This is a genomic window from Brucella anthropi, from assembly GCF_046630315.1.
GTDB classification, from domain to species: domain Bacteria; phylum Pseudomonadota; class Alphaproteobacteria; order Rhizobiales; family Rhizobiaceae; genus Brucella; species Brucella anthropi_A.
On the sequence record NZ_LQBD01000008.1, the window covers coordinates 1 to 113,081 of the forward strand.

Consider the following 113,081-nt stretch of genomic DNA (forward strand, 5'->3'; position numbering starts at 1 on the left):
TAGCCGCGCTCGGTAATCTGCGCGACAGCATCGCGCTTGAACTCGTCACTGAAATTGCCAGACCCCATCATGGCCTCCTTGCCTCAAAAATAGGGAAGAAAGCGTCCACAAATCTAGGGGCTATTCAAAGTGCCAAGCCGTCTCAACTTGTATAACTACCTCTTATCGCGACCTACAACGAGCTTGTTAACGGAATGTGGGGTCATATCCTAAAAAGTGCGGTGTGGGGGAATTTTCTACACTGGTTGGCCCGATAACTGTGAATGTGCAGGTTGACATACAAAATTATAAGAATTGATCTGAACTTGCACTGTAATAGGCAGAACAGGACTTTCGAACTAGCAGTTCTTCATCATTGGGCTTCGAGACAGCACCGCTATCCTATGGTGTATGAGCCAGCAGGGGGCAGAAGAACTGTCACGCCGGGCGGAAGCGTAACTGAAATTGATGGCCCGCACTTTAACTCGATGTAAACCCATAAGGTTCTAGTTTTGTTGTTGAATGTGGCTACTGCTAAAGCGGGCAGCAGCCCTTCCTAATGATAAGACCTCAAAGAGATGCCTGATGCCTTCTTGCGCCCAATCGTCCTGGACAATAGGTAATCATTTTGCTATGTCGTTCACATGATGCCGACATGTATTGATCTTTTCGCAGGCTGTGGCGGACTTTCACTTGGACTGGGCGCGTCCGGTTTTAAGACCTTGATCGGTGTTGAAGCGCATTCTGATGCATTCGCAACTTATCAGCATAACCTTCTTGAAAAGCATTCAGATAGGCATACTTGGCCTACATGGCTCGAAAAAAGGGCGTGGTATGCGCAAGACCTTCTTGCGCAACATAGTGAAAACCTTTTGGCTTTGCGCGGCAAGGTGGATTTGGTTGCTGGCGGACCACCATGCCAAGGGTTCAGCATGAACGGATTGCGTCGCCCTGACGACCCTAGAAGTCGTATGGTAGATGTCTATCTTCAGTATGTTGAAACGTTGCGTCCACGTTTGGTCTTGCTAGAAAATGTAGTCGGTTTTCAATCGATGAAGCATAAGACCGGAGGAACGTATAGCGATTATGTCGCCAGAGAATTCCAGAGGCTTGGCTATGATATCTGGTCTGATGTTTTAAAGGCCGCTGACTGGGGGGTCCCCCAACGCAGGCCGAGATTTGTTCTGGTTGCGGCTCTGAAGGGCACATTAAGTGGAATTGATCCAATCCAAAGGATGCGCGTGGGGAGAAAGACTTTTCTCGAGGCGCGTGGACTAAGTCTCAAGGGGACAAGTGCGAAGGCGGCAATTGAGGATTTGGAGGAAACGCAGGAACCTGACTTTGATGAGGAGTGGGGTCACCTCGGCTTTCGGGCCTTGAGGCGTGCGGATAATACGTCCAGTGCCTATCAGGAGCTAATGAGGGCGGGGAGTTCGGGCCAACCTAGCGATCTCCGGTTGCCTCGACATACCCCTACGTCGATTGCACGAATGCAAGACATTCTAAAGAACTGTGATCGCGGCGTGGGATTGCGACCAGATGATCGGCAGCGTCTGGGTATTAAAAAACGCTCGACAACTCCACTTTCACCAACCGCTCCTTCGCCGACCATAGGCACGTTGCCGGACGATTTCATTCACTACTCCAAGCCGAGAGTTATGACTGTCCGTGAACATGCACGTCTGCAGTCGTTTCCCGACTGGTTCTCATTTCGAGGGCCATATACAACGGGTGGTCATAGACGAAAAGACGCGTGCCCCCGGTATACCCAAGTGGGGAATGCTGTACCGCCACTCTTGGCAGAGGCACTTGGTGAAATGCTCGCCGGATTACTTATCGTCCAGAAGAAATACGAGAGCGCTCATTTCTCGGAAGGCATCGATGTGCCTGGCAAACACGCGCCGGATTTCGGGAAAGTCGCTAATACTGATCTCGTCGCTTCCTTGTAGAACCCATCCGGCTGCTCCTTCCACTTCGATGACATGGCCAAGAATGTTTCGTTTACTAAGAACGTTCTGATCATATTGAGCAGTCAACTTCCTCAATTCTCGTAGGCGCTCAACTTGCTCCTCATCGAGCCCAAAAGTTTCCGGGGAAGCCGATACGACTTGGGTAAGGCGTCGAAAATGCTTGAACATCTTCGCGCTGTCTACGGCACGGGTACCTAAGCGGTCATTCAGGTCGCCGGCTATGGCTGCTTCGTATTTCTCCTTCATCGAAGTTAGAAAGCCGAGGACGTCCGCGTCGAGTTCAGACATTTTCTCCACGCATTCAGGGTCACGCCGGCACATTGATAACATGGCCTTTTTCATGACATCATCGCATTCAGCTACGACCCTCATCGCCAGTCCACGCATTCCAGAGAGCCTGTCCAGTGCACGCGCCGTCTGGTCTATAAGTGCTCCGGTGCGCTCGATGAAGCGGTCTCGAGCGCTGCAATAGACACCTTCAACCTCCCTTTCCGCGATCATCCGGCGAAGCTCGTCTTCCGACACACTACCCGAGTAAAACAAGATCGTGGTCGATGGGAATAGTTTTCGGACTGTCGGAGCAAGCTCGTTTCCGTTTTCGTCCTTCAAGCGATAATCAAGCAGAATGATATCGAAACGATGATAAAGCGCGTGTAATCTCGCGTGTTCTTGAACCCCCTCGCTATTGGGGATCACGTCTATGCGAGCTAAGAAACCCGCATCGCGGACACGTCGTCGGAGGCTTTCTTCTTCTTGGGAGCTGAACGAATCTTCGATCCAAAGAATGCCGAAGTCGAGGTTCATACTCTCTCCCCTGGAATGATAATCTCAAATTCCGCGCGACTACCGTCACCGACGAGTTCGATAGAACCGCCCATTTCGTGAATGAGTTGCCGGACGCTGTATAAACCGAGGCCGGTTCCGTTGGATGATCCGGTGTAGCCGCGCTCGAATATTTTCGCAGGATCAACTCTTCTTTGGTCGATACCCATCCCATCATCCACCACCTTTATGGAAATGGAATCCTGCCCCTTTTGAATCGCGGTAAACTCAATCTTCTGAGCTTTTGCCTTCCGCGCGTTGTCCAAAAGATTGTCAATAATGACGGCGATATCCACCGGTGAAAATTCTCGTTGAAGCGACAGTCCCGGTGCCTCGAAAGTAGCATCCGGTATATCGGGTACGCCTACCAGACGGACCTCAAAGTATTCTTTGAGAAATTTCAGTAGGTCGCCGCGAACTTTGTCCGTCTGCAAATCTACCCGGATGTTTGGCGCAAAGGATAGGACGGTGCGTAATCTGTCGCCAGAAAGGCTTGCCCCAGCAATGGATCCTGACACACGTCTGGCCGACTGTCTAATGGATGCGAGAACATCCTCCACATCCTCCAGTTCAAGGCCTGCTGGCATAGTGGCGTTTGACAGAACTTCTCGAATTTCGTGCGCCGCATTTGCTATCGCGGAGCGAATATGGCCGACATGTATGATGGCTTGATGCATGAGAAGTTGGATGCGCTCCACATCAACGTCTTGGCTTCGCCCGAGAAAGGCAGCTTGCTGTTCCAATCTGGCGATTATTTCATCAGCTCGCTGTCGTTCCTCGATGGCGCGACGGGCAACCTTCTGTGCTTCTTCCCGTGAGCTTTTCAGCTCTTCGATTCTGCGTCGAGCTTCCTCAACTTGGTGAAGAAGTGAGGTATCACCTCTACTTTCCGCAACTTCCGACATGGCCCTAAGGGCTGTGTCGGTAATGTGATCGGGGTCTTCGGAAACTCTGGCTAGCTCCTCATCGTAGTATAAAATCTCTACGTCTTTGGAACGCGCAAGTGCGCCTATGATTGTCAAGATGCGTTCTCGCGCCCTGTCTGTCTCCAGACCCTCCGACGTATCACGATCTTGATCGCGTTTGTCTGCCCAGTTGACGCCGACGACATATCTTTCCAGTCGAAAGATCATGTGCTTTCGAATGGCTTCAAACAATGCACGACTGCGGGCGTCTTCAACCAACCCGGCGTCTCTACTCGATACCTCGCGAAACATCTTGGGAGGCGCAGTGACATCTACACGGCCAATAATGTCTCGCGTGCCAAAGTAACGGGATTGTCCCTGCTGCTTCCTGCGGTTTAGTCCGAAGGTGTCGTCGAATTCCTCGCCTATGGGGAATATTCGGAAACGATTGAGAAAGAGAAATACACTTCCGAATTCGACTGGGCGCACTCCCATACGTGTAGTAAAAGTGTGCTTGGCAGATCTGTTGAGGAAGTAAATATGCCCCTCAATGTGGCTTTCTTGTAGCTCCTCGTATGGAGACGGCTCGCGTATTGCATAAATCTTCCTGCCTCTATCGAAGAGAGTGCTTTCGATAAAGCTGCCGTCGAATAATACCTGAATCCGGCTCGTCTTTTCTTGCAGGAGGTCAGCGATATTGTTGCCAACTGGTCCGTCCACCCCTTCGATCACGTCGTCGGAACCGTCAAGCAGCCAAGTACGAACCGCTACTTGTTTGGTTGTTCCGAACGGATCGATTAGCTTGGCGAGGTCCTGCCGCAGTCGCCTTATGTGATCTGCATTCCAAGCCTGCCGGGTATTCTGTATCACCAAAACCGTTCCGTGGTCGGTCGGCGGCTCGGCGTTGCGTATGGCTGGAAATGATTGTGCGGTACTCAGTGTAACCTGAATATGTTGAAATTCTTCAGTGCTGTTTTGTTCGAACTTTGTCCAATCAATATCCAGCTTCGAGATCGATTTTCCGCCTTCTGCCCGACTGTAGAGTTCTAACTGCCGACCCAACGTGTCGCAGGCAAATCGCCCTATGCCCTTGCTTCCGGCGAACTGTCCAGCAGGCTTTATCTTGTCGCGATAGGTGTCTGGCTCGGCAAGGGCTTTGTCAGAATAAGCGACGAACAGCCATTTATCTCGAATATCGGTCGCGGACATCCCGAGGCCGTCATCAACAATAGTGATCGTTCCATTGTCCGGGTCAAATTCGATGTCGACCCTAGTCGCCTGCGCATCAAAGGAGTTCTTGACCAACTCGAATATCGCGACGAACTCGTTGGTGACGAGGTCGCGGCCGATAATATCCTTCAAGTAAGAACTGATTCGAAAGGTCTCTTCTTTGCTCATAGTTCTTTTTACTCCAAGCGAGCAATTTCTGAAGGGGGGCATTGCTTCATACACGGATAAATTGACGATTGGAGCGGGATATAGCCTTAGCTAGCGGGCCTCCATCTCTACGAAGCAGATGGTGAAAACGGCGCGCGGATTACCTATCTAAGGAAAAGTATACAGGTTTGTTGAGGGATGCACATTGGTCGATTTTTTGACTCCAATCGAGCGCTCGAAGCGGATGTCGGCTATCCGCTCGAAAAATACCAAACCTGAGGTCACCCTGCGAAAAGCACTCCATAAACTCGGTTTTCGTTACAGGTTGGGAGGCGCAGGACTCCCCGGAAGGCCCGACCTTGTGTTGCCCAAGTATAAGGTTGCGGTGTTTGTTCATGGGTGTTTCTGGCATCGTCATGCCGGATGTAAAGTGGCGTCAACTCCGAAATCCAATTCCGAGTTCTGGAGTGCAAAGTTTCAAAGGAACGTTGCGCGCGACGCGAAGGTTTCTTCAGAACTGAAAGCGCTAGGTTGGAATGTTTTCGTTATTTGGGAATGCGAGTTGTCCGCGAAGTCGCGTCTGGCGGGGACAGCCAAACGATTAGCTGCGAAAATTTCTGAGCTGGCATAGATCGAACCACATTCCACCGCATTTTCATGGGGTATCTCAACGGACATCGACCCTGTATCAGGCCGTACGCGGTGGATCTACGTTATCGAAAGTTCGCGAAGGGCATGCTACGCGGCTCTTTCAAGTCAGATTTTCGGAAACGTTTCCAATTGACCTGTAAATTCAAAGCAGTAGAGAGGAGGAAGAGTTTCCACTTTCTATTGCTATATAAGTTTCAATAGTTTGCGAACATGTTTGCCGTTGGTGTGTAGACTACCCATCAGGCTTTATCTTCTCTCGCTGCGGTACAAACGGTAAAAACCCTGGGTGGGATTGCTGGCGGGCGACAGATTAGTCATAAGATAGTTTGCTTTTCATTTTTTTCAGAAGCTTTAACGACGCTGAACTTTGGTCTGCATTCGCATTTGATGATAGAATTTCCATAATCTGGTCAATTCTGCTCTCCAGTTTATCCAGGCGCTTCTCCAATGTATCGTGTCGCGGGCCCCGCCGAACGGAGGCGGCATCCGGAATGTAATCCGGGAACGAGGCTTCTAGCCGGGACACGATTTCCCCATTTAGCGAGCGATTACTTTCAAGAGCCGCTGCTTCGATCTGTCGTTTAAGAGCTGCGGGGAGGCGCAGCTTCATTTGAGCATCTTCCATCATGAACCATTTATGCCCCGCAATGGTCTTGACTGCAAGATGAACCATTATTAACCTGTAATGGTTCATAATAGGAGTTAGGGTAATGACGGAAACCATAACGATCAGTGTGCGCTTACCGCCAGCCGAAGGTGCTTGGCTTGCTCTTCGTAAGAAGGAGAACCGTAGCAGCGTAAATGTCGAGATTGTGAACGCGATCCGTAGAGCTATGGCCGCAGATCCGCTTACGATAGCCATCCACGAATGCACTGTTCCTGGCGATCTGTTCTATACAGTGTCGCTTGGCAGACACGGGGACGATTTTCATGAAGGTCATGACCGTGCTGGTGCATTCGCTGTAGCCTGTGCAAAAGCCAAAGAACTTGGTTTGCCTCGCGCTGCCATACGCTTCTTCGTGGAGGATTTTACGATGGGAGCGCGCAATGTCTAACCGTGCAGCTGTATACGCCCGCTTCTCGACCGATCTCCAGAGCGAACGATCCACAGACGACCAGATTACCCTTTGCCGCACCTACGCAGATCGCGAAGGCTATCAGGTGGTCGCCGCATACGAGGACAAGGCCAAGTCAGGTGCCTCGATCTTCGGTCGTGACGGTCTGCAGCAACTTCTTGCCGACGCGGCCAATCAGAAGTTCGACGTCATTATCGTCGAAGCCATCGACCGTCTGGCCCGCGATATGGAAGATCTTGCCGGCATGCACAAGCGCATGTCGTTTCTCGGTATCAAGATCCTCGCTGTACACGAAGGTGAGGCGAACACCGTCCTCGTCGGTCTTCGCGGTCTTGTCAGCCAGCTGTTCCGTGAAGACAACGCTCACAAAGTGCGTCGTGGACTATCCGGTCGCGTCAAGCAGGGCCTGTCAGCAGGCGGCAAGGCATACGGCTACCGCCCCGACCCGCTCAAAAAGGGCGAACTGGTCATTGACCATGATGAAGCGGCGATCGTGCAGCGCATCTTCCGCGAATATGCCAGCGGCAAGTCGCCTCGTGCTATCGCGAGGGACCTGAACCGAGATAAGATCGCTCCCCCACGCGGGAGGACCTGGTCAGCCTCGACACTGAATGGCAGCGCCAGCCGACACAACGGGCTCCTTCGCAATCCTATCTACGGGGGAACGCTGATCTGGAACCGCGTGCGCATGGTCAAGGACCCGAACACCGGCAAGCGTGTTTCAAGGATCAACCCGAAGGATCAGTGGGAGATTGTGCAGAAGCCTGAGTTGCGCATCGTTGATGAGATGCTGTTCGCCAAGGTGCAGGCGAGAAAAGAGGAAACGGCACACGAGCCGCACTTCTACAAGCAGCGCCGGCCAAAGCATCTGTTTTCGGGTCTGCTCAAGTGCGGCTGCTGTGGGTCTGGAATGGTGACCACCGGAACCGACAAGAGCGGACGCAAGCGCATTCGGTGTAGCGGGTTCTCTCAGAGAGGTATCTGCGACAAGCCCAGGACCTATTATCTGAACGTAGTGGAGGATTTGATCCTCGACGCGCTGCGCAATGAGCTTCAGCACCCGGAGGTCATTTCTGCTTATGTGCAGGAGTATCATGCCGAACGGAAGAGACTTGAACTGCAGCGTACGAAATCAAGAGCCCAGCTGGAACAGCGGCTCACAGCCGTAGAAGCGGAAGCGAAGCGTATCCTTGACATAGTGGTTAAGACGGACACGCCACCAGATTTCGCTCTAAGCCGCCTGCAGGAACTTTCGGCAGAGAAGAAACAGATCAACGCGGACATAGCGGAAACGCCAGAAGCCGAAAAAGTCGTGTCGCTGCATCCGACTGCTCTCGCCTTCTACGAGAAGCAGCTCCAGCGCTTGGGGCGTTATATCGGGGACACGATTGCCGAAGGTGATCTGGAGGCCGCTCAGGCTATACGAGATATTGTCTCGAAGATCGTGATCATCCACGACGATAGCGAGCAGAAGGGCCGGTTCGAGAAGTCAGCCTTTACCGTAGAAATCCATGGAGACCTGACGAGGCTGCTTGGGCCAGAGACTGAGGAAGTCGTCGTCATTGGTATAAGTGGTAGCGGAGGAGGGATTCGAACCCCCGACACAAGGATTATGATTCCTCTGCTCTAACCTACTGAGCTACTCCGCCACGCGTCGCTTTACAGAGACAACATCATGATCGCCGTTTCCGGTGGGACAAATCGTTGTTCCTGCAAGGAATGGCGGCGGTATATGTGCGGAATGAAATGCTGTCAAGCACTCTTCGCATAGCTTTCGTCTTGTTTTCTATCATTTGCACCGATAAGGAACTGGGCATCAGCAAAGGCATGGTTTTATGGCACCTCGTATTGCGGTTTTGGGTTGCGGCTATTGGGGCGGCAATCACATTCGTACCTTGAAGAGCCTCGGTGCCCTTCAGGCAGTTTCGGACTCAAGGGCAGAACAGGCGGAGCGCTTCGCGGCCGAGTTCAATGTCCCCAGCGTTCCCGTCGATGAATTGTTCACGCGTCCGGACATCGATGGCATCGTGATGGCGCTGCCGGCGCAGTTTCATTCCCAATATGCCATTCAGGCGGTGAAGAACGGCAAGGACGTTCTGGTCGAAAAGCCGATTGCGCTCGATATCCCAGCCGCCGAAGCCGAAGTGGAAGCCGCCCGCGAAAATGGCCGCGTGTTCATGGTCGGCCATGTGCTGCGTTTCCACCCGGCCTTCGAAAAGCTTCTCGACATGGTGAAAAGCGGCGAGCTCGGCGACATTCGCTATGTGCATTCGCACCGCGTCGGCTTCGGCAAGTTCCACAACACGTTCGATGCCCTGTGGGATCTTGCACCGCATGATCTCTCCATGATCCTGGCGATCACCGGTGAAGAGCCCAATGCGGTGCGCGGAGAAGGCGTTGCGACGCTCGATCATCTGACCGACATTGCCCATCTTCATCTCGAATTTCCCAATGGGATTCGCGGCCATCTGTTTGCGTCGCGGTTGAATGCCTATCGCGAGCGCCGCCTGACCGTCACCGGCACAAAGGGCATGGCCGTATTCGACGACGGTGAACCTTGGGACCGCAAGCTTGCACTTTACGGGCACGAAGTCTGGCGTGAAAATGATCAGTGGTCCTTCAAATCCGTCGAGCCGGTCTATATCCCGGTCGAGGAAGGCATGCCGCTGACGCGCGAATTGCAGCATTTCATGCATTGCATCGAGACACGCGAAAAGCCGCGCACCGATGGCCGGGAAGCAATCAGCGTGCTGCGCATCCTGACCGAAGGCACTGTCCGGCACCCGCGTTAAAAGGGAGCCGCGGGCTCCGTTTGAACTGCGTCAAGCGGTGTTACAGAAATCGCAAAACTTTGAACGCTCCGGCCATAGCGGGGCAGGGCGCAAGCGAATAAATAAAGGCCGAGGATTCGCATATCGATTTGTGCGGGCCAGATATATTGGAGCCAACATGCAGTTTATTGATCTTGGAGCGCAGCGCGCGCGTATCGAAGACCGTCTCAATGCCGCCATTTCCAAGGTTGTTGCGGAAGGCCGTTATATTCTTGGACCGGAAGTGGCCGAATTCGAAAAGAAGCTCGGCGAATATCTGGGTGTGGAACATGTCATCGCCTGCGCCAACGGCACCGATGCCCTGCAAATGCCCCTGATGGCGCGCGGCATCGGCCCCGGCGATGCCGTCTTCGTTCCGTCCTTCACCTTCGCCGCCACGGCGGAAGTTGTTGCGCTGGTCGGCGCGGAGCCGGTGTTCATCGATGTCGATCCCAACAGCTACAATCTGAATGTCGAACAGCTGGAAGCCGCCATCGCCGCTATCCGCAAGGAAGGCCGTCTGCAGCCGAAGGCAATCATTCCGGTCGATCTGTTCGGTCTGGCTGCCGACTATAACCGCATCAGCGCCATTGCCGACCGCGAGGGGCTGTTCATCATCGAGGATGCTGCGCAATCCATCGGCGGCAAGCGCGACAATGTCATGTGCGGCGCTTTCGGTCATGTCGGCGCGACGAGCTTCTATCCGGCCAAGCCGCTCGGCTGCTATGGCGACGGTGGCGCGATGTTCACCAACGATGCCGAACTGGCCGATACGCTGCGTTCGGTCCTGTTCCACGGCAAGGGCGAAACCCAGTACGACAATGTCCGTATCGGCATCAATTCGCGTCTCGATACGATCCAGGCGGCGGTTCTTCTGGAAAAGCTTGCGATCCTCGAAGATGAAATGGAAGCCCGCGACCGCATCGCCAAGCGCTATAATGAAGCGCTGAAGGATGTCGTCAAGGTTCCCGCACTTCCCGCCGGCAATCGTTCGGCCTGGGCCCAGTATTCCATCGAGAGCGAAAACCGTGACGGCCTGAAGGCGCATCTTCAGGCGGAGGGCATCCCTTCGGTCATCTATTATGTGAAGCCGCTGCACCTGCAGACCGCATATAAGCAGTATCCGGTTGCGCCGGGTGGTCTTCCGGTTTCGGAAAGCCTGCCGAACCGCATTCTGAGCCTGCCGATGCACCCCTATCTGTCGGAAGCCGATCAGGACAAGATCATCGGCGCCATTCGTGGTTTCCACGGCAAGAAGGCCTGACGGATTTCCCATCCGGCTGACGGAAAACCCGGCGAAAGCCGGGTTTTTTACTTGTCAGGCCTGCAGGTTCAACTGCCAGGAAACGCCGTATTTGTCCTTGATCCAGGCGAAAAGCTTGCTGAAACCGTAATTGTCGAGCGGCATCAGCGTCTCGCCGCCTTCCGAAAGCTTTTCAAAAACGCCGGTCAGGCTTTCTTCATCGTGAAAATCGACAAACAGCGATACGGATGGATTGAAGTCGAACTGATGCGGAATCGGGCTGTCGATCACAATCAGCCGGTGTTCGGCAAAGGTGACGCGCGCAATCTGCACCTTGCCGGGACTGCCGCTCGCTTCGTCATAGGTCTTGATCGACTCGATCAGGAAGTCGGGAAAGATCGACCGATAGGTTTCCAGAGCCGCGCCTGCACTGCCCTGAAACATGAGATGGGTGCAAACCTGTGTCATGGCGAAAGCCTAACATGGTCCTGTTGGTTCCCGCAATCAGGCTCTTACGGCTTCTTGCGCCGGTCGATGCGCGCGGCGACAAAGCGGGCGATGGCAGGGCCTGCCAGAAGCACGATGAAGAAACGGCTCGTCTGCATTGCGATGATGAAGGGCAGGTCGACATTGCTCGATGCCGCGATGATTGCAACCGTGTCGGCCCCGCCGGGGCTGGTGGCGAGATAGGCGGTCAACGGGTCGAGACCCAGCAGATGGCCGAGCGCCATGCCGAACAGGCCGCAGACGGCAATCAGGATCAGCGTGGATGTGAGGACGGCTGGAAAAGCGCGCGCCGCATGGGCGATGATGGCCCGTGAGAAGCCAAGGCCGATCCGCCAGCCGATGAGGGCATAACTGATCGCGAGCAGCCATGGCGGCAGGTCTATGGCGATGAGGCCGGTGTCCTGAAGCAATGCCCCCACTATCAGCGGCACCAGCATGGCGCCGGTCGGGATGCGGAGGATTTCGCCAAGCAGCGAGCCGCCGGCAATCAGAAGCAATGTCGGGGCGAGGGTGGACCAGTCGATGGACGGAAACCAGACGATTGCCACCGGCGCAACGGTTTCCACGCCTGCGGAAAGGCGCAGGACCAGCGAGGCGGCGGTGGCGACCAGCACCACGCGCAGATATTGCATGAAGGCGACAAGGCGGGCATCCGCGCCATATGATTCAGCCATCAGCGTCATGGCGGTGGCCGCACCCGGAGAAGAGCCCCACACGGCGGTCGTGCCCGGCAGGATGCGAAACCGCGCGAGCAGATAGCCGATCAGCGTGCTGGTGAAAAGCACATAGCCGATGGATAGCAGGATCACGGGCAGGTGCTGCCCCATGCTGGTGAAAAACTCCGCCGTGATCGAGCGGGCGATAAGGCAGCCGACAACGCCTTGCGCTCCCAGCGACAGGAAGCGGTGAACCCGCAGCGTGCTTTCGCCGGCGGCCATCAATATTGCGCCGAGCATGGCGCCGAGAAGCAGGGCGGCAGGCAGTTGCAGCTTCTCGCCTGCAAAAATCAATATAGCGGAGAAGATGACCAGCAGAGCCCACTGGACCGGCCTGGATCTCTTCTTGAAGCTGAACTTGTTTCGAGTCGGTTGCGGCCCGGAAGGGGAGGTGTTCTGCATTGCCCTTTTTCACTACATCCGGCGAAGAGGCGATGCAAATCCGATCTTATTCCGGAAGCGTTGATTTCCAAATATCAGTATAATGAGGAAATTGAGGGGCTTGCAGCAAACCGCAAGACGCCGCTCTTTGACAGAGGCGGCGTCTTGAATTCCGTGTGAAATGCGTCGATCAGCCGATCATGGCGCGGCGCTGGTTGACGGGCCGTTCGATGACTTCCCGCGGAGCCTTGCCGCTATCGCGTTCTTCGAGCGCTTCGGCTTTCGACAGTTCGGTTTCCGCCGCCGAGAGTTCTGCCTCGGCTGCTTCCTTTTGCGACATCAGATCGCGAATCGACACGAAAAGATTGTCGCGTCGCTGGCGCGCCGCCTTGGCGAAGGTCGGATAAGCGAAATGATTGATGTCAGTGATGCCAGCTTTTTTCTCTTCCGATAGAATCTGGGCGTCGAGTTCTCCGGCCATCCGTTCGAACTCGCCGATCATCAGGTCGAGCTGGCCCAGTTGACGGCGTTTTTCCTTCACCTGGAACAGTTTCAGCCTGACGAGGCTTTCACGTGGCTTCATACGCAATACTCCTTGAACACCAACCAGCTTTCATGTGTTGGGGCGTCCCCCCGACTTTATTAACAGATGTGAACGGGCAAAACGCACCCGGCCCACACCCGAATCTTCTTGCGAATTCAGGCCCCTGAAGGGGAAACCATCGCAGCCGTTCTTCCGATTTGGCTCAACAAGCGAAACAAAAAGTTAAGAATTCGCTCGTTTGGTAACCATTCCTTTACCGGCGAAGTTAATCATACGCGTTAGGACTTAAGGCTCGGTAAACCTCGTGTGGTTTTTCGGCAACAGGTGGAAGCTGGAGTCAAATGAATCGCTTAGAGAAGATTCTTAATGCGATGCTTTAGAGTCGTGAGAAAGTGAATGTCTTTATGATTCAGGCGCGTAAGAGAATTTTCTAAACAGGGCAGAAATATGCTTGCCAAGCAGAATCATATTTTGTTAACCATTTGCTGGCACCTTCATGCAAAGGCAACGACAGTTCCGTGTGCCGCCGTGAGGGACATCTGGTCGGCTGCGGAAAGGGGATAAGAGATGCGCGTCCTTTTGATTGAAGACGACAGTGCTATCGCACAGAGCATCGAGCTGATGCTCAAGTCCGAGAGTTTCAATGTCTATACGACCGATCTGGGCGAAGAAGGCATCGATCTCGGCAAGCTATATGATTACGACATCATCCTGCTGGACTTGAACCTGCCGGATATGTCCGGTTATGAAGTTCTTCGCACGTTGCGCCTGTCCAAGGTGAAGACGCCGATCCTCATCCTTTCCGGCATGGCCGGCATTGAGGACAAGGTTCGCGGCCTGGGCTTCGGCGCCGATGACTACATGACCAAGCCGTTCCACAAGGACGAGCTGATCGCACGTATCCATGCGATCGTGCGCCGTTCGAAGGGACATGCGCAGTCGGTCATCACGACGGGCGACCTGGTGGTCAATCTGGATGCGAAGACGGTCGAGGTTTCCGGCCAGCGCGTTCACCTGACCGGCAAGGAATACCAGATGCTGGAGCTTCTTTCGCTCCGCAAGGGGACGACGCTCACCAAGGAAATGTTCCTCAACCACCTTTATGGCGGCATGGACGAGCCTGAACTGAAGATCATCGACGTCTTCATCTGCAAGCTGCGCAAGAAGCTTGACGCTGTTTCCGGCAGCCAGAGCTATATCGAGACGGTCTGGGGCCGCGGCTATGTGCTGCGCGAGCCCGATGCGGAAATGCGCGAAAGCGCCTGATCTGCAACACGGTCCGAAATGTAAAAAGCTCCGCTTCGGTGGAGCTTTTGCTTTTTGGAGATTGCTGCCGATTTCAGGCGGACAGGAAACCCGCAAACTGTTCGGTGAGATAGGCGCGGTCAAAGGGCTTGAGAATATAGCCGTTGGCGCCCGCACGCTTCGCCCGCATGATGCGGGTGACATCGAGTTCATAAAGACACAGGATAATGCGGGGGCGGTCGCCGCCCGGCATGGCGCGAAGCGCGCTCACGACCTCCAGCGCCGTCATGTCCGGCAGGTCGCAGTCGAGCAGAATGATGTCCGGCATGCGCGCAAAACAGGCTTCAAGCGCTTCCCGGCCGGTGGAGGCTTCTGCAAATTCCGCAATGGTTTCGGAGAGGATGCGGCGTGCGACCTTGCGAATGACGGAGGAGTCGTCCACCAGCAGGCAATATCCTGTCATCGATCCATTCGCCATTCAGTCCCCCACATGCGCAGTTCTTGACTGATAGAGGGTTTTCTGGCGGTTTGCCAGTGTGAGCGCGGGCTGGCCCCGCGCTCAGGCGCGCTTATTCAGCAGAAAATACGATGTCTTCCGCCGTCGCGTGGATGGAAATCGTCATGCCGGCCTCTTCGGCCAAAAGCAGCGTATAGTAGGGCTGGACGGAATGGGCATCGATCGGCTCTTCGGGGGCCGCGCCCGAATGAAGCTCCAGGAATTTTGGCGGAACGCGCAGCATGCGGCCCTTCACGGTGATGACGAAGCGCGGCTCGGTATCGCCGCCTTCAAGGCGCACGGCCAGCGAGCCGCCGCGCGGGATGGCCGCATTGCCGATCAGAAGCATGTTCAAAAGCAGCTTGACCTTGTTCTTCGGCAGCAGGACGCGCGTGCCTTCCCAGGTGAATTCCGGCTTTTCATTCTTGAAATATTCGGTAGCGACGTTCTGCGCGTCGCCGGTGTCGATCTGCACGCCTGCCGAGCCTGCGGCGCCGAAAGCGATGCGGGCGAACTGAAGACGCGCGGAGGCGTTGCGGGCGCTCGACTTGATGAGCGCCATTGCGTCTTCGTCGGCTCCACCTTCTTCCAGCAGTTCCAGGCCGTTATTGATCGCGCCGACCGGCGAAATGATGTCATGACAGATCCTGCTGCACAGAAGCGCACCGAGGTCGAGCGCGGAAAGGGTAACGGGCATTGGCATGGCGTTTTCTCCGGAACGCGGATTGATCCCGATCTCCGAGCGGGTCGGATAACAGGATCGTTATCGGTTAACGAGACAGCCCGCAAAGCCAGAGTTTGCACGCTGCATGAAGATGGGCGAATCACCCGGAATATCGATTTAGAGCACATCCCGAAAAGTGTGAAACGGTTTTCGGATAAGATGTGCGCGAAAAACAAACAGTTAGAGCGCCGATCCGGTTCATTCGGATCGAAACGCGCTCTAACTGGATACACGCGCCATCGGAACGCCGCAACAAAGCTCTCTTTTTGATCCCCCAGCCGGTATTCTCTCGGGAGGAAAGCTGGAAATCCCATGCCTTTGTAAAGCCAATTTCGGCGCTTAAAGGTTTGGACAATAAATTCGGGTCTAAAATAGACGCGATTCGACCAAAATGTCCGCAAGAGACGTGGTCAGGCTTTCAACAGGGCCGTCAGACAGAGGAGCGGAGAGCCAAAAGGAATTTTACATGGCCATACAATCCCTGTCGCAAATCAGGTTCCGCAATGCGGCGTGCTTCGTTGCGTTTTTTGCGGCGCTGTTTGTTTCTTTCATCGCTCTGCCCCATCAGGCAAGAGCCCAGAACACATACACTGCCGAGGAAATCGTCGAATCCGGTCACAGGTTCTTCGGATCGACTTCGGGCGGTATTGCAAGCGCTGTCGAAAAGGCGTTCCAGAGTTTCGGTCTGCCCAACGGCTATATTCTGGGTGAAGAAGGCTCCGGCGCCTTCATCGGCGGCCTGACCTATGGCGAGGGCACGCTCTATACCAAGAATGCGGGCGATCACAAGACGTTCTGGCAGGGCCCTTCGCTTGGCTGGGATTTCGGCGGGCAGGGGTCCCGCGTGATGATGCTCGTCTACAATCTGGATGACATCCAGAACCTGTACGGCCGCTATGCCGGTGTTGCGGGTTCCGCCTATGTGATTGCCGGCGTCGGCTTCAACGTCCTCAAACGCGAGAACATCATGCTGGTGCCGATCCGCACCGGCGTGGGCGCGCGGCTCGGCATAAATATCGGCTATCTGAAGCTTTCCGCCGCGCCGACGTGGAATCCCTTCTAGTGGTCTGATTCCAACATTTGCATCCCTCGGTTCAAGCGCTGAGCAAATGTTGGAATCAAAAAGACCACTAGCAAACATATGTATCTAGTGGTTTTTTCGAATTTGACGTTTGAAACAGCATATGTGTCAGCCGGCTGGAAAGACGGTCGATTGCGCATTATGAATAGTCAATGCTTGTCTGAAACCGCCCGGGCCCGTTTGAAACCGTGATCCAGTCCGCTCTCTTTTTCATCCTTGGCGTTCTTGTGACGGTTTTCGTCGTGGTTCTGCTTGGCCCTTCCGTCTGGCGACGCGCTTTCTTTCTGGCGCGTCGGCAGGTGCAGGCCGAACTGCCGATTACGCTGGCCGAGATAAGGGCCGACCGTGACGGGCTGCGGGCCGAACATGCGGTGGAGGCCAGCCGGCTGGAACAGCTGCTGAAGCTGGAACGCCGGAAAACAGCGGAGCAGAAAGTTGCGCTGGCCCGGCAATATGAAGAGCTGAAGCGCATTCCGCGCCTTGAAGAAAGCCAGGCCGATATCGAAAAGCAACTGTCAGAACATGAGCGGGCGACGGAGGAAGCCGAAACAGCCCGCGATACCGCGCTGGAAAAGGCGGAAATCCTCCAGGCGGAACTGGAGCGGATGCAAAGCCACTACAGCGCGCTTGAGGGACTGGCGGATACGTTGCGTATCGAGATAAGTGCAAGCGAGACGGAACATAGCCGTCTGACAAACGAGATGAGCGAAATGCGCCGAGATCGCAAGGAAGCCGCAGCGCGCCACAACGAAGTGTCGACCCAGTTGACCGCGGCGCAGACGGAATTGAAAAGCGAAAAACGCCGCAATGGCGAATTGCAGCAGAAGCTTGAGAAGCTGATATCGGAACTTTCCGACGCGCAGGAAAAAATCGAGCGTTACAGCCGCAAGAATCCCGGCGCGAATGAAAGCGCGGAACGGGTCGAAATCGAGCGTGAAAACGCGGTGCTGCGTGAGGAAATGGCGGCGCTTGCCGCCCGCATGGTGGCGGCAACCGCTGAAAAGGAAGGACCGGATTCGCCGATCCATTCCATTCTCAAGACGGCAGAGAAGCCAAAGGCAGGCAAGGGAAAGTCTGCCCGCTCGAAAAGCCTGGCGCGCCGCATTCGCGACCTGCAATAATTCTTCCGCCGGGCGGCTATTGCTGGCTGAAAACATCCGACCAGTCGGGGTGGCGCATGGCCTGCGCGTGCATGAAGCTGCAACGCGGGATGATCTTCCATCCGTTTCGGCGTGCATCCAGAACGGCATTCTTGGCCAGCGCCTGCGCAACGCCCTTGCCGCGCATCGTATCCGGCACGAATGTATGGTCGATGGAGATCAGGGAAGGGCCGAGTTTCGTATAGGTCATTTCGGCTTCGCTGCCGTCGAGAACAGCCGCGTAACGGCCGCCGTCGGAACTGTCTTCCTTGCGAATCTCGATAGTCCCGTTCATGCCATCCTCCTGAACATCGGGTGCTTGGAAACAAGCCATGTTCACAACATAAGAATGGAATGTGCAAATAAAAACCGGCCACGTGGGCCGGTTTTCGATTTGTCGATCAATGTCCCTTTCACGGAAGACTTGTTCCGCCGGAGGCCCGATCCTCGCCCTTCCAAAACCGGTCCCGGTTTCGAGGGGTCGGTTTTAGTGACGATACTGTTGAATTCTGGTGGTCCTGAGGCCGGCGAGACCATGCTCATCGATTGAGGATTGCCAGGAAAGGAATTCCTCCACCGTCAATGTATAACGCTGGCATGCCTCCTCAAGGCTCAGAAGCCCGCCACGCACTGCGGCGACGACTTCAGCCTTGCGGCGAATGACCCAGCGCCTTGTATTGGCGGGGGGGAGGTCCGCGATGGTCAGCGGGCTGCCATCAGGACCAATAACATATTTTATACGCGGTCTTACCAGATCGGTCATTGTACTCTCTACACAACACTCAAGGACCTAATCGAGTGTGAGACTAGCGCGACAGCTTTAAAAATTACCTAAACAGCTGGTAACGCTCTGGTAAGACTTGAAAAAATATTCGCCTGCGCCCGATTGCGGGCAATTTTGCGGCAGGGGGCCGGAAAACTTCACGGGGAAGTGTGTGCCGCCTGTCGCAATCTGGACATTGATTGCTCCCGGACCCTTGGCAAATTGCCGCAGTTTAGCCTATATAGGGCGCAGAAACCTAAATTTTGAGAAGCAGGGCAATTGCCCGGAAGCTGGAATCAATCATGAGCCTGAACAGCCTCGATCTGCCGGGAAAGCCGGAAGACACGCGCGTTGTCGTCGCCATGTCGGGCGGCGTCGATTCTTCTGTTGTGGCGGGGATTCTCAAACGTGAAGGTTACGATGTCGTCGGCGTGACGCTGCAGCTTTACGATCATGGTGCAGCCGTCCATCGCGCCGGTTCCTGCTGCGCGGGACAGGATATCGAAGATGCCCGCCGCGTTTCCGAAAGTCTCGGTATCCCGCATTATGTGCTCGATTACGAAGCGCGCTTCCGCGAAGCCGTGATCGATCCTTTTGCGAATTCCTATGTCAGCGGCGAAACGCCGATTCCGTGCGTTTCGTGCAATCAGACGGTGAAGTTCGCCGATCTTCTGCAAACCGCGCGCGATCTTGGCGCCGATGCGCTGGCGACGGGTCATTATATCCGCAGCCGCGCCAATGGTGCGCATCGCGCGCTTTATCGTCCGGTGGATACGGATCGCGACCAGAGCTATTTCCTGTTCGCAACCACGCAGGCACAGATCGATTATCTGCGTTTCCCGCTGGGCCATCTGCCGAAGGCCCAGGTGCGTGAAATCGCCGAGGAAATGGGCCTGACCGTCGCCAAGAAGCAGGACAGCCAGGATATCTGCTTCGTGCCGCAGGGCAAATATTCCGACATTATCTCCAGGCTGAAGCCTGAAGCGGCCAATCCCGGCGATATTGTCCATATCGATGGCCGCACGCTCGGTCGCCACGACGGCATCGTGCATTATACGGTCGGCCAGCGCCGGGGCATCGGTGTGGCCACGGGCGAGCCGCTCTATGTCGTTCATCTGGATGCCGCCAATGCGCGCGTCATCGTCGGCCCGCGCGAAGCCCTGGAAACACACAAGGTCTACCTGCGCGACATCAACTGGCTGGGCGATGCGCCGATCGGCGATCTGCCGGAAAGCGGAATGGAAGTGTTTGCCAAGGTCCGCTCGACCCGGCCGCCGCGTCCTGCCGTGCTGCGCCATGCCGATGGCCAGACCTGGGTTGAACTGGTCGACGGCGAAAGCGGCATCGCGCCGGGACAGGCCTGCGTGCTTTATTCCGATGAAAGCAATACTGCCCGCGTCTTTGGCGGCGGCTTCATCGGCCGTTCGGAGCGTGAGCCGCAGGCCGAAGAAATGCTGCGCCGTCTGGTCGCCAATACAGCCAATGTCTCTGCGGCCTGATAGATCAGTCTTTCGTGTCGCAAAAACCTCCGGCTTCAAACCGGAGGTTTTTGTTTTGGCGCGATTGCGGCGAATCCGAAATGCGCCTCACTCTGGGGCGAGGTTGCGTACCAATTTCGGATTCAAGGCCACCACACTTGGCTTGTCGTGTTCTTACGAAAATTTGCTGAAGCGCGACAGGGCGATGCCCGAGGCCGTGGCGACATTCAGGCTGTCGAACGCACCGGACATGGGAATTCGCGCTGCCTGAAGTTTCTGGAGCAGCCGGGGCGGCAATCCGTCGCCTTCGGTGCCGAGCAGGAGCGCCTGTCGGTCGAACTTGGCCGCATCATAAATGCTGAGCGAAGAGGAGGGGCTGAGCGCCAGCAGATTGAAATTGGCATCGCCCAGCGCGGCAATGATTTCATCGATGCTGCCACCGTGAAAATAGGGAACCTTCAGCGTGGCGCCGACCGACACGCGAATGGCCTTGCGGTAAAGCGGATCGCAACAGGTTTCGTCCATCAGCACGCAATCGGCTTCGAAGGCGGCGGCGTTGCGAAAAATCGAACCGACATTGTCATGATTGGAAATGCCGCACAAAACGACGACGAGCGATTTGGCAGGCAGCGTGTCCAGCATTGCCTGCAGGCCGGGTTGCGGCTTGCGGCGACCAACCGCAAGAATGCCGCGATGGACGTGAAATCCCGCGACTGCATCCATGACAGACTGTGGAACAGAATAGACCGGCACATCAGGCGGCAATTGGCTGAGTTGCTCGCCGAGGCCATCAAGCCGATTTTCCAGAACAAGCAAAGATTCCGTCTCGAATCGCGCCGCAGCCGAAAACAGGACGTTCAAAACCACCTTGCCTTCAGCGATGAACCGCTGCTGGCGACCGACGAGATCCTTTTCGCGAATGTCGCGATAGGGCGAAAGGCGAATATCGTCCGGATCGTCGATCTTCAAGACGCAGCCGTGCGAATGAGTGTTTTCGTTCATCGCACGGCTGTGACCTCATTGTGTTATGCGTGAGCGACTGCCGCCATACTATGTCTGCGCGGCGTTGGACTCATATAGAGACTCGAAAGTGTCGACAACATCAACTCGATATGCGGCGAGGAGACCATGTAATAGATGGTCTGCGCGTCGCGCCGGGTTGAAACGAGGTCGAGAGCCCGTAATTTTGCCAGGTGCTGAGACAAGGCGGATTGGCTAAGGTCAATTGCCTTGGCAAGCGCACCTACCGACATTTCATTGTGAAGCAACTTACATAAAATTAGTAACCGCTTATTGTTAGCAAGTGCCGATAGAAAATCAGCAGCCTGATCTACGTTTTCAATCAAATCAAAGAAAGTATCTTCGTTGCTCATTTGCCGTCATACCCCCGTAAGACTGGACAAAGTTGAAATATACATGCGAATTTTCATAAGCATGCATATTGAAAATACTACTATAAACCGGATTTGAAAAGCCCTTGCTTATATTCCTTCCAATATAAAGACGTGGAATTTCGTCCCAAAAAAAATGGGTTTTTGTTTCAGGGGCTTTATTTTACCGTTTGGTCAGTGCTGTAACAGCTTCCCCCACAGAATCGGAGCGTGAGGGAAACATATAGCGCAGCACGATGTGGCCATAGGCGATGTCGGCACCGTCCGGGTCTAATCCTATCACTTTCTGTTGATCTTTAATAGCACCTGCTTTCAAAAGCTGTTGCGCAAGCTGGGCGATTGCAAAAGCGTGGCGTTCGTTCAGCGTATCGAGCGCGTCTTGTTCGCCGGCGGCGAAGGCATCGCTGGTGATGGCGGCGCAAAGCAGATCGCCAGGCGTCAGGTTGAAGGCCTTGCCGAAACCGCCGTTCAGGCTGGCGCTTTCCAGTTCGAGCCGGAAGAAGGCAAAATCCCCCAGGTCCACATAGAGCGACCCTTTCGGGTTGTGGTTGAGATAGCGCCGACGCATATGCGCATAGTTCGGGGCCGTCCTTTCGACTTTCTGCGCCCTGCAATGCAGCGTGATGCGCGGATGGGCGAGGGGGTCGCCCTTGCCGACCTCGCCCAGCAGAAGCGAGCAGGCGGGATTGGCCAGCAGGCCCGGCGTGTGCGCCGCCAATCCGGAAACGAGGATGACGGGCGTGCCGTCCGTATCCGTCGCAACGGCGACACGGCTTGCCAGCGGGCGCCCCGTGGCGGCATCGAAAACCGCAATTGCGCCGTAGCGTGATGTTCTCAGCAGAGTCTTGGCCAGTTGAATGGCTTCCGGCGTGGTGGGGCGAACCGGGTTGATTTCGGGCATGGCGGTCGGACCTGACTATGGCTGTTCCATCCGCTTAAAGCATATTGCCCCAAAGTGTGAAGTGCCTGTGCAGGAAAATCGGTTCACCGGGCCGATTTCTGATCCTGCTTCCATTGTGCGGGATGCGCGGGCATGCGAACAATCGGGGATTGAGGGGATGCGTGTCGGCGGTGCGTGTGAGTCGGTAATGCAAAAAGCGCATCGTCCCATGCAAATTTCGCGCGAATAATATTATAAATCGGAGAGCTTTAGCGCAATTTTCCGAAATCAGCTTTGTTTATAGAATAAAAATCTAACCAATATGGCCATATTCGGTTGAGATTATGAACTGGTTCTAAAAATTGCGCTTGCAAAGTGACGGCCCACACGTTTCGATAAGCGCAAGCTGCGGGCAATGGGGTGCGCGCGGCATGCTTTTCCGTGGAGGCGGACAATAATGAAATTCTACCAAAAACTCCTGGCGGCAACCGCGCTGGTTGCTCTGATGAGCGGTGCTGCATCGGCAAAAACCTTTGTTTATTGCTCGCCGGCATCGCCTGAAGGCTTCGATCCGGCCGCCTATACGGGCGGCGATACGTTCGATGCGTCGGCCCATCCGGTTTATAACCGTCTTGCCGAATTTGAAAACGGAACGACGAAAGTTGTGCCCGGTCTGGCAGAAAGCTGGGATGTCAGCGACGATGGCCTGGAATATACCTTCCATCTGCGCAAGGGCGTCAAGTTCCATTCGAGCGATCATTTCACGCCGACCCGCGATTTCAACGCGGATGACGTGATCTTCTCCTTCGATCGCATGCGTAACAAGGACAATCCCTGGCACCAGTACACCGCCGGCATCACCTATGAATATTTCGACAGCATGGAAATGGGTGCGCTGATCAAGGATATCGTCAAGGTTGACGATTATACCGTCAAGTTTGTGCTGAACCGTCCGGAAGCGCCGTTCCTCGCCAATATCTCGATGCCTTTCGCTTCGATCATTTCGAAGGAATATACCGACAAGCTCGCCGCCGACGGCAAGAAGGACGATCTCAACCAGTTCCCGGTCGGCACCGGCCCGTTCCAGTTCATCGCCTATCAGAAGGACGCCGTCGTCCGCTTCAAGGCAAATGACAACTATTGGGGCGGACGCCCGAAGATCGACGATCTGGTCTTCGCGATCACGACCGATCCTGCGGTTCGCGCACAGAAGCTCAAGGCCGGCGAATGTCAGCTGATGTCCTATCCGGCTCCGGCGGATATCAAGGGTCTCCAGGCCGATTCCAACCTCAAGGTTGACGAGCAGGCTGGCCTGAACGTGGCATATCTTGCCTATAATACGCTGAAGGCGCCGTTCGATAAGCCGGAAGTGCGCAAGGCGCTCAACCAGGCCATCAACAAGCAGGCCATCATCGATGCCGTGTTCCAGGGCCAGGGCCAGGTTGCCAAGAACCCGATCCCGCCGACGATGTGGAGCTATAACGAGACGGTCGTTGACGACAAGTACGATCCTGAAGCGGCCAAGAAGGCGCTTGAGGCTGCCGGCGTGAAAGACCTTTCGATGAAGATCTGGGCCATGCCGGTCAGCCGCCCCTATATGCCGAATGCACGCCGCACGGCCGAACTCATGCAGGCCGATCTGGCGAAGATCGGCGTCAAGGCCGATATCGTGTCGATGGAATGGGGTGAATACCTCAAGAAGTCGTCCGAAAAGGACCGTGACGGCGCGGCCATCATGGGCTGGACCGGCGACAATGGCGATCCGGACAACTTCCTGGGCACGCTTCTCGGCTGTGCAGGCGTTGGCAACAACAACCGCGCCCAGTGGTGCTACAAGCCGTTCGAAGATCTGATCCAGAAGGCCAAGGTTTCAACCAGCCAGGAAGAGCGTACCAAGCTTTATGAAGAAGCGCAGACGGTCTTCAAGGAACAGGCCCCCTGGGATACGATCGCCCATTCGACGGTTTTCGTGCCGATGTCGGCCAAGGTCACGGGCTTCAAGCAGAGCCCGCTCGGCGATTATCGCTTCGAGGAAGTCGATATTTCCGAATAAGATCTGACAACACGAGTGTGATGGATTTTGAGGTTCCTGTTCCTTGCATGGCAAGGCGTCCGGGAACCTCGAAATTTCGAACCGCACTCGATTCAACTGGTTGCTGATTGGCTTTGAAACCGGAATTCGCTATGACCTCGTTTCACGGGGCTTACGAATTCCGGTTTCACCAAATCGGTGATCGGGTGTAGGCGACGCCCTCCACCCGGTCGGAGTTTTTGTATGTTTCGCTTCATATTGAATAAACTCGTCTATCTGGTTCCGACCTTCATAGGCATTACAATCGTGGCTTTTGCCTTCGTGCGGGTTCTGCCCGGCGATCCCGTGCTGTTGATGGCCGGAGAACGCGGCGTGAGCCCCGAGCGCCATGCCGAACTGATGGCGCAACTGGGCTTCGACCGCCCGGTCTGGCAGCAATATATCGACTATGTCTGGAACCTGCTGCACGGCGATTTCGGCCAGTCGCTGGTGACGAAGAAGCCTGTTCTCGTCGAATTTTTCGCGCTGTTTCCCGCAACCGTGGAACTGTCCATCTGCGCGATCATCGTGGCTATCCTGTTGGGCATTCCCGCCGGCGTCATCGCTGCTGTCAAGCGCGGTTCGTGGTTCGATCAGGGCCTGATGGGCATTTCGCTGGTCGGCTATTCAATGCCGATTTTCTGGTGGGCGCTGCTGCTCATCATCTTCTTCTCGGGCGTTTTGCAGTGGACACCGGTTTCGGGCCGCATCTCGCTGCTTTATTATTTCCCGTCCGTGACCGGCTTCATGCTGATCGACAGCCTGTTGTCGGATCAGAAGGGCGCGTTCCTGTCCGCCGTTTCGCATCTCATCCTGCCGACCATCGTGCTTGCGACGATCCCGCTCGCCGTTATCGCGCGCCAGACCCGTTCGGCGATGCTGGAGGTGCTGGGCGAGGATTATGTGCGCACCGCCCGCGCCAAGGGCCTGCCGGTGCGCCGCGTTGTCGGCCTGCATGCGCTGCGCAATGCGATGATACCCGTCATCACCACCATCGGCCTGCAAGTTGGCGTTCTGATGGCTGGCGCAATCCTCACCGAGACGATCTTCTCATGGCCCGGTATCGGCAAATGGATGCTCGATTCCATTTTCCGTCGCGACTATCCGGTCGTGCAAAGCGGACTCCTGCTGATCGCATTCATCATCATGCTGGTGAATCTGGTCGTGGACCTGCTGTACGGCCTCATCAATCCGCGCATCCGGCACAAGTGAGGGTATCATGACACACTCAGCCATTCAGCCGGAAGCAGCACACGACATTGGCAAGATGCGTGCGCTGAAGGACTTCTGGTTTTATTTCAGCGTCAATCGCGGCGCGGTTATCGGTCTTGTCGTCTTTGTCGCAATCATTCTGGTGGCAATCTTCGCGCCGTTTATCGCGCCGCACAGCCCCACGGAGCAGTTCCGCGAATTCGTCAAGGTTCCGCCCTTCTGGGAAGAAGGCGGCTCAACCCAGTTCCTGCTTGGAACGGACGCTGTCGGACGTGACATCCTGTCCCGCCTGATCTACGGCGCGCAATATTCGCTGCTGGTCGGTTTCGTCATCGTCATCATTTCGATGTGTCTCGGCATCACCGTCGGCCTCATCACCGGCTATTTCGGCGGCGGTGTCGATACGGTGTTCATGCGCATCATGGATGTCATCCTGGCATTCCCGTCGCTCCTGCTGGCGCTGGTACTGGTGGCGATCCTCGGACCGGGCCTGATCAATGCGGTTCTGGCGATCACGCTCGTTCTGCTGCCGCACTTCTCGCGCCTTACGCGTGCGGCCGTGATGGCGGAAAAGGAACGCGAATATGTGACGGCGGCCAAGCTTGCCGGTGCAGGCAAGCTGCGCCTGATGTTCAAGACCATTCTGCCGAACTGTCTGGCCCCGCTGGTGGTGCAGGCAACGATGTCGTTCTCCAACGCCATCCTCGACGTTGCGGCTCTGGGCTTCCTTGGCATGGGCGCGCAGCCGCCGACGCCGGAATGGGGCACGATGCTTGCCGAAGCGCGGGAATTCATCCTGAGCGCCTGGTGGATCGTTACCTTCCCCGGTCTTGCAATTCTCATCACTGTTCTCGCCATCAACCTGATCGGCGACGGTCTGCGCGATGCGCTTGACCCGAAACTGAAGAGGAGCTGATCAATGGCTCTGCTTGAAATCAGGAACCTTTCGGTTTCCTTCGACACCTCGACCGGCCCGTTCAAGGCGGTCGACGGCATCGACATCACCGTCGACAAGGGCGAAGTGCTGGCAATCGTCGGCGAGTCCGGTTCGGGCAAGTCGGTCGGCATGCTTGCCGTCATGGGCCTTCTGCCCAAGACGGCAACGGTTACCGCGGATGCCATGACCTTCGACGGCAAGGACCTGCGGGCGATGTCCGACAAGGAGCGCCGCAAGATCATCGGACGGGATATTTCGATGATCTTCCAGGAGCCGGTCGCGAGCCTCAATCCCTGCTTCACGGTCGGCTATCAGCTGGAGGAAGTGCTGAAGCAGCACATGGGCATGAACGGCTCGGCCAGCCGTGCCCGTGCCATCGAGCTTCTGGAACTCGTCGGTATTCGCGATGCGGCGGAGCGCCTGAAAAGCTTCCCGCATCAGATGTCGGGCGGCCAGTGCCAGCGCGTCATGATCGCGATCGCGATTGCCTGCAACCCCAAGCTCCTCATTGCCGACGAGCCGACGACAGCGCTCGACGTGACGATCCAGAAGCAGATTCTCGATCTTCTGATGCGGCTTCAGGTCGAGCACGGCATGGGCCTCATCATGATTACCCATGATATGGGCGTGGTGGCCGAAACGGCGGACCGGGTGATCGTGCAGTATAAGGGCCACAAGATGGAGGATGCCGACGTGCTGTCGCTTTTCTCCGCGCCCAAGCACCCATACACCCGCGCGCTGCTGTCGGCCCTGCCGGAAAATGCAACGGGCGACCGTCTTCCGACGGTTTCCGATTTCGTCTTTGAAAATACTGGTGCGGGAGAAGCGCGATGAGCGAGATCGTTCTCGAGGCGCGTGACATCAAGCGCGATTATCATGTCGGCGGCGGGCTGTTCGGCAAGCCGAAAGTGGTGCACGCCGTCAAGGGCGTGAGCTTCAAGGTGGAAAAAGGCAAGACGCTGGCGATTGTCGGTGAATCGGGCTGCGGCAAGTCCACGCTGGCGCGTATTCTGACCATGATCGATCCGCAGACATCGGGCGAGCTGAAGATCGGCGGCAAGGATGTGGATATTCTGCGCGACGGCCTGACGCCGGAAATGCGCCAGAAGGTGCAGATCGTGTTCCAGAACCCCTATGGCTCGCTCAATCCGCGCCAGAAGATCGGGGACGTGCTGGCCGAGCCTCTGCTGCTCAACGCCAACATGTCGGCGGAAGAGCGGCGCGCCAAGGCGATGCAGATGCTGTTGAAGGTCGGCCTTGGCCGCGAACACTTCAACCGCTATCCGCATATGTTCTCCGGCGGCCAGCGCCAGCGCATCGCCATTGCGCGCGCGCTGATGCTGAACCCGAAGCTGCTCATCCTGGATGAGCCGGTTTCCGCGCTCGATCTATCGGTACAGGCGCAGGTGCTCAACCTTCTGTCTGACTTGCAGGAAGAGTTCGGCCTCACCTATGTCTTCATCAGCCATGACCTTTCGGTCGTGCGCTACATCGCCGATGAGGTGATGGTGATGTATTTCGGCGAGGTGGTTGAATATGGTTCGCGGGACGACGTGTTCAACAATCCGCAGCATGACTATACGAAGAAGCTCTTTGCCGCGACGCCGCGGGCGGATGTGGATGCTATTCGCACGCGTGTGGAAACGCGCGCCGCCGCAAGACAAGCCGCGCATAGCTGATCCTGTCTGTACGTTGCCTGAAAACAGAAAAACCGCACATGAAAATGTGCGGTTTTTCTGTATCGGAATTGTTGTATTTTGCAGAAGAATGAAGTATAGAACCGATATTTTAGTATTTAAATTATCGGTATTGGCATGAATTTTTATTTAATTGTTTCTGTTGTTAGTGTCATGTTGTCGGCTATTTTTTGGGTGGCAAACACTGCTTGCGGTATTCTTGTTTAGACTTGCGTCCCCCGTTGCTGGTGCCAGGCCAGCGCGCGCACGATATCATCCGCCGCGACCTTGCCGATGATGGCGCCGTTCTCGATGATGCCGACATCGCCGCTGCTGTCCGCCACGGCATTCATCAGCTCGCGCACCAGCGTTTCGCGCCGGGCGGTCGCGGCAAAGGGACGGGGCGCTGCATTGCGATCGAAGGGCACCATGATGTCGCCGGCGCGAAGCACGCCGAGCGGGTTCATGTGGGCGACGAAGTCGGCGACATATTCGTCGGCGGGATGCAGGAGAATTTCCTGCGGCGTGCCGCATTGAACGATGCGCCCGCCCTCCATGATGGCGATGCGGTTGCCGATCTTCATGGCTTCATCGAGATCATGGCTGACGAAGACGATGGTTTTCTTCAGGCGTGACTGGAAGGCCAGCAATTCATCCTGCAAGCGCGTGCGGATCAGCGGATCAAGCGCGGAGAACGGTTCGTCCATCAGCAGGATCGGCGCGCCGGTTGCAAAGGCGCGGGCCAGGCCGACGCGCTGCTGCATGCCGCCGGAAAGCTCTCCCACCTTGCGTCCGGCCCAGTCCTGCAAGCCCACAAGTTCAAGCTGTTCGCGGGCCTGGGCAAGGCGCTCTTCCTTGCCCATGCCGGAAATTTCCAGCCCGAAGGCGACATTTTCCTCGACCGTGCGCCATGGCAAAAGGCCGAATTGCTGGAACACCATGGAAACAAGTTCGGTGCGCAGATGGCGAAGGGTTCCGCGGTCGGCCGTGCCGACATCGATGGCGCGCTCGCCGTCGCGCACGAGAACACGCCCGCGCGAGATCGGATTGAGCCGGTTGATGGCGCGAAGAAGGGTCGATTTGCCCGAGCCTGACAAGCCCATCAGAACGAGGATTTCGCCTTCCTCGATGTTGAGCGTGCAGTTGTGGACGCCCAGAACGAGATCGGTTTCAGCCTGGATTTGCGAGCGTGTGGCACCGCGATCCGCCAGAGCAAGCGCGTCCCCGACATTGTTGCCGAAAATGATGCAAACGTCTTCGAGTGCGATGATCGTCATCCATTTGCTCCTGGTCTCTGTTTGAGCATGATCTTATCCGAAAACCGGTTTCCACTTTTCGGGATCATGCTATTTTTCTCTGCCGGCGCGGAAGATACGGTCGAGTATGATGGCGACCACGACGATGATGAAACCGGCCTCGAAACCGAGCGAGATGTTGACCGAGTTCAGGCCGCGCACCACGGGCACGCCAAGGCCGTCGGCACCGACGAGAGCGGCGATGACCACCATTGAAAGCGACAGCATGATCGTCTGGGTCAGGCCGGCGAGGATTTGCGGCATCGCATAGGGCAGCTCGACCTTCCAGAGAAGCTGCGAGCGTGATGCGCCGAAGGCCTCGCCCGCCTCGATCAGCGAGGATGGTGTCGAGGAAATGCCGAGCTGGGTCAGGCGGATGGGAGCGGGTATCACGAAGATGACCGTGGCGAGCAGGCCGGGCACCATGCCGATGCCGAAGAAGACGATGGCCGGGATCAGATACACGAATGTCGGCAGGGTCTGCATCAGGTCGAGCACAGGGCGCATTGCGGCGTAAAGTGCGGGACGATGGGCAGCGGCAATGCCGAGCGGCACGCCGACCGCCATGCAGACGAAACATGAGGACAGAACAAGCGTCAGTGTTTTGAGCGTCGGTTCCCAGTAGCCCTGATTGATGATGAAGAGGAAGCCCACGACAGTAAGCAGGACGACCGAGATGCGACGCTGGATCAGCCATGCAATGACGGCGAAGATGGCGATCAGGAGGAGAGGATGCGGCAGTTGCAACAGGTACAGCAAGCCATCGATCAGGCCCTGCATGATTGCCGCCAAAGTGTCGAAGAAAAGTCCCAGATGGGTTGTCAGCCAGTCCACCACGGATTTGGCGGTCGGTCCGACAGGAATCTTGTAATCCGTCAGCCAGTTCAACGATCAAGTCTCCTGCTGCGTGCTTGTGATGAAGGTCCGGGAATGTGCCGGGCCGCCTGTGTCGCAGCCCGGCAGCATGCCGGGGTCAAAGGCCGAGCGCTGCCTTGACGGCGGGCAGGCCTTCCTTGCCGTCAACGGTCGTCACACCGGCGAGCCACTGGTCGAGCACGCCCGGATTGGCTTTCAGCCAGTCGGTTGCAGCCTTTGCGGGTTCTTCGCCATCATCGAGAATCTTGCCCATGATCTCGTTTTCGATGTCGAGCTTGAATTCCAGATTGGTGAGGAACTTGCCGACATTGGGGCATTCCTGCGTGTAGCCGGTGCGGACATTGGTTTCGACCTTGGCGCCGCCGAGATTGGGGCCGAAGAAATCGTCGCCGCCGGTGAGATAGGCGATCTCGAAACGCTTGTTCATGGGGTGCGGCTCCCATGCGAGGAACACCACCGGCTCCTTGCTCTTGATGCTGCGCGCGACCTGCGCCAGCATGCCCTGTTCGGAGGATTCCGCCAGTTCGAACGATTTGAGGCCGAAGGCATCCTTGTTGATCATGTCGAGGATCAGGCGGTTGCCGTCATTGCCGGGCTCGATGCCGTAGATCTTGCCGTCGAGCTTGTCCTTGAATCTCGCAATATCCTTGAAATCCTTGAGGCCTTCGTCATAGGCATATTTCGGTACGGCGAGCGTGTATTTCGCGCCGGTCAGGTTGGTGCGCAGCGTCTCCACCGTCTTGTTATCGAGATAGGGCTGGAGGTCGGCGGACATGGACGGGTTCCAGTAGCCGAGGAAGACGTCGATATCCTTCTTGCCCAGCGACGCATAGGTCACCGGCACGGAGAGAACCTTGATGTCGGTCTTGTAGCCGAGGCCTTTGAGGATTTCGGTCGCCACGGCTGTCGTCGAGGTGATGTCGGTCCAGCCGACATCCGAAAAGCGGACGGTGGAGCAGCTTTCAGGCTCGGCGGCGAAACCGGTTGCAGGCGCGCCCAGCATTGCCGTTCCCGTGGCAAGCCCACCCAGGGCAAGCGTAAGCATATAGGTCGATACGGACTTCATTGTTCTCTCCATTCACCGGGCCGTTTTGACGGATTGATTGTTTTTCCGGTTCCGGCTTTAGCAAACACCAAAGATTTCGCCATTCAAGTACCATAGCGGCGAAAATGTTCTTGATTGCGACGTTGGCTGCAGTTTCCGGCGGAAAACCGTTTCGCACCTGACTTGAAACTGCCTGTCACTCATCATTTTCCGGAACCGTCAGCCGAGGGGAAACGGGCAGGATTGCCACGCATTTGGCCGAAGCGGGTTGGCGCCATGTTACGGATCGATACCGGGGATTCAACCCTGTCAGCCGAAAATGACGGATAAAATCAGTCGGATGACCGTAAAATTCGAAGAATCCGCTCCGTTCATGGAGTTGCCGCCGGTCTGATTCCGACATTTGCTCAATGCCGATATCCGGGGCCGATATCCGGGGCCGATATCTGGGGGATGCAGATGTCGGAATCAGACCGCCGGGTTGTCGAAAAGATGAGCACACTCTATTTGAGGATTGGACAGTTTTTCAGGCCTGGCTGCTTGCGAATGGGGCTTGCGATGCATAGGTCTGTAGGGCGGCGCAGAAGCGGTGCAAAACCCGGATTTTCGGGTAAAAGGAAGGATTTCTATAGTGTGGGATGCAGTAAAGGGCGTTTTTTCCTTCCTGGGCCGATTCATCGCGGCGCTTGCCCGTCTGATTGCCGTTCCCCTGGGCGCATTATGGCGGCTTTTCCTGCGGCTTGGAATTTTGTGGAAAGTCGCCGTTGCGGTCGTCGTGATCGGCCTGGGCAGCCTTTACGTCTATTTCATCTGGCAGACTCAAGTGTGGACGAATTTCGATCCGGATTATCCGGCGAAATACAGCTATCAGAACGCGACTACGCCCGGTGAAGAGGTAAAGAGTGAAGTGGTAAAGAGCGAAGAGGTGAAGGTCGGGGCCGAACAGCCCGCCGCCACGCCTGAAACCAGCCAGACTGGCGAGGCCGCACCGGCGAATCAGCCGGTTCAGGCAGCGCAGGCGCCATCCTCCGCGCGCAAATGTTCCCGCTCGGCCATAGCCGAAGTTGCCGCCGATCTCACCGACTTCAATGTCAACCAGAATGCATGGATTTCCTCCATGCTGCTCTACAAGCTCGGTCTTTTCGGCCTGGACTGGGATCGCACGCCCTTCCTCGACAACAAGGCTTCGTTCCAGCGCGGCATCAATGCGGCGGTGCGCCGTACCGCGATTGAACTCGTCGACAATATCGGTCGTCTGCGCGGCACATCGCAGATCGATGGCGACCTGCAAAAGGCGCGCGGCAATCTGCAATTTGCCGAGGATTCCTGGTATTTCGGCCTGAGCCCCTTCGGCCCGAAGACGCCGACGCCCAGCTATTATCGTTCGGCGATCAAGGATCTGCGCGCCTTCAACGGGCGGCTTGAAAACTGCCAGGCGACGTTTGATGCCCGCGCGGACAATCTGATCCAGTTTGTCGACCGTATCGCGAGCGATCTCGGTTCCACCTCGGCCATCCTCAAGGACCGGGCGGAGAATTATCACGCGGGCTGGTTTGACACCCGCGCGGACGACCGCTTCTGGTTCGCCTATGGCCAGCTTTATGCCTATTACGGCCTGCTGCGCGCCGCGCATTCGGATTTCCGCGGGGTTCTGGCCGAAAAGCACCTCGACGGCGTGTGGGATGAAATGGAAAAGCAGCTTCGGGCGGCGCTCGACATGCAGCCCTTCATCGTTTCCAATGGCGACCCGGATGCGTGGATCACGCCGTCGCATCTGACCACGATGGGCTTCTACATTCTGCGTGTCCGTTCCAATCTGGTCGATGTGAAACAGGTTCTGGAGCGCTGACCGGCCATGGAACTGCCAGCTTCCTTGCGGCAGGCGGTGGATGCCGCGCTTGAGGGCGTGGCCCTGGCCGATCTGAAGCGCGCATCCGAAATGCTTTCACGCCGTTACCGCGCCGAGACGCGGGACGGGCGGATGCATATTTCCGACGATCTTGCGGCCAAGGCCTATCTGGCGGCGCGCCTGCCTGCGACCTATGCGGCGGTTCGCGCCAGTCTGGACAGCGCCGCCGAGGTCTGTCCCGATTTCGCGCCGCGCTCCATGCTCGATGTGGGGGCAGGGCCGGGGACGGCTCTGTGGGCGGCCCGGCAATGCTGGCCGACGCTTCAATCGGCGACGATGATCGAGGCAAGCCCCGCGATCCGCGCGGTGGGGAGCGCTCTTTCGCAAAGCATCGGGCTGGCCGATCTCGACTGGCGCGCAGGGGATGCAGTTCGGGAAAAACTCGATTTTCCGCAGGCCGATCTGGTGACGATTGCCTATGTGCTGGACGAGCTTGCGCCTGAGAAGCGGCAGGCGCTGATTGAGTGCCTGTGGGCATCGGCAAGGCAGATGCTGGTGATCGTGGAGCCCGGCACACCGGCGGGCTGGCAGCGTATTCTTGATGCGCGCCGGGCGCTCGCCGCCGCAGGCGCAACCATCGCAGCGCCCTGTCCGCACCAGTTCGACTGTCCGCTGGTGGCACCCGACTGGTGCCATTTTTCACGCCGCGTCGCGCGCTCGCGCATTCATCGCCTGACCAAGGAGGCGGAAGTGCCATGGGAAGACGAGAAATTCATCTATCTGGCCGCCGTGCGTGAAAAGCCTGCCGAAGCGGCGGCCCGCGTCATCGCGCCGACGCGGGTTGGCGGCGGCAAGGTTTCCATCAAGCTTTGCACGCAGGATGGGCAGGCGGAAGAACGCCTGACCACGAAGCGGGATGGAGAATTTTTCCGCTGGGCGCGCCGCGCCGATTGGGGCGATGCTTTCCTATGATGCCTGCAGGACCGGCCTTGCGGCAGGGCGGTTGATGATGAACACCATGGCCGCGGCGGCAAAGCACATGGCGCCGGCGAGGATCAGGGCCGGGGTATAGCTGTCATAATCCGTGCGCACGAGCCCGGCAAAGGCTGCGGCGGCTGCGGCCCCGATCTGATGGCCGGTGAAGACCCAGCCGAAGACCAGACCGGCCTTTTCCGGGCCGAAACGCTCAGCGGCAAGCTTCACGGTCGGCGGCACCGTCGCCACCCAGTCCAGCCCGTAGAAGACGGCGAACAAGGCCAGTTCATAAACGGTGAAATCGGTAAACGTCAGATAGATCAGCGACAGGCCGCGCAGCGCATAGAACCAGAACAGGAGCCAGCGATTGTCGAACCGGTCGGACAGCCAGCCGGACATGATCGTGCCGATGAGGTCGAATGCGCCGATCACGGCAAGGATGCCCGCCGCCCCCACCGGCGCGATGCCGAAATCGCCGCAAAGCGTGATCCAGTGCGTCTGGATCAGGCCATTGGTGGAAAAGCCGCAGACGAAGAAGGTCAGGAACAGGACCCAGAAGGTTGCGGTGGACGACACGTCGCGCAAGGTGACGAGCGGCGAGGCCAGCATGGCGCCGAAGCTCTTGCGGGGTTCGGGGGCCGGAAGCGGCGCTGTGCGGCCGAAAGGCTTGAGACCGATATCCGCCGGATGATCGCGCATCAAGGCGAGAACCAGCACCAGCGCGGCAACAAGGAAGCAGATGACGATGGTGAGCGATGTGCGCCAGCCGATCGTCTGGCTGACGCTGGCGAGGATGGGCATGAAGACCAGCTGGCCGGTGGCGTTGCTGGCGGTCATGAGGCCGACGACGAGGCCGCGCCGCTTCTCAAACCAGCGCGCCGCAACGGTTGCGCCGAGCACAAGCGCGGTCATGCCGGTGCCGAGGCCGATCACGATCCCCCAGAGCGCAACCATCTGCCACTCCTCGGTCATGAAGATGGAACCGATAAGGCCGGCCGAAATCATGATGAGGGCGGTTGCAACGACACGCCGCAGGCCGAACTGGTTCATGAAGGCAGCCGCGAACGGCCCCATGAGGCCGAAAAGCACGAGGCGAAGCGCCATTGCGAAGGAGATATTCGCATTCGTCCAGCCGAATTCCCGCTGGAGCGGATCGATCAGGATGCCCGCCGATCCCATCGCGGCAGCGGTCGCCAGCATGGTCAGGAAGGTGATGGCGGCGACGATCCATCCGTAATGGATGTTTCTCCGGGCGAGAAAGCTTGCAAGGCGGACAGAAATCATCTTTGGCGCTTTCGGGTTCATGTCGGCTTTGGGCCAGCCGTTCGCTCCATAGCAGGCGTGCGGCCTCAAGTCATTGTTTTCAGTCAAAAGTCGTCGGTTCGATCAAGGCTGCGCAGCAGGCTTTGCAGCTGCTCCACGCCATCCTCTCCCAGCCGGGCTTCGATTGTCTCCTGCGCACGGTCCCAGAGCGGGCCGCCGCGCTCCACCAGATCGCGGCCCTCGGCGGTCAGCGCAACATTGGTCTCGCGATGGTCTTCGCCGGGTGCGGGTTCGATCAGGCCCATGCGCTGCAAAACCTTCACATTGCGGCCCATGGTCGATCGGTCCAGCTCGGACAGATGTGCGAGTTCCGTCAGCGAAATGGAGCCTGCGCGGCGAATTTTGCGCAGTGTGCTGAACTGCGCCACATTGATGCCGAGCGGCGCCAGCACATTGTCATAGACGCTCGATGTCTTGCGGGCTGCCTGACGCAGAAGAATACAGAAACACGGATGGGACATATTGCGGGTATATACCCGTAAATAACCGATGGCAATATGGAACTGAAAGATCGCGCGTTCACTGCTGCCAGCCTGCTGACAGCAACGATGCCCGTTCAGACGGCGATATAGGCGGTTTCCTTCACTTCCTCCATCACGGCGTAGGTGTGCGATTCCCGCACACCGGGCAGGGAAAGCAGGGCTTCCGACAGGAAGCGGCGATAGTGATCCATGTCGGATACACGCGCCTTGACGAGATAATCGAAGCCGCCGGCCACCATGTGGCATTCCAGAATGTCGGGATTGCTGCGGGTGAAGGTCGAGAAGGTTTCGAAGACTTCCGGCGTGGTGCGGTCGAGCTTGATCTCGATGAAGACCAGCATGGCCCGGTCGAGCATCTTGGGCGAAAGCCGCGCCGAATAACCGAGAATATATCCTTCCCGCGTCAGTCGCTTCACGCGCTCGGCGGTTGCCGTCTGCGAGAGATTTATGCGATCGGCCAGTTCCGTATTGGTCAGGCGCCCGTTCTCCTGAAGGGCGCGCAAAATACTCCTGTCCATCGCATCGAGATTTTTCATCCGTTGTCCCCAATGGCCGTTTATGGTGACGGCTCTGTTCTTGATTTTTGGATATGTGTTTGAGTGGCCACGGAAATGAATCCGAAATCGGCCTCCGACGCAAGATGAAACTTGTTGGATGGTCCTACAAATTTTTGAACCATTCGAATGAATGCTGTTCAAACATCAGCATAAGTGCAAATAACAATCATAAGTTGCAGTTCACTGCAACCTGTGATATCTGTATGGTGCATATTGAAAGTCATATTGCACTTATAAATTTGGCATGGGGTAAAAGGGGGGCAAAACTGACGGAATCGTCGCGGTCCGTACGTTTTATCCATCCTGGTTCTGAGGAAATCCGGACAGCCGCAGACTGTCCGGATTTTCTTTTGCAAAACCCTTGGAACGCGGTTCCGATGGCGGTCTGGACGGCACATTTCGGCGGTTGAATTTTTCCGGTTGCAAGGAAACACGTTGAAGGCTAACAGTACGTCCATGAACATTTCGCGCAATATCGTCATCAACGGTTGGTGGTGGGCCCGCTAAAAGCGGCCACGCAGGCGTTTGTGCATTTGCGTTTGGGAAACAGGCCGCTGGGATTATCCGGGCGGCCTTTTTGTTTGGCTGTTTGAATAAGACCGGCGGGGAAACCGGGTTCTGGAAATATTCGGAAACAGTCGAGATTTGGGATAGCCGATCATGAATGCGAAGATTGCGGATAGCGAGATATTCCGGCACGAAACGGCAGGCGGCATCGTCGTCGAGCGCGTGCGCCACCTCACCGCCTATAAGGGCGCGATCGAGAGCTATATCGATGCGCTGAACGAACGGCGCGGCGCGGTGTTTTCGTCAAACTATGAATATCCGGGCCGCTATACGCGATGGGACACGGCTATCGTCGATCCGCCGGTGGCCATCACGTCACGCGCCCGCACCATGCGCATCGAGGCGCTGAATGCGCGCGGCGTCATTCTTCTGCGGCCCATTCTGGATACGGTCAAGGCGCTTGCCGAGGTGACGGTCGACAAGGCCGGTGAAAACCGCATCGAGCTTACCATTGCCGAACCAAGCGGAACCTTCACCGAGGAAGAGCGCTCGCGCATGCCTTCGGTCTTCACGGTTCTGCGCGCCATTGTCGGCCTGTTCTTCTCGGAGGAAGACGCCAATCTCGGCCTTTACGGCGCTTTCGGCTATGATCTGGCGTTCCAGTTCGACCCCATCCAGTACAAGCTGAAGCGCCCCGACGACCAGCGCGACCTGGTGCTGTTCATTCCCGACGAAATCTTCGTGGCTGACCACTATGCGGCACGGGCCTGGGTGGACCGTTATGAATTTGCCTGCGGCGGTTCTTCCACGCATGGCCTGGACCGGGCGACGCCAGCCCAGGCCTTCAAGCCGTCGGAGCGTGAGCTTGCGCGCGGCGATCACAATCCCGGCGAATATGCCAGGCTGGTCGAGCGCGCCAAGGAAAGCTTCAAGCGCGGCGATCTGTTCGAGGTGGTTCCGGGCCAGACCTTCTATGAGCGCTGCCACACCGCGCCGTCGGAAATCTTCCGCCGGTTGAAGGCGATCAATCCGTCGCCCTATTCGTTCTTCATCAATCTGGGTGAAAATGAATATCTGGTCGGCGCATCGCCGGAAATGTTCGTGCGGGTCAATGGTCGGCGCATCGAGACCTGCCCGATTTCCGGCACGATCAAGCGCGGCGAGGATGCGATTTCGGATTCGGAACAGATATTGAAACTGCTCAATTCCAAGAAGGACGAATCCGAGCTGACCATGTGTTCGGATGTGGACCGCAACGACAAGAGCCGCGTCTGCGAACCGGGTTCGGTGCGCGTCATCGGCCGTCGCCAGATCGAGATGTATTCGCGCCTGATCCATACGGTCGATCATATCGAGGGGCGTCTGCGCGACGGCATGGATGCCTTTGACGGCTTCCTCAGCCATGCATGGGCTGTGACGGTGACGGGCGCGCCGAAATTGTGGGCGATGCGCTTTCTGGAAGAAAACGAACGCAGCCCGCGCGCATGGTATGGCGGCGCCATCGGCATGATGCATTTCAATGGCGACATGAATACCGGCCTGACGCTGCGCACGATCCGCATAAAGGACGGTGTGGCGGAAATCCGCGCCGGGGCAACGCTTTTGTTCGATTCCAATCCGGAAGAAGAAGAGGCGGAGACCGAATTGAAGGCATCGGCCATGATTGCCGCCGTGCGTGAAGCGCAGAAAAGCAACACGATAGCCGAGGAGCGCGTTGCGGCAAGGGTGGGCGAGGGGATATCGATCCTGCTGGTCGATCACGAGGATTCCTTCGTGCATACGCTCGCCAATTATTTCCGCCAGACCGGCGCCACGGTCTCGACCGTGCGTTCGCCGGTCGCCGAAGACGTGTTCGAGCGGGTCAAGCCCGACCTCGTTGTCCTGTCGCCCGGACCGGGCACACCGCAGGATTTCGACTGCAAGGCGACCATCGACAAGGCCCGCAAGCGCCAGCTTCCGATTTTTGGCGTCTGCCTTGGATTGCAGGCGCTGGCGGAGGCCTATGGCGGCACGCTGCGCCAATTGCGCATTCCGATGCATGGCAAGCCGTCGCGCATCCGCGTGTCGAAGCCGGAGCGCATTTTCTCCGGCCTGCCGAAGGAGGTGACGGTCGGGCGTTATCATTCGATCTTCGCCGATCCGGAACGCCTGCCGGATGATTTCCTGGTGACGGCGGAAACGGAAGATGGGGTCATCATGGCTTTCGAGCACAAGCATGAGCCGGTCGCCGCCGTTCAGTTCCACCCGGAATCCATCATGACGCTCGGTCACAATGCCGGAATGCGCATGATCGAGAATGTGGTGACGCATCTGGCCGGAAAGCACAAGGCGCGCCGCACCAACGCCTGACCGACCCCGTCGCGGGATGATTTCAAGCCAGCCGCAGCCCATGCCGCGGCTGGCTTTTATGTCTTTGCGACACGTGCTCCCTGCTTGCCCATTGCTTGCTTCGGCAACTCATTTGCAATTGTAATGCCTTGCATTTGCAGCAGAAAATTAAATGCGGGATTGGAAAAAACAGGGTACGAATTTTCGTTCTTCTGGGGTATAGAACGGCGGTGAATTGCTGCTGTACCAGAGCGGTTCCGGTTGAAACGGAAACGCTGGAAATGCTCTAGCCAGATGCGTTGTGGATGTGTCCCGCGCGCCAGCGACTGAATAAAGGGCCGTGCGTAGGCCCGTCCCGGTTTCGGGACAAGATCAAGATAATCAAAGGTTCTTCATGGACGCGAGTGCAAAGGTTCGGCGGCTTGCCGCTTGGTCTATTCCGATTGCTTTCGGTGTGATGGGCCTGAAATATCTGGCCTATGCGCTGACCGGCTCCGTTGCCCTTTATTCGGACGCGCTGGAATCCATCGTCAATGTGATTGCGGCGATCGGCGCGTGGTGGGCCATTCGGGTGAGCTATCTGCCTGCCGACAACAATCACCCGTTCGGGCACCACAAGGCGGAATATATTTCAGCCGTTGTCGAAGGCGTTCTGATTACGGTCGCGGCACTTCTGATTTTCCGCGAGGCCTGGTTTGCGCTGCTGACCCCGCGCACGCTGGACGAACCCTGGCTTGGCCTTGGCATCAACACGGCGGCCGCCCTCATAAACGGCCTGTGGGCGACATTGTTGATACGCACCGGCCGCAAATCGCGCTCGCCCGCGCTGGAAGCCGACGGCAAGCACATCATGACGGATGTGTTCACCTCCGCGGGAGTGCTGGTCGGTCTTGTCGGTGTGGTTGTGACGGGCTGGGCCATACTCGATCCGCTGCTTGCCATTCTGGTGGCCATCAACATTCTGTGGCAGGGCTGGCATGTCATCAATGCCTCGGTGCAGGGGCTGATGGATATTGCCGTCGAGCCTGCCGAGGAAATGCGCATTCGCGATGTCATTTCGGCCAATGCGGGCGGGGCCATCGAGGTCCATGACCTCAAGACCCGCATTGCGGGCCGTGTGACCTTCATCGAGTTTCATCTGGTCGTGGCCGCGGATATGAGCGTCGGCGACGCGCATGTGATCTGCGACCGTATCGAAGAGGCTGTGAAGAAGCAGATCGATAGCGCGCGCGTGGTGATCCATGTCGAACCGGAGGACGAGGCAAAGCTGCCGCCGGGAACAAGTGCTGTGCCATTCGCCTGAGAGCCTGTTCCAAAAGTCGCCCTGTGTGGCTGCAAATGGCAATTTTCTCCATTCCGGTGCTCACGTAGCTTTATGTACGCTCCGCTCCGGTACTCGAAAATAACCATTTTCACACACACATGTCGCTTTTTGAGTCAGGCTCTGAGTGAAATACCGTCTTGCGTCGGCCAAATCGCGCGTGTAAAAGCGTTTCCCATGACGACGAAAAACGCAACATCCTTGGAACATTCCGCAGCCGCCTCCGGCGCGCGCGTTGATGTCTGCGTTCTAAACTCGCTTCTTACCCTCGGCCTTAGCGGCGATCGCCGGGCTCGTTGAAAGGAGCGTCCGGCGGTCGAAAACGGTCCCGCTGGCCTGTGCTCCTTTTCAGAAAACCCTTATATTCGATCAGTATTTGTCCGCGCTTGACGGCTTCAATCCGTCGAAAGCCGGGAGGAAACGAAAATGAATCAGTCCGTCGCCACGCCGCAATCGAAATCCGTCGCCACGCGCAAGGGCATGCCCATTGCAGGCAGCAAATATGCGCCTTTCCCGGTTCCGCAGCTCGATGACCGCACCTGGCCGTCCAAGCGCATCGAAAAGGCACCGATCTGGTGTTCGGTCGATCTGCGCGACGGCAACCAGGCGCTGATCGATCCCATGGGGCATGACCGCAAGGAGCGCATGTTCCGCCTGCTGGTCGATATGGGTTTTCCGGAAATCGAAATCGGTTTTCCCTCCGCTTCGCAGACGGATTTCGACTTTTGCCGCTGGGCCATCGAGCATGGCAATGTGCCTGACGACGTGGATTTGCAGGTTCTGGTCCAGTGCCGTCCCGAACTGATCACGCGGACCTTCGAGGCGCTGGAAGGCGCGAAGACGCCGATCATCCATTTCTACAATTCCACCAGTGAGTTGCAGCGCCGCGTGGTCTTCGCCAAGGATGTCGGCGGCATCAAGCAGATCGCAACCGACGCTGCCAAGATGATCATGGACATGGCCGCGAAGGCGGCCAATTCTACAGGGGGCGGCTATCGCTTCCAGTATTCGCCGGAAAGCTTCACCGGCACCGAACTGGATGTGGCGCTGGAAATCTGCAATGCGGTGATCGAGATCGTGAAGCCGACGGCAGACAACAAGCTGATCGTCAACCTGCCCTCGACGGTCGAGATGAACACGCCGAACATCTATGCCGACCAGATCGAATGGATGTGCCGCAATCTGGACAATCGCGAGAACCTGATTGTCTCGCTGCATCCGCACAATGACCGCGGCACGGGCATCGCTGCCACGGAACTGGGCCTGATGGCCGGTGCCGACCGCGTGGAAGGCACGCTGTTCGGCAATGGCGAGCGCACCGGCAATGTGGATGTGGTGACGCTGGCGCTCAACATGTACACGCAGGGCGTGGACCCCGAACTGGACTGCACCGACATCAACCGGATGAAGGAAGTCTATGAATATTCCAACCAGTTGAAGATTGCCGAACGCCACCCTTATGTCGGCGAACTGGTCTATACGGCTTTCTCCGGCTCGCATCAGGATGCGATCAACAAGGGCATGAAGGCGCGCCGTTCGGCCAATTCGCCGATCTGGGAAGTGCCCTATCTGCCGATCGACCCGCAGGATGTGGGCCGCTCCTATGAAGCGATCATCCGCATCAATTCGCAGTCGGGCAAGGGCGGCATTGCTTACATTCTTCAGGCGGATTATGGCTTGAACCTGCCGCGCAACCTGCAGGTGGAGTTCCGCGAGATCATCCAGAACATCACCGATGAGGAAGGCAAGGAACTGCCGTCGAAGCGCATTCACGACGAGTTCCAGCAGCTTTATGTGACGCAGCCCGATGCCCGCATCAAGTTCGTGGATCACCACACCATGCCCGATCCCGAGCAGAAGGGACGCCGCATCCTGACCGCCGAAATCACCGATAATGGCGTGACCAGAAATATCGAGGGCAAGGGCACAGGCCCGATCGACGGTTTTGTCGATGCGCTGTCGAAATATCTCGGCGTGAAAATGTCGGTTGTCGACTATTCCGAACATTCGCTGCAGCAGGGTTCGGACGCTTCGGCCATTTCCTATGTCGAGATGGCTTATCCGGGCGGCAAGCTGTTCGGCGTCGGCATCAACGACAATATCGTCAGCGCCTCGCTGGAGGCGGTCGTCTCGGCCGCCAATCGGGTGATTGGTAAGTGAGCGAAGTAAATAGATGAACTGAAAACGGCGCTTCGGCGCCGTTTTTTATGAGATTAGTAGAGAACGCGCTCGTTGAGCTTTGTTATGGCCTCGCTGGCATCGGAAACGCCGTGCTCTTCCATCAGGCAGGACCAGCCGCCATCAGACCGTTTATCGATGCTGAAAATGTTATAGCGAGCAGCGGGTTTATGACCGCCAAAATTCTGGCTCGCCGACGGGACGCTGATGACGGGAACCTTGCCGTGCGGGCCGTCGATCTCGTAATGGGTGATAAGATGCGTATGGCCGTGGAGAACCAGCTCCGCACCGTGCTTGCGGATGATCTTCTGGAACCGGCGAATGCCATAAAGACGCTTATGGGCGGGCGTTGCGCCATGGATCGGCGGGTGATGGATCATTACGATGCGGAAAAGCCCGCGTGCTCCCGCTTCATCCAGCATCGCCGCCAGACGTTTTCCCTGGGCCGACCGGAAGTCGCCGCTCGCCATGAAAGGCGCTGTCGCCCGCGCCGAAGAAACACCGATCAGCGCAACGGGGCCGCGCACGCGCATATAGGGGAATTGCGGGCGGCTGCCGTGATTGTCGATGCCGTCGCCGCGCATCCACGGTTCCCATTTCCGGCACGACTTGTCGAGCGCGCCCGGAACATAGGCGTCATGGTTGCCGGGAACGACCGAGACGTCGTCCGGATTGCCCAGCCTGGACAGCCAGTCATGGGCAATATCGATTTCGAGGTTGAGCGCCAGATTGACGAGATCGCCCGTCACCGCGACATGATCGGGCCTCTGCGCCTGCATGTCGGCGATGAGGCTGTCCAGCACGGTTCCGTGCATGGCATTCTTGCGATTGCGCAGCCAGTTGATGTAGCCCGTGATGCGTTTCGATGCCAGTTCGCGATATCGCACGCGCGGCAGAGGCGAAAGATGTATATCGGAGATATGGGCGAGACGGAACATAAAGCTCATTTACTGGATAATGTTTAAAATCAAAACCTGCCTGGCGACTTTTTGTTGATGATATTCATGCATTCATGCGAAGTGGATTGCTCCGCGGAGAGACGGTATGCGCTTTCGTCATTTCATATTTCATACTTATTTTCTGATGCGACGCCCCATGACATTGGGGGTGCGGGCAATTGTCTTTGATGAAAAGAAGAATTCGGTCTTTCTTGTAAAGCATACCTATGTGCCCGGATGGCAATTGCCGGGCGGCGGCGTCGAGCGCGGCGAGACGTTCGGGCAGGCGCTGGAAAAGGAGCTGCGCGAGGAGGCCAATATCGTTCTGAAAGGCCCGCCGCAGCTTTTTGCGCTCTACAAGAATGCGCATGCATCACCGCGCGATCATGTGGCGCTTTATATTTGTAGGAAATTCGAACAGACGGAACCGCGTCTGCCGGACCGGGAAATTGCCGAATGCGGTTTCTTTCCGCTGGACGATCTGCCGGAGGGGACGACACCATCCACCAAGCGGCGTTTGCAGGAAGCGCTTCACGATCTGGAGCCGCTTGCGCTGTGGTGAAGGCACGCTGCCGCGCCTTCACCAGTCATGAGCCTTGTCAGAAGCGGTAGGTGACGCCGGTGCCGATCAGCCATGGATTGAGCTTGGCCTTGCCGCTGACATCCGTGCCGCCGATCAGGGTGGCATCGAATTTCGGCTCCAGGAACAGCTTCTTGACGTCGAAGTTCACGCCCCAATGCTCGTTGAGCATGTAGTCGAAACCGATTTGCAGCGCGCCGCCGAATGCGTTCTTGACCTTGAGATATTCAACGCCGGTCGCATCCTGATTGTAGAACATGGTGTAGTTCACGCCCGCGCCGACATAGGGCTTGAAGGCGCCGAAATTGGTGAAATGATATTGCAGGGTCAGCGTCGGAGGCAGAATCCAAGCCTTGCCGATCTTGCCCAGCCCGTCGATTGAGCCTGCGCCGTTGATATTGGCATAGGTCGTGCCGAGAATGAGTTCGGCGGCAAGATTGTCCGTGAAATAATAGGTAATGTCGAGTTCAGGCGTGATCGACTTGGAATAGTCGAGATCGGATCCCGAAACACCGTTCACATAGCCGGAATTCTGGGGAATGACGCCGAGCGCGCGCACGCGGATCTGCCATGGCGACAGGGCTTCCGGCACGGCCTGAATTTCCGATGCGGGCTGGGTGACGACGGCATCCGCGGCATAGGCGGCCGGTGCGGCAAAGGTCAGCGCGGTGGCGGCCAGCAATCCTCTTGTGAAGCGGTTCATTCTCTCTCTCTTCAAGTCGTGGTCAGTCTTGGGATCGTAGTGATGCGCGCAATCTGAACCGCGCAAGGAAACGCCCCATTGATCGAAATCAAAGAGGCGCAAGAGAGTTGAGAGGATGCTGATGTTCCAGCAACACTGTTGCAGGAAGAGCGCAGTTGGCCGATCAGGTTTTCGGGAATCAGCCCCGATCATGGGGTGCGGAAAAGTCGATCTTCGGCCCGAGCGGCACGATGCTCGTCGGGTTGATCGTCTTGTGGCTGCGATAATAATGGCCCTTGATATGCTCCATGTTCACGGTCGCGGCCACGCCGGGCACCTGATAGAGCTCGCGCGTGTAGTTCCACAGGTTCGGGTAATCGGCAAGACGGCGCAGATTGCACTTGAAATGACCGACATAGACCGGGTCGAAGCGCAGAAGCGTCGTGAACAGCCGCCAGTCGGCTTCGGTCAGGCGGTCGCCGGTCAGATAGCGCTGGCGGGACAGGCGGTCTTCGAGCGAATCAAGGGCCGTGAACACTTGCCCGAACGCTTCCTCATAGGCCTCCTGCGTGGTGGCAAAACCGGCGCGATAAACCCCATTGTTGATATTGGGATAGATGAAATCATTGAGCGCATCGATCTCGGCCTGCAGTGCTTGGGGATAGAAATCGAGCGAGGCGTCGCCGAATGCGTTGAAGGCGCAATTCAGCATGCGGATGATTTCGGCGGATTCGTTGGAGACGATGGTTTCGCGTTCCTTGTCCCACAGCACCGGCACGGTGACGCGGCCGGAATAGTTCGGATCGGCGCGGGTATAGATTTCATACAGCCGCTTCGAACTGTAGAGCGCGTCGCCGGTGCTGCCGGTCGTGCCGGTGAAGGTCCAGCCTTCTTCCGCCATCAGATAGTCCACCACCGATACTGAAATGACGTCTTCCAGCCCCTTCAGCGCGCGAAAGATCAATGTGCGATGCGCCCAGGGACAGGCGTAGGAAACATAGAGGTGATAACGCCCCGGCTCGGCCTTGAAGCCGCCTTCGCCAGTCGGACCGGCGCTGCCGTCTGCGGTCACCCAGTTGCGGAATTGTGATTTTGAACGTTCAAAGCGGCCTTTCGTACTTTCGGTGTCGTACCAGACATCATGCCACTTGCCATCGACCAGAAGTCCCATGCGATTGCTCCTTTTGGAAAGAGAATAAGGCTGGAACCGCCATTTTGCAGCATCGCAAGCCGTGAACAGTGCGTAAACGTGCCAAAAAGCGCAATTTGCTCCGCCATTTTGAAAAAACCTGTTTGATCTCTGCCCATTTTGGTGTAATGCACCTTCCAGATTGCGGTCGCCATGCCGCCTGGGAGAACGATGCCATGGAAATGCTTTTCATCCGACGATGAAACTTGGACCGTGCTTGAGCGCGTTTCGAACTGATTGAATCAGATCGGCGCTCAAGCTGTTTGTTTCCAAGCGCATCTGGCCCGAAAACCGTTTCACACTTTTCGGGATGCGCTTGAGCGCACGGAACGCATTCCATTGACCTGATGGTCCCCGACTTCTCCCATTGCGATCTTAAGCCCATGCAGCAGCTTGAACTGACCTACGCGCAGGAATGCCCGGCGCACGACATTGAAATCGAAGCCATCAATGCGGAAGCCTTCGGACCGGGGCGCTTTACCCGCGCCGCGCATTTCATCCGCGAAGGCGGGCCGCATGATCCGGCCCTTTCCTTCGTGGCGCTGATGGGCGGCATTGTCGTCGGTTCGGTGCGGCAGACGCCGGTTGTCATCGGCAAGACGCCGGCACTCCTGCTCGGGCCGCTTGCGGTCCGGCCCGAATGGAAAAAGCGCGGCATTGGCGGCAGGCTGATGCGCATGTCGCTGGAAGCGGCGGCGAAAGCCGGTCACGGGCTGGTCATTCTCGTCGGCGACGAACCTTACTACGGTCCGTTCGGCTTCAAGATGGTGGCGCCCGGTTCGATGGTCATGCCGGCACCGGTCGATCCCCGCCGGATGCTCGCCTGCGAACTCGCGCCCGGCGCGCTGGATGGCGTCGGGGGCATTGTGCGCCACGCCAACCGGGCAAAATAGTTAAAAAGAGGGGAAAGCGAGGGGCGCTTTACCGCCCTTCGCGATACCACATGCCGCCGAAGACGAAGAGCAGCAGGCCAAGCGCCAGAAAGCCGGAGAACAGCGGCAGGCGGTTGACGCTTTTCAATTGCGTATCCGCAGTCTCGCTGAGGCCGATCCAGTCATTGCCGCTTGCCGCGCGGTTGCCGCTGACGGCGGTGATGGCGGGCACATGCACGCTGCTCTGCGCGCTTGCATGGACGCGATGGACCGAACCGCCGGTCGCCTCGGCAAGCGGCTTGAGGCGATCCACCGTCGAGATGCTGTCGGAAAATTCCGGCGCATCGACCGGCCCCACATGGGCCAGCGCTTCCAGATTGCCATTCTTCACCCGGAAAATGCCGATCTCGTCGGTCTGCAACGCGCCTTCGAACAGGCCGGGCTTGTTCTGCGCCAGATCGACCTGCAATTCCTTGCCGGAAGGCGTCGTGACGGTTGCGACACCCGGATTGTCGCCCATGGTCTGGCGGCGGATGGAAAGCGTGCGGCCATTGCCGGAGGCGGTCAGCGCCTCTTCCTCCAGTTCCGGTTCCTGCATCAGCCAGTGGGCGATGCGGCGATAGAGCGAGGCATAGGGGCCGCCGCCCTCGAAACCGCGCGCCCACAGCCAGCCCTGATCGGAGAGGAACATGCCGACGCGGCCTTTTCCGACGCGGTTGAGAACCAATAGCGGCTTGTTGTCCGCGCCGCTCATCACCGTTTCGCCTTGCGGCGCGGTGATGTCGATGGTGCGGAACCAGCGGCTCCAGCGCGGCGGCTCCTGATCGCTGCCGTCAAGCCCGCGCGTGACCGGATGGCGTTTGCCGACGGTCGTGAGGCGTGGATAGAATGCCTTTTCCGTCACCGCGCCGGTCGGCATGGCGGGCAGGGCGCTATAAAGCGGCGTGCGGGCAATCGACATGTCGCCCGCATATTCCGGCCCGGCCGCGACCAGAAGCGCGCCGCCATTCTCCACATATTGGGCGATATAATCGTAATAGAGGAGCGGCAGCACATCGCGGTGCTGGTAGCGGTCGAGAATGATGAGGTCGAACTCGTTGACCTTGTCGACAAAGAGTTCACGCGTCGGGAAGGCGATCAGCGACAATTCGTTGATCGGCGTGCCGTCCTGCTTTTCCGGCGGGCGCAGAATGGTGAAGTGGACGAGATCGACGGCGGCATCGGATTTCAGCAGGTTGCGCCAGGTGCGCTCGCCATTGTGCGGCTCGCCGGAAACGAGCAGCACGCGCAGGTTCTCGCGAACGCCATCCACGGTCGCGACAGCGCGATTGTTGGTGTCGGTCACTTCGCCGGGAAGTGCTGGCGTGGCGATTTCAACAATGTTCACGCCCGCGCGCGGCAGGGTGATAGTGACGGGCGTTTCCTGCCCGACCTGCGCTTCCTCCTCGCTGACGACCTCGCCATTGACGCGGATTTGAACCGGCGCGGGGCTGCCGAGGTTCTTGCCTTCATCGATCACCGTGAACGACATTTCGAGCGGCTTGCCGCTGATGCCATAGCGCGGGGCCTTGTTGAAGCGGATGCGGCGGTCGAATTCGTCCGGCTTGCCGGTCACAAGCGCATGCAGCGGCGCGTTGAAACCGAGCGCATTCCTGTTGGCGGGGATATCGTGCACCTGGCCGTCGGTAATCAGGATCGCGCCCGCAACGCGCGAGGGCGGCACATCGAGAAGCAAACGCGCCAGCGGCCCGAAAAGCCGGGTGGCGTAGCCGTCCTCGTTTTCGCCGGGTTGGCCTGCTTCCACCACGCGGGTTTCAAACTGGGGCATGGCGGCAAGCTGGTCCTGCACCGCCTTCAGGGCGGCATCGGTGTCGGCGCTGCGGCTCCCCAGTTCCTGGCTCTGGCTGCGATCCACCACTATCGCGACCACGCTTTTCAGCGGTTCGCGCTCTTCATTGACGATGACCGGATTGAACAGCGCCAGTGCAAGTGCCGCCGCCGCCAGCAGGCGGATCAGCCCGCCGCGCATCCGCAGGAAAATGGTGGCGAGCACCAGCACCGCCAGCGGCACCAGAATGGCAATCAGCCATGGCGTGGAGAGGAACGGTTCGAATTCGATATTCATTCTCACCGCCTTCTCTTCCGTTTGAGCATGTTTTTACCGGAAAACCGGTTCCCACTTTTCCGAAACATGCCCTAATTCCCCAGCCGTTCGAGCAGGGCCGGAACATGCACCTGATCGGACTTGTAGTTGCCGGTCAGCATGTACATGACGATGTTCACGCCGCCGCGAATGGCATAGATGCGCTGCATCGGGTCGTTCGGCACGGTCGGAAGCAGCGGGTTGCCCTGCTCGTCGACAGCCCATGCGCCCGCAAAATCATTGGCCGTGATCATGATCGGCGTCACGCCGTCGCCGGTGCGCACGGGCCGGTCGCGCGGCGCTGCATTGGGCGTCGTGGCCTCGACCCAGAGCGGGCTTCCTTCATAGCGGCCGGGAAAATCGGGCATGATGAAGAAGGATTTGGTCAGCACATGATCGTCCGGCACCGGTTCCAGCGGCGGAACGTTCATGCCGTCCAGAATGGCGCGCAGGCGCTGGTTGGCAGGCGAGGCGGACGGGTCGAGGCTGGCGCCCGCCTGCAACTGGTCGCGCGTGTCGAAAAGCACCGTGCCGCCCTGCTGCATATAGGCATCGACCCTGGCAATCGCTTCCGGGCTTGGCATCGGCGCGTCCGGATCGATCGGCCAGTAGATCAGCGGATAAAAGGCCAGTTCGTCCCTGGCGGGATCGACGCCGACCGGGTCGCCCGGTTCAAGCGCGGTCTTGTCCGTCAGCGCGAAGCTCAGGCCCCGCAGCCCCGCCTTGCTGATATCGTCGGTTTTTGCGCTGCCGGTGATGACATAGGCAAGATGCGTCTGCGAGACGGAATTGATGATCGCCGCGTCTCCCGGCTTGCTGTCGTCATGCACCTGCTCCTGCGCCCGGCTTGCGCTTACACCAGAGGGAAGAAGGTTGAAGGCAAGCGAACCTGCAAGCAGCACAGCTATCCCCGCCGCCCTGGACCGCACTTTCATGCGGCGGCGGAAGGCGCCGCGCAGCCACAGCATCAAAAGCGTATCGAGCGCGAGCAGCATGGCGGCGGCGGCAAAAAACGGCCCGGCAAGCGAAACCGACTGGTCGGACGTGTAGGAGGCAGGCGTGACGCCGACCGAGAGGGCAGGCTGGGCAATCGGCTGCAATTTGACATGGCCGCCCTCGAAAATATTGAGCGCTTTCAAGCCATCCTCATTGCCATAGAAACCGGGCGGCGTGTTGATGCCGACGCTGGCCTGCCTGTTCTTTTCCACGATCAGCGGCTTTGCTTCCGATGTCGGCGGGGTCAGCGCGCCGGACGCCGAAAGCAGCTGGTAGGGCGGCAGCGAGACCGAGGCCTGATTGTCCTGCGCGCCGGTTCTCTGCGACAGCGACACGATGCGGCGCAGCATGTCCACGAAGGAACCCGAAATCGGCAGGCTCGACCAGCTTGCATCCGGCGAAATGTGGAACAAGACGATATTGCCGCGCCCGCGCTGTTCGCCCGTTACCAGCGGTGTTCCGTCCTGGAGAATGGCATAGGCCTTGTCGTTGAGATCGAAGGACGGCTCGGCGAGAACCTGCCTTGTGACGGTCACGTCATCGGGGACGGGCAGGCCCGCAAAGGGGCCCTTGTCCGCGAAAGAGCGCAATTTCTGCGGTTCGGACCAGGACAGCGTGCCGCCGAGCGCACGTTCGCCCTTGCGCAGTTTCACCGGCAGAAGCGGATCGTTGTCGCTGGCGCCCGCAAGGCGCGGTCCTGCGAAACGGACCAGCGTGCCGCCAGCCTCGATCCATCTGGAAAGCTGTTCGATGACCGGCTGCGGCAGCGTGCCGATATCGGCCATGATGAGGATCGACGGCTTTGCATCCAGCACTTCCGGCACGGATTGCAGGAGATCGGCGGAGCGCGGTTCGATCAGGTTGACATAGGGCGACAGCGCTCGGGAAATATAATGCAGCGGCGAGAGCAGCGGCTGCGCCAGATCGTTGTCGCCGCTGGCGATGAGGCCGACGGTGCGCCGCTCCGATCCGGCATCGATGAGCCGGGTTGCACCTGCCTGCTCCACGCCATCGATGCGGATTGCGCGGAAATCATTGCGCAGCTCCACCGGCAGGTTGAACCGTGCCGTGCCTTCCGCGCTTCCAGGCGCGAAGGAAAGCGGCGTTTCGGCGATGCGGCGTCCCTTGTCGTCATAGGCGGCAGCGGTCAGCGTGCGCGGCGCCGACACGCCTTCAGGGCGGATGGCGACGGCTTCCAGACTGTCGGCCTTGTTGTCGATGCCGGTCAGCGCGAAAATGCGGCTGAGACCCGCGCCATACCAGAGAACGGAGGCGAGATGGCCCGATTTGTCCAGTTCCGCGAAGGTCTGCGCATCGTTTATCGCGGCCAGCCCGTCGCTCATGAAGGCAAGGCGAAGCTTTGTGCCGGCGGGCAGGGCGGATGAGAGCCGCTCCATCGCCGCCTTGCGGTCGACCGGGATCGGGCGCGGCTCCAGCGCTTGCAGGCGCTCAGTGGCGCGCTTGCCGTCATAGGGGCCGATTTCGGCATTGGCCGGTTCCGCCGAACCGACGATATAGATCGGCGCGTCGGTGCCTTGCGCATCGGAGACGAGTTTTTCGGCGGCATTGACCCGCTGTTGCCAATTCTCGGCGGAAGCCCAGCCATTATCGATGACGATGGCGAGCGGCCCGTCGCCGGTCAGGGCGACCGGGCGCGGATTCCAGACCGGCGAGGCAAGCGCCAGAATGACGAGCGCGGCAATGAGAAGCCGCAGCAAGGTCATCCACCATGGGCTCTTCGACGGGACTTCCTCGCGCTTGAAGACCTGCGCCAGAATGCTGAGCGGCGGAAAGATTTCCTCCTGCGGGCGCGGCGGCGTCATGCGCAAAAGCCACCAGATGACCGGCAGGGCGATCAATCCTGCAAGGATCAGCGGCGAACCGAAGGCGAGCGGCAGAAAATTCATGCGCTGCCCCCTGTTGCACTCAGCGCATCGTGAAGGCGCGCCAGCGCTTCCGCCGTCGGCCTGTCGGTCCGGTGGACCGTGTAGCTCCAGCCAAGCCGCTTGCAGAAATCGACGAGGCTTTCACGGCGCGCGGTGTAGAGGCGGCGATAGTCGTCCGCATAGGTTTCGGCGCGGCCGGCGACCAGCGTGGCCCCGGTTTCCGGATCGCGAAACTCGGTGCGGCCCGAATAGGGGAATGTTTCTTCCGCCGGATCGGCCACTTCCACCAGATGCGCGCGGACACCGCGTTTGGCAAGGCGGTCGAGAAGATCGGTCAGTTCATCGAACGGATGCAGGAAGTCGGAGACAAGGACAACTTCCGAAAAGCGGCGGATCTGCCCGATATCCGGCAATGCCGCGGCAGGCGTCTCATGCATCAATGCGCCTGCCAGACGTTCCGCCCCGTTGCGCGCCGAAAAAGGCTGCATCAATGCGGGAAAGGCGATGCGTTCGCCCGAACGCGAGAGAAGTTCGGCAAGAGCCAGCGTCAGCGCCAGCGAACGCGCTTCCTTGGAAACGGGCGCGAGCTTTGAGCGATAGAGCATGGAGGACGAGAAATCGCACCAGAGCCAGACGGTGTGGGCGGATTCCCATTCGCGATCGCGGACATAGGTATGGTCGTCGCGGGCAGAACGCCGCCAGTCGATGCGGGCAAGGGATTCGCCGTCCACATAGGGGCGGAACTGCCAGAAGTTTTCGCCGGGGCCGCGTTTGCGCCGTCCGTGCCAGCCATTCATGATTGCGTTGACCACGCGCTGCGCTTCAACCAGCAGATCGGGGATGGCGGCTGCCCGCGCGCGGGCGCGGGCAAGTGTCTCCTTGCGATCTGCGGTGGAAACTTCTGCGCCGATGACCATCAGACAGCAGCCTTGACCAGATTGGCGATGACGTCGCGAATATGCATGCCATCGGCGCGCGCGGCGAAGTTGAGCGCCATGCGGTGTTGCAGGACGGGCTCGGCCAGCGCCTTCACGTCATCCACCGAAGGCGCAAGACGGCCTTCATAGAGCGCGCGGGCGCGAGCACACAGCATCAGCGCCTGGCTGGCGCGCGGGCCGGGACCCCAGGCGATGTGCTTCTTCGCGTGCTCATTATCCGCATCCGGTCTGGCGGAGCGCACCAGCTTGAGGATGGCTTCCACGACGCTTTCCGGCACCGGCATCCGGCGCACCAGGGTCTGCATTTCGATCAGCCGTTCGGCATTGATGATCTCATAGGCCCTTGCTTCGGAAACGCCGGTTGTCTCCAGAAGAATGCGGCGCTCGGCATCGAGTTCGGGATAGAGAATGTCGATCTGCATCAGGAAGCGGTCGAGCTGGGCTTCCGGCAGCGGATAGGTGCCTTCCTGCTCCAGCGGGTTCTGCGTCGCCAGCACATGAAACGGTGCCGGGAGATCGTAGCGCTGGCCGGCGACGGTGACATGATATTCCTGCATGGCCTGCAAAAGAGCCGACTGGGTGCGGGGGCTGGCGCGGTTGATCTCGTCGGCCATCAGGAGCTGCGCGAAGATCGGTCCTTTCAGATAACGGAACGAGCGGCGTCCATCGGCATCCTGCTCCATGACTTCCGAGCCGATGATGTCGGAGGGCATCAGGTCGGGCGTGAACTGGATGCGCTGGCCGGAAAGGCCAAGCACGGTGCCAAGCGTTTCGACCAGCTTGGTCTTGGCAAGGCCCGGCACGCCGACCAGAAGCGCGTGGCCACCGGCAAGCACGGCGACGAGCGCGCGCTCGATCACGTTTTCCTGACCGAAGATGACAGTTCCGACACTTGCCTTGATGCGGGCAATGTCCGCGAGCGCCCGTTCGGCCTCCGCGATTATCTGTTCGGGATTGGCGGTTTCAGGCGTGACGGCAACGCTCATATGGACCTCGCAATATGTGACCGCTCTGGCGGAAGCGCCCTATAATTCGCATATAGTACTGACAAGCCGCGAAAGGGTGACTATTTCATGGCTTTGGGCAAGGAATAACCGAGTCGGATGAGAAAAAGCACCCCTGAAGGCAAAGACGCGCCGCACAATTCCATGCGGAACGCCGGGACGACCGGCGGGCTGGAAGCCCTGATTGCGCGCGCCCATGCCGATGCGCAAAGCGGACCGGCGACGAAAGAGCGTGGAATCCCGCCCGTGGAACGCTGGAACCCGGATTTTTGCGGCGATCTCGACATGGAAATCAAGGCGGACGGCACATGGTTCTACATGGGCACGCCCATTGGCCGCAAACAGCTTGTGCGGCTGTTTTCCACCGTGCTGCGCAAGGATGAGGACGGAAAAACCTATCTCGTCACGCCGGTGGAAAAGGTCGGCATCCGTGTGGAGGACGCCCCTTTCATCGCGGTGGAAATGGACGTTTCCGGCGACGGCGAAAGCCAGTCACTCACCTTTCGCACCAATGTCGGCGATGTGGTGGAGGCTGGCGCGGACCATCCCTTGCGTTTTGCGGTGGAGCCCGCAAGCGGCGGGCTGAAACCCTATATTCTCGTGCGCGGGCGGCTTGAGGCCCTGATTGCCCGTTCGGTCATGTATGATCTGGTGGCGCTCTGCGAGGACATCGAAATCGACGGCGTGCCGACATTTGCGGTCCGCTCCGGCGGCATGGTGTTCCCGATCATGGCGTCCGATGCGCTGGAGGCTGCCCTGCAATGAATGCATTCCCTGCCTTTTCAGCCGGTGATTTTGCCGAGCGGGTGCGGCAATGGCGCCCCGACCATGACGCGGTAACGGGCGATCATTCGCTCAATCCGGATTTCACCCAGGCCATGGTGACAGCCCGGATGCGTGATGCCGCCGTGCTGGTGCCGGTGGTGGATCGCGGACCCGAAGCCACGCTTCTTCTGACGCAGCGCACCGATACATTGCGCAAGCATTCCGGCCAGATCGCCTTTCCCGGCGGCGCAATCGACCCGGAAGACGGCACGGCGGAGCGGGCAGCGCTTCGCGAGGCCAATGAGGAAATCGGGCTTGCGGCGGATCGCGCGGAGATCATCGGCAATCTGCCGCGCTATCTCACCGGCAGCGGTTTTTCGATCACGCCCATTCTGGCGGTAGTGAAAACGCCGTTCGACGTGCATCCCAACCCGGACGAGGTGGCCGATATTTTCGAGGTGCCGCTTTCCTTCCTGATGAATCCGGCCAATCATCGGCGTGAAAGCCGGTTGTTCAACGGCAAGGAACGCTTTTATTACGCCATGCCCTATCACGAGCGATTCATCTGGGGGGCAACCGCCGGCATCATTCGCGGACTTTATGAAAGGCTCTACGTTTGAGCGAGACCAAGCATATTTCCGGCAAGGCGGACTGGCTGAAGGCAAAGCCGCTACAGGCCCTGTTCAAGGCCTTGAACCGCGATGGCGGGGAGGCGCGTGTCGTGGGCGGGGCGGTGCGCAACACATTGCTCGGCAGCAAGGTGAGCGATGTCGATCTGGCGACGACGCATCTGCCGGACGAAACCGTGCGGCTTTCGCGCGAAGCCGGTTTCAAGCCGGTGCCGACCGGCATCGAGCATGGCACGGTCACGGTCGTGGTGCAGGGGCATCCGTTCGAGGTGACGACGCTGCGGCAGGATATTGAAACCGACGGCCGCCATGCCAAGGTTGCCTTTGGAACCGACTGGAAAGCCGATGCCGAACGGCGCGACTTCACCATCAATGCGCTTTATGTGACGGCCGATGGCCGCATTATCGATGATGTCGGCGGGCTTGCCGATATTGAAAGCAGAACATTGCGCTTCATCGGCGATGCGGAACAGCGCATTCGCGAGGATTATCTGCGCATCTTGCGCTTTTTCCGCTTCTTTGCCTGGTACGGGTCGGGACGGCCCGAGGCTGAAGGCTTGCGGGCCAGCGCGCGGTTGAAAGACGGCCTTGCCCAGCTTTCCGCCGAACGGGTCTGGTCGGAACTGAAGAAACTCCTGTCCGCTCCCGATCCCTCGCGCGCGCTGTTGTGGATGCGGCAGGCCGGTGTCCTGAACCTCATCCTGCCTGAAAGCGAAAAATGGGGCATCGATGCCATTCACGGGCTGGTGCGGACCGAGGCCGATCTCGGCTGGCAGACCGATCCGCTGCTCAGGCTTGAGAGCATCGTCCCGCCCGACAGCGTCCGGATGGAGGAAATGGGCAAGCGGCTCAAAATGTCGAATGCCGAAAGGGCGCGTCTGGAAGCTTGGGCGCGGGTCGATGCGGTCAAGCCGGCGCTTTCAGAACAGGGATTGAAGAAGACGATCTATCGCGGCAGCAAGCAGGCGGTGCTGGATCGTATCCGGCTCGCCTATGCCGCGGCGCGGGCCGATGCGGTGGGCAGCGACGATGCCATGATCCGCGCCGGCGGCTTCGCGCGGCTTCTGGAAGCCGCCGAACATTATGATGCGCCTGTTTTTCCCGTTACGGGCGGCGATCTCCTGGCCCTCGGTTTTGAAAAGGGGCCGGTGCTTGGAGAAGCATTGCGGTCGCTTGAAACTTTCTGGATAGAGTCAGGTTTTAGCCTTGACCGGGAGGCGCTTCTGCGCAAGCTTGGTCGTGACAAATTGAACGACTGACGGCTTGCCAGCAAATTCCAGCCGTAGTTTCATTGCTTTATAGCTGGAGCATGTTTCCCGAAAGCGGGAACCGGTTTGGGCCCGAAACGAACAATGAGAAGTTTTTGAGTGCGCATTTTGAAAGAGCATGAGATGTCCAATCCCGATACTTCGATACAAGACAAGGCAGCGACCGATCCGAAACAGAAGTTCGGCACCGAAGGCATCGCCGCGATGGACCGGCCGAGCCGGATCACCCGCTTTTTCATGGGGATCGTATCCTGGGCCGAAGGTCTCAACCTGAAATATGCCAAGCTCGGCAATCCGCCTGTCTATGACAATGCGACCTTCCCGTGGTCTGCCGAGATCGAGAAGGAATGGCCCGCCATCCGCAAGGAACTGGAAAAGGTTCTTCTGCGCCAGAGCGAATTGCCGTCCTTTCAGGATATTTCGACCGATGTGAAGACCATCTCGACCGACAATCGCTGGAAGACGTTCTTCCTGCTCGGTTTCGGCGTGAAGTCGGAGCAGAACATCAAGGCCTGCCCGGAAACCTGGCGCATCGTCAACAAGATCCCCGGCCTGACCACGGCGATGTTCTCCATCTTCGAGCCGGGCAAGCACCTACCGCCGCATCGCGGGCCTTATAATGGCGTGCTGCGCCTGCATCTTGGCCTCATCGTGCCGGAGCCCAACGACCAGCTTGCCATCCGCGTGGACAAGCAGGTCTGTCACTGGCACGAGGGCAAGGTGCTGATCTTCGACGATGCCTATGAGCATGAGGCGTGGAACCACACCGACAAGACGCGCGTGGTCCTTTTCGTGGATTTCGTGAAGCCGCTGAAGTTCCCGGCCCGGCTGGTCAACTGGTGCCTGATGAACCTCGCCATCTTCACGCCCTTCATCAAGGAAGGGCTGGACAACCACAATGAGTGGGAAAAGAAGTTCTATGCGGAAGCGGAAAAGCTGCGCAACCAGCCGAAATCCTGAACGGTTTGACACCGGGATTGCGTGCTTTTAAATTGAGCAGGAGGGGGATCGCCCTCCTGTTTTGACCTCTGGAAGAGGAATTGTTGATGCTGGAGATTGCAGGAAGCCTTTGAGCGTTCCGGACGAAACTGCGAATGACAGGTGCTGAAAGCGCCTGACAGGCAGGTCCAGGAGCGGAAACGGCATTGGCCGTGGATGGTTCACCATCCGCGAAGGTCGGTGCTTGTCATGGTTTCCATCCAGGCATGAACAGTAATGAATATCTCACGCATGGAACAGCGCGTCCTGCACGTGCTGGCGCAGGGCGGTTATATCCGGCATCTGCGCGAAGACGGGCGTATCTGCGACATCGAATGCTATACCCGTGAAGGCTATCTGCTTTCCGATTGCACGATGGCGGTTTTCCAGCAATTGCGCCGCAAGCGGCTGATCGAATCGCGCATGGGCAGTCCCTATCGCATTTCGTTGAAGGGACGTGAAAATGTCCGCGCCCAGGCAAACAACCGGTGAAGGAGTGCATCATGCATATTCGCAACGAAAGACCGCAAGATGCCGCCGAAATCCGTCGGGTGACGGATGAGGCATTCCGCACCGTGGCTTATAGCAACCGGAAGGAAGGCGAAATCGTCGATGCGCTTCGCGCCGCACAGGCGCTCACCCTGTCGCTGGTGGCCGAGGAAGACGGGCGGATTCTGGGCCATGTCGCTTTCTCGCCCGTCCTGATCGGCGGCGAGGATAAGGGCTGGTACGGGCTTGGGCCCGTCTCGGTGCTGCCCGACCGGCAAGGCGAGGGGATCGGCGGCAGGCTGATCGGCGAGGGGCTTGCCATTCTGCGGCAGCAAGACGCCAAAGGCTGCGTCCTTCTCGGCGATCCCGGCTATTACGGGCGTTTCGGTTTCAAGGCCGATCAGCGGCTGAAACTGCCGGGCGTGCCGCCGCAATATTTCCAGTGTCTGGCCTTCGGGCCGGACATGCCGGAAGGCGACGTCGCCTATCATTCCGCATTCGCCATATGATTGAAGGGCCGGGAAACCGGCCCTTTTTCAATGTCTTACGGCCACTTCACCACGGGCGGCATGGAAGACAGGATGGAATTGACATTGCCGCCGGTCTTGAGGCCGAAGATCGTGCCGCGATCATAAAGCAGGTTGAACTCGACATAACGGCCACGGCGGATCAGCTGTTCGGTGCGGTCCGCGTCGGTCCAGTCCTTGTTGAAGTTCTGGCGCACCAGATGCGGATAGACGACGGAGAAGCCGCGTCCCACATCGCGCGTATAGGCAAAATCCGCGTCCCAGCCGCCTTTTTCGTCCGGCGAATGCAGCCAGTCATAGAAGATGCCGCCGGTGCCGCGCGGTTCATCGCGGTGCGGCAGGAAGAAATATTCGTCGCACCAGTCCTTCACGCGCTGGTAGTCGACGATATCCTTGTGCTTCTCGCAGATGAAGCGGAAAGCCTTGTGGAAGGCAAGCGTGTCCGGGTCGTCCTGCGTGCGGCGGCGGTCGAGCACCGGCGTCAGGTCTGCGCCGCCGCCGAACCACTGGCGCGTGGTCACGACCATGCGCGTGTTCATGTGGACGGCAGGCACATTCGGGTTCTGCGGATGGGCAATCAGCGAAATGCCGCTCGCCCAATAGCGCGGGTCTTCCTCGGCGCCCGGTATCTGCTTGCGGAATTCCGGCGAAAACTCGCCATGGACCGTCGAGACATGCACGCCGACCTTTTCGAACACGCGGCCATGCATGATCGACATGACGCCGCCACCGCCGCGCCCTTCATCCTTCTGCCAGGGCGTGCGGACGAAGCGGCCGGGTTCGCGATCCGAAAGCGGCCCCTGCAATTCATCTTCCAGCTGTTCGAAACTTGCGCAGATGCGGTCGCGCAGTTCCTCGAACCAGCGCTGCGCCGTCTGCTTTTTCTCTTCAATGTCCGCAGGAATGATCGCTGGAATTTCGTCGCGTTGCATTGTCTGGTTCCTTCCGCCGCATCGCCCGGCAATATCGCGCAGCCAAGGTTAAATGGATGAACTATTATTGCCTGACTTATCAAAGTCCGCGACCCGCGCAAAGCGCCAAGCGCGTGATCGCAAGCCTGTTATAGACCCTCTCCCCAGGAAAAAGACTCGTCTTTGTCACCGTGTTCCCCTATCTTTATCTACTCAGGGTCAGCACTACAGTTGCATTCTTCGTGATGCCGGGCTGCAAAGAGCAATTTGTCTGCGTTCCGGTGCTCACGTACTTTTCTCAGACGCATAGTCTTATCCGAAAAGTCTGCAACTTTTCGGGACCATGCTTGGAAGTACGCTTCGCTCCGGTACTCGCAAATCACTCTTTTCGCCACGGCCTGACGAATTTGCAACTGTAGTGTTAGGAGGCAAACGCATGGCAGCAGCACCGCCCCGTCCACCGCTTGAAGGCTTGCGCAGGCAGCTTGAGAAAAGCCGCGCCCAGAAAAGCACCCGGCAGAACATGAAGCAAAGCCGTATGCCGCGCGACGGCTTCGTGCGCGAGACATTCACCCTGCCGCGGCTGGCGGCGCGCGAAAAGGCGCGCGAATGGTTCGAGACATTCCCGAAAGCCGCCTACTGGACCGAGATCGAAAGCTGGTGCGAGCGCCCCGATGACGTGATCGAATTCACCATGCGGCGGCTGGCGACCGCGGATTGAGCAGTGCTTTAATCGCGATGGCCAAGGCTTTGAAACGCGATTCACATTAGCAGGCAGAAAAGGCACCCCGCGGGGTGCCTTCGCTTTTTGAATCGTTATTCCATTACAGGCTTACCGCGCCGCCGTCTGCGGGGCCTTTTCCCACGCTTTCCAGTTCTGGATGATGCTGTCGGCATAGGCCTTGCCGACGCGATAGGCGTTGGTCGTCGCAAGCGGGAAACCGCCGGAATTCGCAGCAAGCGATTGCGCCGCCGTCTGGTCCTTGCCCTGGCGGTCGAAGTTCGACGCGGTGCGCAGAACCGCGATGCGGTCGAAGTCGAGCTTGCCGGCCTCGGCCGCGCGCTTGAGCGCGGTCAGCGTGGCATTGTCCTCCATCTGCGAGGTGCAATAGTCGGCCTTGCCGTCGGTCAGAAGCTTCACCCATTCGGTCATGGCCGCGCCGATTTTTGCGCCATGCCAATAGGTATCGCCCGAAGCAGTGTCGCAGATCGTGACCTTGGGCGCGCCGGTTGCGGCGTCTTCGGTATAGTGCTTGCGATAGTCCTTCGCTGCATCGCTATCCAGAAGCGCGACGCCTCTGGTTGTCGCCAGCGCATAATCGGCAAGCTTGCCGTTCAGCGCGAAGACTTCCGTGCCCGCGGCCCATTTCGGCTTTTCGCCGGGCTTTGCCGCGCCAAGGCCTAAAAAGTCTGCGGGCCAGCCTTCCGGCGCCTCGCGACTGTCGATGCGATGGTTCAGATTGGCATCGACGGCATATTTCGCCCAATGCGCCGAGCCGAGCGTGCCATGCTTGGGATCGACACCGGCAATGCCCGCGATCAGGAAATAGGTGTGGCGGAGGTCGAGCTTGTCGCTCAAGGCCATCGCGGAAACCGAGCTTGCGGCATTGGCGAAGCCCATGGCGGTCGTCATGTGGCAAAGGCCTTCGGCGGTGCAGTCGATCTGCGGATATTGCGGATTGAGGCCCGGCAGCTTGATCTTCTGCGTGAATTTTTCCCCTTCCAGCCATGGCTTGGCCTCCTCGCCGAACATGGTGATGACCATCACCTTGGGCGCGATGGGGGAGGCCTCTCTGGCAAGGGCCGGGGCATTTGCCAGCAGACAGGCGGCAGAGGCGGCGAGAGCGAGTGTGCGGACAGACAGGTTCATGGATGAAGCGAGCCTTTCAGACCGGGCGGGGGACAAGGCGCTTCGCGAATCCGGTCACTTCGCGAGGCTTTTCCTTTGGCGCAGAGCTTCGCCCGCCGTCATCGCAACCGAAACCGCAAGATTGAGCGATCTGGCGCCGGGCACCATCGGGATCAGAAGCCGTGCATCGGCGCCGTCATGAATATGGTCCGGCACGCCTGCCGACTCGCGCCCGAAGAGCAGAATGTCATTGTCCTGAAACCGGTAATCCGTATAGGGGATCGCCGCCTTGGTGGACGCCAGCACGATACGCCGCCCGGCTTGCAGGCGCCAGTCCTCGAAGCGGCGCCAGTCCGCATGGCGGGTGAGTGCCGCCTGCTCCAGATAATCCATCCCGGCGCGCTTCAGGGCGCGGTCGGACACATCGAATCCGGCGGGCTCGATCAGGTCGACCGCGAAGCCGAGGCAGGCGGCCATGCGCAGGATCGTTCCGGTATTGCCGGGAATGTCGGGCTGGTAAAGGGCGATGCGCAGTTCCATATGATGCGGGTAACGCGAAATCGCGATTGCCGCAAGCCCGCAAAGGCCGCAGCAGCCGGACCATCAACAGCTCCGGCAGTGTGATTTCCATGGAACATATCCATGGAAATATTCCCGTTTTGTTCTTCTTCCGTCTTGGCAATTCCCGCGGGAGCACCTAAAAGAAACGCCATGTTCAGATGGTTTGAAAAACGACTCGACGCCTATCCGGAAGAACCCCCGCGCGAACCGCCGCGCGGGCTGGTCGCCTTTTGCCTTTATTATACCCGCGGCGCCTGGCCGTGGATCATCGGCATGGCGATCTTCACCACGCTCATCGCCGTGATCGAAGTGTCGCTTTTTGCCTTCATGGGCAATATTGTCGACTGGCTGTCGCATCAGTCGCGCGAGACGTTCCTCAGCAATGAAGGCTGGCGGCTGGCGCTGATCGCGGGCGTGGTTCTGGTCGGCCTGCCGGGGGTAGTGCTGATCCATTCGCTGCTCATCCACCAGACATTGCTCGGCAATTATCCGATGCGCGTGCGCTGGCTGATGCATCGTTATCTGATCCGCCAGTCGATGGCCTTTTTCCAGGACGAGTTTGCCGGGCGCATCTCGACCAAGCTGATGCAGACCGCCCTTGCCGTTCGTGAAACGGTGATGAAGCTTCTGGACGTGCTCAACTATGTCATCGTCTATTTCGCGGGCACGCTGTTCATCGCGGCATCGGCGGATCTGGTGCTGATGATCCCGTTCGCCGTCTGGCTTGTCGTCTACATCCTGCTGCTGCGGTTCTTCATTCCGCGTCTGCGCGTGATTTCGGAAAAGCAGGCCGATGCGCGCTCCCTGATGACGGGGCGCATCGTCGACAGCTACACCAACATCGCGACGGTGAAGCTCTTCTCGCATTCCAGCCGCGAGGAATCCTATGTTCGCGAGAGCCTCGACGGCTTTCTCGGCACCGTGTACGGGCAGATGCGCCTGGTGACGCTGTTCCATTTCACCCTCTATCTGGCGAACTGCGTCCTGCTGTTTGCGGTGGGCGCAATCGGCATCCAGCTCTGGATGAACGAGGCGATTTCGGTCGGCGCCGTTGCCGTCGGCATCGGCCTCGTGCTGCGCCTCAACGGCATGTCGCAATGGATCATGTGGGAAATGTCGGCCCTGTTTGAGAATATCGGCACGGTGGAAGACGGAATCACCACGATTGCGCGTTCGCATGCGGTCGTGGACGTGCCCGCCGCGCCCGCCTTGGCTGTGACGAGGGGCAAGCTTGATTTCGACAGGGTCGGCTTCCATTACGGCAGGGGCAAGGGGGTTATCGAAAACCTCACGCTCACCATAAAGCCGGGCCAGAAAGTGGGCCTGGTCGGACGATCTGGCGCGGGCAAGTCCACGCTGGTCAATCTTTTGCTGCGCTTCTACGATCTGGAGAAGGGCCACATCCTGATCGACGGGCAGGATATTTCCAGGGTCACGCAGGATTCGCTGCGCGCCAATATCGGCATGGTGACGCAGGACACCTCGCTCCTGCATCGCTCGGTGCGTGAAAACATCATGTATGGACGCCCGGACGCGACGGAAGAGATGCTCCAGCAGGCGATCCGCCTGGCGCAGGCCGACCAGTTCATTCCGCAGCTGACGGACCCGAAGGGACGGCAGGGGCTGGATGCCCATGTCGGCGAGCGCGGCGTCAAGCTTTCCGGCGGGCAGCGCCAGCGCATCGCCATTGCGCGCGTGATGCTGAAGGATGCGCCGATCCTCATTCTGGACGAGGCCACATCGGCGCTCGATTCGGAGGTGGAGGCGGCCATTCAGGATAGTCTCAACACGCTGATGGAAGGCAAGACCGTGATCGCCATCGCGCACCGCCTTTCCACCATCGCGGCGCTCGATCGGCTGGTGGTTATGGACAAGGGACGCATCGTGGAAGACGGCACGCATGAGGAACTTGTGGCGCTCGGCGGCATTTATGCAAGTCTATGGGCCCGCCAGTCCGGCGGCTTCCTCGGTTTCGATGACAGTTCCGAGGATGCACTCGTCAATTAAGGACCAAAGCCATTGATGAAAGCGGTGTACAGCCTGTTCGAACGTTGGGTCGATCCCTTTCGTGAACCGGACAGGCTGAGGCCGCCTTCAACGACGCTGGGCTTCCTGTGGCATTATGCGCGGCAGGCCAAATGGCCGCTTGCCGCTTCGCTCGCCGTCGGCGGATTGCTGCCGCTGGTCGAGGCGGGCTTGTTCTATTTTACCGGCAGGCTGGTCGATATTCTGGATCAGGCGGGCAAGGGCGGCGTCGAGCGCAGCTGGTCGGCACTTTTGCAGACGGCGGGGCCCGAACTACTGTTCATGGGCATAACCGTGCTCGTGATCCGCCTCGTCGTGACGGCGATCAACACGCTGCTGGAAGACCAGACCCTGTCGCCGGGCTTCTACAACATGATCCGCTGGCAGGCAAATTCCTATGTGCTGCGCCAGTCCTATGCCTTCTTCCAGAATGATTTTGCCGGGCGGATCGCCACCAAGGTCTGGCAGGCGGGACAGGCGGCGGGCGATCTGATCGAGAGTCTCATCCAGGTCGTCTGGTTCATGGCGATCTACAGCATCACCACGCTGTTTCTGGTCGGGCGGCTCGACTGGCGGCTGGCGGCGGCTGTGGTCCTGTGGATCATCGCCTTCGGCTTCATCGCCCGGCGTTACCTGCCGCGCATCCGCAAGAATGCCGAGGCTTCCGCCGAGGCGGGGTCGATGATCAACGGGCGTATCGTCGACAGCTATTCCAATATCCAGACGATCAAGCTCAACACCGCCGATGATGACGAGCGCTATCTGCGCGACGGTTTCGAGCGTTATCTTGCCGCGATTTTTCCGTTCATGCGCTCGCTCACCGGGGTCCGTATTTCGCTCACGGCGCTCTCCGGCCTGATGATCGTGACGGTCGCCGCGATTGCCATAGACCTTTGGACGCGCGATGCCATCACGGTCGGGCAGGTGTCGTTCACGCTCGGGCTTGTGCTGCGCCTCAACATGCTGCTTGGCCGCCTGATGATGCAGCTGAACGGCATGCTGCGCCAGCTCGGGCTGATCGAAAATTCCATGCGGCTGGTTTCCGCGCCGCTCGGCCTGGAGGACCGGCCCGGTGCAAAAACCCTCAAGGTGACGCAGGCGCGTATCGAAGTCCGCAATGTCACCTTTCACTACGGCAAGGCCGCGGGCGTTCTGGACACTATCAACCTCACCGTGCGCGGCGGCGAGCGGATCGGTCTTGTCGGTCATTCCGGCGCGGGCAAGTCCACCCTCGTCAACCTCATATTGCGCCTCTACGATGTCGAGAAAGGCGCGATCCTCATCGACGGACAGGATATACGCGATGTCACCCAGACATCGCTGCGCCGGGCCGTTGCGGTCGTCAGCCAGGAGACGGCCTTGCTGCACAGGTCGCTGCGCGACAACATCATGCTGGCGCGCGACGATGCCAGCGATGCGGAACTGTTGCAGGCGGCGCAACAGGCGGAAGCCGACGGGTTTATCGCCAGTCTGGAGGACTTTCAGGGGCGGCGCTCCTTCGATGCCTTTGTGGGCGAGCGCGGCGTCAAGCTTTCCGGCGGGCAGCGCCAGCGCATCGCCATTGCGCGCGCCATTTTGAAGGATGCACCGATCCTCATTCTGGACGAGGCGACATCGGCACTCGATTCGCAGGTGGAGGCCTCCATCCAGGAGAATCTGAAACGCCTCATGGACGGAAAGACCGTGATCGCGATCGCGCATCGCCTTTCCACCATTGCCGCGCTCGATCGGTTGGTGGTGATGGATCAGGGGCGCATCGTGGAGGAAGGCACGCATGAGGCGCTGATCGCCCGCGGCGGCATCTATGCGGGACTTTGGGCCCGGCAGTCGGGCGGTTTCCTGGGGCGGAACGGCGAAAGTTGAAAGCTTTCGGCTGTCGGCGGTGCTTTATCGCTTTGCTGAGCATTGGCTGAATTGTGCAGGCAAACCAGCCTGCGACATCGTGCCGTCATAAGGGCTTGGTGTCTGGACAAGCGTTTTTTACACGCCTAAACCGGAAACTGAAATGGAGGGAGTTTCGTCCTGTGAGCACTTGCGGGACTACTTTTGCGCAGGTGCAAAAGAGGATGAGGGGAGAGTTCAATTGAACATGCAGGTTGAAAAGGAATTGGCACGTGAGCGCACACGACACGGCTGAGCCGACACGGCGTGATTTTCTGTATATTGCGACGGGAATGGCCGGTGTCGTCGGAGTTGGCGGACTGGCCTGGCCGTTTATCGACCAGATGCGTCCGGACGCTTCGACACTCGCGGCTGCGTCCATCGAAGTTGATGTTTCCTCCCTCGCGGAAGGTGCATCATTGACTGTTAAATGGCGTGGCAAGCCGGTTTTCATTCGTAACCGCACGCCCAAGGAAGTCGAGGAAGCCAAGACAACCGCTCTTGGCGATCTCAAGGACCCGAATGCGCGCAATGCCAACCTTCCATCGGATGCGGAAGCAACCGACGTCGCCCGCTCGGCAGGCGAGGGCAAGGAAAACTGGCTGGTGATGATCGGCGTCTGCACCCATCTGGGTTGCGTGCCGCTCGGTGAATCCGGTTCTTTCGGTGGCTGGTTCTGCCCATGCCATGGCTCGACCTATGACACGGCCGGTCGTATCCGCAGCGGTCCGGCGCCGGAAAACATGCACATTCCGCAATATGCGTTCACTTCCGATACGGTCATCAGGATCGGCTAACAGGTCTTGGGGAGAGATGAAATGAGTGGTGGACACTCCACATACACGCCGAAGACCGGCATCGAAAAATGGGTGGACGAACGGCTTCCCTTGCCGCGTCTGGTCTATGATTCCTTCGTGGCCTATCCGACGCCGCGTAACCTGAACTACATGTATACTTTCGGCGGCATTTTGAGCTTCATGCTCATTGCGCAGATCCTGACCGGCATCGTGCTGGCCATGCATTACGCCGCCGATACGGGGCTTGCGTTCAATTCCGTCGAAAAAATCATGCGCGACGTCAATTCCGGCTGGCTCCTGCGCTACATGCACGCCAATGGCGCATCCTTCTTCTTCATCGCCGTCTATCTCCATATTGCCCGCGGTCTTTATTACGGTTCCTACAAGGCGCCGCGCGAGCTTTTGTGGATATTGGGCGTGGTGATCTTCCTTCTCATGATGGCGACCGCCTTCATGGGCTACGTGCTGCCATGGGGCCAGATGTCCTTCTGGGGCGCGACGGTCATCACCGGCTTCTTCACGGCCTTCCCGATCATCGGCGAGCCGATCCAGCAGCTTCTGCTCGGCGGCTTTGCGGTCGACAATCCAACGCTCAACCGCTTCTTCTCGCTGCATTACCTGCTGCCGTTCATGATCGCGGGCGTCGTCATCCTGCACGTCTGGGCGCTGCATGTGACGGGCCAGACCAACCCGACCGGCATTGAAGTCAAATCCAAGACCGATACGCTGCCGTTCACGCCCTATGCGACCATCAAGGACGCTTTCGGCGCGCTCGTCTTCTTCGTGTTCTTTGCCTATTTCATCTTCTACATGCCGAACTTCCTCGGCCATCCGGACAACTATATCCCGGCCGATTCGCTCAAGACGCCCGCTCACATCGTGCCCGAATGGTACTTCCTGCCGTTCTACGCGATGCTGCGCGCCATCACCTTCAACATCGGCCCGATCGATTCGAAGCTCGGCGGCGTTCTGACCATGTTCGGTTCGATCGCGATCCTGTTCTTCGTGCCGTGGCTCGACACGTCGAAGGTGCGTTCGGCCGTCTATCGTCCGTGGTTCAAGCTGTTCTTCTGGCTGTTCGTCATCAACGCCATCTTCCTCGGCTGGCTGGGCTCGCGCCCGGCGGAAGGCTCCTATGTCTTCATGGCGCAGATGGGCACGCTCTACTACTTTGCCTTCTTCCTCGTCATCATGCCGGTCATCGGCCTGATCGAAACGCCGAAGCGTTTGCCGAACTCGATCACCGAGGCGGTTCTGGAGAAGAACGGCAAGGCCGAGATCGCCCCCGTGGAAATTTCCCCGGAAACCAGGGGCTGATGCAGCGAGAGATATGAAGGACGTAACAATGAAAAGCATCCTCAAGAACTTCGCTGCCTTCGGTATCGCTCCGCTGGTCGCGCTTGGGCTGTCGATGGGCGGTGCCTTTGCGGCGGAGGGCGGCAATCCCGCCGAGCCGGAGCATTTCCCGATCCATCATCCCAAGCAGGAAAAGTGGAGCTTCGCCGGTCCGTTCGGAACCTATGACAAGGGCCAGCTCCAGCGTGGCCTGAAGGTCTACAAGGAAGTCTGCTCGGCCTGCCATTCGATGAACCTGGTGGCCTTCCGCACGCTGGAAGACCTCGGCTACTCGCCGGAACAGGTCAAGGCGTTTGCGGCCGAATACGAGGTCGAGGACGGCCCGAATGCGGATGGCGAAATGTTCACCCGCAAGGCGCTTCCCACGGACCACTTCCCGGCGCCTTATCCGAACGCCAATGCAGCTGCCGCCGCCAATAATGGCGCGGCTCCGCCGGACCTTTCCCTGATCGCCAAGGCGCGTGCGGTGGAGCGTGGGTTTCCGCAGTTCATCTTCGACATATTCACGCAATATGCCGAAGGCGGACCGGACTATATCCACTCCCTGCTGACCGGCTTCGACGAGCAGCCGCCGGCAGGCATGCAGATTGCCGAAGGGACGCATTACAACCCGTATTTCATTTCGGCAAAGGCGCTCGCCATGGCGAAGCCGCTCAGCGACGAGCAGGTCACCTATGACGACGGCTCGCCGGAAACGGTTGACCAGTATGCGCGCGACGTTTCGGCTTTCCTGATGTGGACCGCCGAGCCGCATCTGGAAGACCGCAAGCGGACCGGGTTCCGGGTCATCATTTTCCTGGTCCTCTTCGCGGGGCTGGTTTATATCGCCAAGCGTTCGATCTGGTCGGATGTGAAGCACTGACGGTCAATCAACCGGAATTGAAGAATGGGCGCCGCGGGCGCCCTTTTTTTGTGCTATGACTGAAAAGGGCAAAGCTTCGTTGTCGCCATAATTTTGCCATGAAAAGAACGGTGCGTCGCCACAATGTTTGTGGCACAAACGGGCGGTTTTCTTTGCAATATGCACATTTGAAGGTGTAAAGGGGCTTTGCCCCGACTTTGCCTTGATGAGTTTGACCGGCCCGCAGGCCGCCTGAAAGGATGGAAAATGGAATCCGGATTTAAAGCCAGTTTGAAGGATGCGATCCGCACCATTCCGGACTATCCGAAGCCGGGCGTCCAGTTCCGGGATGTGACGACGCTGATGGGCGATGCACAGGCCTTTCGCCGCTCGGTCGATGAACTGGTCTATCCCTATGCGGGCAACAAGGTCGACAAGGTGGCCGGCATCGAGGCGCGCGGCTTCATTCTCGGCGGCGCCATCGCGCACCAGCTATCGGCAGGTTTCGTGCCGATCCGCAAGAAGGGCAAGCTGCCGCGCGATACGGTGCGCATCGCCTACAGCCTGGAATACGGCATCGATGAAATGGAAATGCACCGCGACGCGATTGAAAAGGGCGAGCGGATCATTCTGGTGGACGACCTGATCGCGACCGGCGGAACGGCGGAAGCGGCGGCGAAGCTTCTGCTCCAGATGGGCGCGGATATTGTCGCGGCCTGCTTCATCATCGATCTGCCGGACCTTGGCGGGCGCAAGAAGCTCGAAGCGCTTGGCGTGCCGGTTCGCACGCTTGTCGCTTTTGAAGGCGACTGAGAATACGAAAAAGCCCGGATCGCTCCGAGCTTTGTTGTTTCAGGCATCGGCCTTTGGCGGCAGCTTCACCATCGCCGCATTGTCGAAGGACAGCACCTCTTCGCCATTCTGGTTGTGGGCGCTTGTCGTCATGGTCAGCATCGACCAGCCGGGGCGCGAAGCGAGCGGACGAATGGCATGGACCACGCGCCTGTAGGTGATCGTATCCCCGGCATAGACGGGTTTTGGCCATTTGAGGTTCTCGAAACCGGGCGAGGGGCCGAATGTCGGCGGCGTCTCACCGCGTTTCAGCGCGTCCTTGGTCGCCTGGACGATGGAGGCGACATTGAGCTTCATGAACACCGCCGTCGTATGCCAGCCGGACGCGCACAGGCCGCCAAAGACGCTTTCCTTTGCCGCTTCGGCATCCAGATGGAACGGCTGCGGATCATATTTCCGGGCGAAATCGATGATCTCCTCGGCGGTGAACCTATAGCTGCCGATGATGAGATTTTTCCCGAGATTTTCTTCCAGATAACTCATGCGGCATCTCCCGCCGTTGCATCATGGTCGCGGCGCAGCATCATGCACGGATGCTGCATTTCGCAGACGCTTTCGCCGCGCTGATTGAACAGCTCGTGATGAAAGGTGACTAAGCCTATGGAGGGGCGCGATCTGGAAATGCGCTTGTCCTTGATGGTGGTCACGCCGTTCAGCGTATCGCCCGCCAGAACGGGGCGCTTCCAGCGTGTGAATTCGACGCCGGGGCCGCCCTGCGAGGTGGAGTTGGTCAGATAGGCGTCGCAGACCATGCGCATGATGAGCGAGGCTGTCTGCCAGCCCGAGGCGGCAAGCCCGCCCAGCACGCTCGCCTTGCCCGCTTCCTCATCGAGATGGAATGGCTGCGGATCGAATTGGCTCGCAAATTCGATGATTTGTTCCTTGCTGATCGTATGAGGACCGAAGGGAAGGGTCATTCCCGGCTCCATATCCTCATAGGCATATTTCGGCAGAGGCTTGCTCACCCTGGGTCTCCTCCCTGTCCACTACGATAGCCCCTCATCCTGAGGAGGTTCCCGAGCTTGCGAGGGAGCCGTCTCGAAGGGCGAGGGCAGGCACTGTGCGTTTTCCCCGACCCTTCGAGACGCCGTTTTCAACGGCTCCTCAGGGTGAGGGAAAAGAAAGCGTCGAGAGCATAGGTGACTCCTCCCGGAATCAAAACTCTCCAGAGCAATTCCGGTTAACAGGGAATCGCAGAACTATTTTATCTGTTTGCTTATACGCTTTATCCAGGCGCGAAATCAGTTCACAATGTTGGAATATCTGCTTCAGGTATTGAAGCGGAACAGCATCACATCGCCGTCATGGACGATGTATTCCTTGCCTTCGTCGCGTGCCTTGCCGGCTTCCTTCGCTCCGACTTCGCCATTGTATTTGACATAGTCTTCATAGGCGATGGTCTGGGCGCGGATGAAGCCGCGCTCGAAATCGGTGTGGATGACACCGGCGGCAGCCGGGGCCTTGGTGCCGCGCTTGATGGTCCAGGCGCGGGTTTCCTTCGGGCCTGCCGTGAAATAGGTGATGAGGTCGAGAAGCTTGTAACCGGCGCGGATCAGGCGGTCGAGGCCGGGCTCCTCAAGGTCCATGCTTTCCAGATATTCCTTCGCTTCCTCATCGGGAAGCTGCGCGACTTCCGCCTCGATGGCAGCCGAAATGATGACCGTCTGCGCGCCCTGTTCCTCGGCCATCGTATCGACGGCGGCGCTGTATGCATTGCCCTTGGCGGCATCGCTTTCGGCGACGTTGCAGACATAAAGAACCGGCTTGGAGGTCAGGAGGTTCAGGCCCTTCAGCGTCAGCAGGTCTTCCGGCGAAATGTCCTTCAGCATCAGGCGGACCGGCTGGCCGTTCTGGAGAAGCTCAAGGGCTGCTTCCATCACCGGCAGGATGGTGAGGGCTTCCTTGTCCTTGCCTGTCGCGCGCTTGCGGATCTGCACGATGCGGCGCTCGATGCTTTCGAGGTCCGACAGCATCAGCTCCGTTTCAACCGTCTGGGCGTCCGATACTGGATCGATGCGGCCCTCGACATGGGTGATGTCGTCATCCTCGAAGCAGCGCAGCACATGCACGATGGCATCGACTTCGCGGATATTGGCGAGGAACTGGTTGCCAAGACCTTCACCCTTTGAAGCGCCGCGCACGAGGCCGGCAATGTCCACGAAATTGATGCGGGTCGGTATGATTTCCTTCGAACCGGCAATCTTTGCAATCTCGCTCTGGCGCGGATCGGGAACCGCCACTTCGCCGGTGTTCGGCTCGATGGTGCAGAAAGGATAGTTTGCGGCCTGTGCGGCGGCCGTCTTGGTCAGCGCGTTGAAAAGCGTCGACTTGCCAACATTCGGCAGACCGACAATGCCGCATTTGAAACCCATGATCGTACCTATCAGACTAGAATTTTCTTGGTGTGGCTATGCGTCATAGGACGGCACAGCGTCAATCCTTTTTCCCGAAAAGCCGCTTGAGCATATCGGCCATCGGACCGCTTTCGGGAATATTCGGCTTTTTCTGGTTTGGCCGTGCCTGGCGAATATGGCTCTGTGCCTTTGGCGGGGCCTTCTCCGGTTGCGCGGGATCGGCCTTGAACCCGCTTGGCCGCTGATTGCCGTCGCCCATGGCGAGCGCAATCCGGTTCATGAAACTGTTGTCCTCGCCCTTGGCGAGCATGGCGACATTGTCGGCGACAGCGCCCAGAAGCGTGTCCAGCCATTCATTGTCGGCCTTGGCGAAATCGCCGAGGACATAATTGTGCACGAGTTCCTTCGCGCCCGGATGGCCGATGCCAAGCCGCATGCGGCGATAGTTCTGCCCGCCGGGGAAGGACTGCACATGCGCGTCGATGGATTTGATGCCGTTATGGCCGCCGGAGCCGCCGCCGGTCTTGATGCGCAGCTTGCCCGGAACGAGGTCGAGTTCGTCATAGATCACGACGAGATCGGTCGGCGTCAGCTTGTAGAAGCGCATGGCCTCGCCGATGGACTGGCCGGAAAGGTTCATGAAGGTCTGCGGCTTGACCAGCAGCACCTTTTCGCCGTCGATCACGCCATCGGCGATCTCGGCCTGAAATTTCTTCTGCCAGTTGGAAAAGCGATGGCGGCGGAATATTTCATCCGCCGCCATGAAACCGATATTGTGTCGGTTATGCGCATATTTGGGGCCCGGATTGCCAAGACCTGCGATGAGCAGCATGGTTTGAGCCCCTAAATAATTACTCGGCGTCCTTGGCTTCTTCCGCAGCGCCTTCAGCAGCTTCTTCCGACTTCAGGCCGGCAGGCGCAGCAATGGTGGCGATGGTGAAGTCGCGATCCTGGATGGCAGGCGTCACGCCCTTCGGCAGCTTGATTGCCGAAATGTGGACGGAGTCGCCGATTTCGAGGCCGGTCAGGTCGACTTCGAGTGCTTCCGGAATTGCATTGGCCGGAACGATCAGTTCAACGTCGTGACGAACGATGTTGAGAACGCCGCCGCGCTTGATGCCGGGAGCTGCTTCTTCGTTCTTGAAGTGAACCGGAACATTCACGTGGACGACCGACTTCGCGGAAACACGCAGGAAGTCGACATGCTGCGGGAAGTCACGGACCGGATCCAGCTGGTAGTCCTTCGGGAGGACCTGAATCTTCTTGCCGTCCACTTCGATCGTGGCAACCGTGGTCTTGAAGCCACCGCCATGGATCTTGTAGAAAATCTCCTTGTAGGAGACGGCGATTGCGAGGGGCTCCTGCTTGTCGCCATAGATGACTGCAGGAATCTGGCCGTTGCGACGCAGTTCGCGGGAGGACCCCTTACCAACCCGGGTACGCAGATCGGCCTTGAGCACGTAAGTCTCGCTCATGGCATTTCCTTTCAATGTTACTGGAGTGTCGCCTGCTTTCCGCGCATGATCTTGTCCGAAAACCGGTTAGGGATCATGCTTCAACAAACGACATGAAACAGCCCGTATCGTCTGTCACAGGGTGAAAGACCGGACCGCTCCATTCCGCGTTGCCTCCAAGGGTGTCTACGCGGATGGCGGTGCTATAGAGCATAGCGTGCGGCGGCGCAAGTTTTTTGGGTTTGGCCGTTCAGAGGGCAGGCCACAGTTGAAAAAATGATCCCGATGGCCTATATTCGGATCGGTAGCTGAAGCGCGAACTCCAGCTACCGTATTCTTAGATAAAGATCTGTACCCGCACTGTAGCTCGCCAGCTGGTGCGGGTTTTCTTTATTCTAAGTGTGAATCTAATGGGTATTAACCACATAGAGTTCACCTCCGAATAGAGAGCAAAGCCTTTGCCACGGTCGAGGTGGCTCATCCTCCCCGACGCGCCCGCTGGCTGGACGCTTGCTGCTTTTGCCCCCTGATCCAATTGCTATCAAAACTTTTGGTTGAAATCTACTGCCCGGCATCTGTGGGCATTTGTCTTAACGGGTGGCATTGAGCGCATCAAAGATGTTAAGCGAATGCCTGATCGACTGGCGGCTTGACCGTACGAGTCGTCTGTTCCTGCAATGTTGAAACAAGGAGGCGAGATGCAGGTCGGTATCGACATGGGTATCGCTGCTGGGGGTTCTGTCACTGGTAGCGGTTCTGCCTCGGCAGCGGCGCTTGGCGGTGGCAAGCAGGCCATGCTTGATCTTGAAGAGCTTCTCGCCACGCGCCTGCTCGTGCAGGGCAATTCCGGTTCCGGCAAGTCGCATCTCCTGCGCCGCCTGCTGGAACAGAGTGCGCAATGGGTGCAGCAGTGCATCGTCGATCCCGAAGGCGATTTCGTCACGCTGGCCGATCTTTACGGCCATGTCGTTGTCGATGCCGCCCGCACGGAAGCCGAACTGACCCGCATTGCCGGACGCATCCGCCAGCATCGCGTTTCTGTCGTGCTCAATCTGGAAGGGCTGGACGTCGAGCAGCAGATGCGCTCGGCCGCGGCTTTTCTTGGCGGTCTTTTCGATGCGGAGCGCGATTATTGGTATCCGATGCTGGTGGTTGTGGACGAGGCGCAGCTTTTTGCGCCCGCTGCCGCAGGTGAAGTGTCGGACGAAGCGCGCAAGCTTTCGCTGGGCGCCATGACCAATCTCATGTGCCGCGGCCGCAAGCGCGGGCTGGCTGGTGTCATCGCCACGCAGCGACTGGCGAAGCTTGCCAAGAATGTCGCTGCCGAAGCCTCCAATTTCCTGATGGGGCGCACCTTCCTCGATATCGACATGGCGCGCGCCGCCGATCTTCTCGGCATGGAGCGCCGCCAGGCTGAAATGTTCCGCGATTTGCAGCGCGGCCATTTCGTGGCGCTGGGGCCTGCTTTGTCCCGCCGTCCTCTGCCGATCAAGATCGGCAAGGTGGAAACATCGGCGCGGTCCTCTTCGCCGAAACTGATGCCGCTTCCCGATGCGCCGGAAGATGCGCGCGATCTGATCTTCACGCCCGCGCCGGAAGAGATTCGCACCGTGGCGCGCCGCGCCCCGCCGCCACCGCCGCCGCCTTCGACGGCGGAAATCCTGGCGCAGGTGGCAAAGCCGAAGCCGGAGGCGGAACCGGTCGAAGCGCCGCTTTTCCCCGGCATCGTGGAAGCCGAACGCGAGGAGCTTCTGGAAAAGGTGATGCGCGAGATCGTGGATGATCCCGAAGCCTCGTTCCGCTCGGTTGCCGTTCTCTATCAGGATTTTCTGGTGCGCTGCCGCATTCATCGTGTTCCCGGCGAGCCGCTGGCCTTGCCCGCCTTTCGGCGTCGGCTGGCCGTGGCGCAGGCCAGTATCGAAAGCGATGTCGCTAATGGCGAGACATGGCAGCAGGCGCTGTCACTTTCGGAAAGCCTGACCGACGATGTGCAGGGCGTGTTCCTGATCGTGGCGCAGGCAGCCGTCACCGGCGCGCCTTGCCCCTCCGACGCGGCTTTGGCGCGCGCCTATGGCACGCATTCGTTCAGCCGGGCCCGGCGTCTCCTGACCTATTTCGAAGAGCGCGGGCTTCTGGTCGTGCGCAACGATTTCAAGGGGCTGCGCATCGTCAACTTTCCCGATCTCGGCTGCGAGACCGCGCCGGGCGACCCGAATGCGCCGGACGATTTTGCCGAAGAAGGTGCGGCGGCTGAGTAAACCTGTGAAAACCGTCATGAACCTGTAATGATTGTCAGCAAGAGCTTGGTCGGATCATTCAGGATGACAGCGTGACACAGCCGGATTTCAAAGAACTTTTCACGACCTTCGGCAAGATCGGCCTTCTGTCCTTCGGCGGTCCGGCGGCGCAGATCGCCATGCTGCAACGTGTCCTCGTGGATGAAAAGAAATGGATGGATCAGGAGCGGCTGATCCATGCGCTCAATTTCTGCATGTTGCTGCCGGGGCCGGAAGCCATGCAGCTTGCCACCTATTCCGGCTGGGCGGTGAAAGGCTGGCGCGGCGGGTTGCTGGCGGGGCTGCTGTTTGTTCTGCCCGGTGCGGCGGTGATGCTCGCGCTCTCCGCGCTTTATATCGCGCTTGGCCATGTGGAGATCGTCGCCGGGCTGCTGTTCGGCCTGAAAGCTGCGGTTCTGGCCGTGGTTTTCGAGGCGCTGTACCGGATGGGAAAGCGCACACTCGCTTCCGGCTTTTCCTATTGCGTAGCCGTTGCGGCATTCATTGCGATAGCGCTTTTGAAACTGCCATTTCCGCTCGTCATTCTGCTCGCGGCTCTTGTGGGCGGGTTACGGCACGTCGTTCAGGGGAATGGCACCGCCACAGTTCTGGGCGAGGCGGCACCCGGTGCCTTGCGGGAATTTGTGCGGCAGGCGCTGATCTGGGCTGGGCTGTGGCTCGCGCCGCTCCTCGCGCTTTACCTCATTTTCGGCGGCAGCCATGTCTTCGTGCAGGAAGCGGCTTTCTTCTCAAAGCTGGCGGCGGTGACATTTGGTGGGGCCTATGCCGCGCTTTCCTATACAGCGCAGCAGGCGGTCGAGCATTTCGGCTGGATGAAGCCGGGCGAGATGCTGACCGGGCTTGGGCTGGCCGAAACCACGCCGGGGCCGCTGATCCTCGTGCTGGTCTTTGTGGGCTTTGTGGGGGCTGCGAACCTGTCGGGCCTGCCGCCGCTTGTCGGCGGATTTTTCGGCGGGTTGATCGCGCTGTGGTTTACCTTCGTGCCGTGTTTTCTCTGGATATTGGCGGGCGCGCCTTTCGTGGAGCGACTGCGTCAGCTGCGCTGGCTGTCGGCCATGATGGGCGGGATCACGGCTGCGGTCGTCGGCGTGATTGCCAATCTGGCGCTGTGGTTCTCGCTGCATGTCCTGTTTGCGCAGGTGGTGGAGAAGGCTGTCGGCCCGTTTTCGCTGCCGCTGCCGGTCTGGAGCACAATAGACAATGCCGCCGTCCTGATCGCAGGCGCGGCGGCATTGCTGCTTGTGGTCTTCAGGATGAACATGCCGCTCGTGCTGTTGCTGGCGGCATGTTTCGGAATTGTGATCCGACTGGTGTTCTAGTCGAACAGGCTCGAAACGGACTCTTCCGCTGCCGTGCGCGCAATGGCTTCGCCGATCAGGTCCGAGATCGACAGCACGCGGATATTCGGCGCATCGTTGATGGCGGTGGTCGGCTGGATGGAATCGGTGATGACCAGTTCCTTCAGCTTCGATGAGGCGATACGGGCAACCGCGCCGCCGGACAGAACGCCATGCGTGATATAGGCGGTGACGCTGTTCGCGCCCTTGGCCAGCAGGGCCTCGGCTGCATTGCAGAGCGTGCCGCCGGAATCGACGATATCGTCGAACAGCAGGCAGTCCTTGCCGGAAACATCGCCGATGACGTTCATCACTTCCGATTCACCTGGACGTTCGCGGCGCTTGTCGACGATGGCAAGCTGCGCATCGATGCGCTTGGCGAGCGAACGGGCGCGCACCACGCCGCCGACGTCCGGCGAGACGACCATGCAATTGCCGGTGGCGTAATTGGCCTTCACATCGCGGGCGATGACCGGAACGGCATAGAGATTGTCGGTCGGGATATCGAAGAAGCCCTGGATCTGACCGGCGTGAAGGTCAAGCGTCAGAACGCGGTTGGCGCCGGCTTCGGTGATGAGGTTGGCGACGAGCTTGGCCGAGATCGGCGTGCGCGGGCCGGGCTTGCGGTCCTGACGGGCATAGCCGAAATAGGGCAGGACGGCGGTGATGCGACGGGCCGAGGAGCGGCGGAAGGCATCGATCATGATGAGCAGTTCCATCAGGTGATCGTTTGCCGGATAGGAGGTCGATTGCAGAACGAATACGTCTTCGCCGCGCACGTTTTCCTGAATCTCCACGAAGATTTCCTGATCGGCGAAGCGGCGCACGCTGGCCTTGCCGAGTGGAATGTTGAGATATTGAGCAACGGATTCGGCAAGAACCCGGTTGGAGTTGCCTGCGAAAAGTTTCATTCTTTTGCCTCTGACGCCGATGCGGTCGCGGTTTGCAGTCTGGTTGTCGCAAAAGTCCGCCGGAGCGGACAATCTCGAAAATTTTAAAGCTGCGTACTTGTCTGACGGGATCAAGTACAGCAGCTTGCAAGGTTCTTTCGGATGCCGGGGCTATTGCAAAGAGTCACAGTTATTGCAAGGCCCGACGGAACACAATTGCTGTAAAAAGCCCGGTTTTGCGCCTTTCCCACAATAGGCGGAACAGATTCAGCAAAAGATTTCAGTCTTTTGCTGACAAAGCAAGTTTCTATGCGCGATTTGCCGCAAGCCAGGTGGAATATTCCTGCATGGTCCGGTCGGCGATTGCCTGCATGGCGGAAGCCGGGACGACGCTCCATGAGTCTGCGGCGGCACCTTGAACCTTTTCCTGTCCCTGTATGCGATGGAGACGGTTGCCGGAGGCATCCAGCACGTCCCAGACATAGAGAACAGTCGTCTGGTTGTCTTCCGAAAGAACCGAGAAATACCCCTTCATGATATAGGTGGCGCTTGGGTCATTATTGCCTGCAAGCTCGACGCCTTTCGCCCTGGCGTCATCATTCATGCGATGGGTGAGCGGCGTCACCACATTGACCGGCGCGCCGACGATGGGCGCGATATGCAGCTTGCCGGGCTTCAGCGCCGCGCTGCGCTGCGGTGCCGCTGCCGCGGTGGCTGGCGTGGTGGTGGCAGCCGGAGCGGCGGGGGCTGTGGCGGCCGCTTGACTGGCTGCCTGCTGGCTGCCTTGTACGTTCAGAGCGGATTCCGTGCTGTTGCAGGCGGCGAGCAGGCTGGTCAGCGCTCCGGCAAGCAACAGCGTCATTGAAAGACGTGCCTTGTTCATGTTCGGCTTCATGCTCCTGAAGGCGCAGGTTTTCTGCGGTCGGGCATTTTCAGTTCGAAATGTCTATCGATCTTTCCCAATCTGCGCTTTATCGCTGATTGCGCCTCATTTGACAATCATATCAAGAGAATGGCGGGATAATGGCTCCGCCGCGCCATTTGTCGTGAGATATGTCCGGCCAAGCGTCATTGCGGTCTGCGTGTCGGAATCGGTGATGATCATATGCGCGAAAAGCGTCATGTCCGGCTGGATGGTTTCCGGGTTGCCGGCATAGAACATCTGCGGGTCCATCCATGATGGCGTGAAGCGCGCGCCGACCGAATAGCCGCAGGCATTGAGCCGGTGGCGGGTGAGGCCGTGGGCTTCCATGGTCCGCGCATGGGCGTCGAACACGTCGCCGAATGTCGAGGCGGGCGTCATCGCCGCTTCGACTGCTTCCAGCGCCTCGCGCGCGGCGGCATAAAGCTCCAGATGATGCGGGGTCGGCTTGCCCACGATCAGCGTGCGCATCATCGGCGCATGGTAATGGCGGAAAACGCCGGACCATTCGAGCGTGAGCTGGTCGTTCCCGTCGAGCTTGCGCCTGCCGGACTTGTAGCGGCAGAGCAGGGCGTCGTCGCCCGAGCCGATGATATATTCGTTCGCCGGATAATCGCCGTCGCCGGCAAAATTGGCGCTCATCATCGCGGCCAGAATATCGGCTTCGCTGGCCCCGCCTTTGGTCAGCTTGATCGCCGCATCGAGCGCGTCGTCGCTCAGTTGCGCGGCGCGCCTGGCATAGGCGATTTCGGCAGGGCTTTTGAGAAGGCGCAGCCGGTCCACCATGCCGGACGCATCGTAAAGCTTGGCAAAGCTCTGCAACTGTTCATCGAGCTTGCGGGCGTTCGCGCCCGTCAGGCCATGGGTCTGGTATTCGATCCCGATCCTGCTGCCGAGCAGGTCAAGCTCCGTCAGGATGTTGCGCAGGTCGGCGGCCGGATTGGCATTGTCGCGGTCGGTCCACACGACGATGTTCTCGATGTTCGAGGTGTGGCGCGCCTGCCGTAGATCGGCGGAGCGCGTCATCAGCACCATCGACCCGTCGGCCTTCACCACAAGGCACTGGAAGAAGCAGAAGCCGAACGTGTCATAGCCGGTCAGCCAATACATGCTCTCCTGTGCGAACAGCAGCAGCGCATCCAGCTTCTCCTCCTCCATCTTCAAGATCAGACGGTCGCGACGGGCGGCGAATTCTTCCGGCTCGAAGTGAAGGGCCATGCGGTTCTCCTAGTCTTCTTTGACAGCGATGTCTTTTTTGATGGCGATCGCCGCAATCTGACGCCCGTAATCGGGCTCGTTGCGATGGGTGGCGCGCCGGTAGGAATAAAACTGTTCCTCATCGGCATAGGTGCATTGGCGTAAGGATCCGGCCTGTACGCCAGCCTTCGTCAGACGGTCGGTGATGAACGTCCACAGATCGAACAGATGATGTTCCGGCTTTTTTGAAGGCCGGAAATAGGCCGTGTACTTCGGGTCCCTGCCGATAAATTCGGCATGGAATTCCGGTCCGACTTCATAATTTTCCGGCCCGATGGTGGGGCCCAGAACAGCGACGATATTCTCGCGCCTTGCGCCGAGCCCGATCATGGCTTCGATGGTGTTTTCCAGCACGCCGCCAAAAGCGCCCCGCCATCCGGCATGGGCAGAGCCGATGACGCCCGCCTGATGATCGGCAAAAAGCACCGGGCCGCAATCGGCGGAAAGCGCGCCAAGCGCGATGCCGGGAACATTGGTCACCATGGCATCGGCCTTGGGGCGCGGCATGCCGAGCGGTTCGGTAACGTGGACGACATCGGGCGAGTGGACCTGATGCACGGTCATGAGATGACCGGGCGCAACGCCAAGGCTTTCCGCCACGCGGCGGCGATTCTCGGCCACCTTTTCCGGTGCGTCGTTCGATCCGATGCCGACATTCAGGCCCCTGTAGATGCCATCGGAAACGCCGCCCTTGCGCGTGAAAAAGCCATGCGCAATCCGCTTCCCGTTCTGTCCCACGGGTTTTTCAAGGAGAGGCGAGCGGAGCGGTTGCGGGGTGTCGGTCATGGCAATCTCATTGTAAATGACGGGATGGTGGGGGAGCTCGGACGGCTTGTCAAAAGCTTTTTCATTCAGGCTTCAGACTGGCTCGAAAGGATAAAGACGTGTCTGCCGGTCACTCAATGCGAGAACCTTGAACAAGGTTCCCATCTGATCGGGTGCGGCCAGTCTTTCGACATCCTGCCGGATTTTTTCCTGAAATGCCGCATCCTTGCCCGCGCCGAGCCGCCCGGCGCGATCAATCAGGCCCATTGCGAGCAGAAACTCGCCCTGCGTCATGGTTCCGGTCTTGCAGCCGCAGGCTGTTGCGGCCTGTTTCAGAATATCGAAATCGACATGGCTGGTGAGATCGGCCTTGCCCGGATTGGCGAATACATCATCGTAGGCGTGTTTCAGCATGGCTTGCAGCGTGTCGCCGAAACCGGATTCCAGGTGGCCGTAATCGATGTTGAGCGCGGCTCCCCGCGCCGCCGCGATGCGGCTGGCGATCTCCTGCATCAAGGCCGTGCGCGCCGGGGCGGCTTCAAAGATCGCGCCTTCCGGGGCCTGCGCATGGTCATCGGGCAAAAGCGCCGGATCGATGCCGCCCGCGCCGCTGACGAACTGGAACGCGCCCTGTTCGTCAAGCGCGATCATCCGTTCGACAAAGCGGCCACCCACCTTGACGAATTGCCGGAACGGGATCGCGTCGAACAGTTCATTGGTCACAAGGATCAGCGGTCCATCGGCGGGAATGTCGGCAAAGCGTTCAAACCAGTCGATCTTCGCGCCCGCATCGGAGAGTTTTTCCTTCTGCCTTTCAACAAGGCGCGGGCTGGTTTCCACCATGGCAATCCGCGTATGGCCCAGCATTTGCGGGGCAAGCCTGCCGACGGTGCGCAGCATGTCGCTCATCAGCGTGCCGCGACCGGGGCCGATTTCGCACAGTGTGACCGTGTCCGGGCGTCCAAGCGCATCCCATGCGCCGACGCACCAGATGCCGATCAGTTCGCCGAACATCTGGCTCACTTCCGGCGCGGTGATGAAATCGCCCGCGCGCCCGAAAGGCTCGCGCGTCGTATAATAGCCCGCCTCGCGGTCGCCGAGGCAGGCTGCCATGTAATCGGCCACGCTGATCGGCCCGGTGGCGGCGATCAGGCGTTTCAGCCGGTCTTTCAGCGGGAGGTCAGGCATCCCTGGCGGCTGCCCGGTTTGCCCGCCACATGGCCCACAGGCCGAGCAGCACCATCGGCACGGAAAGCACCATGCCCATGGTGAGCCATCCGCCGAAGAGATAGCCCAACTGGGCATCCGGCTCGCGGAAGAATTCCACCGCGATGCGGCTCAATCCGTAACCGGCGATGAAGGCGCCTCCCACAAAGCCCGGCTGCTTGAGCTTGCGTCCGACCCAGACCAGCAGGAACAGCACGAAGAAAAGCACAAACCCTTCAAGAAAGGCTTCATAAAGCTGGCTCGGATGGCGCGGCAGCGGGCCGCCATTGGGGAAATAGACCGCCCATGGCACGTCGCTGACCCGGCCCCAGAGTTCCGAATTGATGAAATTGGCAACACGCACCACGCCAAGCCCGACGGGCACGCCGGCGGCAACCGTGTCGAACATGCTCCAGATACTGATCCCGCGCGAGCGGGCAAACAGGATCATGGCGAGCGTGGTGCCCAAAATGCCGCCGTGAAACGACATGCCGCCATCCCACACCGCCGGAATGGCCATCGGGTTCGCGATATAATAGGAAAGATTATAGAAGAGCACATAGCCGATGCGCCCGCCGAGCACGACGCCGAGCGCCGCCCAGATCACGAAATCGTCAAGCGCTTCCGGCGCCATCGGCGGCTGGTTGTGGGCCCAAAGGCGGTGGCTGCGCAAAAGCTTCTTGCCGTACCACCAGGCAAACATGATGCCGACGACATAGCCAAGGCCGTACCAGTGCACCGCCAGCGGCCCGACCCGGAAGATCACCGGGTCGATATTGGGAAAGGCGAGCGCCGATGCGGGCAGCAACGTCTCAATCATGAAATCACTCCGTTTTGTGACGGAACATGCTGGACGAAGCTTTTGCGGTCAAGCCGGGTCGGGATTAATCACGATTACAGGCTCGCGCTTGCATCGTGATCGCGGCAGGCTTATTTCAAATACAGCTTTTTCAACAGCTTCATGCGGAAACAGGGAAGACAGCCATGACCAGCGGACAGAACCGGGTTCTCGATGAACTCGCCAAGCTTGTGACGGATGCGGCGGGCGCCGCGCAGGGCGTGCGCCGCGAAGTGGAAACGGCATTGCGTTCGCAAGGGGAGCGCGTGCTGAACACGCTCGACGTGGTGCAGCGCGAAGACTTCGAAGCCGTTCGCGAAATGGCGATCAAGGCGCGGGCCGAAAACAGCGCCTTGCTGGCAAGAATCGAAGCTCTCGAAGCGCGTCTTGCCAAATTCGACGTTGATTCCAGCGCCAAAACGGCGAAATCCACTTCCGGTTCGGCAAAATCCAAAGATAATTCCTGATTATTTATTAACAGGCCGCAAGTGGCAAAAACCCTTGTCTTAGAGTCGCTTAAGGCAAGGGTCGCGGCCAGCCCCCCTTATATTTCCACATGCTTTCATGCCTCTTTTTGGAAAAGGGGCTGGCGTTCAGATTCAGCATCAATAGACTGAAAACACTACATGATTCGTAACGCGGTCATGTAGGCGGCGGCGAGGGGCTGTGTGTCAGGTTTCGCGTCTTTCAGGCTGCTTTCCAGTATCAGTTGCGTATGTGCGTGTGCCATTGGGGCGCTTGCATGCCGTTGGGCGTGCCGGTTCCTCGACCGATCAATTCGTGCCTGTTTTCCTGCGCTTGTTCTTGCGCGGTGACGGCACGGGCGAGCAATGACTTGCGCGCCGGGAATTTGGAAGCATCTGGGGGCAGATGTTTCGCAGAACAGGAAACGGACATGAGCCTTCTTGAGCTTGAATTCGCACGTGAGGCGCATCCGGTGGATGTGATCGAACAGGTCGCGCATTCAAACGACTGGACGTTCGAGCGGACTGGCGACGACGAAATCGCAATCTCGGTTGCGGGCAACTGGACTGACTATCACGTCTCGTTTTCCTGGATGGAGGATTTCGAGGCACTGCATCTGGCCTGCGCATTCGACATCAAGGTGGCCGAGCCGCGTGTGAACGAAGTGATGCGCCTGCTGTCGCTCATCAATGAAAAGCTTTTGATGGGCCATTTCGACCTCTGGCAGCAGGAAGGCGCGATCATGTATCGCCAGTCGCTGCTGCTGGCAGGCGGGGCGGAACCGACGAGCCGACAGGTGGAAGTGCTGCTGTCGGCGGCGCTGGAAGCCTGCGAAGCCTATTTCCAGGCCTTCCAGTTTGTGGTCTGGTCGGGCGTTTCGGCGCGCGAGGCGCTGGAGAGTGTGGTGTTCGAGACTGTCGGTCGAGCCTGAGCGTCTATATCAGCTGAATTTGGCCCGGCGCCCGCGCCGGGTTTTCTGCGAGGCGGGGGAGTAAAACAATGAGCGAAGCAACCACCATCACCTGGGCGGATTTCGAAAAGGTCGATATCCGCAGCGGAACCATCGTGGAAGCCGTGCCATTTCCCGAAGCGCGCAAGCCCGCCTTCAAGCTCAAGATCGATTTCGGCGAAAAGATCGGCATCAAGAAGTCGTCGGCCCAGATCACCAGACACTACACGCCGGAGCAGCTCATCGGCAAACAGGTCATGGCCGTGGTGAATTTTCCGCCGCGCCAGATCGGCCCCTTCATGTCGGAAGTGCTGACGCTCGGCATGCCGGACGAAAACGGCGAAGTGGTTCTCGCGGCAATCGATAAGCCGGTGCCGAACGGCGGCAAGCTTTACTGAGCGTGTGAAATTTCAAACAAAGCCATTACTTTCCCCTCCGCCCTCTCGAAGCGCGAGGGAAAGGAACAGCGCCGAAATGTGCCTCAAGCCGGAATGTGGATGATGGCGCGCAGGCCCCCTATCGGGGCGTTTTCCAGCGCAATATCGCCGCCATGGCTGCGCGCGATGTCGCGGGCAATGGCAAGCCCAAGTCCGCCGGTGCCGCCGGAATCCTGCGTGCGCGCCTCGTCCAGCCGCACGAAAGGCTTGAAGACATCTTCACGGCGGTCTTCGGGAATGCCCGGCCCGTCATCATCCACGATGACGTTGAGCCAGCCATCGTTATGCAAGATCGAAAGCTCCACATTTTGCGCATGACGGAAGGCGTTTGAAACCAGATTGCTGACCAGGCGCGAGAAGGCGTTCGGCCGCACATGGACCTCGCTGTCGCCTTCGATATGATATTTGAAGCCGCGTTCGCGCAGGCGCGCTTCGTGTTCCAGCTTTTCGCAAAGCCGGGTGACGTCGAAGCTTGCCGTTTCCTCCGCGCCTTCGCCGCGCGCAAAGGCGAGATAGCCTTCCAGCATCGTCTGCATGTCGGCGATGTCCTGATTGAGCGGCTCGGTGTCGATGGAGTGTCCTGCGAGAGCCAGTTGCAGCTTGAAGCGGGTCAGAATGGTGCGCAGGTCGTGGCTGACGCCGGACAGCATGGCGGTGCGCTGCTCGATCTGGCGCTCGATGCGCGAGCGCATCTGGATGAAGGCAATGCCGGCACGGCGCACTTCCTCCGCGCCGCGCGGGTGAAAACCTTCCGGCATGGGGCGCCCCTTGCCGAAACTTTCCGCCGCTTCGGCAAGCTGCTGGATCGGCTTGATCTGGTTGCGCAGGAAGGCGATGGCGATAATCAGCAGAACAAGCGCGGTGCCCACCATCCATGTCAGGAAGATGCCCGTATTGGACGCATAGGCCTGGCTGCGCCGGGCAAAGACGCGCAACACCTTGTCCTCAAGCTTGATGCGGATTTCGATGAGATCGGAATCGCCCACCGTATCCACCCAGAACGGACGGTTGATCTGGCGGGTGATTTCTTCGCTCAGGAAGTAGTCGAGAATGGCGAAAAAGGGCTTTGGCCCCGGCGGCGGCAGCGGATCGGGCGGCAGGATGGAAATGTTGAGCGCCAGCCGCTGCTGCGCGATGCGGATGAGATTGTCGTAGCCCGGTTCCTGCGGATAGGTTTCGAGAATATCGATGATCGCCGCAATGTCGCGCACCACCGCCGTGGAAAGCCGTTCCGTCACCATCTGCCAGTGGCGCTCCATGAACACATAGGCGATCACGGACTGGAGCAGGACCATCGGGGCGATGATGATGATGAGCGACCGCGCATAGAGCCCCTTCGGCATGGTGCGCGCCAACCAGCGGAAGAATTTTCTCAAGGGCGATCTCATCGTGTTAAAACGTCCCTAATGCATGTCTCCCGAAAGTGGGAACCGGTTTAGGGATAAAAGACATGCATGAAAACAAAAGCTTAAAGCGTGTCATACGAATACGATAAGGTGCGACGCGCTTTAAGTCCGCGCGGCTGCGCTTTCCATGAACAACATTGCGGCTATGCCTTTTGTACACGCCGCGACGCCTTTTGGGAAAACACCATTTTCTGATCGCGATGGTTGTGATTGCCGCCGCCCTGCTATTCGATGCTGAGCTTGTAGCCGATGCCGCGCACGGTCTGGAGCCAGACCGGATTGGCCGGGTCATGCTCGATCTTGCGGCGCAGGCGGTTGATCTGCACGTCGATCGTGCGTTCGCCGACATCGCCGTCCTGGCCCGTCAGTTCGTGGCGGGGGATCGTTTCGCCGGCACGCTCGGCGAAGATCGCCATGATGTCCTGCTCGCGGTCGGTGAGCTTGATCGTCTCGGTTCCCTTCTTCAATTCGCGGCGCGGAATGAAGAATGTGTAGGGCCCGAACACGATCTGCTCGATCTTCGGCTGCGCGGGCGGCGCACCGCGCCGCAGGATATTGTTGATGCGCAAGGTCAGCTCGCGCGGATCGAACGGCTTGGGCAGATAATCGTCCGCCCCGGCGGACAGGCCGTCGATGCGGCTGTCGGTTTCCGACAGGGCCGTGAGCATGAGGATTGGCACATTCTTCTGCTCGCGCAGGGAGCGCGTCAGCGAAACGCCGGTTTCGCCCGGCATCATCACGTCGAGGATCAGAAGGTCGAAATCGATGCCTTCCAGCTTGCGGCGCGCTTCGGCGGCACTTCCAGCCATCGTGACGCGAAAACCGCTATTGGTCAGATATTGTGAGAGAAGGCTGCGGATGCGCGTATCGTCGTCTACGACGAGGAGATGCGGCGCGTCATCCGAGAGCGTCTTTTCTTCTTCTGCAGCCATGGCCTCTTTCGATCCCATTCCGTTCCAGTTCGATTGCAGCATCGTGCTTTCAATATGTTAGAGCGGGTTCTATTTTAACAGAATCACCAGAACTGCTCTAACTCTTTGTTTTGTCACATTTTCCTTACGCAAAACCGCTTTGCGCCTTTGCTGGAAATGCTCCAGGATGCAACATGCGTCGCCGGGCATATTACCCACTGGAATGCGGCGCGTCCATTCACTGGCTGAAACGGTTTGTTTTTATACAAGCACTTACTGCTACCTGGCGTAACAATCCGATTCAAACCTGACGGGCGGCGGGGTCTTCGGCGGAAAATTCATCGATCTGCGCCCGCCGTTCGGGATTGACCATATTGTAAAGAAAGCGCTCGATCACCTGCCGGTCCTGCGGCGCGCAATCCTCCAGCGCGCGCGCGATGCGCCGCGACTGGGGAAGGGCGAGGGCAAGCGTGAGCTGGCGTCCGCTCTCGGTCGGATAAAGCTTGCGGTGGCGGCGGTCGTGCAGGCCGGTCGCCTGAACGACATGGCCGGTGTCGATCAACTGCTTGAGCACGCGCGACAGGCTCTGCTTGGTGATCCGCAGCACGTCCAGAAGCTCGGCCACCGTCATGCCCGGCTTGCGGTTGATGAAATAGAGAACACGGTGATGCGCCCGCCCGAAGCCGATCTTTTCCAGGATAAGATCGGGGTCGGCGGTGAAGTCGCGATAGGAAAAGAACAAAAGCTCAATGACGTTGAGATCGGCAGCCTCCTCGGCCGTCAACGGATTGCGAATATAATTCATATCGTTGGTCGAATTCACATCGATGCTCCATTCTGTCGCGTTAAATATGTCAGCATTGTTGACATAATTCAATCGCCCAGATAATTTTCGACAAGCGTGAAGCGGTCTTTTTGGAATAATGTTTGCGCTGATACATGCCGGGAGGGGGAATAATTGCGTTGGCCGGGCGCCTGCCGCCGTTTGAAAATGCGGTGGAGGGGATCGGGCTGCCGCAATGTTTCGTCCGCGGGGGGATTATCGTCTTTCCATGCATGCTCCGCCTGGGATTTGCGCAATATGTTTGCGTGACATCAAAGCATTCTGGACAAAAAGGCCAGCGATTACGTGGGAAAAAGGGTGCCCTTTGCCCTGATCCGTCGATTTAGCTGGGGAAGACGGGCCGAGGGGGCGTTTGCCGGGCCGGAAACCGGTTGCGAGACAGTGCCGCGCAATATTCAGGAGCAATAAAATGGCTGCGATTCCATTCGATCAACGCGACGGATTTATCTGGCTGGACGGAGAATTCGTCGACTGGAAAGAGGCGAAAGTTCACGTGCTGACCCATGGGCTGCACTATGCGAGCGCCGTTTATGAAGGCGAGCGCGCCTATGGCGGCGAGATATTCAAGCTTGATGAACATACCGAACGCCTGCGCCAATCCGCGCGCATTCTCGGCTTCGAGATTCCCTTCAGTGGTGCTGAAATCAACGATGCCTGCCGCGAACTTCTCAAGAAGCAGGGTTTTGACGACGCCTATGTGCGCCCGATTGCCTGGCGCGGATCAGATTCGCTCGGCATTTCGGCGCAGAACAACCGCATCCATCTGGCCATCGCCATCTGGCAGTGGCCGAGCTATTTCTCGCCCGAGGAAAAGATGAAGGGCATCCGGCTCGATTTCGCCGAATATCGCCGCCCGGACCCGTGCACCGCGCCATGGCGCGCGAAGGCTGCCGGGCTCTATATGATCTGCACGATCTCCAAACATGCCGCCGAAGCCAAGGGCTATGCCGATGCCTTGATGCTCGACTGGCGCGGGCAGGTGGCCGAAGCGACCGGCGCCAATGTGTTCTTCGTGAAGGATGGCGCGCTGCACACGCCAAAGCCCGACTGCTTCCTCGACGGCATTACGCGCCGCACGGTCATCGATCTTGCCGGGCGCCGCGGCATCGCGGTGATCGAGCGGACAATCATGCCGGAAGAACTGGCCGGTTTCTCCGAATGCTTCCTGTGCGGCACGGCAGCCGAAGTCACGCCGGTCTCCGAGATCGGTCAATACCGGTTCAAGCCTTCCGAAATCACAGATGTTCTGATGAATGATTATGTCGCGGAAGTTCATCCCCGGCGGGCAGCAGCGGAATAACCGCCCGACGACTGAAAGGCGGGAAAGGCCGTGCCGGGAAAACCTTTCCGGTGCCTTTCCTGGCCCCTTTCACAGCATGGTCTGCCGGGAAAATAAGCATGTTTATTAATTTAGTGAATGTTGATCTTGGGTTTTAAACAGAAAAAGAGTACCATTTGAGCGATTTTTCCATGATGCTGTCGCTTATTGTTTGACATTGGAAAGTTTCGGTCCAAGATTTTTTACACCGGATACACGTCATTCCGGTTTAGAACTCAGATGGAGTGATGATTATGGAATCTCTACTACCTATCATTCTCCAGCTTGTCGCTGGCGCAGTTGGTGGCAATATCGCAGGTGCCGTGAAGAACCTCAGTCTCGGCGCGGCCGGCAACACGGTGGCAGGTGGCATCGGTGGTGTCATCCTCGGTCAGCTCCTTCCAATGCTGTCCGGCGGCGGCATGGATTCCGTGCTCAATGGCGTTGTCGGCCAGTTGGCGGGCGGCGGTGTTGGCGGTATCGTGCTGACGGCTATTGTCGGCCTGATCAAGAACTCGATGGCCGCCAAGGCCTGACGCAGCCGGAGCCTGGCCTTTTTTAAGGCGATGCTTCCTGCGGAGGCGAAAAAAGACCGGTAAGCGGGTCCGCTTTTCGGAAGATGTTTCGATTATATGCCCGATTGTGGGGACGATCGGCCCGACGAATTGTCGGAGAGGGAAAAAGCGGACGGCCATTCGCCGTCCGCTTTTTATTTGGCAAAGCCTTCACGCGGACACGGCTGGCCATTATGTGTAAATGGAAAGCCGTATACCGAGTGGAGTCCAGAATATGGGGCAATTGCAGGCCATTATCGTTCCCGTCACGCCTTTTCAGCAGAATTGCACCATTCTGTTCGACGGTGAAACCAAAAAGGGGGTCGTGATCGACCCCGGCGGCGATCTTGCGCGCATCAGGGAAGCCATCGAATCCGAGGGGATAGACGTCGAGGCCATCTGGATCACCCATGGCCATATCGATCATGCCGCCGCCGCGCTCGATCTCAAGGAAGCGCTGGGGGTGGAGATCATCGGGCCGCACAGGGACGACAAATTCCTGCTCGACAATCTGGAAGCGGCGGGCCGGAAATATGGCATCACCGAAGGCGTGCGCAATGTCACGCCGGATCGCTGGCTGGAGGAAGGCGACACGGTTTCCGTTGCCGGGCACGCATTCGATGTCTTCCATACGCCGGGCCACGCGCCGGGCCATGTCGTGTTCTTCAGCCCGGAGGCGCGCTTTGCCATTGTCGGCGACGTGCTTTTCAACGGTTCCGTGGGGCGCACCGACCTGCCGGGCGGCGACCATGCGGCGCTGATTCGCTCCATCAAGGAAAAGCTGCTGCCGCTTGGCGATGATATCGGCTTTATCTGCGGGCACGGCCCCGGCAGTCGGTTTGGCGATGAGCGCCGTTCCAATCCCTTTTTAAACGATACGGGATATGCATGACAAAAAGCCGCCAACAAGAACGGTCACCCTGAAATCAGGGTGACCGTTCTTGTTATTTCTAGCCGCATTATCCGACGCAAAACTGCTTCGCACTTTTGCTGGAAATGCTCAAATGGCGGCTTTTTACTCACTTGTTCCGTCTCAGTTGGCCGAGCAGAAATGGTCGCGCCCGTCATAACCGCGATAGGTGCCGGTATTGGGGTTGAACGACCGGTAACGGTTGGCGCAGTACTGATACCAGCCGCGGCTCCATGGTTCATAACCGACCCGATAGGTTACGCTGCGGGCCGGAGGGGCCGGATAATAGGCCGGCGGCGGCGGAGGCGGTGCATAGACAGGCGCGGGCTGCACGTAGGTCGTCCGCGGCTGGCTCAGCGCGCTGCCGATCAGGGCGCCTGCGGCAAGGCCGATCACGCCCGCGGCGACCGCGTCGCCATTGCTCCGGTGGCGGTGGCGATAATAAGGACGGTCCCAGCCGCCACGATCCCAACCACGATCCCAACCACGATCCCAACCACGGCGGCCCCAGGAATCTGCCGATGCCGTCGCCAGCGGGGCCGCAACTGCCGCGAGGGACGCGGCTGCCAGGATGGCCATTTTTGCAAATCGGTTCATTGTTCGCTCCTTCAGAAGCTTGACTGCAATTCTTCCGATACGTTTGCCAGTAGGGGGGGTGCCAGACGGGCAGGGCGTATCATTTATAAATAACTGATTAATGCTTTTGACATGAATGGAGGCTGAACAATGGTGAAGGGCGGTGAAAACCTGCCGGTTGCCGGTCAATTACAGGCAGTATCTGTAATATTTCGCGCCTGATGGCGCGCTGGTTCGCCCATGGCCACCGGCGTTGAAACGTGCCGGGGCAGTCTTGCAGGCAATAAAAAACCCCGGCTGAAGCCGGGGCAAGCAATAGGTTCATTTATGAACAATCAGCCGGTAACGGTGATGTTCACGGCCTTCGGGCCCTTGCCGCGACGATCCGGTTCCGTCTCATAGGAAACCTTCTGATTGTCTGCGAGGCCCGTGAGGCCAGAAGCCTGTACAGCAGAGATATGTACGAAGATGTCCGCGCCACCATCGTCCGGCTTGATGAAACCGAAGCCTTTTTCGGTATTGAAGAATTTGACCTGTCCGGTCTGTGCCATGGGATCCGTTCCTTTTCCTTGGCGCCACCGCTCAATCGGAGACGGTGGTATTATAAATTCTGCCAAGCGCACCACACACCCGGCAGAGGGTTATGCAGGCAGTTCTCGACATTGGGAAGGAACCGATCATTGCCGAAGGGGAGCCTTCGACCCGGAACTTATAGCGGCCCCGGCACGCCGTTCTTCCAGTCTTCCATTTGTTCGCTAAATGCCCGAACAGGTGGAGACTGATCTATGACGCGGTATTTGGCAAGCAAATTCTTTGGGGAGCATATGATTGGTTATCTTTGAACCGGTATCGTCAGAAATTTTTACGATTGTTTCTAGAAAATCGTCTGCACATTTTCAAAATAGACAGGCTGGCGCTAATATATCAGAAAAATACTCCTGCAAGACTTTCTGAAACTATCGATTGCGCGAAACTATGCATGCGCCGCCGGCGGCGCGCAACCGTGCACAAATGCCATCGGCCTCCCCGCGGCTGTCGGCGCCGATGCGCACGGCATAGATGCCGCGGCGACCGATCGGCGTGCGTATCCGGCTGATGACGGGGTCGTGGCCGGCAAGCACGGCGCTGAACTGCTTGCGCAGGCGGCTCCACTGGCTGACGGCGGCGCTGCGGCGAAAATTGCCTGCGACCTGTATGCCCCAGGGTTTCGGCTTCACGCGCGACATGGGAATGGTGGCGCTGCGGATGACGGGCAGGCGCTTGCACGCCTCGTCGAATGCGAGTTTTGGGTCCAGCGGGCGGTTCACGATCTCCTTGCCGGCAGCAAAATCGTCGGCGGGCGCGCCGGTAATGTCGAGGACATAATCTTCCGTTTCGAGCGGCAGGAAGCCGCCGGACCGCATCCAGTTCGAAACGCGCCCGGCTCCTGCATTATAGGCGGCTGCTGCAAGCCCCCAATTGCCGAAAGCGCCTTTCAGGTCGCGCAGGAAACTTGCGGATGCGGGAATCGCCTGTTCGATGTCGAAGGGGTCGGCAAGGCCGCGCTCCTTCGCCGTATAGGGCATGAATTGCGCGATGCCCCTGGCGCCGACAGGGCTGACGGCATTGTGGTCGAAACGGCTTTCCTTCCAGATCAGCCGGGCGAAGAAATCGCGCGGAATGCCGTGGGCATCGGCATTGGCGCCGATGAGCTGGCAGATGCGGCCGACGGTCGGCGTCTTCTTTTCGGACGGCAGGGGCGGCGCATAGACCGGCGGGTTCGGTTCGCTGGCCGCATGAGACGAGGCGACGCCGAAAGGCAGGCTGAAAAGCTGCGAAGCCAGGATAACCGCAATGTTGTGCCGGTAATTTTTCATGCTGCCTGTTCTGCTCCCCCATCGATCGTCAAGGTAAAGCATATGGGCGGCTTGTCGATATGGTTCGCGAGGTTTTGCACTTTTGCGATAGGGCTTGCCCCTGGTGAAGGCTGCGCCATGTTGATGGTCGGGACAAAGGGAGAGGAACATGCAATTCCATCGATTCAGACGTCTGGCCGTGCTTGCGGGCGCGCTGCTTCTTGCCGGTTGCGTTGCGGAAGGCGGGAGCGACCATCGCCCGCCGTTGCGCCCCGGCCCATCGCAACCGCAAATATGCCCGATGAATTATGCGCCTGTCTGCGCCATGCGCGGCTCTTCGCGCAAGACTTTCGGCAATTCGTGTCAGGCACGAGCGGCAGGCTATCGCATCATTGCAAACGGCCAATGCGGGTCGAGGCCGGGTCCGGGATGGGGCGGCGCGGGCGGAATGTATCCGCCGCATCAGGGCAACCGGCCCGGCAGGCCGGGCGCTGGCGCCTGCACGCGGGAATATATGCCGGTTTGCGCGCGGCGCGGCAATGACAGGCGCACGTTCCCCAATCGCTGCGAAGCCGACCGCGCAGGCTATCGCATCATGAATGGCGGGCAGTGCCACTAGGTTGGGATGCCGGGCGAAATGAAGAAGTTTCTCACCGCCCCGGACGGCCTGTCTTGCCGGGGCGGCGCTTCTTGCGCGCCGTTTCGGCCGGGTCTTCGTAAGACCCGATGCCTGTGCGCTCACGGCGGATCGCCGCGTCGTTCCCGCTTGCCGGCACCTCCGTCCGCTTGACCGTCATCTCGTCCAGCGTGTTCTTGCGGAACAGCGGCTTTGCCATGTCCGTGCCCAGTCCCATTTCATCCAGTGTCGGCTTGCGGAAACGCGAATTGCCGGACGGTTTGCCCTTGTTGCGTCCCGCACCCGTGTCGCCCGCCTCGAACTCGCGCGCCAGCGGGTCGTCGGCAATGGCCAATTCCGTCTCGCGCAGGCGCTTGATCTCGTCGCGCAGCCGCGCCGCCTTTTCGAAGTCCAGATCGGCAGCCGCGTCGCGCATCTGCTTTTCCAGATGCTCCAGATGGGCGGCAAGATTGTTGCCCATCATCGCGCCTTCTTCCGCGAAGCCAGAAATATCCGCGCGCACATGGTCGCGCTCGTAGACCGAGCCGAGAATATCCGAGATATTCTTCTTCACCGAGGCAGGCGTGATGCCATGTTCTTCATTATAGGCAACCTGCTTTTCACGGCGGCGCGCGGTCTCGTCCATCGCGCGCTGCATCGAGCCGGTGATATTGTCGGCGTAGAGAATGACCTTGCCGTCGACATTGCGCGCCGCGCGGCCGATGGTCTGGATCAGCGAGGTTTCCGAACGCAGGAAGCCTTCCTTGTCGGCATCCAGAATGGCGACGAAGCCGCATTCGGGAATGTCCAGGCCTTCGCGCAGAAGATTGATGCCGACCAGCACGTCGAAAGCGCCAAGCCGCAGGTCGCGGATGATCTCGATACGCTCCAGCGTGTCGATATCCGAGTGCATGTAGCGCACGCGCACGCCCTGTTCGTGCAGATATTCCGTCAGGTCTTCCGCCATGCGCTTGGTCAGCACCGTGACCAGCGTGCGGTAGCCTTTTGCCGCCGTATCGCGGATTTCGCCGAGCACGTCGTCCACCTGCGTCTTGGCAGGGCGGATTTCGACTGGCGGATCGATCAGTCCGGTCGGGCGGATGACCTGTTCTGCGAACACGCCGCCCGCTTCTTCCATTTCCCAGCCGCCCGGCGTTGCCGAAACGGCAATGGTCTGCGGGCGCATGGCGTCCCATTCCTCGAAACGGAGCGGGCGGTTGTCCATGCAGGACGGCAGGCGAAAACCATATTCGGCAAGCGTCGCCTTGCGGCGGAAGTCGCCGCGATACATGCCGCCGATCTGCGGCACCGTGACATGGCTTTCGTCGATGAAAACCAGCGCATTGTCGGGGATATATTCAAACAAGGTCGGCGGCGGCTCGCCGGGATTGCGCCCGGTCAGATAGCGCGAATAGTTTTCAATGCCCGCGCAGGAGCCGGTTGCCTCCAGCATTTCAAGGTCGAATGTCGTGCGCTGGTCGAGGCGCTGCGCTTCCAGCAGGCGACCGGCGCGGGTCAGTTCGTCAAGCCGGTGCTTCAGCTCCTCCTTGATCGACTTGATCGCCTGATTGAGCGTCGGGCGCGGCGTGACATAGTGCGAATTCGCGTAGATCTTTACCGATTTCAGGTCGCCGGTCTTCTGGCCGGTCAGCGGGTCGAATTCGGTTATGGTCTCGATCTCGTCGCCGAACAGCGAAATGCGCCAGGCGCGGTCCTCAAGGTGGGCCGGGAACAATTCGATCGTGTCGCCGCGCACGCGGAAGGAACCGCGCACGAAATTGATGTCCTGCCGCTTGTATTGCTGGGCCACGAGATCGGCGAGAAGCTGGCGCTGGTCGAGCCGGTCGCCGATCTTCATTTCGAAGGTCATGGCCGTATAGGTTTCCACCGATCCGATACCGTAGATGCACGATACCGAGGCGACGATGATCACATCGTCGCGTTCAAGCAGTGCGCGGGTGGCCGAGTGACGCATCCGGTCGATCTGCTCGTTGATGGAGGATTCCTTCTCGATATAGGTGTCCGAGCGCGGCACATAGGCTTCCGGCTGGTAATAATCGTAGTAGGAAACGAAATATTCGACGGCATTGTTCGGAAAGAAGCTCTTGAACTCGCCGTAAAGCTGCGCGGCCAAGGTTTTGTTGGGCGCAAGAATCAGGGCAGGGCGCTGCGTCCGCTGGATGACCTGCGCCATAGTGAAGGTCTTGCCGGAGCCGGTGACGCCGAGCAGGACCTGCGTGCGGTCGTTGTTCTCCAGCCCTTCCACCAGATCGCGAATGGCCGTCGGCTGGTCACCGGACGGCTCGAAACCGGTTTCCATCTCGATGGCGATGCCGCCTTCGGATTTTTCCGGGCGGGCCGGGCGGTGCGGCGTCCACAATTCGCCATTCTTGAACAGCGGATTGCCGGAAGCAATCAGGTCCGACAGGGCCTGAACCGTTGCTGTCGCGCCGGAGGCATTGAGGCCGGTGGCGTCTTCCAGGCTGATATCGAGACCCGCAACGGGATTGAGGCCAGCCGCCGCGCGTTCCTTCGCCGAGGCCGCGCCGCCCATCGACGTGCCGCGCCCCGTGCGCGAGGCTTCCTTGCTGCGCTCGGGAATCTTTTTGGGTTGTTTGGGATTTTTCGCACGCGGTTTCGCCGCCTCGTCGCCGATCTCCTTCGCCCAATCGGCAATAGATCCGGATAGGGGGGCGCCGGAAAACCCGGCCTGAGGCGTTTCGCCGAAACCGTCTGAATGCGGCGTTTCGCCGAAACCGCCAGCCTTGTTGCGCGAATCCCGAGAGTGTTTGTCTTTTGAGGAAGCCATGACCCTATATTGTTACCGCATGTCTTAAGCGGAAAACCGGTTTCCACTTTTCCGCGACATGCTTCCAATATGGAATTTCAGCGTCCAAATGAAAAGAGCGCGGGGACGAAATCCTCCACACCCTTTCATGATCCGGCGATGCTCCTGACAGAAGGCTGTCAGGAGCATGGTGCGGCTTACAGCCTGCCGCCGAGCCGCATGCGCGGTCCCGGACCGAAGCCGCGCCCAAAGCCGTGACCGAAGTTGGGGCCGAAATTGGGGTGATAACCCGGATGGTCGCGCCAGCCCGGCCTGTCGACCCAGTGCGGACGGGGTGGCCCCCAGTTCGACTGGCAATTGCGCCCGATGCAGCCGCTGTAGATATTGGGGCCGCCGCCCCAGCCGCGATATGGGCCGGGGCCCCAGCCCGGACCCCAGCCGGGTCCGCTGTTGGCGATAGCCGAGCCGATGACCATGCCGGCAATGAGCGGTATGCCGACCGCCGCGGCGGTCGATCCGAAATTGTCGTTCGTCGTGTAGCCATTGCCGGTCTGAATGGCGATATAGCTCGATGCCGCCCAGCCGGTCATGCCGCCATAAGTGACCTGACACCAGCCATAGCCGCTGGTGCAGCCGGCCACCGTGATGCCGACGCCATTCGGAATTGCGCCGATGGTTCCATACTGTGTTCCCGGACCGACGCGCAGATTAACTGTCGAGGTGACGATAGCCGATGATGCATAAGCATTCGCTGAAACAAGAAGTGCTAATGTAAATATCGAAGATTTTGCCGATAGTTTCATATACCGTTCCTCTAATATAATTCACATAATTACTTATATTATGACTATCATTATTTATAAGTATCACGATCTTTCGATTTCAATTCATGATTAATTATTACAATGCTCGTCGGCCTGGCTTTCGCTTCAACAGCTCTCGGGGTTTGCGCGGTACTTTTCTTCGCGCCGGGTTTGGCTCATATTAAGCGCCGACTCTCTCAGAGCCTGTTCCAAAAGGCGCCCTATGTGGCTGCAAATGGCAATTTGTCTGCGTTCCGGTGCTCATGTACTGCTCAAGTACACTCCGCTCCGGTACTCGAAAATCACCATTTTCGCACACATATGTCGCTTTTTGATTCAGGCTCTCAAGCACTTAAGGACTGACTTCGATGAACACTGACAATGCGCCGAAGGGCACGCTGCCCATTCGCGTTTCCGCCATGCCCAAGGACGCCAATTCAGCCTTCGATATTTTCGGCGGCTGGGTGATGGCGCAGATGGACATGGCCGCTGGCATCCGTTCCGCCGAGCGCGCCAGGGGGCGCACGGTGACGGCGGCGGTGCGCGAAATGGCCTTCGCCCGGCCGGTGAAGATCGGTGACACGCTCTGCGTCTACACGGATATCACGCGGGTGGGCCGCACCTCCATCACGCTGCGGGTGGAGGCATGGGCAAAGCGCTATCTCAGCGACAAGCGCGACCTCGTCACCCATGCGGAATTCGTCATGGTCGCGCTGGATGCGGACGGCAAGCCGACGCCGGTGCCGCCGGAAGAATGAAACACCGCCAAGACCGGCATTGGGCCCGGCATTGCGCCGGGCTTATTTGCAGGCGCGGTAGCCGCTGCGGCGCTGCATCAGGTCGAAATGGAAATGGTCGGCATGTTCCGGATTGTAGCCGGGGCCGAGAACCGTCGTGAAATAGCCGCACGCATCCGAGCGCACGCTGTTGAGCAGCCCCTTTTCGCGGAAGGCGAAGAAACCCGGCTTGCGCACCATGATGTTCTTGCCGTTGTTCAGCACGATTTTGGTGACGTCGATGGCGTTGCCGCGTGAATGTTCCGACATTTTCGCGCCGCGGCGGTTGTTCATGGTGCGGCAGGAATAGCCCCCGGCATTGTGGATCGTGCGCACGCCGGACAGATAACGCAGCCGCGCGGCCGGTTGCAGGTCGCCCTTGATCCAGCGCGCAAAAGCCTCCGTCACCTGACAGTTCAGCGTCGCCGCAGGCTTGAAGGCGATCGCCCCGCTGTTGAAACCGGATACTTCGATGGGATTGGCGATCTGGCAGGAACTGCTACGATAGATGGGCGGCTTTTCCCTGAACACGACGCCGAGCCGCTTCAGCCGCGTGCGGCAGGCGGCTTCCGCATTGGACATCGTGTAGATGTTTTCCGCAGCCGTTACCGGATTCTGGATCGGGGCCGTGAAGCCATAGTCGCCGGAATAGCGCGGCTGGCTCTGCGGCGTGGATTGCGCGACGTGGTTTTCCTCTTCTTCCGCCAGCCCGACGACGCGCTCTTCCTGCGGTTCCTGCATGACGGGCATGTCTGCGGCAGGGGCATTAACCGGGGCCGCGCTTGCGACCGGCGCATCGGGCACCATCACATCGGCATTACCGACGCTGGCCTGCGGGCGCGGGGCGCTCTCGCCGGAACAGCCGGCGATGATGGCCAGCATGAGGAGGGAGAATGACGCGGCCAGACCGCGCAATCGGGAGCGCTGGCGGCTGACTGGAGCGGCGGCGGACAACACGGAACTCATGTCCATACCTTTTCTTCAGGAGACCAGACCGATGGCGTTCCGTGAATATTAGCGCGCAAGCGTAAAGGAAAAGTCAGCGCCCGCGTTAAGGGCTGTGGCGCAATCAGGGCAGCATTGGCAAAACGCCGCCTTTGTTCTATCACCTTGCTGCGGCTTCGGGCCATGCCGCAGACAACATCCTCCCGGTCCCTGAAGTCATTTCCATGTCAGCACTGATTTCGCCAAGCGTCCTGCCGATCCTGCTTCTCGTCGGCTCGAATGTTTTCATGACATTTGCCTGGTACGGGCACCTGAAATTCACCAGCACGCCGCTCGTCACCGTCATTTTCATCAGCTGGGGTATCGCGCTGATCGAATATTGCCTCGCGGTTCCGGCCAATCGCATCGGCCACGAGGTCTATTCGGCGGCACAGTTGAAAACCATTCAGGAGGTCATCACGCTGGTGATCTTCAGCCTGTTTTCGGTTTTCTATCTCAAGGAAGCCTTCACCTGGCACCATCTGCTGGGCTTTGCGCTGATAGCGGGGGGTGCGGCTTTGATCTTCAAAGGCTGAGAGCCTGTTCCAAAAGTCGCCCTGTGTGGCTGCAAATGGCGATTTGTCTGTGTTCCGGTGCTCACGTACCTTTAAGTACGCTCCGCTCCGGTACTCGAAAATCACCATTTTCGCGCACACATGCCGCTTTTTGAATCAGGCTCCAACGCGCTTTATTCGGCAGGCACCAGCGCGGGCTTGCGTTTCCAGAACATGGGAACGAGCTCGACCGCCAGCATGGCGGCAAAGAGCAGCCCGCAGCCGACAAAGCCGGTGAAGCTCAGCCGGTCGCCAAGGAAGATGGCGCCGAAAAGGGCCGCGAAAAGCGCTTCGGACGACAGGAAGATCGCGGCCTGCGCCGAGGTGGTGTAGCGCTGCCCGACGGCTTGCAGGGTAAAGGCGACACCGGAGGAAAAGACGCCGGTGAAGAGGATTTCCTTCCAGGTGAGCGCGATGGCGGTCCAGTTGAAGTCCTCGACCATGGACGCGATGGCAAGTCCGGCGGCGGCGCTGGTCGCGAACTGGACGCAGCTTAGCGTGATCGGGCGTTCCGCGCGGTTTGCCCTGCCGATCAGCACCACCTGCAAGGCCCAGAAGACGGCGCCGCAAATGACCAGCCAGTCCCCCTGCCTGAGTGCGGTCAGCGTGCCGCCGGACAGCAGGAATATGCCTGCCAGACAGGCCGCGGCACTTGGCCAGACGACCGGGTGCGGCCATGTGCGAAACAGGATGACGCCAAGCACGGGCACCATCACGACATAGAGTCCGGTCAGAAAACCGGCATTGGTGACGGATGTGGTGATAAGCCCGATCTGCTGGAGGGCAAGGCCGGTGAAGAGGCTCAACCCGACAATCATGAAGAAGATATAGTGCCGCCGGTTGAGGCCGGCTTTCGCGCGGCGTCCTTCGGCTATGGCCCATGGCAGCACCGTGAGCGCGGCAATCGCCGAGCGGATGCCGATGAACAGGAACGGGCCAATACTGGCCATTGCCGTCGACTGGGCAACGAAACCCATGCCCCAGATGACGCCTGCCAGAAGCAGCAGCATATTGGCCTGTACGCGCGTCATCATTGCCTCGTTTCGAACTTTTCAGGATATGTCACAGCAGAAGGAGAAACCGGACGCTTTTCAGCCTTTTCCGGTCGCCATGCTATAGGCATTATTATGGGCGGACGGCAAGGGAACTTCCGATTCTGCGACATTCGTGCATAGTCCGGTTATAATTGGAGCCATTTCATACTTACGGAGTTTTTTATGCTCTCTTTGAATTGCAGGCCCATTGCGGCGACAATGCTTGCCACGGCGATGCTGCTGCTGGCGGGTGCGGAATCGCAGGCTGCCTTCAAGAAAATTCGCGATATATGGGTTTCGTGCGATTTCGCGCAAAACTGCACGCTCAACCTCGCGCCGGCAGCAAGCGACGGCGCGCCGGAACCCGGCATCGGGTTGGGCATCTTTCGCAGCAGCCAGCCCGGATCGAAGCCGGTTCTCCGGCTTTCCTATGTCGATCCGTCGCAGAAAACCGGCAAGCTGGAGGTTTCCATCGACGGACAAGCGATGCTTGATGTCGATGTCTCGGCCTTGAAAGCTGAAAACAATCAGCTGGATTACACGGGCGACCTTTCCAAGGCGCTGGACGCGATGAAGAACGGGCGGAAGCTCCAGTTGAAATTCGCCGGAAAGACCGTGACCTATTCGCTTTCCGGTTTTGTGGGCGGGCTGATCTATGTCGACGAACAGCAATCGCGCGATGGGACCGTCGAGGCCTTGCAGGCGAAAGGCAGCAAACCGGCGCCCGTTCCGCCGCAGATCACGTTGATCGAGACGGTGGAGGCAATCCCCGCTCAAATCCGCAAGGAATTTTCCGACGAAACGGCGGTGTGCGGTGGGGCCAGCCCCGATACGTTCCGCAATGCGGGCGGTTTCGAGACGACGATTGCCGAGGGGCTCGATCTCATCGGCCTGCCATGCGGGGCGCCCGGCGCCTATAACCAGCCCTATGTCTTCTACAGCCGCTATGAAAACCGGATCGTGCCGCTCTCCCTGCCGACCATTTCCGATGACGGGCCGACGGTGACGGATACGGCGTGGAACATCGACTGGAGCCAGAAGACCCGGACGCTGACGGCCTTCTTCAAGGGGCGAGGGCTTGGCGATTGCGGCATCTACGATGTCTGGAAAGCCGCCGACAGCGGCGAGGGGCGGGTGCGTTTCGTCCTGATGCAGGAGCGGTCGAAGGGCGATTGCGACGGCAATTATGCCGGCGGCCCGGAGCAGTGGCCCGCGAGCTGGCCGGTCAAGGCGAAATAGGCGCCGTTCTGGACGGGTTGACAGGCGTATATTTTTCCGCGTGAAATGATTGGCGGAAATGCTATAGTTCTGTGAACGGTTATTCGAACGGTTCCGAGACGGATGTTTCGGCGACCGTTTTCTTTTTGTGTGTCGGAGGCTGGCCGGTCTTCGAAAAGCGCCTCGCACGATCCAAGCATTGCGCGAGGTGAGGCGGGCAAATCAAACTGCCGGTGCGGGCAAGGCCTCGGGGAGAGGCGGGCACCGGGCGAAAGAAAGGACTGGGTATGGAAAAATTCCCTATGACCCCTGGCGGTTTCGAAAAGCTCAAGGAAGAGCTGCGCTGGCGTCAGCAATCGGAGCGCCCCCGGATTATCGAGGCGATCGCCGAAGCGCGCGCGCATGGCGACCTGTCGGAAAACGCCGAATATCACGCTGCGAAAGAGGCCCAGAGCCTGAATGAAGGCCGCATCAACGAACTGGAAGATCTGGTTGCGCGCGCCGAGGTTATCGACGTTTCCAAACTGTCGGGCGACCGCATCAAGTTCGGCGCCACCGTGACCATGATCGATGAAGACACGGAAGAAGAAAAAATCTACCAGATCGTCGGCGATCAGGAAGCCGATGTGAAGGAAGGCCGCATCTCCATCTCGTCCCCGATTGCGCGCGCGCTGATCGGCAAGGGCGAAGGCGACACGATCGAGGTCAATGCGCCGGGCGGTTCGCGTTCCTACGAAATCGTCGGCCTGAAGTTCGTCTGATTTCCGTGTCCGCGCATAAGCCAGATTCCGGACAGGTTCGGGTTCAGGATGTCGAGGTGGTGGCACCGAATTTCAAGCGGCGCCTTTCCGGTGTCACATCGACAATCGTGCAGCTCATCCCCTTGCAGCGCGCGAAGGGCCTGAACATCGCCACGATGGGGCCGGGCCTGCCGGACACGCTTGCGCATCTGGGATGGGGCGCGCTCTGGTCCTTCTGGTCGAAGCCGCGGACGAAACCGTTCCGCATCTGGCATGCGCGGCGCAATATCGAAATGCTGGCCGGTATTTTCATGCGCGATGTGCTGCGCATGAAGCTGCGGCTGATCTTTACCTCGGCCGCACAGCGCCACCACAAGCCCTTTACCAAATGGCTGATCCGCCGCATGAATGCGGTGATTGCAACGAGCGGCCGTTCGGGAAGCTTTCTCGAAGTGCCGCACGATGTCATCATGCATGGCGTGGATTTGCAGCGGTTCCATCCGCCTTTCGGCGACGAGGACAGTTTCGCGGCGTCGGGCCTCCCCGGAACATATGCCGTCGGCTGTTTCGGCCGCGTGCGTTCCTCCAAGGGAACGGACCTGTTTGTCGATGCGATGATCGCGCTCCTGCCGCAATATCCCGAATGGACGGCGATCATCACCGGCCGCACCACCGCGGAACACCAGTCTTTCGAAGATGCGCTGAAGGCGAAGATCGAAGCCGCCGGCCTGAAAGACCGCATCCTCATCCTGGGGGAAGTGCCCGATATCCGCATCTGGTATCGACGGCTGACGCTTTATGTTGCGCCTTCGCGCAATGAAGGTTTCGGGCTGACGCCGCTCGAGGCCATGGCCTCGCAAACGGCGGTCGTCGCCAGCGATGCGGGCGCCTATGCGGAAATGATCGTGGAGGGCACCGGAACATCGGTTCCGGCTGGCGACGGCGAAGCCCTGCGCAAGGCGATCGAGCCCTATCTGGCCGATCCGGCGCTGGCCGAACGCGACGGCGAAAATGCGCTCGCGCATGTCCGCGCCGCCTTTCCGCTCGAAAAGGAAGCCGCTGCCATCAGCGGCGTCTATGCGCGCGTCTTCGCCGGGAAGTAATCAATACCCCCGGCGCAAACCGTCAAAATATCAGAGAATCATCAGCGGTTCGTCCTTGACCGGACGAATGGTGAGCGCGGTGCGCACCGAATCCACATTGGGCGCGGCGGTCAGTTCCTCGATCACGAAGGTCTGGAACGTGTTAAGATCGCGCGCGACGCAATGGAGCAGGAAGTCGGATTCGCCCGAAACCATCCAGGCGCGGCGCACCAGCGGCCATTGCTTGGTTTTCTCGGCAAACGCCTTGAGATCCGCATCGGCCTGACGGTGAAGCCCGACGGAGCAGAAAGCCACCAGATCCTGCCCGAGCGAATTGCCGTTGAGAATCGCGCGATAACCCCGGATGACGCCGCTTTCTTCCAGCTTGCGCACACGGCGAAGGCAGGGCGGCGCCGAAATGCCGACACGTTCGGCCAGTTCGACATTGGTGATGCGCCCGTTGTTCTGAAGCTCCCGAAGGATTTTCCAATCGATTTCATCCAGATCGGCCTTGATCGGCATGCATGACTCCGCGCGCAAGGAAATTTCATTCCGGGGTAATTATAAAACATTCGTCGCCGTCGTGGCGCAATCTAATCCTGCTCATATCAAATGAAACAGGCGGATGTAAACTGCCTACAGCATCGGCCCAAAAATCGGAATCGATTTTTGGAAAGCACGATGCTGTAAATTTAATAAGTTAGGGCGCCGTGCGTCCGAATGGACGCACGGCGCCCTAACATTCCCTCAGCGTACCCAGAAAGCGCGAGTGAACAGGATATAGACCGTAACAAGCTCCAGACGCCCGACCAGCATCAGGAAGGACAGGACCCACAGGGCCGGGTCGCGGATGGTTGAAAAATTGCCGACGGGGCCGATCGTGTCGCCGAGGCCGGGGCCGACATTGGAAAGCGCGGTCAGGGAGCCGGTGAAGGCCGAAACGAAGTCGAGCCCGAGGGAGGCGAGCAGAACCGCCCCCGTGATGAGCGACGCACAATAGAGAAACAGGTAGAGCAGCACATTCTGGGCGATGTCGCCGGAGACTTCCGAGCTGCCGTACCGGATCTTGATGACGGCGTGGGGCATGATGAGGCGGGCGAGATTGGCCCGCGTCAGGCTCCACAGGATGATGAGGCGGTTCATCTTGATGCCGCCGGAGGTGGAGCCGGCGCAGCCGCCCAGAAACGAGGCGAGAAAGAAAATTCCGATCGCCGGCGGTCCCCAGAGCGAATAATCCTCCGTGGCATAGCCCGTCGTCGTCATGACGGACACGAAATGAAACGAGGCGGAAATCAGCGCTTCGCCGAACGGAATGTGGGAACCGAGCCGCAGAACCACCGCCAGCGCAAAGCTGAACCCGATGACGATGGTGAAGAACAGTTTCACCTGCGGATCGGCAAGCAGTTCCATACGGCGCGGCATGAAGGCCTTGATGTAAAGCACGAAGGGAAGCGCCGAAAGAGCCATGAAGATCGTGGACACGACCAGAAGAAGCTGGTTCCCCTGATAGAAGCCGATCGAGTTGTCATGCGTGGAAAAGCCCGCCGTGGCGACCGTGGTAAGACCATGATTGATCGCGTCGAACGTGCTCATGCCGACTGCGAAATAGGAAATGATGCAGGCCGCCGTCAGGCTGAGATAGGCAAGCACGATGCCCAGCGCGATCTGGTTCATGCGCGGGAGGATTTTTTCCGACTTGTCGGAATTCTCCATGTGAAAAAGCGCAAGTCCGCCAGCCCGCAGCGAAGGCAGCATCAGAAGCGCCAGGCCGATAAAGCCGACGCCCCCGATCCAGCACAGAAGCGAGCGCCACAGCAGGATGCCGCGCTGCATGTTGTCGAGCCCGGTCAGCGCGGTCGCGCCTGTCGACGTCACCCCCGACATGGCCTCGAAGAATGCCGTCGCATAGCTGATCGGCAGATGCGAGAAATAAAGCGGGATGGAACCCAGAAAGCTCGCGGTCAGCCACAGGCAGGCCGTGAGGAGGAAGCCCAGCCGCGGCGTGAAGCGCATGGTCTGGTTTTGCGTGGCAAGCAGGATGAGCGTGGAAAGCGCGCCCGTCGTCGCGGCGGAGCGCACGAAGATCAGCCAGTCGTCGCTTCCATCGCGCAGGTCGATTGCCGCTGGCAGAAGCATGGCAGCAGCCATCAAGAGGCCGAAACGCGCGCAGATATTGGCGACTGTCTTGTAAATGGCTGCCGGCTCCGGGGTTGGGCAAGGGATAGCGTGTGTGCTGCCTGTTTAGCGTGAGATCGATCCACCCGCAATGTGTGGCTGTCAAAGGCCTTGCTTAAAGATCACAAGCTGTGGCTAAACCACAGCAAATCCCTGTGGAACCTTGCAAAGATCCGGGGGCAGACCTACCTTGGCCATAATGTCGGGACATTGTCCGAATGGGACAAGGGAGCGATTCTGGTGGGTCGAGGTCCGCCGATTTAAATCGATTTTAGAGTACGCCCCAAAAGCGTGGAACGGTTTTGGACACGGTGGCTCAGGAACAAATGTGCGAAAACAGCCCTTTGGAGCGCTGGTCTGGCCATGTCAGGCGCGACGCGCTCCGGGACCGGAGAGGAATTCATGTCACAGCGTCACGCGCCAGTCATCGTCATCGGCTCAGGCCCTGCCGGTTATACTGCGGCGATCTATGCTGCCCGCGCCATGCTGAAACCCATCGTCATTGCCGGGTTGCAGCAGGGTGGCCAGCTGATGATCACCACCGATGTGGAAAACTATCCGGGCTATGCCGAGCCGGTGCAGGGGCCCTGGATGATGGACCAGATGGCGACGCAGGCGCAGAATGTCGGCGCTGAAATCGTCCATGACATCATCACCGAGGTCGAAACCACGGCGCGGCCTTTCCGCCTGAAGGGCGATTCCGGCACGATCTATACCTGCGATGCGCTGATTATCGCGACGGGCGCGCAGGCCAAGTGGCTTGGCCTCGACAGCGAACAGACCTTCATGGGCGGCGGCGTTTCGGCCTGCGCGACCTGTGACGGTTTCTTCTATCGCGGCAAGGATGTGGTCGTCGTCGGCGGCGGCAATACCGCCGTCGAGGAAGCGCTTTATCTGTCGCATATCGCCAAAAGCGTGACGGTCGTGCATCGCCGCGACGGTTTCCGCGCGGAAAAGATCATGCAGGACCGCCTGCTTGCGCGCCAGAATGTCTCCGTGGTGTGGAACAGCGTGATCGACGAAATCCTCGGCACCGAGGCAAAGCCGCCCATGGGCGCAACCGTGACCGGCGTGCGGCTCAAGAATGTCGTGACGGGCGAGACGCAGGAACGCGATACGCATGGCGTTTTTGTCGCCATCGGCCACGCACCCGCGGTTTCTTTGTTCGAGGGCAAACTCAGGCAGAAGCCGAACGGCTATCTGTGGACCGCGCCCGATTCGACGGCCACCGACGTTCCGGGCATTTTCGCCGCGGGCGACGTCACGGACGATATTTATCGTCAGGCCGTGACTGCCGCCGGCATGGGGTGCATGGCGGCTCTCGAAGCCGAGCGCTGGCTCGCTGCACAGGAACCGCTGCACGAAGCCGCGGAATAGGGCATTTCCAAGCCAGGACTGTGAGGCGGCTTTGTGTGAGGCAAATGCGGTGGAAACAATGAGAGGGAATAGCCGTGGTCGCACCGCTCGACTGGGATAAATTGCGCATTTTTCATGCTGCGGCTGAGGCCGGGTCGTTCACCCACGCGGCCCAGACATTGCATCTGTCGCAATCGGCTATCTCGCGTCAGGTCAGCGCGCTGGAGCAGGATGTCGGCGTTCCGCTGTTCCATCGCCATGCGCGCGGCCTGATCCTGACCGAGCAGGGCGAAACGCTTTACCGCACGGCGCATGACGTGCTGATGAAGCTCGAAAATGTGCGCTCGAAGCTGGCCGAGAGCAAGGAAAAGCCGACAGGCCGCCTGCGCGTGACGACGACCGTTGGCCTCGGTTCCGGCTGGCTGATCGAGCGCATTCAGGAATTCGTCGAGCTTTATCCCGATATCCAGCTCCAGCTCATCCTCGACAATGAGGAACTCGACCTGACGATGCGCCATGCCGATTGCGCCATCCGCCTGCGGCAGCCGCAGCAGCCGGACCTGATCCAGCGCCGCCTGTTCACAGTGCATATGCATGTCTACGCATCGGCCGGATATGTTTCGAAATATGGCAAGCTGAATTCGATCGACGAGATCGACCAGCACCGCGTCGTCACCTTCGGCGAACCGGCGCCCAGCTATCTGACGGGCCTCAACTGGCTCGAAATCGCCGGGCGCACCGATGGAAGCTCGCGCATCCCGGTCTTGCAGGTGAACAATCTTCTGTCGATTCGCCGCGCCGTGCAGCGTGGCGTCGGTCTTGCGGTTCTGCCCGACTATATGGCCGACAAGGAATCCGGTCTGGTGCAGCTTTTGCCCGAACTGGAGGAAATACCCTCCTTCGATACGTTCTTCTGCTATCCGGAAGCCTTGAAGAACTCCGCCAAACTGCATGCCTTCCGCGATTTCCTGTTCTCCAAGGCCCGCAACTGGACCTATTGATCGCCGCTTGCGACATGTTCCAGGGCCGCGCTGATTGCCAGCGCGGCCTTTTGCTTTTGCGATATCCGGCCTGCCATCAGGACAGGGGCGTGGCTGAAAGGGAGGGGTGATTTGCCAAATTTGCGGGCATCATTGCCTTGCCGTTGCCCATGCTTTAGGCGGCTAATCTGCACATTATAATATTACAAAGCAGCCGCTATGCTTCTAAGTCATTGTTTTTAAATTGGTTTTAGGCTAAAGTCAGTCATGCGTAAAACGCATGGCTGCATTGCGCCAAAATCCCATTGCAAAAACAATGGGCAGGAGGCATATAAAGATCATCTCAGCGCTGCGTTTCCTCCTCCCATTTGCGCAGGCTGAGTGTTCCCCTCTGGAGGTTTGCCTCAAAGGCACCTTCAAAACTCAAAGCCAGACATTTGTCTGGCTTTTTTTTTGGCTTTTTCGCCAAGCTGCCCTTTCCCGGAAACCTGGACACGAAAAAGGGGCCTTTCGGCCCCTTGGTCATTTCGATCTGATCGGATCAGCGCTTTAATCCTTTGTTTCGACGCGCATCTTGCCCGAAAAGTGTTTCACACTTTTGGCTCGAAAATGCTCTAACGCAGGCTGGCGCAGAAGCGCTGGATGCGGGTGCAGGCTTCTTCGAGAAGCGCATCCGACGTTGCATAGGAAATGCGGAAGTTCGGTCCAAGGCCGAATGCCGAACCGTGAACGACCGCCACGCCTTCGGCTTCCAGCAGTTCGGTGACGAAGTCTTCGTCGGTCTCGATGACCTTGCCTGCTTCCGTCTTCTTGCCGATCAGCTCGGCGCAGGACGGGTAGACATAGAAAGCACCTTCCGGCGTCGGGCACTGGATGCCCTTGGCCTGATTGAGCATCGACACGACCAGATCGCGGCGCGCCTGGAAAATCTTCTTGTTTTCCGGGATGAAATCCTGCGTGCCGTTGAGCGCTTCGACCGCGGCCCATTGCGCGATGGAGCAGGCGCCGGAGGTCTGCTGACCCTGCACCATATCCATGGCCTTGATGAGCTGCAACGGGCCTGCAGCGTAACCGATACGCCAGCCGGTCATGGCATAGGCCTTCGACACGCCGTTCATGGTGAGCGTGCGGTCGTAAAGCGAAGGCTCGACCTGGGCAGGGGTGGTGAAGACGAAATCGCCATAGACCAGATGCTCATACATGTCGTCGGTCAGGATCCAGACATGCGGATGACGCACCAGAACATCGGTCAGGGACTTCAGTTCCGTTTCCGTATAGGCCGCGCCGGTCGGGTTCGACGGCGAGTTGAAGATCAGCCACTTGGTCTTCGGCGTGATGGCCTTTTCCAGATCGGCGGCGGTCAGCTTGAAATTGTCTTCGATCTTCGTGTTGATAAAGACCGGGGTGCCGCCATTGATCGCGACCATTTCAGGATAGCTGACCCAGTAGGGGGCGGGAATGATGACTTCATCGCCGGGGTTCAGCGTCGCCATGAAGGCGTTGAACAGAATCTGCTTGCCGCCGGTGCCGACGATGGTCTGTTCCGGCTTGTAGTCGAGGCCGTTTTCACGCTTGAACTTGGCAACGATGGCCTGGCGCAGTTCCGGGATGCCGGAAATCGGCGTGTATTTCGTTTCGCCGCGGTTGATCGCGTCGATGGCAGCCTGCTTGATATTTTCCGGCGTGTCGAAGTCGGGCTCGCCCGCGCCAAGACCGATCACGTCCTTGCCCTTGGCTTTCAGTTCACGTGCTTTCTGGCTGACCGCGATGGTCGCGGATGGCTTTACACGGGAAAGGGCGTCGGCGAGAAATGCCATGATAGATCTCCATAGATGGCAGGCTCTGTTAACCGGCACCGGTCGCGGTCCGGTTTTGCGGATTTTCTATGTCCCATCGGCGCGGGAAGCGCAACAGAAGGATTGTGATTTCATCGGCAATTGCCGGATTTCGCAAAAATGTGTTGCCAAAACGAACAGATTGATCAGCCATGCTGACATATCAACGCAAAAAACTGATCGGACGGGCGATGTTGCGCTTTATGCCGGGCGGCGGAGCGTGCATTGTAGCAGCCATGCTGCATGGTTCTCAAGGCGCCATGCGGATATGGGAGGAACGATCATGACAATGAGTTTTCAGCTGCTCGTTCTGCTGACCGCCTGGGGAAGCGCGATCACGGGCGGCATCTTCTATGCGTTCTCAAGTTTTGTGATGGCGGCGCTGGCGCGCATTCCGGCCAGTGCGGGCATGGCGGCGATGCAGTCGATCAATATCACCGTCCTCAATGGCACGTTCTTTGCCGCCTTTTTCGGAACGGCGATCCTGTGTCTCGTCATCATCATTTGCGGCTTGATGGGGCTTGGCGGCCTGTCGAAATGGGCGATGATCGGCGCGGCCATCTATCTCGTCGGCACGATCGGCGTCACGATCGCCCTCAATGTGCCGCTGAACGACCAGCTCGCGGCACTGGATGCCAATGCCGCCGCTTCGTCGGATGTCTGGCTCGCCTATGTCCGCGACTGGACCCTGTGGAATCATGTCCGCACCGTGGCGGCGCTGATCGCGGCCCTTGTGCTGGGGGTAAGCGCGCTGGCAAAGGTTTGAGCAAAAAACAGACAAATAAAAAGGCGGGCCTGACGACCCGCCTTTTCCATGCCTTGCGGCAAAACTTATGCTGCGACGAGGTTGTCGGCAGACGAACGGCCCGAACGACGGTCCTGAACGATTTCGTACGAAACCTTCTGGCCTTCATCGAGCGTGGCAAGGCCAGCGCGCTGAACGGCGGAAATGTGAACGAAAACGTCCGTGCCGCCCTGGTCAGGCTGGATGAAGCCGAAGCCCTTGGTCGTGTTGAACCACTTAACTGTTCCCGTAGCCATGGGAAATTCCTTTGTAACATTAGTAGTCGTGTAGTCCGTATGCTTCGCACACGTCCCTGTGGATCGAATTTATGGACAGGAGATCGTCAGGAAGCACGGCTGGCCGCACGGGTCGCAAAGTCACTCGACCGAAAAATCGATGCACCGACTATATGCGACAAATTTGACCAATACAAGCCAGCTGCACTGCCAGCTTGAACGCATTTTGATCTAGCTGGATCGGGCCGGTCTTTTTCGGCATGTCTTCGTCCCGAAACCGCTTTCCGCTTTCGGGAGACATGTTCCAGAGTGGTACGCATTTCCGATTGGCCATGCTAAAAACTGATTTTACTCAGGCTTTTGGCCATTCCGAGCCCAAGACGGCTCCGGGCGCTCCATAGGTCGAGCCAGAACAGCCGAAACAGGATCGGGGGGCTTCCGTCGCAGGGCGTCATTTCATGGTGATCCCAGGTTTCCGGTGTCGCCGCTTTCAGTTTCAGATGAAAGCAGTGCCTGCGATGCGGCTCCGTATACCCTTTTTCCGGGTAGTCATAATCGACGGTTTCCAGATAGATCATGCCGTCATCATAAAGAAGGCCGGTCTCCTCGGCGAATTCGCGATAGGCGGCGGCGAGAATATTTTCGCCCGCATCCACCGTGCCGCCGGGAACCTGAAGCGGTGTTTGGGGAAAATCCGGTTCCTCGAAAACGAGAAGCCGTTCCTGCCATGTGGCGTAGATCAGAACCTTATCGACGGGGGAGGCAGGCATTGTCATAAATCGTTTCCGCAAGGTGTGAAATCAAAGCCATCGTCGCATAAATCTGTTTAGCCACAACGCGCACATTGTTGTGAGTGGTGGCGAATGCGCTACATGGAAACTGCGGCGATCTCCTATCCTAGGCTTCGACAGGAAGTGCATAATGGCGCCGGGCAAGCGGCGCGAACAGGCAGCGAGGCAGGACATGACCTCTGAACCAGAACCGGACAAGACGAACAAGGCGCAGCCGAAAGGCCGCCGTCGAAGGGCCAAGCGCGGCCTTGGTGAACGGCTGCGCAAAAGTTCGTCCAGGCTGCTCGGCGGCAGTGCGATGCCGGATGGAACCGACCTTTTCTCACAGGTTTCCATGATGCTGCGCGCCTTCATGGCTTCGCCCGTGCGCAATACGCTGATTGCCATTGGAACCGGCATTTTCGTGCTCGTCGTGCTGATCGCGGTCGGGCAGGTGGCCATCAATCGCTGGAACGAACCTTTCTACGATGCGCTGGCCAGGCGGGATTTGAAGGCCTTCTTCCACCAGTTGATGGTGTTCTTCGGCATTGCCGGCTCGCTTCTGGTGCTGAATGTCTCGCAAACCTGGCTGAACCAGATGTTCAAGCTGAAACTGCGCGAGGGGCTGGCGCGCGATCTGATCGGCCAGTGGCTGGAGCCGGGACGCGCGTTCCGCCTCGCCAATGCGGGCGAAATCGGCATCAATCCGGACCAGAGGCTGCAGGAAGATGCGCGGCACCTCGCCGAAACCTCCTGCGACCTTGGCATCAATCTCCTGCAATCGACGGTCATTCTGGTCAGTTTCGTCGGCGTGCTCTGGTCGCTGTCGAGCGGTTTCGTGTTTCATGTCGCGGGCTACAGTTTCTCCATCCCCGGCTATATGGTCTGGGCGGTTGTCATCTATGCGGCCTCCGCTTCATGGCTGACATGGATCGTCGGGCGCAGCCTGGTCAACATCAATGCCAATCGTTATGCGCGCGAGGCGGATTTCCGCGCATCGCTGATGCGGGTCAACGAACATCTGGACGCCATCACCCTCTCACGCGGCGAGGGGGATG

General features: G+C 58.9%; 107 protein-coding genes, 1 tRNA gene and 2 pseudogenes (1 of these 110 running past the window's edge). 54 read left to right on the plus strand and 56 right to left on the minus strand.

Going from position 1 to position 113,081, the window contains the following annotated elements; genetic code table 11:
- Positions 1-626 precede the first annotated feature (626 nt).
- Complete coding sequence (locus AVM02_RS05710) at positions 627-1,928, plus strand: DNA cytosine methyltransferase (RefSeq protein WP_411506129.1); 1,302 nt, start codon at positions 627-629, stop codon at positions 1,926-1,928.
- Here AVM02_RS05710 and AVM02_RS05715 read toward each other — a convergent pair.
- Together AVM02_RS05715 and AVM02_RS05720 are read right to left on the minus strand one after the other, a co-directional pair.
- On the minus strand, positions 1,809-2,753 hold the full coding sequence (locus tag AVM02_RS05715; RefSeq protein WP_411506022.1) for a response regulator: 945 nt from the start codon (positions 2,751-2,753) through the stop codon (positions 1,809-1,811). The two genes, AVM02_RS05710 and AVM02_RS05715, sit on opposite strands and share 120 nt — an antisense overlap.
- The gene (locus AVM02_RS05720) at positions 2,750-5,074 is read right to left on the minus strand and encodes a sensor histidine kinase (protein WP_411506023.1); all 2,325 of its coding nucleotides are present in this window, start codon (positions 5,072-5,074) and stop codon (positions 2,750-2,752) included. Before AVM02_RS05720 ends, AVM02_RS05715 begins: the two co-directional genes overlap by 4 nt.
- 196 nt (positions 5,075-5,270) lie before the next feature.
- Between AVM02_RS05720 and AVM02_RS05725 the strand changes: the two genes are divergently transcribed.
- Positions 5,271-5,684, plus strand: coding sequence for a very short patch repair endonuclease (locus AVM02_RS05725; protein ID WP_411506130.1), 414 nt, complete (start codon positions 5,271-5,273; stop codon positions 5,682-5,684).
- Positions 5,685-6,014: 330 nt separating this feature from the next.
- On the opposite strand, the gene AVM02_RS05730 is transcribed toward AVM02_RS05725, so the two are convergent.
- Positions 6,015-6,377, minus strand: a complete 363-nt coding sequence (locus AVM02_RS05730; RefSeq protein WP_411506024.1) for an Arc family DNA-binding protein — start codon at positions 6,375-6,377, stop codon at positions 6,015-6,017.
- A 37-nt stretch (positions 6,378-6,414) separates the two neighbouring features.
- Here AVM02_RS05730 and AVM02_RS05735 point away from each other — a divergent pair, with 37 nt between their 5' ends.
- Positions 6,415-6,759, plus strand: a complete 345-nt coding sequence (locus tag AVM02_RS05735; protein WP_411506025.1) for a hypothetical protein — start codon at positions 6,415-6,417, stop codon at positions 6,757-6,759.
- Positions 6,752-7,765 (plus strand): annotated as a pseudogene (locus AVM02_RS05740) (recombinase family protein); the annotation flags it as partial. The gene AVM02_RS05735 and the pseudogene AVM02_RS05740, both read left to right, overlap by 8 nt.
- A 587-nt stretch (positions 7,766-8,352) precedes the next feature.
- Here the strand turns inward: AVM02_RS05740 and AVM02_RS05745 are convergent.
- Positions 8,353-8,429 (minus strand) — tRNA-Met (locus tag AVM02_RS05745).
- Positions 8,430-8,615: 186 nt separating this feature from the next.
- Between AVM02_RS05745 and AVM02_RS05750 the strand changes: the two genes are divergently transcribed.
- Positions 8,616-9,572: a Gfo/Idh/MocA family protein gene (locus AVM02_RS05750; protein ID WP_411506026.1), complete on the plus strand. Its 957-nt coding sequence runs from the start codon at positions 8,616-8,618 to the stop codon at positions 9,570-9,572.
- A gap of 157 nt (positions 9,573-9,729) precedes the next feature.
- On the plus strand, positions 9,730-10,854 hold the full coding sequence (locus tag AVM02_RS05755; protein ID WP_411506027.1) for a DegT/DnrJ/EryC1/StrS family aminotransferase: 1,125 nt from the start codon (positions 9,730-9,732) through the stop codon (positions 10,852-10,854).
- A gap of 54 nt (positions 10,855-10,908) precedes the next feature.
- Here the strand turns inward: AVM02_RS05755 and AVM02_RS05760 are convergent, their stop codons facing one another.
- The 3 genes from AVM02_RS05760 to AVM02_RS05770 form a co-directional block, all read right to left on the minus strand.
- A complete protein-coding gene (locus AVM02_RS05760) occupies positions 10,909-11,301 on the minus strand; it encodes a VOC family protein (protein WP_006472630.1) in 393 nt (130 codons plus the stop codon).
- Positions 11,302-11,345: 44 nt separating this feature from the next.
- A complete protein-coding gene (locus AVM02_RS05765) occupies positions 11,346-12,458 on the minus strand; it encodes an AbrB family transcriptional regulator (RefSeq protein ID WP_411506028.1) in 1,113 nt (370 codons plus the stop codon).
- Between the two features lie 169 nt (positions 12,459-12,627).
- Positions 12,628-13,020: a flagellar export protein FliJ gene (locus AVM02_RS05770; RefSeq protein WP_411506029.1), complete on the minus strand. Its 393-nt coding sequence runs from the start codon at positions 13,018-13,020 to the stop codon at positions 12,628-12,630.
- Between the two features lie 528 nt (positions 13,021-13,548).
- On the opposite strand from AVM02_RS05770, the gene ctrA reads away from it, so the two are divergent.
- A complete protein-coding gene (ctrA, locus tag AVM02_RS05775; protein WP_010659553.1) occupies positions 13,549-14,247 on the plus strand; it encodes a response regulator transcription factor CtrA in 699 nt (232 codons plus the stop codon).
- A 73-nt stretch (positions 14,248-14,320) separates the two neighbouring features.
- Here ctrA and AVM02_RS05780 read toward each other — a convergent pair whose 3' ends face one another.
- Positions 14,321-14,704 carry a response regulator gene (locus AVM02_RS05780; RefSeq protein WP_411506030.1) on the minus strand — a complete coding sequence of 128 codons (384 nt, stop codon included), beginning with the start codon at positions 14,702-14,704 and terminating at the stop codon, positions 14,321-14,323.
- Between the two features lie 91 nt (positions 14,705-14,795).
- Complete coding sequence (chpT, locus tag AVM02_RS05785) at positions 14,796-15,425, minus strand: histidine phosphotransferase ChpT (RefSeq protein WP_411506031.1); 630 nt, start codon at positions 15,423-15,425, stop codon at positions 14,796-14,798.
- Between the two features lie 487 nt (positions 15,426-15,912).
- Here chpT and AVM02_RS05790 point away from each other — a divergent pair, with 487 nt between their 5' ends.
- Entirely contained in the window at positions 15,913-16,509 is a 597-nt protein-coding gene (locus AVM02_RS05790; protein ID WP_411506032.1) for a DUF1134 domain-containing protein, read from the plus strand.
- Positions 16,510-16,739: 230 nt separating this feature from the next.
- Positions 16,740-17,648 (plus strand): hypothetical protein, encoded by a 909-nt coding sequence (locus AVM02_RS05795; RefSeq protein WP_411506131.1) that lies wholly within the window; start codon positions 16,740-16,742, stop codon positions 17,646-17,648.
- A gap of 16 nt (positions 17,649-17,664) precedes the next feature.
- Here AVM02_RS05795 and AVM02_RS05800 read toward each other — a convergent pair whose 3' ends face one another.
- Both AVM02_RS05800 and AVM02_RS05805 read right to left on the minus strand, forming a co-directional pair.
- Entirely contained in the window at positions 17,665-17,961 is a 297-nt protein-coding gene (locus tag AVM02_RS05800; protein ID WP_411506033.1) for a GNAT family N-acetyltransferase, read from the minus strand.
- Positions 17,962-18,153: 192 nt separating this feature from the next.
- Positions 18,154-18,429, minus strand: a complete 276-nt coding sequence (locus tag AVM02_RS05805) for a DUF1153 domain-containing protein (protein ID WP_002964694.1) — start codon at positions 18,427-18,429, stop codon at positions 18,154-18,156.
- 302 nt (positions 18,430-18,731) lie between these two features.
- On the opposite strand from AVM02_RS05805, the gene mnmA reads away from it, so the two are divergent.
- Complete coding sequence (gene mnmA, locus AVM02_RS05810; protein WP_411506034.1) at positions 18,732-19,928, plus strand: tRNA 2-thiouridine(34) synthase MnmA; 1,197 nt, start codon at positions 18,732-18,734, stop codon at positions 19,926-19,928.
- A 153-nt stretch (positions 19,929-20,081) separates the two neighbouring features.
- Here mnmA and AVM02_RS05815 read toward each other — a convergent pair whose 3' ends face one another.
- From AVM02_RS05815 to AVM02_RS05825, 3 genes are all read right to left on the minus strand, one after another.
- Positions 20,082-20,909, minus strand: coding sequence for a TrmH family RNA methyltransferase (locus tag AVM02_RS05815; protein ID WP_411506035.1), 828 nt, complete (start codon positions 20,907-20,909; stop codon positions 20,082-20,084).
- Between the two features lie 23 nt (positions 20,910-20,932).
- Positions 20,933-21,280, minus strand: coding sequence for an ArsR/SmtB family transcription factor (locus AVM02_RS05820; protein WP_411506036.1), 348 nt, complete (start codon positions 21,278-21,280; stop codon positions 20,933-20,935).
- Between the two features lie 181 nt (positions 21,281-21,461).
- The gene (locus AVM02_RS05825) at positions 21,462-22,199 is read right to left on the minus strand and encodes a HugZ family protein (protein WP_411506037.1); all 738 of its coding nucleotides are present in this window, start codon (positions 22,197-22,199) and stop codon (positions 21,462-21,464) included.
- 436 nt (positions 22,200-22,635) lie between these two features.
- On the opposite strand from AVM02_RS05825, the gene AVM02_RS05830 reads away from it, so the two are divergent.
- From AVM02_RS05830 to AVM02_RS05850, 5 genes are all read left to right on the plus strand, one after another.
- Positions 22,636-24,231, plus strand: a complete 1,596-nt coding sequence (locus tag AVM02_RS05830; RefSeq protein WP_411506038.1) for an ABC transporter substrate-binding protein — start codon at positions 22,636-22,638, stop codon at positions 24,229-24,231.
- 222 nt (positions 24,232-24,453) lie between these two features.
- Positions 24,454-25,461, plus strand: coding sequence for an ABC transporter permease subunit (locus AVM02_RS05835; RefSeq protein WP_411506039.1), 1,008 nt, complete (start codon positions 24,454-24,456; stop codon positions 25,459-25,461).
- A gap of 7 nt (positions 25,462-25,468) precedes the next feature.
- Positions 25,469-26,377 carry an ABC transporter permease subunit gene (locus AVM02_RS05840; RefSeq protein ID WP_411506040.1) on the plus strand — a complete coding sequence of 303 codons (909 nt, stop codon included), beginning with the start codon at positions 25,469-25,471 and terminating at the stop codon, positions 26,375-26,377.
- A gap of 3 nt (positions 26,378-26,380) precedes the next feature.
- Positions 26,381-27,232, plus strand: coding sequence for an ABC transporter ATP-binding protein (locus AVM02_RS05845; RefSeq protein WP_411506041.1), 852 nt, complete (start codon positions 26,381-26,383; stop codon positions 27,230-27,232).
- Positions 27,229-28,077 (plus strand): dipeptide ABC transporter ATP-binding protein, encoded by an 849-nt coding sequence (locus AVM02_RS05850; RefSeq protein WP_411506042.1) that lies wholly within the window; start codon positions 27,229-27,231, stop codon positions 28,075-28,077. Before AVM02_RS05845 ends, AVM02_RS05850 begins: the two co-directional genes overlap by 4 nt.
- A 221-nt stretch (positions 28,078-28,298) precedes the next feature.
- On the opposite strand, the gene choV is transcribed toward AVM02_RS05850, so the two are convergent.
- The 3 genes from choV to AVM02_RS05865 form a co-directional block, all read right to left on the minus strand.
- On the minus strand, positions 28,299-29,351 hold the full coding sequence (gene choV / locus AVM02_RS05855; RefSeq protein ID WP_411506043.1) for a choline ABC transporter ATP-binding protein: 1,053 nt from the start codon (positions 29,349-29,351) through the stop codon (positions 28,299-28,301).
- A 69-nt stretch (positions 29,352-29,420) separates the two neighbouring features.
- A complete protein-coding gene (choW, locus tag AVM02_RS05860; RefSeq protein WP_411506044.1) occupies positions 29,421-30,257 on the minus strand; it encodes a choline ABC transporter permease subunit in 837 nt (278 codons plus the stop codon).
- Between the two features lie 85 nt (positions 30,258-30,342).
- Positions 30,343-31,311, minus strand: a complete 969-nt coding sequence (locus AVM02_RS05865; RefSeq protein WP_411506045.1) for a choline ABC transporter substrate-binding protein — start codon at positions 31,309-31,311, stop codon at positions 30,343-30,345.
- A 607-nt stretch (positions 31,312-31,918) separates the two neighbouring features.
- On the opposite strand from AVM02_RS05865, the gene AVM02_RS05870 reads away from it, so the two are divergent.
- Positions 31,919-33,139, plus strand: a complete 1,221-nt coding sequence (locus AVM02_RS05870) for a DUF2333 family protein (protein ID WP_411506132.1) — start codon at positions 31,919-31,921, stop codon at positions 33,137-33,139.
- A gap of 6 nt (positions 33,140-33,145) precedes the next feature.
- A complete protein-coding gene (locus AVM02_RS05875) occupies positions 33,146-34,111 on the plus strand; it encodes a small ribosomal subunit Rsm22 family protein (RefSeq protein WP_411506046.1) in 966 nt (321 codons plus the stop codon).
- Here AVM02_RS05875 and AVM02_RS05880 read toward each other — a convergent pair.
- The 3 genes from AVM02_RS05880 to AVM02_RS05890 form a co-directional block, all read right to left on the minus strand.
- A complete protein-coding gene (locus AVM02_RS05880) occupies positions 34,106-35,398 on the minus strand; it encodes an MFS transporter (protein WP_411506047.1) in 1,293 nt (430 codons plus the stop codon). The genes AVM02_RS05875 and AVM02_RS05880 overlap by 6 nt on opposite strands.
- Before the next feature lie 83 nt (positions 35,399-35,481).
- Positions 35,482-35,898, minus strand: coding sequence for a MarR family winged helix-turn-helix transcriptional regulator (locus AVM02_RS05885; protein ID WP_411506048.1), 417 nt, complete (start codon positions 35,896-35,898; stop codon positions 35,482-35,484).
- A 95-nt stretch (positions 35,899-35,993) separates the two neighbouring features.
- Entirely contained in the window at positions 35,994-36,455 is a 462-nt protein-coding gene (locus AVM02_RS05890; RefSeq protein ID WP_061345885.1) for an Lrp/AsnC ligand binding domain-containing protein, read from the minus strand.
- Positions 36,456-37,136: 681 nt separating this feature from the next.
- On the opposite strand from AVM02_RS05890, the gene AVM02_RS05895 reads away from it, so the two are divergent.
- The 3 genes from AVM02_RS05895 (at position 37,137) to leuA (ending at position 42,792) form a co-directional block, all read left to right on the plus strand.
- Positions 37,137-39,332: an anthranilate synthase component I gene (locus tag AVM02_RS05895; RefSeq protein ID WP_411506049.1), complete on the plus strand. Its 2,196-nt coding sequence runs from the start codon at positions 37,137-37,139 to the stop codon at positions 39,330-39,332.
- 373 nt (positions 39,333-39,705) lie between these two features.
- Positions 39,706-40,614, plus strand: coding sequence for a cation diffusion facilitator family transporter (locus AVM02_RS05900; protein WP_411506050.1), 909 nt, complete (start codon positions 39,706-39,708; stop codon positions 40,612-40,614).
- Positions 40,615-41,058: 444 nt separating this feature from the next.
- Positions 41,059-42,792 (plus strand): 2-isopropylmalate synthase, encoded by a 1,734-nt coding sequence (gene leuA / locus AVM02_RS05905; protein WP_411506051.1) that lies wholly within the window; start codon positions 41,059-41,061, stop codon positions 42,790-42,792.
- A 53-nt stretch (positions 42,793-42,845) separates the two neighbouring features.
- On the opposite strand, the gene AVM02_RS05910 is transcribed toward leuA, so the two are convergent.
- A complete protein-coding gene (locus tag AVM02_RS05910; protein WP_411506052.1) occupies positions 42,846-43,748 on the minus strand; it encodes a metallophosphoesterase family protein in 903 nt (300 codons plus the stop codon).
- A gap of 106 nt (positions 43,749-43,854) precedes the next feature.
- Between AVM02_RS05910 and AVM02_RS05915 the strand changes: the two genes are divergently transcribed.
- Positions 43,855-44,310, plus strand: coding sequence for an NUDIX domain-containing protein (locus AVM02_RS05915; RefSeq protein ID WP_411506053.1), 456 nt, complete (start codon positions 43,855-43,857; stop codon positions 44,308-44,310).
- Positions 44,311-44,347: 37 nt separating this feature from the next.
- Here the strand turns inward: AVM02_RS05915 and AVM02_RS05920 are convergent, their stop codons facing one another.
- Positions 44,348-45,031, minus strand: coding sequence for an OmpW/AlkL family protein (locus AVM02_RS05920; protein ID WP_411506054.1), 684 nt, complete (start codon positions 45,029-45,031; stop codon positions 44,348-44,350).
- A gap of 178 nt (positions 45,032-45,209) precedes the next feature.
- Positions 45,210-46,181 carry a glutathione S-transferase family protein gene (locus tag AVM02_RS05925; RefSeq protein ID WP_411506055.1) on the minus strand — a complete coding sequence of 324 codons (972 nt, stop codon included), beginning with the start codon at positions 46,179-46,181 and terminating at the stop codon, positions 45,210-45,212.
- Positions 46,182-46,582: 401 nt separating this feature from the next.
- Here AVM02_RS05925 and AVM02_RS05930 point away from each other — a divergent pair, with 401 nt between their 5' ends.
- The gene (locus AVM02_RS05930) at positions 46,583-47,092 is read left to right on the plus strand and encodes a GNAT family N-acetyltransferase (RefSeq protein ID WP_411506056.1); all 510 of its coding nucleotides are present in this window, start codon (positions 46,583-46,585) and stop codon (positions 47,090-47,092) included.
- Positions 47,093-47,120: 28 nt separating this feature from the next.
- Here the strand turns inward: AVM02_RS05930 and AVM02_RS05935 are convergent, their stop codons facing one another.
- The 4 genes from AVM02_RS05935 to AVM02_RS05950 form a co-directional block, all read right to left on the minus strand.
- Complete coding sequence (locus tag AVM02_RS05935; RefSeq protein WP_411506057.1) at positions 47,121-49,196, minus strand: hypothetical protein; 2,076 nt, start codon at positions 49,194-49,196, stop codon at positions 47,121-47,123.
- Between the two features lie 71 nt (positions 49,197-49,267).
- Positions 49,268-52,117 carry a DUF4159 domain-containing protein gene (locus AVM02_RS05940; protein WP_411506058.1) on the minus strand — a complete coding sequence of 950 codons (2,850 nt, stop codon included), beginning with the start codon at positions 52,115-52,117 and terminating at the stop codon, positions 49,268-49,270.
- Positions 52,114-53,013: a DUF58 domain-containing protein gene (locus AVM02_RS05945; protein ID WP_411506059.1), complete on the minus strand. Its 900-nt coding sequence runs from the start codon at positions 53,011-53,013 to the stop codon at positions 52,114-52,116. The genes AVM02_RS05940 and AVM02_RS05945 overlap by 4 nt, the downstream gene beginning before the upstream one ends.
- Positions 53,013-54,020 (minus strand): AAA family ATPase, encoded by a 1,008-nt coding sequence (locus AVM02_RS05950; protein ID WP_411506060.1) that lies wholly within the window; start codon positions 54,018-54,020, stop codon positions 53,013-53,015. The genes AVM02_RS05945 and AVM02_RS05950 overlap by 1 nt, the downstream gene beginning before the upstream one ends.
- Before the next feature lie 117 nt (positions 54,021-54,137).
- On the opposite strand from AVM02_RS05950, the gene AVM02_RS05955 reads away from it, so the two are divergent.
- The 6 genes from AVM02_RS05955 to AVM02_RS05980 all read left to right on the plus strand — a co-directional run bounded on the left by AVM02_RS05955 (position 54,138) and on the right by AVM02_RS05980 (position 58,676).
- Complete coding sequence (locus AVM02_RS05955) at positions 54,138-54,803, plus strand: DUF1285 domain-containing protein (protein WP_411506061.1); 666 nt, start codon at positions 54,138-54,140, stop codon at positions 54,801-54,803.
- Positions 54,800-55,423, plus strand: a complete 624-nt coding sequence (locus AVM02_RS05960) for a CoA pyrophosphatase (protein ID WP_411506062.1) — start codon at positions 54,800-54,802, stop codon at positions 55,421-55,423. Before AVM02_RS05955 ends, AVM02_RS05960 begins: the two co-directional genes overlap by 4 nt.
- Positions 55,420-56,691, plus strand: a complete 1,272-nt coding sequence (locus tag AVM02_RS05965; RefSeq protein WP_411506063.1) for a CCA tRNA nucleotidyltransferase — start codon at positions 55,420-55,422, stop codon at positions 56,689-56,691. The genes AVM02_RS05960 and AVM02_RS05965 overlap by 4 nt, the downstream gene beginning before the upstream one ends.
- A 132-nt stretch (positions 56,692-56,823) precedes the next feature.
- Complete coding sequence (locus AVM02_RS05970) at positions 56,824-57,660, plus strand: aspartyl/asparaginyl beta-hydroxylase domain-containing protein (RefSeq protein WP_411506064.1); 837 nt, start codon at positions 56,824-56,826, stop codon at positions 57,658-57,660.
- A 255-nt stretch (positions 57,661-57,915) separates the two neighbouring features.
- Positions 57,916-58,170 (plus strand): YjhX family toxin, encoded by a 255-nt coding sequence (locus AVM02_RS05975; protein ID WP_025090527.1) that lies wholly within the window; start codon positions 57,916-57,918, stop codon positions 58,168-58,170.
- A gap of 11 nt (positions 58,171-58,181) precedes the next feature.
- On the plus strand, positions 58,182-58,676 hold the full coding sequence (locus AVM02_RS05980) for a GNAT family N-acetyltransferase (RefSeq protein WP_411506065.1): 495 nt from the start codon (positions 58,182-58,184) through the stop codon (positions 58,674-58,676).
- Positions 58,677-58,711: 35 nt separating this feature from the next.
- Here the strand turns inward: AVM02_RS05980 and hemF are convergent, their stop codons facing one another.
- Positions 58,712-59,626, minus strand: a complete 915-nt coding sequence (gene hemF, locus AVM02_RS05985) for an oxygen-dependent coproporphyrinogen oxidase (protein ID WP_411506066.1) — start codon at positions 59,624-59,626, stop codon at positions 58,712-58,714.
- A 415-nt stretch (positions 59,627-60,041) separates the two neighbouring features.
- Here hemF and AVM02_RS05990 point away from each other — a divergent pair, with 415 nt between their 5' ends.
- Positions 60,042-60,326: a hypothetical protein gene (locus AVM02_RS05990; protein ID WP_411506067.1), complete on the plus strand. Its 285-nt coding sequence runs from the start codon at positions 60,042-60,044 to the stop codon at positions 60,324-60,326.
- A gap of 111 nt (positions 60,327-60,437) precedes the next feature.
- On the opposite strand, the gene AVM02_RS05995 is transcribed toward AVM02_RS05990, so the two are convergent.
- Together AVM02_RS05995 and AVM02_RS06000 are read right to left on the minus strand one after the other, a co-directional pair.
- The gene (locus AVM02_RS05995; protein WP_411506068.1) at positions 60,438-61,475 is read right to left on the minus strand and encodes a purine-nucleoside phosphorylase; all 1,038 of its coding nucleotides are present in this window, start codon (positions 61,473-61,475) and stop codon (positions 60,438-60,440) included.
- A 54-nt stretch (positions 61,476-61,529) separates the two neighbouring features.
- The gene (locus AVM02_RS06000; RefSeq protein WP_411506069.1) at positions 61,530-61,994 is read right to left on the minus strand and encodes a tRNA (cytidine(34)-2'-O)-methyltransferase; all 465 of its coding nucleotides are present in this window, start codon (positions 61,992-61,994) and stop codon (positions 61,530-61,532) included.
- Between the two features lie 171 nt (positions 61,995-62,165).
- Here AVM02_RS06000 and AVM02_RS06005 point away from each other — a divergent pair, with 171 nt between their 5' ends.
- The 6 genes from AVM02_RS06005 to AVM02_RS06030 all read left to right on the plus strand — a co-directional run bounded on the left by AVM02_RS06005 (position 62,166) and on the right by AVM02_RS06030 (position 69,728).
- Positions 62,166-64,022 (plus strand): ABC transporter ATP-binding protein, encoded by a 1,857-nt coding sequence (locus AVM02_RS06005; RefSeq protein ID WP_411506070.1) that lies wholly within the window; start codon positions 62,166-62,168, stop codon positions 64,020-64,022.
- Positions 64,023-64,037: 15 nt separating this feature from the next.
- The gene (locus AVM02_RS06010; protein WP_411506133.1) at positions 64,038-65,903 is read left to right on the plus strand and encodes an ABC transporter ATP-binding protein; all 1,866 of its coding nucleotides are present in this window, start codon (positions 64,038-64,040) and stop codon (positions 65,901-65,903) included.
- A 251-nt stretch (positions 65,904-66,154) separates the two neighbouring features.
- Positions 66,155-66,718 (plus strand): ubiquinol-cytochrome c reductase iron-sulfur subunit, encoded by a 564-nt coding sequence (gene petA, locus AVM02_RS06015; protein ID WP_411506071.1) that lies wholly within the window; start codon positions 66,155-66,157, stop codon positions 66,716-66,718.
- Positions 66,719-66,739: 21 nt separating this feature from the next.
- Positions 66,740-68,035 carry a cytochrome b gene (locus tag AVM02_RS06020; RefSeq protein WP_411506072.1) on the plus strand — a complete coding sequence of 432 codons (1,296 nt, stop codon included), beginning with the start codon at positions 66,740-66,742 and terminating at the stop codon, positions 68,033-68,035.
- Positions 68,036-68,063: 28 nt separating this feature from the next.
- Positions 68,064-68,936 carry a cytochrome c1 gene (locus AVM02_RS06025; protein ID WP_411506073.1) on the plus strand — a complete coding sequence of 291 codons (873 nt, stop codon included), beginning with the start codon at positions 68,064-68,066 and terminating at the stop codon, positions 68,934-68,936.
- Between the two features lie 246 nt (positions 68,937-69,182).
- Entirely contained in the window at positions 69,183-69,728 is a 546-nt protein-coding gene (locus AVM02_RS06030; RefSeq protein WP_061345912.1) for an adenine phosphoribosyltransferase, read from the plus strand.
- 39 nt (positions 69,729-69,767) lie between these two features.
- Here the strand turns inward: AVM02_RS06030 and AVM02_RS06035 are convergent, their stop codons facing one another.
- The 5 genes from AVM02_RS06035 to AVM02_RS06055 all read right to left on the minus strand — a co-directional run bounded on the left by AVM02_RS06035 (position 69,768) and on the right by AVM02_RS06055 (position 73,596).
- Positions 69,768-70,250: a MaoC family dehydratase gene (locus AVM02_RS06035; protein ID WP_411506074.1), complete on the minus strand. Its 483-nt coding sequence runs from the start codon at positions 70,248-70,250 to the stop codon at positions 69,768-69,770.
- Entirely contained in the window at positions 70,247-70,732 is a 486-nt protein-coding gene (locus tag AVM02_RS06040) for a MaoC family dehydratase (protein WP_411506075.1), read from the minus strand. The genes AVM02_RS06035 and AVM02_RS06040 overlap by 4 nt, the downstream gene beginning before the upstream one ends.
- 303 nt (positions 70,733-71,035) lie before the next feature.
- A complete protein-coding gene (gene ychF / locus AVM02_RS06045; protein WP_411506076.1) occupies positions 71,036-72,139 on the minus strand; it encodes a redox-regulated ATPase YchF in 1,104 nt (367 codons plus the stop codon).
- A 61-nt stretch (positions 72,140-72,200) separates the two neighbouring features.
- Positions 72,201-72,953 (minus strand): aminoacyl-tRNA hydrolase, encoded by a 753-nt coding sequence (gene pth / locus AVM02_RS06050; protein WP_411506077.1) that lies wholly within the window; start codon positions 72,951-72,953, stop codon positions 72,201-72,203.
- 19 nt (positions 72,954-72,972) lie between these two features.
- Entirely contained in the window at positions 72,973-73,596 is a 624-nt protein-coding gene (locus AVM02_RS06055; protein ID WP_411506078.1) for a 50S ribosomal protein L25/general stress protein Ctc, read from the minus strand.
- Between the two features lie 677 nt (positions 73,597-74,273).
- Between AVM02_RS06055 and AVM02_RS06060 the strand changes: the two genes are divergently transcribed.
- Complete coding sequence (locus AVM02_RS06060) at positions 74,274-75,833, plus strand: helicase HerA domain-containing protein (RefSeq protein ID WP_411506079.1); 1,560 nt, start codon at positions 74,274-74,276, stop codon at positions 75,831-75,833.
- A gap of 71 nt (positions 75,834-75,904) precedes the next feature.
- On the plus strand, positions 75,905-77,191 hold the full coding sequence (gene chrA, locus AVM02_RS06065) for a chromate efflux transporter (RefSeq protein ID WP_411506080.1): 1,287 nt from the start codon (positions 75,905-75,907) through the stop codon (positions 77,189-77,191).
- Here chrA and AVM02_RS06070 read toward each other — a convergent pair.
- From AVM02_RS06070 to lgt, 6 genes are all read right to left on the minus strand, one after another.
- The gene (locus AVM02_RS06070) at positions 77,188-78,120 is read right to left on the minus strand and encodes a ribose-phosphate pyrophosphokinase (RefSeq protein WP_411506081.1); all 933 of its coding nucleotides are present in this window, start codon (positions 78,118-78,120) and stop codon (positions 77,188-77,190) included. The genes chrA and AVM02_RS06070 overlap by 4 nt on opposite strands.
- 286 nt (positions 78,121-78,406) lie before the next feature.
- A complete protein-coding gene (locus AVM02_RS06075; RefSeq protein ID WP_411506082.1) occupies positions 78,407-78,994 on the minus strand; it encodes a hypothetical protein in 588 nt (195 codons plus the stop codon).
- A 93-nt stretch (positions 78,995-79,087) separates the two neighbouring features.
- Positions 79,088-80,239, minus strand: coding sequence for a M24 family metallopeptidase (locus tag AVM02_RS06080; RefSeq protein WP_411506083.1), 1,152 nt, complete (start codon positions 80,237-80,239; stop codon positions 79,088-79,090).
- A gap of 9 nt (positions 80,240-80,248) precedes the next feature.
- Positions 80,249-81,064, minus strand: a complete 816-nt coding sequence (pgeF, locus tag AVM02_RS06085; RefSeq protein ID WP_411506084.1) for a peptidoglycan editing factor PgeF — start codon at positions 81,062-81,064, stop codon at positions 80,249-80,251.
- A 72-nt stretch (positions 81,065-81,136) separates the two neighbouring features.
- Positions 81,137-82,231, minus strand: a complete 1,095-nt coding sequence (locus AVM02_RS06090) for a class I SAM-dependent methyltransferase (RefSeq protein WP_411506085.1) — start codon at positions 82,229-82,231, stop codon at positions 81,137-81,139.
- Positions 82,224-83,069, minus strand: a complete 846-nt coding sequence (gene lgt, locus AVM02_RS06095; RefSeq protein WP_411506086.1) for a prolipoprotein diacylglyceryl transferase — start codon at positions 83,067-83,069, stop codon at positions 82,224-82,226. The genes AVM02_RS06090 and lgt overlap by 8 nt, the downstream gene beginning before the upstream one ends.
- Positions 83,070-83,233: 164 nt before the next feature.
- On the opposite strand from lgt, the gene AVM02_RS06100 reads away from it, so the two are divergent.
- The 3 genes from AVM02_RS06100 (at position 83,234) to AVM02_RS06110 (ending at position 84,899) form a co-directional block, all read left to right on the plus strand.
- On the plus strand, positions 83,234-83,554 hold the full coding sequence (locus tag AVM02_RS06100; protein ID WP_411506087.1) for an accessory factor UbiK family protein: 321 nt from the start codon (positions 83,234-83,236) through the stop codon (positions 83,552-83,554).
- A 428-nt stretch (positions 83,555-83,982) separates the two neighbouring features.
- Positions 83,983-84,483 carry a YbjN domain-containing protein gene (locus AVM02_RS06105; protein WP_411506088.1) on the plus strand — a complete coding sequence of 167 codons (501 nt, stop codon included), beginning with the start codon at positions 83,983-83,985 and terminating at the stop codon, positions 84,481-84,483.
- A 68-nt stretch (positions 84,484-84,551) separates the two neighbouring features.
- On the plus strand, positions 84,552-84,899 hold the full coding sequence (locus AVM02_RS06110) for a tRNA-binding protein (RefSeq protein WP_411506089.1): 348 nt from the start codon (positions 84,552-84,554) through the stop codon (positions 84,897-84,899).
- Positions 84,900-84,982: 83 nt separating this feature from the next.
- On the opposite strand, the gene AVM02_RS06115 is transcribed toward AVM02_RS06110, so the two are convergent.
- The 3 genes from AVM02_RS06115 to AVM02_RS06125 form a co-directional block, all read right to left on the minus strand.
- On the minus strand, positions 84,983-86,326 hold the full coding sequence (locus tag AVM02_RS06115; protein WP_411506090.1) for an ATP-binding protein: 1,344 nt from the start codon (positions 86,324-86,326) through the stop codon (positions 84,983-84,985).
- Positions 86,327-86,568: 242 nt separating this feature from the next.
- A complete protein-coding gene (locus AVM02_RS06120; protein ID WP_411506091.1) occupies positions 86,569-87,276 on the minus strand; it encodes a response regulator in 708 nt (235 codons plus the stop codon).
- Positions 87,277-87,556: 280 nt separating this feature from the next.
- Positions 87,557-88,078 (minus strand): MarR family winged helix-turn-helix transcriptional regulator, encoded by a 522-nt coding sequence (locus AVM02_RS06125; protein ID WP_411506092.1) that lies wholly within the window; start codon positions 88,076-88,078, stop codon positions 87,557-87,559.
- A gap of 430 nt (positions 88,079-88,508) precedes the next feature.
- Here AVM02_RS06125 and AVM02_RS06130 point away from each other — a divergent pair, with 430 nt between their 5' ends.
- The 3 genes from AVM02_RS06130 (at position 88,509) to AVM02_RS06140 (ending at position 90,863) form a co-directional block, all read left to right on the plus strand.
- On the plus strand, positions 88,509-89,399 hold the full coding sequence (locus AVM02_RS06130) for a branched-chain amino acid aminotransferase (RefSeq protein ID WP_411506093.1): 891 nt from the start codon (positions 88,509-88,511) through the stop codon (positions 89,397-89,399).
- Positions 89,400-89,671: 272 nt separating this feature from the next.
- Positions 89,672-89,953, plus strand: coding sequence for a hypothetical protein (locus AVM02_RS06135; RefSeq protein WP_411506094.1), 282 nt, complete (start codon positions 89,672-89,674; stop codon positions 89,951-89,953).
- Positions 89,954-90,206: 253 nt separating this feature from the next.
- The gene (locus AVM02_RS06140; RefSeq protein WP_411506095.1) at positions 90,207-90,863 is read left to right on the plus strand and encodes an MBL fold metallo-hydrolase; all 657 of its coding nucleotides are present in this window, start codon (positions 90,207-90,209) and stop codon (positions 90,861-90,863) included.
- Positions 90,864-91,004: 141 nt separating this feature from the next.
- Here AVM02_RS06140 and AVM02_RS06145 read toward each other — a convergent pair whose 3' ends face one another.
- From AVM02_RS06145 to AVM02_RS06155, 3 genes are all read right to left on the minus strand, one after another.
- A complete protein-coding gene (locus AVM02_RS06145; protein ID WP_411506096.1) occupies positions 91,005-91,478 on the minus strand; it encodes a BA14K family protein in 474 nt (157 codons plus the stop codon).
- Positions 91,479-91,792: 314 nt separating this feature from the next.
- Positions 91,793-92,008 (minus strand): cold-shock protein, encoded by a 216-nt coding sequence (locus AVM02_RS06150; RefSeq protein WP_006471910.1) that lies wholly within the window; start codon positions 92,006-92,008, stop codon positions 91,793-91,795.
- A 405-nt stretch (positions 92,009-92,413) separates the two neighbouring features.
- The gene (locus AVM02_RS06155; protein ID WP_411506097.1) at positions 92,414-93,313 is read right to left on the minus strand and encodes a transglycosylase SLT domain-containing protein; all 900 of its coding nucleotides are present in this window, start codon (positions 93,311-93,313) and stop codon (positions 92,414-92,416) included.
- Positions 93,314-93,461: 148 nt separating this feature from the next.
- On the opposite strand from AVM02_RS06155, the gene AVM02_RS06160 reads away from it, so the two are divergent.
- On the plus strand, positions 93,462-93,911 hold the full coding sequence (locus AVM02_RS06160; protein ID WP_411506098.1) for a Kazal-type serine protease inhibitor family protein: 450 nt from the start codon (positions 93,462-93,464) through the stop codon (positions 93,909-93,911).
- Positions 93,912-93,942: 31 nt separating this feature from the next.
- Here AVM02_RS06160 and uvrB read toward each other — a convergent pair whose 3' ends face one another.
- Both uvrB and AVM02_RS06170 read right to left on the minus strand, forming a co-directional pair.
- Positions 93,943-96,717, minus strand: coding sequence for an excinuclease ABC subunit UvrB (uvrB, locus tag AVM02_RS06165; RefSeq protein ID WP_411506099.1), 2,775 nt, complete (start codon positions 96,715-96,717; stop codon positions 93,943-93,945).
- Positions 96,718-96,893: 176 nt separating this feature from the next.
- The gene (locus AVM02_RS06170; protein WP_411506100.1) at positions 96,894-97,499 is read right to left on the minus strand and encodes an SH3 domain-containing protein; all 606 of its coding nucleotides are present in this window, start codon (positions 97,497-97,499) and stop codon (positions 96,894-96,896) included.
- A gap of 235 nt (positions 97,500-97,734) precedes the next feature.
- Here AVM02_RS06170 and AVM02_RS06175 point away from each other — a divergent pair.
- Positions 97,735-97,848 (plus strand): annotated as a pseudogene (locus AVM02_RS06175) (flagellar basal body P-ring protein FlgI); the annotation flags it as partial.
- 19 nt (positions 97,849-97,867) lie between these two features.
- The gene (locus AVM02_RS06180; protein WP_411506101.1) at positions 97,868-98,257 is read left to right on the plus strand and encodes an acyl-CoA thioesterase; all 390 of its coding nucleotides are present in this window, start codon (positions 97,868-97,870) and stop codon (positions 98,255-98,257) included.
- 42 nt (positions 98,258-98,299) lie between these two features.
- On the opposite strand, the gene AVM02_RS06185 is transcribed toward AVM02_RS06180, so the two are convergent.
- Positions 98,300-99,241: an extensin family protein gene (locus tag AVM02_RS06185; protein WP_411506102.1), complete on the minus strand. Its 942-nt coding sequence runs from the start codon at positions 99,239-99,241 to the stop codon at positions 98,300-98,302.
- Between the two features lie 203 nt (positions 99,242-99,444).
- Between AVM02_RS06185 and AVM02_RS06190 the strand changes: the two genes are divergently transcribed.
- The gene (locus AVM02_RS06190; protein WP_411506103.1) at positions 99,445-99,795 is read left to right on the plus strand and encodes a DMT family protein; all 351 of its coding nucleotides are present in this window, start codon (positions 99,445-99,447) and stop codon (positions 99,793-99,795) included.
- A gap of 152 nt (positions 99,796-99,947) precedes the next feature.
- Here AVM02_RS06190 and AVM02_RS06195 read toward each other — a convergent pair whose 3' ends face one another.
- Complete coding sequence (locus AVM02_RS06195) at positions 99,948-100,844, minus strand: DMT family transporter (RefSeq protein ID WP_411506134.1); 897 nt, start codon at positions 100,842-100,844, stop codon at positions 99,948-99,950.
- 186 nt (positions 100,845-101,030) lie between these two features.
- Between AVM02_RS06195 and AVM02_RS06200 the strand changes: the two genes are divergently transcribed.
- The 3 genes from AVM02_RS06200 (at position 101,031) to AVM02_RS06210 (ending at position 103,908) form a co-directional block, all read left to right on the plus strand.
- A complete protein-coding gene (locus tag AVM02_RS06200) occupies positions 101,031-102,086 on the plus strand; it encodes a DUF1176 domain-containing protein (protein WP_411506104.1) in 1,056 nt (351 codons plus the stop codon).
- A 266-nt stretch (positions 102,087-102,352) separates the two neighbouring features.
- Entirely contained in the window at positions 102,353-102,826 is a 474-nt protein-coding gene (gene greA, locus AVM02_RS06205) for a transcription elongation factor GreA (RefSeq protein ID WP_006467294.1), read from the plus strand.
- A 5-nt stretch (positions 102,827-102,831) separates the two neighbouring features.
- A complete protein-coding gene (locus AVM02_RS06210) occupies positions 102,832-103,908 on the plus strand; it encodes a glycosyltransferase family 4 protein (RefSeq protein ID WP_411506105.1) in 1,077 nt (358 codons plus the stop codon).
- 30 nt (positions 103,909-103,938) lie between these two features.
- Here AVM02_RS06210 and AVM02_RS06215 read toward each other — a convergent pair whose 3' ends face one another.
- Together AVM02_RS06215 and AVM02_RS06220 are read right to left on the minus strand one after the other, a co-directional pair.
- The gene (locus AVM02_RS06215) at positions 103,939-104,409 is read right to left on the minus strand and encodes an Lrp/AsnC family transcriptional regulator (protein ID WP_006471903.1); all 471 of its coding nucleotides are present in this window, start codon (positions 104,407-104,409) and stop codon (positions 103,939-103,941) included.
- Positions 104,410-104,634: 225 nt separating this feature from the next.
- Positions 104,635-106,035, minus strand: a complete 1,401-nt coding sequence (locus AVM02_RS06220; RefSeq protein ID WP_411506106.1) for a TrkH family potassium uptake protein — start codon at positions 106,033-106,035, stop codon at positions 104,635-104,637.
- Between the two features lie 429 nt (positions 106,036-106,464).
- Between AVM02_RS06220 and trxB the strand changes: the two genes are divergently transcribed.
- Complete coding sequence (gene trxB, locus AVM02_RS06225; RefSeq protein ID WP_411506107.1) at positions 106,465-107,439, plus strand: thioredoxin-disulfide reductase; 975 nt, start codon at positions 106,465-106,467, stop codon at positions 107,437-107,439.
- 74 nt (positions 107,440-107,513) lie between these two features.
- The gene (locus AVM02_RS06230) at positions 107,514-108,419 is read left to right on the plus strand and encodes a LysR family transcriptional regulator (protein ID WP_411506108.1); all 906 of its coding nucleotides are present in this window, start codon (positions 107,514-107,516) and stop codon (positions 108,417-108,419) included.
- Positions 108,420-109,012: 593 nt separating this feature from the next.
- Here the strand turns inward: AVM02_RS06230 and AVM02_RS06235 are convergent.
- Positions 109,013-110,215 carry a pyridoxal phosphate-dependent aminotransferase gene (locus tag AVM02_RS06235; RefSeq protein WP_411506109.1) on the minus strand — a complete coding sequence of 401 codons (1,203 nt, stop codon included), beginning with the start codon at positions 110,213-110,215 and terminating at the stop codon, positions 109,013-109,015.
- Positions 110,216-110,516: 301 nt separating this feature from the next.
- Here AVM02_RS06235 and AVM02_RS06240 point away from each other — a divergent pair, with 301 nt between their 5' ends.
- The gene (locus tag AVM02_RS06240; protein WP_411506110.1) at positions 110,517-110,999 is read left to right on the plus strand and encodes a DUF1772 domain-containing protein; all 483 of its coding nucleotides are present in this window, start codon (positions 110,517-110,519) and stop codon (positions 110,997-110,999) included.
- 65 nt (positions 111,000-111,064) lie between these two features.
- Here the strand turns inward: AVM02_RS06240 and AVM02_RS06245 are convergent, their stop codons facing one another.
- Entirely contained in the window at positions 111,065-111,274 is a 210-nt protein-coding gene (locus AVM02_RS06245) for a cold-shock protein (protein ID WP_006471898.1), read from the minus strand.
- Between the two features lie 314 nt (positions 111,275-111,588).
- Positions 111,589-112,029 carry an NUDIX hydrolase gene (locus AVM02_RS06250; protein ID WP_411506111.1) on the minus strand — a complete coding sequence of 147 codons (441 nt, stop codon included), beginning with the start codon at positions 112,027-112,029 and terminating at the stop codon, positions 111,589-111,591.
- A 187-nt stretch (positions 112,030-112,216) separates the two neighbouring features.
- On the opposite strand from AVM02_RS06250, the gene AVM02_RS06255 reads away from it, so the two are divergent.
- Positions 112,217-113,081, plus strand: partial view of an ABC transporter ATP-binding protein/permease gene (locus AVM02_RS06255; RefSeq protein ID WP_411506112.1) — the 5' end (the start) only. The gene runs 1,001 nt beyond the window's last position; the window shows 865 of its 1,866 coding nt (coding positions 1-865); its start codon is at positions 112,217-112,219; the stop codon falls past the right edge of the window.

Excerpts from the sequence above, each read along its gene's own strand:
- AVM02_RS05710 (WP_411506129.1), top strand. The coding sequence starts at position 627 with ATGCCGACATGTATTGATCTTTTCGCAGGCTGTGGCGGACTTTCACTT.
- AVM02_RS05715 (WP_411506022.1), bottom strand. The coding sequence starts at position 2,753 with ATGAACCTCGACTTCGGCATTCTTTGGATCGAAGATTCGTTCAGCTCC.
- AVM02_RS05720 (WP_411506023.1), bottom strand. The coding sequence starts at position 5,074 with ATGAGCAAAGAAGAGACCTTTCGAATCAGTTCTTACTTGAAGGATATT.
- AVM02_RS05730 (WP_411506024.1), bottom strand. The coding sequence starts at position 6,377 with ATGGTTCATCTTGCAGTCAAGACCATTGCGGGGCATAAATGGTTCATG.
- AVM02_RS05735 (WP_411506025.1), top strand. The coding sequence starts at position 6,415 with ATGACGGAAACCATAACGATCAGTGTGCGCTTACCGCCAGCCGAAGGT.
- AVM02_RS05750 (WP_411506026.1), top strand. The coding sequence starts at position 8,616 with ATGGCACCTCGTATTGCGGTTTTGGGTTGCGGCTATTGGGGCGGCAAT.
- AVM02_RS05755 (WP_411506027.1), top strand. The coding sequence starts at position 9,730 with ATGCAGTTTATTGATCTTGGAGCGCAGCGCGCGCGTATCGAAGACCGT.
- AVM02_RS05760 (WP_006472630.1), bottom strand. The coding sequence starts at position 11,301 with ATGACACAGGTTTGCACCCATCTCATGTTTCAGGGCAGTGCAGGCGCG.
- AVM02_RS05765 (WP_411506028.1), bottom strand. The coding sequence starts at position 12,458 with ATGCAGAACACCTCCCCTTCCGGGCCGCAACCGACTCGAAACAAGTTC.
- AVM02_RS05770 (WP_411506029.1), bottom strand. The coding sequence starts at position 13,020 with ATGAAGCCACGTGAAAGCCTCGTCAGGCTGAAACTGTTCCAGGTGAAG.
- ctrA (WP_010659553.1), top strand. The coding sequence starts at position 13,549 with ATGCGCGTCCTTTTGATTGAAGACGACAGTGCTATCGCACAGAGCATC.
- AVM02_RS05780 (WP_411506030.1), bottom strand. The coding sequence starts at position 14,704 with ATGGCGAATGGATCGATGACAGGATATTGCCTGCTGGTGGACGACTCC.
- chpT (WP_411506031.1), bottom strand. The coding sequence starts at position 15,425 with ATGCCAATGCCCGTTACCCTTTCCGCGCTCGACCTCGGTGCGCTTCTG.
- AVM02_RS05790 (WP_411506032.1), top strand. The coding sequence starts at position 15,913 with ATGGCCATACAATCCCTGTCGCAAATCAGGTTCCGCAATGCGGCGTGC.
- AVM02_RS05800 (WP_411506033.1), bottom strand. The coding sequence starts at position 17,961 with ATGAACGGGACTATCGAGATTCGCAAGGAAGACAGTTCCGACGGCGGC.
- AVM02_RS05805 (WP_002964694.1), bottom strand. The coding sequence starts at position 18,429 with ATGACCGATCTGGTAAGACCGCGTATAAAATATGTTATTGGTCCTGAT.
- mnmA (WP_411506034.1), top strand. The coding sequence starts at position 18,732 with ATGAGCCTGAACAGCCTCGATCTGCCGGGAAAGCCGGAAGACACGCGC.
- AVM02_RS05815 (WP_411506035.1), bottom strand. The coding sequence starts at position 20,909 with ATGAACGAAAACACTCATTCGCACGGCTGCGTCTTGAAGATCGACGAT.
- AVM02_RS05820 (WP_411506036.1), bottom strand. The coding sequence starts at position 21,280 with ATGAGCAACGAAGATACTTTCTTTGATTTGATTGAAAACGTAGATCAG.
- AVM02_RS05825 (WP_411506037.1), bottom strand. The coding sequence starts at position 22,199 with ATGCCCGAAATCAACCCGGTTCGCCCCACCACGCCGGAAGCCATTCAA.
- AVM02_RS05830 (WP_411506038.1), top strand. The coding sequence starts at position 22,636 with ATGAAATTCTACCAAAAACTCCTGGCGGCAACCGCGCTGGTTGCTCTG.
- AVM02_RS05835 (WP_411506039.1), top strand. The coding sequence starts at position 24,454 with ATGTTTCGCTTCATATTGAATAAACTCGTCTATCTGGTTCCGACCTTC.
- AVM02_RS05840 (WP_411506040.1), top strand. The coding sequence starts at position 25,469 with ATGACACACTCAGCCATTCAGCCGGAAGCAGCACACGACATTGGCAAG.
- AVM02_RS05845 (WP_411506041.1), top strand. The coding sequence starts at position 26,381 with ATGGCTCTGCTTGAAATCAGGAACCTTTCGGTTTCCTTCGACACCTCG.
- AVM02_RS05850 (WP_411506042.1), top strand. The coding sequence starts at position 27,229 with ATGAGCGAGATCGTTCTCGAGGCGCGTGACATCAAGCGCGATTATCAT.
- choV (WP_411506043.1), bottom strand. The coding sequence starts at position 29,351 with ATGACGATCATCGCACTCGAAGACGTTTGCATCATTTTCGGCAACAAT.
- AVM02_RS05865 (WP_411506045.1), bottom strand. The coding sequence starts at position 31,311 with ATGAAGTCCGTATCGACCTATATGCTTACGCTTGCCCTGGGTGGGCTT.
- AVM02_RS05875 (WP_411506046.1), top strand. The coding sequence starts at position 33,146 with ATGGAACTGCCAGCTTCCTTGCGGCAGGCGGTGGATGCCGCGCTTGAG.
- AVM02_RS05880 (WP_411506047.1), bottom strand. The coding sequence starts at position 35,398 with ATGATTTCTGTCCGCCTTGCAAGCTTTCTCGCCCGGAGAAACATCCAT.
- AVM02_RS05885 (WP_411506048.1), bottom strand. The coding sequence starts at position 35,898 with ATGTCCCATCCGTGTTTCTGTATTCTTCTGCGTCAGGCAGCCCGCAAG.
- AVM02_RS05890 (WP_061345885.1), bottom strand. The coding sequence starts at position 36,455 with ATGAAAAATCTCGATGCGATGGACAGGAGTATTTTGCGCGCCCTTCAG.
- AVM02_RS05895 (WP_411506049.1), top strand. The coding sequence starts at position 37,137 with ATGAATGCGAAGATTGCGGATAGCGAGATATTCCGGCACGAAACGGCA.
- AVM02_RS05900 (WP_411506050.1), top strand. The coding sequence starts at position 39,706 with ATGGACGCGAGTGCAAAGGTTCGGCGGCTTGCCGCTTGGTCTATTCCG.
- leuA (WP_411506051.1), top strand. The coding sequence starts at position 41,059 with ATGAATCAGTCCGTCGCCACGCCGCAATCGAAATCCGTCGCCACGCGC.
- AVM02_RS05910 (WP_411506052.1), bottom strand. The coding sequence starts at position 43,748 with ATGTTCCGTCTCGCCCATATCTCCGATATACATCTTTCGCCTCTGCCG.
- AVM02_RS05915 (WP_411506053.1), top strand. The coding sequence starts at position 43,855 with ATGCGCTTTCGTCATTTCATATTTCATACTTATTTTCTGATGCGACGC.
- AVM02_RS05920 (WP_411506054.1), bottom strand. The coding sequence starts at position 45,031 with ATGAACCGCTTCACAAGAGGATTGCTGGCCGCCACCGCGCTGACCTTT.
- AVM02_RS05925 (WP_411506055.1), bottom strand. The coding sequence starts at position 46,181 with ATGGGACTTCTGGTCGATGGCAAGTGGCATGATGTCTGGTACGACACC.
- AVM02_RS05930 (WP_411506056.1), top strand. The coding sequence starts at position 46,583 with ATGCAGCAGCTTGAACTGACCTACGCGCAGGAATGCCCGGCGCACGAC.
- AVM02_RS05935 (WP_411506057.1), bottom strand. The coding sequence starts at position 49,196 with ATGAATATCGAATTCGAACCGTTCCTCTCCACGCCATGGCTGATTGCC.
- AVM02_RS05940 (WP_411506058.1), bottom strand. The coding sequence starts at position 52,117 with ATGAATTTTCTGCCGCTCGCCTTCGGTTCGCCGCTGATCCTTGCAGGA.
- AVM02_RS05945 (WP_411506059.1), bottom strand. The coding sequence starts at position 53,013 with ATGGTCATCGGCGCAGAAGTTTCCACCGCAGATCGCAAGGAGACACTT.
- AVM02_RS05950 (WP_411506060.1), bottom strand. The coding sequence starts at position 54,020 with ATGAGCGTTGCCGTCACGCCTGAAACCGCCAATCCCGAACAGATAATC.
- AVM02_RS05955 (WP_411506061.1), top strand. The coding sequence starts at position 54,138 with ATGAGAAAAAGCACCCCTGAAGGCAAAGACGCGCCGCACAATTCCATG.
- AVM02_RS05960 (WP_411506062.1), top strand. The coding sequence starts at position 54,800 with ATGAATGCATTCCCTGCCTTTTCAGCCGGTGATTTTGCCGAGCGGGTG.
- AVM02_RS05970 (WP_411506064.1), top strand. The coding sequence starts at position 56,824 with ATGTCCAATCCCGATACTTCGATACAAGACAAGGCAGCGACCGATCCG.
- AVM02_RS05975 (WP_025090527.1), top strand. The coding sequence starts at position 57,916 with ATGAATATCTCACGCATGGAACAGCGCGTCCTGCACGTGCTGGCGCAG.
- AVM02_RS05980 (WP_411506065.1), top strand. The coding sequence starts at position 58,182 with ATGCATATTCGCAACGAAAGACCGCAAGATGCCGCCGAAATCCGTCGG.
- hemF (WP_411506066.1), bottom strand. The coding sequence starts at position 59,626 with ATGCAACGCGACGAAATTCCAGCGATCATTCCTGCGGACATTGAAGAG.
- AVM02_RS05990 (WP_411506067.1), top strand. The coding sequence starts at position 60,042 with ATGGCAGCAGCACCGCCCCGTCCACCGCTTGAAGGCTTGCGCAGGCAG.
- AVM02_RS05995 (WP_411506068.1), bottom strand. The coding sequence starts at position 61,475 with ATGAACCTGTCTGTCCGCACACTCGCTCTCGCCGCCTCTGCCGCCTGT.
- AVM02_RS06000 (WP_411506069.1), bottom strand. The coding sequence starts at position 61,994 with ATGGAACTGCGCATCGCCCTTTACCAGCCCGACATTCCCGGCAATACC.
- AVM02_RS06005 (WP_411506070.1), top strand. The coding sequence starts at position 62,166 with ATGTTCAGATGGTTTGAAAAACGACTCGACGCCTATCCGGAAGAACCC.
- AVM02_RS06010 (WP_411506133.1), top strand. The coding sequence starts at position 64,038 with ATGAAAGCGGTGTACAGCCTGTTCGAACGTTGGGTCGATCCCTTTCGT.
- AVM02_RS06020 (WP_411506072.1), top strand. The coding sequence starts at position 66,740 with ATGAGTGGTGGACACTCCACATACACGCCGAAGACCGGCATCGAAAAA.
- AVM02_RS06025 (WP_411506073.1), top strand. The coding sequence starts at position 68,064 with ATGAAAAGCATCCTCAAGAACTTCGCTGCCTTCGGTATCGCTCCGCTG.
- AVM02_RS06030 (WP_061345912.1), top strand. The coding sequence starts at position 69,183 with ATGGAATCCGGATTTAAAGCCAGTTTGAAGGATGCGATCCGCACCATT.
- AVM02_RS06035 (WP_411506074.1), bottom strand. The coding sequence starts at position 70,250 with ATGAGTTATCTGGAAGAAAATCTCGGGAAAAATCTCATCATCGGCAGC.
- ychF (WP_411506076.1), bottom strand. The coding sequence starts at position 72,139 with ATGGGTTTCAAATGCGGCATTGTCGGTCTGCCGAATGTTGGCAAGTCG.
- pth (WP_411506077.1), bottom strand. The coding sequence starts at position 72,953 with ATGCTGCTCATCGCAGGTCTTGGCAATCCGGGCCCCAAATATGCGCAT.
- AVM02_RS06055 (WP_411506078.1), bottom strand. The coding sequence starts at position 73,596 with ATGAGCGAGACTTACGTGCTCAAGGCCGATCTGCGTACCCGGGTTGGT.
- AVM02_RS06060 (WP_411506079.1), top strand. The coding sequence starts at position 74,274 with ATGCAGGTCGGTATCGACATGGGTATCGCTGCTGGGGGTTCTGTCACT.
- AVM02_RS06070 (WP_411506081.1), bottom strand. The coding sequence starts at position 78,120 with ATGAAACTTTTCGCAGGCAACTCCAACCGGGTTCTTGCCGAATCCGTT.
- AVM02_RS06075 (WP_411506082.1), bottom strand. The coding sequence starts at position 78,994 with ATGAAGCCGAACATGAACAAGGCACGTCTTTCAATGACGCTGTTGCTT.
- AVM02_RS06080 (WP_411506083.1), bottom strand. The coding sequence starts at position 80,239 with ATGGCCCTTCACTTCGAGCCGGAAGAATTCGCCGCCCGTCGCGACCGT.
- pgeF (WP_411506084.1), bottom strand. The coding sequence starts at position 81,064 with ATGACCGACACCCCGCAACCGCTCCGCTCGCCTCTCCTTGAAAAACCC.
- AVM02_RS06090 (WP_411506085.1), bottom strand. The coding sequence starts at position 82,231 with ATGCCTGACCTCCCGCTGAAAGACCGGCTGAAACGCCTGATCGCCGCC.
- lgt (WP_411506086.1), bottom strand. The coding sequence starts at position 83,069 with ATGATTGAGACGTTGCTGCCCGCATCGGCGCTCGCCTTTCCCAATATC.
- AVM02_RS06100 (WP_411506087.1), top strand. The coding sequence starts at position 83,234 with ATGACCAGCGGACAGAACCGGGTTCTCGATGAACTCGCCAAGCTTGTG.
- AVM02_RS06105 (WP_411506088.1), top strand. The coding sequence starts at position 83,983 with ATGAGCCTTCTTGAGCTTGAATTCGCACGTGAGGCGCATCCGGTGGAT.
- AVM02_RS06110 (WP_411506089.1), top strand. The coding sequence starts at position 84,552 with ATGAGCGAAGCAACCACCATCACCTGGGCGGATTTCGAAAAGGTCGAT.
- AVM02_RS06115 (WP_411506090.1), bottom strand. The coding sequence starts at position 86,326 with ATGAGATCGCCCTTGAGAAAATTCTTCCGCTGGTTGGCGCGCACCATG.
- AVM02_RS06120 (WP_411506091.1), bottom strand. The coding sequence starts at position 87,276 with ATGGCTGCAGAAGAAGAAAAGACGCTCTCGGATGACGCGCCGCATCTC.
- AVM02_RS06130 (WP_411506093.1), top strand. The coding sequence starts at position 88,509 with ATGGCTGCGATTCCATTCGATCAACGCGACGGATTTATCTGGCTGGAC.
- AVM02_RS06135 (WP_411506094.1), top strand. The coding sequence starts at position 89,672 with ATGGAATCTCTACTACCTATCATTCTCCAGCTTGTCGCTGGCGCAGTT.
- AVM02_RS06140 (WP_411506095.1), top strand. The coding sequence starts at position 90,207 with ATGGGGCAATTGCAGGCCATTATCGTTCCCGTCACGCCTTTTCAGCAG.
- AVM02_RS06145 (WP_411506096.1), bottom strand. The coding sequence starts at position 91,478 with ATGAACCGATTTGCAAAAATGGCCATCCTGGCAGCCGCGTCCCTCGCG.
- AVM02_RS06150 (WP_006471910.1), bottom strand. The coding sequence starts at position 92,008 with ATGGCACAGACCGGACAGGTCAAATTCTTCAATACCGAAAAAGGCTTC.
- AVM02_RS06155 (WP_411506097.1), bottom strand. The coding sequence starts at position 93,313 with ATGAAAAATTACCGGCACAACATTGCGGTTATCCTGGCTTCGCAGCTT.
- AVM02_RS06160 (WP_411506098.1), top strand. The coding sequence starts at position 93,462 with ATGCAATTCCATCGATTCAGACGTCTGGCCGTGCTTGCGGGCGCGCTG.
- uvrB (WP_411506099.1), bottom strand. The coding sequence starts at position 96,717 with ATGGCTTCCTCAAAAGACAAACACTCTCGGGATTCGCGCAACAAGGCT.
- AVM02_RS06170 (WP_411506100.1), bottom strand. The coding sequence starts at position 97,499 with ATGAAACTATCGGCAAAATCTTCGATATTTACATTAGCACTTCTTGTT.
- AVM02_RS06180 (WP_411506101.1), top strand. The coding sequence starts at position 97,868 with ATGAACACTGACAATGCGCCGAAGGGCACGCTGCCCATTCGCGTTTCC.
- AVM02_RS06185 (WP_411506102.1), bottom strand. The coding sequence starts at position 99,241 with ATGAGTTCCGTGTTGTCCGCCGCCGCTCCAGTCAGCCGCCAGCGCTCC.
- AVM02_RS06190 (WP_411506103.1), top strand. The coding sequence starts at position 99,445 with ATGTCAGCACTGATTTCGCCAAGCGTCCTGCCGATCCTGCTTCTCGTC.
- AVM02_RS06195 (WP_411506134.1), bottom strand. The coding sequence starts at position 100,844 with ATGACGCGCGTACAGGCCAATATGCTGCTGCTTCTGGCAGGCGTCATC.
- AVM02_RS06200 (WP_411506104.1), top strand. The coding sequence starts at position 101,031 with ATGCTCTCTTTGAATTGCAGGCCCATTGCGGCGACAATGCTTGCCACG.
- greA (WP_006467294.1), top strand. The coding sequence starts at position 102,353 with ATGGAAAAATTCCCTATGACCCCTGGCGGTTTCGAAAAGCTCAAGGAA.
- AVM02_RS06215 (WP_006471903.1), bottom strand. The coding sequence starts at position 104,409 with ATGCCGATCAAGGCCGATCTGGATGAAATCGATTGGAAAATCCTTCGG.
- AVM02_RS06220 (WP_411506106.1), bottom strand. The coding sequence starts at position 106,035 with ATGGCTGCTGCCATGCTTCTGCCAGCGGCAATCGACCTGCGCGATGGA.
- trxB (WP_411506107.1), top strand. The coding sequence starts at position 106,465 with ATGTCACAGCGTCACGCGCCAGTCATCGTCATCGGCTCAGGCCCTGCC.
- AVM02_RS06235 (WP_411506109.1), bottom strand. The coding sequence starts at position 110,215 with ATGGCATTTCTCGCCGACGCCCTTTCCCGTGTAAAGCCATCCGCGACC.
- AVM02_RS06240 (WP_411506110.1), top strand. The coding sequence starts at position 110,517 with ATGACAATGAGTTTTCAGCTGCTCGTTCTGCTGACCGCCTGGGGAAGC.
- AVM02_RS06245 (WP_006471898.1), bottom strand. The coding sequence starts at position 111,274 with ATGGCTACGGGAACAGTTAAGTGGTTCAACACGACCAAGGGCTTCGGC.
- AVM02_RS06250 (WP_411506111.1), bottom strand. The coding sequence starts at position 112,029 with ATGACAATGCCTGCCTCCCCCGTCGATAAGGTTCTGATCTACGCCACA.